A 115343-nucleotide genomic window follows, 5' to 3' on the forward strand; every position below is an offset into this window, starting at 1 on the left:
ACCTAATGATTGCAAAGTACCTATCAAAAAATAATACCATCAGAGCCTCTACTTATATAACAACTATAGGTGAGGCTTTGTTATTTATTATACCAGATAGAGATTAGCATTAGTATGTGTGCAAGGTTTGACGCTTACATAAAATCAGCATATTCGTTCATAGAAACCTCCTAAAATACGTATATTTAAGAGGCTTCGCCACATTTTTCTAATGATTTGACAAGTATTTTTTAAAAATCGTTGCCGAAAAAAAAGCCTTGTTCTATTTTAAGAACAAAACTCTTTATGCTTTTCTTGACTAAATGACATTAAAAGAGTTTTCCCTCTTTTTCCTTTATCGCCCTTTAGGCGACTAACCCCATAATGACAATCATATCACTCCGTTAATACTACTAAGCATTACCCAAAACATAAGAGTATTATGCCCAAGAAGATAAGTTAACCATCTATGACTACTTATTATACGTATGGCTATCTCATTAATTCTCTTTAAAATTTTTTTTGGTCATAAAAGGGGGGAGAATTTTATTATATTTACAATATTTATCATCAATTATTTCAAATCATATTTGATTATAATCATATACAAAAATAGTTGGAATTTTATAATATTAGTGACTTTTATTTAAAAATATAGTATATTATTTTTAATGAATTACATAAATATCTTCTAGGTATACATTTTAAAAATACTTAAAAACAACTAAAATCATGCATAAAAATAATACATAAATAAATCTTAAGAAATGAGGATGATGAAATATGAAAAAACACTGTAGGATAGTAGCAATTTTTATGCTTAGTATTTTAGTTTTACAAGTGTATGTATATGCAGAAACGGAATATGCATACTCATTAGGACATGATTTTGGGAAAGATTCATGTTGGACGAGAGATTACGAAGGTGATTTCACAATGAATGTTGATTATGCTAATGCAGTATATGGGATGATGGGATATACATCATATAAATCATATAATCCCACTTATACATATGTTAGAGGAGATAATCCAGCGGGTGATGATAGACTAGGTAGTGCAATTGTCTTTATTAATGGACATGCATGTTATAATAGAATTATATTAGGAGATACTGTTGATGATGAAGAACATAAATGTGGTGTACATAAAGACAAAGATTATAAATCATCTAGTAGCGGATATACATATGCAGGATTGGACGGACGAGATTTACGCAAAACAAAGTTAATTTCATTTGTTGGGTGCAAAACCGCAACTAAATCAGATAACTTATGCACAGCAGCTAAAGCGGCAGGAGCAACTACAGTAATAGGCTTCAATGGCTATATTCATTCAAGAAATACAGGAGGTCCCTATTGGCTACGATGTTTTCATAATGCACTTTATAATGGTTCTAGTATAAAAGAAGCTGCTAATTTAGCATCAATTGCTTCTCCTGAATCGGATTTGGGAACAAATATTGTTATTATTGGTGATGAAAATCTTATTTTACACGCCACTACATCAAAGAAATCAAGTGGAAATATTATGATGAAATTACAAGATACAATAATGAACTCTAAAACAACTGACTCTAAAATAAACTATGATGTTAATAATTTGAAATCTATAGATGGAAAAATTAATATCAATACACGAAATAACTTTCAGTTGGATAAAAAATATATATTAAATACCATAGGTAAAGTTACAGTTGATTCTGATTTGGGAAAATATAAGTTAATTTGTAACGAATATCAAGAAGGGCAAGGCAATGGTTTGATTAAAATAACATACTATATTGATGATATAAAAACATCAGATCGAACGATTGTCATAGTTGATGGTAATAAATTACAATATTCTTCAAATAAACTAGGATTTGAGTATAAAAAAGCAGTTAATGAAAACGATATTATAATAAGAAGAAATAAGTTTTTAGAGAACGTTGATGTAATAGACTTAAGTAATAAAATGAATGAACTGTACGTAGGTGCTAAAGTTCTTGAAGAAATTAATGAGTTTTATTACGATTACTCTACTAATAAACTATACTATGTTATCAACAAAGTTTTCTCATATCCAAATTCAGAAGGCATGGAATTTATTGAAACTCATAAGATTGAAGTGAATGAATAAAAAAATAAGAGGCTTCATTATAGCAACTATAATCTTAGTAAGTGGTATATGAGCATGCTTCAGGTATAGAACTAAGACATTATATTTGTCTATACAATTAATTTAATTATTAATATCAAATGTAGGAATTTATTCTGTTACGGTGAAGAGAAGAGGCTTTAAATTATTCGAAATGTACAAGGAGTGTAATAAAAATAGAACAAATTTAATTGGCATATAGTAATATTAAGCTACTATAATTGGTAATAACATACCCAATCATAGTAGCTTATTCACACATCTACTATTCCTTAAAATCACTCTTAACAGGCAACCAGTGATCGATATTATAAATAATTTTTGGAATAATAAAAAAATTAATTACCTCAATTCCTTCTGTTTGAGGGAGGGTAAAATTAATAAAGTCATGCATTTCTTCATTGTCCAAAAACCTTGTTTCAATAGCAAGATTAGCTTTGCCCCAACCAGATGCAATATAACATACATTGGGATTCTTCTTACAAGACTCTACAAACTCGTCATAGATTTCCTCATCTACTTTTAGATTAATGTCTGCAATAGAATGGTAACCAAACATGCTTGGATCAACTATTGTGGCAATCCTTATGGCTTTCGTCTCAACAAGGTGTGCGATTCTTCTTCTTACAGTTCTTTCATTCACGTTAATAACTTTTGCAATATGTGATGCGGAAGCTCTAGCGTCTTTTGATAATTCTTTAATAATCTTATAATCTATCTGATCAAAAGATTTTATTTTCTTAGCCATACATAATTCTCCTAACATGTTACATAATATAAATAACAGTATTATAGCATCAATATAACTATTTTGCAATAGCCGTACACTGTATCGCTCAACCAAATGTCCGATAAGGTCATAGATAATGCTGTAAAAAGATAATTAATAGTAAAAAATGGACAAAATAATGTTGACATACTAATGGTGCATATGTATAATAAAGACATAGAAACGTTTTGCTTCCCCATTTAGACTTGCAAGTTTTAACGAAATAGGTATAGGGACATAAGAAAAACTTAGCTATTATAACTTGGCTTTATACTGAATCTAAAAGGGATAGTGTAAAATGGTTACAAAAATAGTGAAAGGATAAAATACTATGGACTTTGATAACCTTATCCCACTTATTATTATTACACTTTTTATTATTGGTATAATTTCAGTAGGAAAGATTGCTAGTAAGAAAGTAAAGAATTCAGATGATTATCTAATAGCAGGTAGGGGTGCACCTCTAATGCTCATTGTAGGAACACTTTTTGCCACATTTTGGGGTGGAGGCACTATTATAGGTGCCACTGGTGCTGCATATAATAATGGTATCTTTGGTGTGGTTGAAGATCCATTTGCAGCTGGACTTGCCCTGATACTTATTGGTCTTTTCTTCGTAAAGATTCTAAGAAGGCTGAAAATTAGGTCTATTGGAGAACTTTACACCTATAGATTTGGAAAGACTACGGGATATTTAGCTTCATCACTTATGATACCAACTTATATTATTTGGACATCAGTACAATTATTGGCCATTGGGAAAGTACTTAATATACTATTTGATATTAACTTAATCTTTGGTTTTTTGATAGCAACGATTGTTGTTGTAACCTTTACCTATATGGGTGGACTTATAGCCGTTGTTTGGACTGATGCCATACAGATGATTATAATTTTTATTGGACTTATAAGCATACTGATAGTTGGTCTTAATGTAGCAGGAGGTATGTCAAATGTTATTGCTCATACTCCAGAAAATTACTGGAACATACTTCCAAGAGAAAAAAGTCTTACATCATGGATTAGCTATATTGCTATGTGGATAGGTATGAGTCTTGGGAATATTCCAAGTCCAGATATTGCTCAGAGAGCATTTATGGCAAAAGATGAAAAAACTGCAAAAAAAGGAATGATAATCGCAGGAGGATTATATTGGACAATTGGATTTATCCCAATATTTATTGCCCTTATTGGTATTACTTTAGTTTCTAATGGTACCTTAGATGGTAGCCTTTTTGTAAATGATGCAGAGCTACTTATTCCATTTTTAGCAAAAAAACTTTTAGGCCCTGTTGGTCTTGGTGTTTTTGTAGCATCACTGTTAGGAGCTATTCTATCAAGTGCAAGCACCTCGCTTTTTGCAACAGCAGTTCTTTTTTCCAATGATATATATCGACCATTATTCATGAAAAAAGATGACAGTAATTCAAAAAGTAGAGACAAAAGAATGTTAATAGCAACAAAAATATTCGTTATAATCGTAGGTGTATTATCTGCTATATGTGGACTTGCTAGTACTAATATATATGATTTAACTATATTTGCATTTACTTTACAATTTGGTGTTTTGTTCTTCCCATTTGTTTTTGCATTAAAAGCAAAGTGGGTGAACACATATGGAATTATTGCCGGTATGATTGGTGGTCTTTTGGTGAATCTAATTGGATGTATTTCTCAATTAACGATTATACCTGAACCATGGGAATTCTACACTTTGGTACCTGCACTGATTAACCTGATTTTAATAATTATTGTTTCTTACTGTACAAAAAATAAGAATAATGCTAGAGATTTAGAAGAAATATATATATGTAAGCAATAATGAATTAGATTCTATTAATTATAGAATAATAATTCAAAATATATAAATATAATTAAAAAATAATACTAAATATTACACTAAAGGAGAATTATTATGAAATTACCAAGCTCAAGTGCAACTAATTTAAACAAAGAAAATATGAAACACATGATATCAATGAAAGATTTCACAACTAAAGAAATGGATGACATGATGGAGCTTATGGCATTGTTAAAAGACGCAAGAAAAGATCATGCAATTCCTAAGCTTTTTGAAGATAAATCAGTTGGTATGATATTTGAAGCTGGCTCAACAAGAACAAGAGTTTCTTTTGAAGTTGCAGCGACACTTCTTGGTGGACATGGATTATTCTTATCACCTAGAGATATCCATCTTGGAGCAAAAGAGTCTATTGACGATACAGCAAGAGTATTATCAAGAATGTGTGATATAGTAATGGCTCGTACAAACGATCCTGAAACAGTTGATGCATTATGCAAAATGTCAACAGTGCCAGTTATCAACGGTCTAGATACAAGATTCCATCCAACTCAAATGCTTGCAGACCTATTTACTATAAAAGAGCATATTACAGATGGTAGAAAATTATCTGATTTAACATTAGCATTCATGGGTGACGCTACAGATGTTTGCCGTTCATTATTATTAACTTGTACTAAATATGGTATGAACTTTAAACAAATTGGTCCTGTAAAATATCAAATGGAACAAGAATGGCTTGATTTAGCAGATGAATACTGTAAAGAATCAGGAGCATCATATGAAATAACAGATGATGTTGAAAAAATTAGAGAATGTGATGTAGTTTACGGAGATAGTTTCTACTGGGTAACTCAATTAGATGAAAAAGAAGAAAGATTAAATGCATTTATGCCAGATTATGTAATTACTGAAGAATTAATGAGCAAAGCAAAGCCAGGAGCTATGTTACTTCATTGTTTACCAGCTAACGATAAAGAAGAGGTAACTAGAGAAGCGTTAGAAGGAGAATATTGTGTTGCTTTTGATGAAGCGGAAAATAGATTGACAGCACAGATGGCTATACTTGTATACTTTACTCATAAATATATGAAAACTCCAAGTGAAGAAGTTAAAAAGATACACGCTGATAAAATAAATGATTTTTTAGGTAAACTATAAAATTACAGCCAACGATAATTTAGATATTGGAGGATAAAGTATGTCAAATAAAATTAAAAATAGTACACCAAAAAAAGATGGTTATAGAATGCCAGGTGAATTTGAAGCACACAAAGGTTGTTGGATGATTTGGCCTGAGAGAACTGACAACTGGAGATTAGGTGCTAAGCCAGCACAAAAAGCATTTGTAGAAGTAGCAGAAACAATTGCTAGATACGAAGAAGTAACAATGTGTGTTTCAGAGAGACAATACGAAGCAGCAAGAGAAGCCCTAAGTAGCAATGTACGTGTAGTAGAAATGTCTAATGATGATTCATGGATGAGAGATGTTGGACCTACATTTGTGGTAAATGATGCTTTAGATGTTCGTGGTGTAGATTGGCGTTTTAATGCTTGGGGAGGATTAGTAGATGGTCTTTACTTCCCTTGGGATAAAGATGACAAAGTAGCTAGAAAAGTTTGTGAAATTGAAAACATAGATTACTATTCATTAGAAGATTTTATATTAGAAGGTGGTTCAATTCATTCTGATGGTGATGGAACAGCAATTGTAACAGAGGCGTGTCTACTTGATGAAAGTAGAAATCCTCATATGTCAAAAGAAGAAATAGAAAATACATTAAAAGAATATATGGGCGTAGACAAAGTATTATGGCTTCCAAATGGTATTTATCTTGATGAGACTAATGAACATGTAGATAATATTGTTCATTACTGTGCACCAGGAGTATTAGCTCTTGGTTGGACAGATGATGAAAATGATCCACAATACCCACTTTCAAAAGCAGCTTTTGATTATTTATCTAATGAAACAGATGCTAAAGGAAGAAAGATTACAATTCATAAGTTGCACATTCCAAGAGAAGTATTAATCACTAAGGAAGAAAGTGAAGGAGTAGATGCTGTAGATGGTACTCTACCAAGAAATGAAGGAGATAGACAAGCTGCCTCTTATGCAAATTTTTATATCGCTAATAAAGCTGTAATTTTACCTTTATTTGGTGATGATATTTATGATAAAAAAGCTATTGAAACTTTAAGTGATGTATTTCCTAATAGAGAAATTGTTGGGATTTATGCAAGGGAGATAATACTCGGTGGAGGAAATATTCATTGTATTACTCAACAACAACCTTTAGGGCAAAAAAATAAATAAAATCATATCCTAAAAGTAAAGGAGAGGTAACATGGAACAAAAAAAAGTAAGTTTGTTTAAAATGGTTTCATTTACAGTGTGTGGTATAGTTGTATTGGATACATTTGTAGCACCAGCTGCTATGGGTGTATCATCTATAACAGTTTGGCTTCTAACAGCACTTTTATTCTTTATACCTTATGGTTTAATTAACGCAGAGTTAGGTGCGGCATATCCAGAAGATGGTGGTATATACGCATGGGTTAAAAGAGCATTTGGTGAATTGCAAGCAACTTTAGTAGCTTGGTTCTATTGGGTAAACGTAGCTTTTTGGATGCCAGCAGTATTCATAGCATTTAGTACGTGGTTTGCATTGGCTTTTGCACCTAATATGAGTATGTGGGCTTCTGGAGGTATAGCTATAATAATGTGTTGGGTAGTAGTTTATATCGGTATTAGAGGAGTTGACCTTAGTATTACGGTTACTAATATCGCAGCTATCTTAAAAGTTAGTTTATTGGTTGTATTTGGTTTATTAGGAGTTGTATATGGTATTCAAAATGGTTTTGCTAATGACTTCTCTTTATCAAGTTTTGCATTGACATTTGACTTTGATACTATTGCATTTAGTTCAGCTATTGTTTATAACCTTTTAGGTTTTGAGCTGATTAGCTCCATTGCATCAGAGATTGATAATCCTGGAAAGAATATTCCAAAGATGACTGTTTTAGCAGGTATACTTATTGCAGCTCTTTACATTATTGGTACATTTGGTGTGTTAGTTGCTATCCCAGCAGATGCAATTGATCCACTTGATGGTTTCTTAATTGCAATAAGAGAACTTTGTAGCGTATTTGGAGGAGCACAAACAGCAGTATTTAATGTTATTATTGTTATAGCACTTTTTACTCTTGTATCCAATATGATATCTTGGACATTAGGTGGAGTTGAAGTTCTTGATGAAGCAGAATTTACTAAGAAGACAAAAGTTCTTGGACATAGAAATGCTAAGTACAATACTCCAGATTATTCATATATATTAATGGGTGTTATTTCAACTGTATTAATATTATTTAACTTTGCGCTTAGCGGAAGTGCTAATGATGCTTTTTGGACTATTTTATCATTTAGCTTCTTAGTATTTTTCTTGCCTTATCTATGGTTGTTCCCAGCGGCAGTTAAACTAAGAAATAAGGATGCAGATACACCTAGACCATATAAAGTTCCATTTGGCAAATTTGGACTTTACTTTGCAAGTACTATTGGATTTTTATTTATTGCAGTTGGTATTATTCTATTATTTGTAACAGGTGAAGGATGGGATCCTCTATATCACCTTACATTGATTATTGGAACAAGTATTACAACACTATATGGTTTGATCCTATATAGAAAAAGTAAAAGATAGAAATAAATGATATGCTAAAAAGGGGCTGTCAGATAATACATTTTAATGCTAGTATATCTTCCTCTATATTAACATAAAAAATGTATTATACGATAGCCTCTTTTAAGTTCTTATTTTATATAATCGAATCGACATAACAAAGCAGTAATATATAAAGGAGAATAAAAATGTCTTATAAAAATGCACTACACAGAATTGTAATTGCTCTTGGTGGAAATGCTTTAGGAAAAAATCCAAAAGAGCAAGAAGAAAAAGTAGCTATTGCATCAAAAGCATTAGTCAATCTAATAGCTCAAGGAAATGAAATCATTATTTGTCATGGTAATGGACCACAAGTTGGTATGATTAACTTAGCTTTTGAAGAAGCTTCAAAGAATAACGATAAAATAGTTCCATTTGAACTTCCTGAATGTACAGCTATGAGCCAAGGGTACATTGGCTATCATCTACAAAAAGGAATAAAAAAAGAGCTTCTAAAACAAGGAATGCCTTGGCATGTGGCTACTGTAATAACTCAAATAGGAGTAGATAAAGAAGATGAAGCATTCAAAAATCCAACTAAACCTATAGGAAGTTATTATACAGAAGAAGAAGCTAATAAGCTTATGGAAGCTAATGAAGGACTAGTTATCAAAGATGATGCAGGTAGAGGTTATAGAAGAATGGTTCCATCACCAAAACCTAAAACAATTATCGAAAAAGATTCTATCGTTAATATGTTAGATAATGAATTTATAGTCATAGCTTGCGGTGGCGGTGGTGTTCCAGTAGTTGAAGATGAAAATGGAGATTACGTGGGAGTTCCAGCAGTAATAGACAAAGATTTCGCATCTGCAAAGCTTGCAGAAGTTGTTGATGCAGATTTTCTTTTTATTTTAACAGCAGTAGATAGAGTGTCTATTAACTGGGGTAAACCTGACCAAAAAGATCTAGAGGATATATCAGTTGAAGAAGCAGAAAAATATTGTGCTGAAGGACATTTTGCACCAGGTAGTATGCTACCAAAAGTTCAGGCAGCTATTGATTTTGTTAAGAGTGGAGAAGGAAGACGTGCAGTTATCGCTTCTTTAGAGAAAGCACCTCTTGTTATAAAGGGTGAAAGCGGTACAATTATTCATAGTTAGATAAAAGAAATAGAAAGCGTAGTAGTGTCCATCATAATTACTACGCTTTTTATTTTTATAGACAGTTTTAGAAAGCCTATATTTAGAATTTATTTCGACTTAACCTCAGTCCACTTATCATTATACATCTTAGTAATTGTTGGTCCTAGATCAATAAACACTTCACATCTTTTTAATACTTCCTCTGGAGGATATGAAGCTTTGTTGTTTAATAACTCTTTTGGTAACAATTTTTTTGCACCAACATGAGGTGTAGAATAACCAATATAATTAACATTAGCAAGAGCAATATCTTCTCTACACAAAAAGTTTAAGAACATTTCAGCTTCTTTTTTATGCTTTGAAGTTTTTGGGATACACATTGCATCAAACCATAGATTACTTCCTTCTTTTGGAATAATATACTTAAGTGATTCATTTAGTTTGCTTGTAACAATAGCATCACCTGAGTATATAACAGCTAAAGCAGCTTCATTACCAACCATTTTGTCTTTAACTTGATCATTAACATATCCATTCACAAGAGGTTTTTGCTTAATTAATAGTTGCTTTGCCTCCTCAAGTTCTGTTTCACTTATAGAATTAAGTGAGTAATTAAGCTTTTTAAGAGCAACTGCAAAAGCATCTCTCACACTATCTTGCATAACAATTGATTGATTATACTTTTCATTCCACAGAATATCCCAACTATCAACTGTTTCATCAACCATATCTTTATTATATAGAATGCCTACAGTTCCCCACATATAAGGAATAGAATATTCGTTAGTGGAATCATATGCAAGATTTTTGAATTTATCATCAATGTATTCATAATTAGGTACATTATCAAAATCAATTTTTAACAGAATATCTTCTTCAATTAGTTTTTGAATCATATAATCAGATGGGATAAGAACATCATAAGCTGTACCCCCGGATTTTAACTTAGCATACATACCTTCATTAGAATCAAATAGATTATAACTAATTTTAATACCTGTTTCATCTGTAAATGTTTTAAAAATAGATTCATCAATGTAATCACCCCAATTATATATATTAAGTGTAACTGTGTCATCTTTTTTGCACGCTGTAAATAAAGAAATAGCAGTTATAAATACTAATATTAAAGAAATTATTCTTTTCATTTTTTTCCTCCTTGATTTATCCAAATATTATAGACTAATATAGTCATTTTTCTTGCTGGGTTTAGTCCTTTTGTTTATTATAAGTAATAGAACCAATATACTAACAAACATAAGTGTGGAAAGTGCATTAATCTCCGGTCTTACACCACGTTTAGTCATCGTATAGATAGTCATAGATAAGTTAGATACACCGTTACCAGTTGTAAAATAACTAATGACAAAATCATCTAATGATAATGTAAAAGCTAATAAGAAGCCTGTTATAACTCCTGACATAATTTCAGGTAATATAACCTTTACTATAGCGTACATCTTAGTAGCACCAAGATCAAGAGCGGCTTCATAAGTATGTTTGTTAAGTTGCTTAATCTTAGGCAATACACAGAGTATAACATAAGGAATATTAAAAGTTATATGTGCCAATAACATAGTAGTAAAACCAAGTCTTAGACGAACAAAAATAAATAATAACATTAAGGAAATACCAGTGACAATATCTGGGTTTAGTACTGGAATGTAAGTCAGATTCATAACTATTCTTTTATAAAAAGTTTTCATATGACTAATACCAAGAGCCGCAAGTGTACCTATTATTGTAGCAATTAAAGCAGATAATAGAGCCACTAATAATGTATAATAAAGAGCGGTTGAAATAGAAGGATTACTTAACATACTCTCATACCATCTAAGTGAAAACCCACCCCATTTTGAACGTAATTTGGATTTATTAAATGAATAAATAATTAAAGTAATTATAGGAGTATATAAAAATGCAAATATAATAAATAGATATAATTTTTCTATAGATCTTTTTAACATAGAGAGACCTCCTTATCATCATTTTCGAATCTAGATAAGACAGCCATAGTTATTAATATTATAACCATTAATATCAATGATAATGATGAGCCAAAATGCCAATCATAATTCGCCAAAAATTGATTTTCAATCATATTACCTATAAGATTGATCTTTCCTCCACCTAACAAGTTTGGAATAACGAATGAAGTAACAGCTGGCATAAATACCATTGATATACCACTTATAACACCAGGAATACTTAGAGGTAAAGTCACTTTCAAAAATGCAACTAAAGAGTTTGCTCCAAGGTCAGAAGCAGCTTCAAGTAATGAAACATCAATTTTGATAAGAGTGTTATAAATAGGTAGAATCATAAATGGTAAAAAATTATAAACCATTCCTAGGACAATAGCATAGGAAGTACTCATAATATTAAGTGTTGGTAAATTAATAAATCTAAGTACAGTATTAAGTAAGCCATTGTTGATTTCAAGTATAGAAATCCAAGCATAAGTTCTAAGTAAAAAATTCATCCACATAGGTAATATAAAAACGAAAATCATTGTACTTGTGCTAGTGGATTTCTTAGCAAAAATTAGAGCTAGTGGGTAAGCTAGTATAAGACATATAATTGTACTAATCCCTGCTAGCTTAATTGAACGCCACATTGCTTTTATATATATAGGCTCAACTACTTTTGTAATATTATTCATTGAAAAAGTGACTCCATTAGGAGAAGGAACAGATAACCCATAATATAAAAGCATACCAAGTGGAACTATATTAAAAATAACTATCCACAGGAGATATGGAGTAGATATAAAACTCTTTTTCATATTAGAATCATTCCTTTCCCATTTTTTTCATAATGTGAATATTAAATGGTATCACATTAATACCAACCTTACTGCCCACATCTATAGTTTTCGTATTGTGTACCATCCAATTATATCCATTAGAATAGATATTCATTTCATAATAGACTCCCTTAAATATTGAAGATGTTATTTTACCAGTAAATAAACCTTCTTCAATAGAAACAACTTCAACATCCTCTGGTCGAATAACTATATCAACAGGTTCATTAGCCCCAAATCCTTTATCAACACAGGGGATATTTTTATTAAAGAAATTTACTAAACAATCTTTTCGCATAATACCTTCTATAATATTACTCTCTCCAATAAAATTTGCAACGAAAGCATTAGAAGGTTCGTTATAAATATTCTCAGGTGAACCTATTTGCTGAATTAAGCCATTATTCATTACTACAACTGTATCTGACATAGTAAGAGCCTCTTCTTGGTCGTGGGTTACATATATAAAAGTAATACCTAATTCTCGTTGAATTCTTTTTAATTCATATTGCATATCTTTACGTAGTTTTAAGTCAAGTGCTCCAAGAGGCTCATCTAATAAAAGTACCTTAGGCTCATTTGCTATGGCACGAGCAATTGCTATTCTTTGCTGCTGACCACCGCTTAAGGATTGAATAGTTCTATTCTCAAATCCTTTTAGGTTAACAAGTTCAAGAACCGAACCTACCTTAGATCTTATATCATTTTTACACATTTTTTTTATTTTTAATCCAAAAGCAATATTATCATACACATTAAGATGTGAAAAAAGAGCATATTTCTGAAAAACGGTATTTAAGTTTCGTTTATATGGTGGAGCTTTTGTTATATCTTTATCTTCAAAAACGACTTTGCCTCTATCTGGATTGATAAAACCACCAATTATACGAAGAGTTGTAGTCTTGCCACATCCGCTTGGGCCAAGTAAAGTCAAAAATTCATTTTTTCTAATAGATAGATTCATGTCATTAAGTATCAAATTATTATCATATGATTTTGAAATGCTCATTAAATCAATTATATTCTTACTCATGAATATCGGCTCCCTTTTTTTATATTTTAAAAACTAGGGGGTGAACTTACCCATATAATTTCCGAAGGGGTATTACCTCTATTAGTAATATAGTGTTTTTTGGAAGCAGAGAAGTAAAAAGATTCTCCTTTCTTGAAATTATAGGCTTTGCTTCCTATATGAATGTCTATACTTCCTCTTATAACATAACCAAATTCTTCACCTTCATGAGGATTCTTCATTATGTAGTTGATTATCACTTTAACAATATAATCATTTTTCTTAAAGACAATCTGTTCATCTTCAAGGTCACTGAAAAAATCATTTAGGTCAGTGCCAAGTGAATGAAGTATGTCCACAAGAGTAGAAATTTTATTACTAAACTTATAACTTAGTATTACTAAACTGATTACGAATTAATTATATCTATTTTCACATATAAGTCAAGGATAATTAAAAAATAAAAATGAATATAGCCAATAGTCGAAATAGTCCCATTTCTTGAATGCTGCATATTCCAACAATAATTACACATCCTAATATTAATAGATATGAAGAAAGTATCCAGATGAGACTAGGAGTGATTAAAATTGAATATAATAGATAATTTAACGGAATCATTTAATACTATAGCTGAAGGATTAGAGAAAGTATTAATTGACGAGGATTATATTTTTGTTAAAGATAAAGAGGGTAATATTATATGCACTTTATATAACAGCCATAAGGAAAGAAACCTATTAGATAAATATCTACAAGACAAACACCTATCAAAAGATGACGTTAGTATTTCTGTTGTAGATACTTTAGAAAATGAAGATTTGGAAGAATTATTTAAAAAACATCAGATATTTTGGTGAATAGTAGAAAACATAGAGATAGAGTTTGCCATTTAGACAAAATCTATCTCTAATAAAATCAAATAAAAGTAGAAAGTATATAAAAATAACTACTCTTACAGTATTTCTTCAATGAAAATATTATTCTCTTGTTCCAAATCCAATAGAACATTATCAACCTGAACGATAGGTCTTGATGGTGATTTTTTGTGGATAAATTTTATTTCACATTCTTCACCTGTAGATAACCTTGCAATATTTCCAATATAATTATGAGCGATATGCTCTAAAAAAGTATACATGTAATGAGTATCCAGAATACCATAACATTCGTCTTCGAATATTTTTATAACTCGAAAAGGAGAATAGCGTTGATGATATGTACGTTCTGATGTCATGGCATCGTATATATCCACTATGGAAATAATCTTGGCATAAGGATGGATCTTGTCCCATTTTAAACCAAAGGGATAACCTGAACCATTCATTTTTTCATGATGAAGTAAAATAGCTTGCTTGATACCGTCATGCATATCTTTATCTTTAACCATATCATATCCTATCTTTGGATGTTGTTTAATTATTTCAAATTCTTCTGGGGTCAATTTACCAGGTTTATTAAGGATCTTAGGATCTATCTTCATTTTACCTATGTCATGTAAAAGTCCAGCTACAGTTAAAGCTTCTACCTCTGAATCGTTAAAATGAAGCCATTGTGCAAATATATTACATAACATAGATACATTAAGACTATGGGTATACGTAGAATCGTCAGAAATTTTGAGATGGCATAAATGACTGAACAAATCACTTTGATTTCCAAGATCTTGTACTAGATTTGAACTTATTGAAAACAAATCAGTAATCTTAACACTCTTACCATCACTAATTTGATTAAGATTGTCTTTAACTTTGGTTTCTTGTATTTCATAATCTTTACTGAATTTGATGAAATTCTGTTTTGTTCTAATCTGCTGTGGTGTAAGTTCCCGTTTTATGGGGGACTTTGTATAAATTAGCTCTTCTATACAATCTTTGATATATAAAAATCTAATGTTATATAGAGATAACTTATGGATATGCTTATCTGTAAGTGTAGTATTCTTTGGAAATAATAATAACCCATTTGAATATATAACATCTTCAGCTAAAACCATTCCTTTAGTAGCATCTATTGTATTAATTTTTTTTGCTGTATACTTTGTCACAATCTCACCCCTATAAATATTAACTTAGATACATTATAACAAATATATACAATTTTTCCAATAAAATTTAATTATTAATAGGGCTATATTTCTATTATAAATCAAATTAATATGTATAATTAATTATTATAATTGCACACGATGGACTATTTTGGTAGAATTAATCTAATGATAAGCCTATAAAGCTTTTTCTGCTTATGTTTTACTAACAAAAAAATAGCTTAAATATAGTAGAGAGAAGAGATAAAATGAATAAAATATATATATTTGGTCATAAAAATCCAGATACAGATTCCATATGTTCAACAATAGCTTATGAAAATCTAAAAAAACAATTAGGGTATGATAACTATATAGCTGCTAGATTAGGAGCAATTAATAAGGAAACTACTTTTGCACTCAATTATTTTAATGTAGACAAGCCTATGCTCTTAAAAGGTCTTAATCCCCAAGTATCAGACCTTAATCTACCAACCACTGTAGTTGCTCATGAAACAGATACTGTTAAACAAACGTTGGAGAAGATCATAAGTAAAATAGGACGTTCAATTCCCGTAGTAGATGAAAATGAAAGATTAATCGGCATAGTGTCTATCTCTGACATAGTTCCCCCATACTTGGAGATGACTAGTAAAACGGTCTTAAAAGATTTGAACACCCCATTTAAAAATTTGATGATAGAATTAAAAGCAGAGATTTTAATGGGAAAATATCAACACAATAATATTATGGGAAATGTTTATTTAGCTTCTGATTTAACTGGGGACATAGAATTGACTCAAGACGATATAGTTATAGCTGACCGTAAAACAGATATCATTAAGGAATATGAAACCAATGGATGTTGTATGATATTAGGGAATTATAATGAAAATGATGTGATAAACGGTGGGGATTCATATGAAGGGGTTATATTAACTACTAAGTACAGTGTCTATGAAATAGTAAAATTAATTGGGTACAGCGTACCTATAAAAACTATGGTAAAAAAAGAAGCACTAGAATATTTTGTTACTTATGAAACCATAGACGATGTCAAAAACAATATGTTGACGTCAAGACATAGAAGGTTCCCTGTTGTTGATGAATTTGGATTCATAAAGGGTATGATTTCAAGAAGTAATTTAATAGATATTAATAGGAAGAAAGTAATATTGATGGATCATAATGAAAAGAGTCAATCAATAGAAGGTATTGAAGAAACTGAAATCGTTGAAGTTGTAGATCACCATAGAGTAGCTAATGTTCAAACAATGGCTCCACTGTATTTCAGGATAGAACCATTAGGGTGTACATGTACTATAGTTGCTAAGATGTATGAAGAAAACAATATCACAATAACAAAAGAAATGGCAGGTATTATGTTGAGTGCAATAATATCTGATACACTATTATTTAAATCTCCAACAAGTACAAAAGAAGATAGAAGAATAGGTAGATTATTAAGTAAAATAGCAGGGGTGGATCTTCATAAATATGGAATGAAACTAATAACAGCAGGTTCTTCATTAAGGGAAGAAACTCCAGAAAATATTATTAACAATGATATGAAGAAATTTATGTTTGGTAAATACAAAGTTATGATATCACAGATAAACACTGGAGATTTTGCAGGATTTTACACTATATTCAATGACATAACTAGTGAGATGAACAAAATATGTGACGTGGATAATATTGACCTAGTAGTATTAATGATTACTGATATTGTTGTAGGAGGTACGGAAATCCTTGCTATAGGAAAAGAAAGATGGATAGCTGAAAACGCATTTAATATGGACAAGGAAGATATCAGTATATTCTTACCTAATGTATTCTCTAGGAAAAAACAAATAGTACCTATGCTAATGAATGCGGCAAAACTATAAAAAGATTACTTGATACAATACATTATGTGTCTAACTAAATGACTTAAATCAATCTAAAATCATATGTAATAACTAACATAGCAAATAGTGAGGTTTTAATCATGGAAATAAATTTAAATAAACTTTTACTATCATTATCTTACACATTGGATTTTGTAGAAATGGATATATTAGGTGTCACCTCTAATCATTCAAAAAGGGTAGCATATATAGCTAATACTATAGGTGAACGACTTAACATGAATAAAAAAGAAAGATTCGATTTAGTTGCTTGTTGTGTACTTCATGACAATGGGGTCACTGAATACATGTTAAAAGAAGCAGCTATTACTAACACCAACAAGAGAAAACTTGTCCTAGAAAATGTAAAGGAACACTGTATAATAGGTGAAGAAAACGTTACAGACTATCCTTTCTTGACAGATGTCACTAATGTGATCAAATACCACCATGAAACATACAACGGAAAAGGTTTTTTTGGAAAGGAAAAAGATGAAATACCATTAATGTCTCAATTAATATTTTTGGGAGATCGTTTAGATAATGTATTTAATCTTAATAATACTGATTATCCTAAGATATGTAAAATAAATAAGTATGTAAAGGAACAATCAGGGAAACTTTTTTCGCCAATAATAGTTGATACTTTTCTAGAAGTCAGTAAAAAATCAAGTTTTTGGTTAGATCTTAACAATGATTTTATCTGTAATGCTATATCTAGAACTACACCTAATATTAATATGACTATGTCATGGGAAGAATTAGAGCAGGTAACTAAGATTTTTTCTTTAGTCATTGATAATAAATCAGCGTTTACATTAAGACATTCCCAAGGATTAGCTACAAAAACTGAAACCCTGGGAAAATACTATAAAAAAGATAATATTGAGATATTAAAATTAAAAATAGCTGCTAACTTACATGATTTAGGTAAATTAGCTATTAGTAATGATATAATTGATAAGAACGGCAAATTAGATGAAACAGAGTTCTATTTAATTAAGCAGCATTCATATTTCAGTAGAATTAGCTTATCCAGTATTGATGAATTTAAGGATATAACAGAATGGGCATGTAATCATCATGAAAAATTAGACGGTTCAGGGTATCCATTTGGGTTAACTGGTGATAAACTGGATTTTAATTCTAGACTAATTATGTGTCTTGATATATATCAAGCTTTGATGGAAGAAAGACCTTATAGGAAAGGTCTGACACATGAAAAAAGTATGTCTATCTTAAGAAATATGGTGGCTGATGGATTAATAGATGGTGGAATTGTTGATGATATTGATATTGTATTTTCGTAAAAGGAGAATAATAAAACCCATTTCCTACTAAGGAATTAGGTTTTTCTTTTTATAAAAAAATAGTTAAATGTTATAGATGAACTATCAATTAAGAGGGAAAGAAGAAAGTGAATATAATTACTATATATGGTATAATTTAGTAAGACCAAGGAGGAATGTTGATGGGGCATGAATTAAATAATAGTCAAAAGCAGGCAGTTACTCATAATGAAGGTCCTATGATGGTTTTAGCTGGACCTGGGTCTGGAAAGACTATGGTTATAACTCATAGAGTAATTAATCTAATAGAAGAACTAAAAGTGAAACCAAGCAATATTTTAGTAATAACATTTACAAAAGCTGCTGCGATCACTATGCAAAATAGATTTGAGAATTTATCTGATAGTAATAATAGTAAGAGAGTTATTTTTGGTACGTTTCATTCTGTGTTTTTTCGTATTCTAAAAAGCTATTATAACTTAAATGTAAGTCAAATAATAATGGAAAATAAAAAATTAGATATATTCAAAGAAATTGTTAGACAGCTAAAAATTGAATATGAAGATGAGAACGAGTTCATCAATCAAGTAACTACAGAAATATCTTTGATAAAGAATGAATTAATCAATGTTAAATATTATAATGCGGTGTCTTGTTCTAACGAAGATTTCTATAAGATATATAGTCTCTATGAGGCTTATAAAAGAGAGAAGAGAGCAATTGATTTTGATGATATGTTAATCAAATGCTATAATCTCTTAAGTAGAAATAGTAAAATATTAAGTTCTTGGCAATCAAGATTTAGGTACATACTTATAGACGAATTCCAAGATATAAATAGAGTACAATACGAAACAATAAAATTATTGGCTAAGCCAAATAATAATCTGTTTATTGTTGGAGACGATGACCAATCCATATACAGTTTTAGGGGAGCTAAACCAGAGTTCTTACTAAATTTTCCTGAAGAATTTGGAGATACAAAGAAAATAATTCTTAATAATAATTATCGCTCCACTAAAAACATTGTCAAAGTAAGTAGAAGCGTAATCAAGAACAATAATAAGAGATATATAAAAAATATGATAACTAGTAATAAAGACGGTAACCAGCTTGGTATTATTGAAACAAAAGATATAGGGGATGAAGCAAAAACAGTTGCTAATAGTATATTAGAACTTAGCAGACAAAAAGATATACCATTATCAGATATTGCAATTATATATAGAACCAATATTCAATCCAGAGCTGTAATTGATATGTTTCTTGATATGAATATACCATTCATAGTAAGGGATAAAGCAGCTATTATATATGATCATTGGGTTGCAAAAGATATAATTTCATATATGAAACTTGCACTGGATATAAAAGACAAAGAAGCATTAATAAGAATAATTAACAAACCAAAAAGATACATAAGTAAAGCAGTTCTTGAGATATCAAAAAAATATTCTGATAATATATGGGAAGGATTATATAAGAATTCTGAGGAAAAAGAGTGGATGATTAATAGGCTGGATGAATTACAATATCAATTACAAGTAATCAAAAAAAATACACCCTATGATATAATAAAATATATCAGAAAAAAAATAGGCTATGATAGTTATTTAGAGAACTACGCTACCTATAGAAAAATAGGAATTGAAGGTTTAATAGAAGTTTTGAATGAAATTGGGGAAAGTACTAAGAATTTTGAAACAATAGATGAATGGTTTAATCATATTGAAGAATATAGACAGATGATGGAGGATACCAATAATAATATATATAAAGACTCAGTAACATTAACAACCATGCATAGTTCTAAAGGATTGGAATTTAGTATTGTCTGGATTATTGGTGCTGTTGAAGGGTTGATACCTCATGAAAAATCTAATAGAGACAAAGATATAGAAGAGGAGAGAAGATTATTCTATGTAGGAATGACGAGAGCAAAAGAGTATTTATACATATCTTATATTAACAACAGATACGACGAACCAGCTGTCCAATCAAGATTTTTAAATGAGATATATGATTATTTTTCTACTAAAATAGAAGTTGGAAGTATAGTAACTCATAAAAAATTCGGTAAAGGTACAGTTATAGATATTAACAAAAAATCTGTTTCAGTAGCTTTTGAAAAGAAAGGTAAGATAAAATTAAATATAAAGTTCTGTATACAAAATAATCTAATAAAATGTGAATAAGTTTATAGGGTATAGATATTTATAATTTGTTGATTGAGGTGTTTTTAATGAACGTAATAAGAGTGGTAGATATTTATAGTATTGTTACAAGCTTAGCATGGCTATTTATTTTTATTTATATCTATTTAAAAATAGGTAGAAAAGACAAATATCTGGTTTATTACATTAAAGGAATAATTGTCTTTATCATATTTTTATCTTTGGGTTTTATATTTAAAGAGTTAGCCATACAAGAGAGTACTTTAATAGGTATATTATTTCTGAATATTAGTTATATTCTACTTATACTTAGTATAGAATTATTTATAACTATAAAAGGCAGGAAAATATGGTTGTGGGTATCTATTGCTATCATAGGGGTAATTATTTTTACTAAAATAATTAATAGAGATTACACAATTATTTTGAATATATATATAGGAGTCCTATTATCATATATAGGTTTTCGGTTACTTAAATCTAAGAAAAATTATAATCTACTAATTGGAAGTTTTTTGATTCTATGGGGTATATTTAATCTACTATGTCCTGTATTATATAAGCTTTATGATTTTGATATGACGTTATATGTAATTAACCGTATCTTCATAATTTTTTCTGAAGCGTTATTTATAATTGCTTATATATATAAAATGAATATGGACTATAAATATGATAACGAAAATATAAAAAATATATTTAATGTTTCTTCAGTTGGGCTTGAACTATATAATGCAAAAGCTGAATTGATTATCATTAATCCCATATGTCTTGAAATGTTTGAGATAGAAAATTACGATACTGTTATAGGTTCTAATCTATTTGATAGATTTAATATTGCTAATCGTAGTTTAGAACAATTGAAGAGTGGTAAAGATGTAAGTTTTCGAGTGGAATTTGAACTTAATCATGATAATAAAGAAAATCAAATCAACAATAATATTATGCAGAAAAAATTCTTAGAAGTTAAAATAAATATTCTAGGAATAGATAAATTACAACCAGAAGGTTACTTTGTTCAGATAGAAGATATATCAGAACAAATATATTCATCAGATAAGCTAGAAAAAAGGATGAAAATGGCAGTAAGTAGTGCTAATTTATATGAATGGGATTGGGATATAGGTAACAATTTATTTTATGTAGACCCTATTTTTGCTATATCATTAGGATATGATGGTGAAAAATTCAATGATAAAGGAACAGTTTTTTTAAATCTTATAAAAGAAGAAGACTTAGAAATTATTAATAAAGAGTTGCAAAAGCATTTTGAAAATATAGAGCAGGTTTTTATCTGTGAATGGAGAATTAAAGATGCTACTGGGAATTACAAATGGTACATGGGAACAGGTTCTGTAATAGAAAGAGATGAGGATGGTTTACCTCTTAGGATGGTAGGAATTAATCAGTGCATAGAAAGACGTAAACAATCTGAATTAGAACTATATAATAGTGAAAAAAGGTATCGGTCATTATTTGAGACCATGGTAAATGGATATGCTAGATTGGAAATTAAATATGGGAATGATAATAATATTTGTGATTACAAATGTATAGAGACCAATAATTCATTAAATACAATATTAGGATTGGATGAAATTCAAGGCAAGAAAGTAAAAGATATCATTACACATGAAAAGTATTGGATAGCATTAATAAACGATATGCTTAAGAAGATGAATCAAAGCAGAATAGAACAGTATTCTAGACGATTAGGTAAAATATTAGAAGTGATAATGCATAGATTTGGTAACAATCAAATCATACTAATCATTAGGGATGTAACTAATGAGAGAAATCTGGAAAATATGGTTAGACAGACAGAGAAACTATCAGCTATTGGTCAATTGGTTGGAGGAATCGCTCATGATTTTAATAATCAATTAATGGCTATTAGTGGAGCTGTGTCTATTATCAAGACCAAATACGCTGGAAGAGAGTGTATGAAATACATAGATTATATTGAAAAATGTGCTAATAACTCTGCTTCACTAGTTAATAGACTTCTAACATTCTCAAGAGAATCTGATTATAAATTAATACCAATAGATTTGCATAGTATCATTAATAGTGTAGTGGAAATATTAGAAAGAAGTATTGATAAACTAATAAGGATAGAAACATCTCTAGAAGCTGAAAATCATATGATATTAGGGGATGAAAGTCAAATTCAAAATACATTACTTAACATCGGAATAAATGCTAGAGATGCATTAATTAATGGTGGACAGCTGGTATTCAAAACTTATAATATTACGGAATGGGATTGTGAAAAAGCTGATGTTCAAGAACAAAAACCAGCAATAGTTATTATTGTTTCTGATACAGGAATAGGAATGAGTGAAGAGGTCAAGAAACATTTGTTTGAACCTTTTTATACTACCAAAGATATTGGTAAAGGAACTGGAATGGGCTTAGCTATGGCCTTTGGAGTTATTAAAAATCATGGGGGGTGTATTAGTGTTAATTCTGTTATCAATGTGGGGACAGATTTCACTATTGAACTACCAATATTAGATGAGAAAGAATATACACCTGTAGATGAAGATGAAAGATTGATTAAAGGTGTAGAAAAGATTTTGGTTGTTGATGATGAGGAAATAATAAGGGATTTGTTACAGGAAATGATTGAAATGTTGGGTTATGAGGTAATTACTTATGGTGATGGTTTTGAGGCTCTTAGATATTATAAAAAACATATAAGTGATATTAATCTGGTTTTATTGGATGTTGTTATGCCTAATATTAGTGGAAAAGAGTTAGTAAATGAATTTTATGGTATTAATGAGGATGTTAGAGTTGGATTTTTATCAGGATTTGGTTTTGAAAAGATGGATAAGGTAATAACTGATAGGATAGTTGGGTTTATTAATAAGCCGATTAATATTGAGGAGTTGTCGTTGAAGATTAGGGAGATGTTGGATCATAAGAGAATAGAGGAGTAAGAGAATAGAACAACGGTAGTATGAGTATACCCTTATATAGGGTATACTCATTGTAATGGCGCTCTTGAGTTATTATCTAATAATAGATTGTATTACTAATTAAAAATGGATTATGTGAGAGGTTGTTCTCACATAATCCATTATAATTTTTACCATACTGTTGTGTCATACTGGGTTAATATCTTTTTTGTTATCACCCTTGATAATAGGTAGCATTGAATAGGTGTCAGGATGATTATTAGAAGTACGTTATTTATAGTGTAAAGTAAAGCTAATAGTGAGATTGTTATAATAACAGCTAATAGTGTTGATGGTAAGTGTTTATTAGCAAGTATAAAAGAATATTTAAATAGTTTCTTTATACCCAATTCTGTTGTAGACATAAGAGGGAATATATATAAAGTTATAAATAATAATTCAATAGTCAAGCTAAAATAAACTGGTAATAACCAAGATATATCAAGAATACCTTGTGTAATAGAAGTTATGTTGAAAAACATTAGTATGTATAATGCGGCTAATATTAACCATACTAGAGTGGATTTAAGGAATTTGTTTTTGAGTGCTTTGAAAAATGTTTTGTACACGTATCCTTCTTCTTTGACTAGGTTATAATATACACTAGTGTATAGAGCGGTTGTTACAGCACCTATAGTTACTCCAAAACCTAGTAAAGAAATAATTGTCCATAAAAGACCTAATGCTATAACATCAAAAACTATACTTCCAATTCTTTGAAACGGTCCATCAATATTAAAAAAGTTCATTATATATCCCTCGCTTAGTATATTTTTATAATTATTAACTCTATAATTATTATAATAAGACCAACAAGATGTGATTAGTGATGCTTGTTGTTAGTATAAAGTTATTATCAATAATATTATCATATGTATTGATATAATTTCAATGTGTAAAATCATGTAACTTTGGAAGTTTTTTTGTATAATTTGTATATAATATTAATGTGATTGTTAATAATGATAGATATTTTGGGATTAGGTAAATATATTTGGTTAATCTACTTAAATTCTAGGAGCCAATCTACAATACATTTTTAGGATACAGTACTTCTATACCAAAAAAATGGTTGTCAATATTTCAAACATTAATAAATATTAGTAAAGTTAGATGAATCAATATTTTTAAATGGAGAAAGATAAAAGATACTTTTATAAGTAATTAAAAATATGAGCATAATGCAATGTATATAATTATAATATAGCTGGTTTATATTATATATTTTATGGTATAATGTTTTAATAATATGATGATATGTGTATGTATCAACAAGGCAAAAACATTAAAGATTTACTATTAAGTATATATAAATAGTTGCCGATATATCATAAAGATATTTTTTAATTTAATTTTGTTTAAATATTGATTTTGATATAAAAAAAGTTATATAATATGGTTAAAAATAGTAAATGATGGAGTGGATTAATTTGTTCAGTAATGTGATATATTCTAACGAATACTTAGAGTTGATAGAAGAAGAGGAACAATATTATGTGAGAGTTTTCGATAAGGGATATAACTTGAATGATTTTAATAATATCATGTTACAATATCCCCGTATTAATCTTAGTTGCTTTTCTGCTCTTACTTCTGCAATTGCGTTAGCATCTGGTGAAATTATAAAAGTAGGCATTAAGAAACCTTTAGTAGAACTATCGGTAAGTAAAGATAGATTGAAAGGTTATGTAACAATTAATATGACAAGAGAAGAATTCAATAGCAGGGATAAATCTGAATTGGTTGAGATAGTCATGCAAGCTATACAGCATTCCAATATAGTATATGGTATTGATGTACATGATATAGTTAATATCATACAGCCCCTAAAAAAAATCCAGATAGCGGAGGGAGTGCTTCCTACTAGAGGAAAAGATGCAGAAATAAAATTGTATAAAATTGAAGAAGTAAGGCCACAAATGATTGAAAATGAGGCTGTTAATCACTATGAACTTAACTTGATAAATAAAGTAGAAAAAGATGCTTGGCTTGGTGAAAGAATAGAACCAAAACAAGGGGTACCAGGTAAAACAGTATGGGGAGAAATAATACCAGCACAGCCTGGCAGACAGATGACCTTAGAATATGATAAGAAAACAATAATAGAAAAATATGATCCTAAGGAAGATAAAACAACTCTACATGCCAAGAGAACAGGTGCAGTCATATATCAAAATAATATAATAGGTGTATGTAACTGTTTGGAAATTGACGGAAATGTTTCATTTAAAACAGGTAATATTGATTTTGATGGTTTTGTTGATATCAAAAATTCTATAGAGGATAATTTTATAGTTAAAGCAGATCATGATATTCAAGTAATGGGAGACATGGGTGTAGGTAGTGTAGATACTATAGAAAGTAGGGATGGAAGTATTTACATAAGAGGTGGAATTGCAGGTAAGAACAAAGCTAAGCTCATATGTAATGGAGACTTGTATACCAAATTCGCATCAGAATGTACTATAATATGTGATGGAACTGTGAATATTGGTTCATATGCATATAACTGCAATATAAAAGCTAAAGAAGTTAAACTTGAATCCTATAAAAGCAGGATTATAGGTGGTAATATTGAGGCTAGTATAAAAGTACAGGCTGGTGAAATAGGTAATAGAACTGAATCCTATACAAAAATTACAGTAACTGGCTTTGAGAGAAATAAGATAAAGGAAGAATATGACATAATTGTCTTGACAATTAAAAAAGTAAAAGATAAGATAGCACTATTAAAACAGAAACTATCAATCTATTCAGCAGCTAAACTTAATGATTCTCAAAAGATAGATGTTAATAAGATGAATGAAGAATTTGATTATTATAAAAATAGCCTGAAAAAATTATACAATAAACAAAAAAGATATGTTTCTTATTTACATGCAAAAGGCGAAGGAGAAGTAAAAGTAACTAATTGCCTATATCCTAATGTATCAATAAACATTAAATCGTGTACTACTCACTGTAATAAATTATTAAATATGCCCACAACATTCTATGTATTAAATCAAGAACTTATCAAGGTATAAATTAATGTGCCTTGACATTGATTAGGAAGAAGGTACCCCAAGATGGCTTATGAACAAATGCTGTATAATATACTAGAACACCATAAGAAAAATAAAGATATTAGTAAAAAGGTATATAGATATACAGGCTTAATACATGCTATTGAATTTTTTACACAAAAATTTAATTTAGAACACATAGAAAAATATATTTTTGAATTTAGTAATGAATTATTATTACCTGATCAAATAGCTGTATTTATCAGAAAAAACCATGAATATAAGTTAGTGCAAGTTAATGGATACAACAAAGAACAATATACTATTGAATATAATGAATCTTTTGATGAAATAATTAAGTATAATAGTGGATTACTGAGAGAAAATAATTTTAAGCCATATTTTTCAAAAGACATATTTAGTGATTTTGAATGCAACTTCATCATACCACTAATTATGGATTGTGAGTTATATGGATTTATACTAGTTAATAGAAATAATGATGAATTTCTAGAGGATGATGAAATCATTGCTAATGCTCTGATGAATCTGTTTTCTACATCATTGTCTAATTATAAATGTTTCAAAGAATTAGAGAATGTCAGTAAACAACTGAATGAAAAATTATTCAATCTATTTGCGATTAATCATTCATCAAAGGCTTTATTAAGTAGCTTGGATTTAGGTGCTTTGTACAGATTATCTATAAGTGCTTTTGCAGAACTTACACAAAGTAGTTTCACTACTTTTTTCTTATATGATTCCATTAGTAATAGTTACAAATTAATGAGTTTGAAAGATGTATATAACTCCAGTTCAGTTATGTTTATCAATCTATATCCTACTGAATCAATAAATGATACTAAGATTAGGATTTTAACAGATATGAGTAATGAATCCCAGCAAAATCAGTTTTATGACTTATTTGAAAACTCACGAGAGATATTGAAAGATATTGAAATAAATTATGTGGTATCACTCTTGAAAAAGAATAGATTAGTTGGATTTGTTACATTAGGACCAAAAGTTAATGGTAACAAATATGAAAACAGTATATTTGAGTTAATTGAAAGTTTGGCTTCATCTACATATATTGCAATCAATAATGCTAAGAATTTCCAAAAGATTAATATGCAGAAGGAAATCATTAATAATAAATTGAATAGATTGGTTAAATTGAATGAGTTAATGAAAAATATTAATATAGCTAGTAATATGGAGCAGCTTATTGATTTAACTATAAGTACGCTCAGTATCTTTTTCGGAGTCACAAGCGGTTTCATAGGATTATACGATAATGATAAAGATAGAATTAATATAACTAGGTCAATAAATATAGATAATAATTTAACACATATACCTTTACAAGACGAGCTGTTACCACTGAAATTAGGGGAAAAGATAATATTGAATAGTGAAGCTGATGTAGAAAATACTTTTGCTCCTGAAATAGTTGAATGTTTTAATAATACATATAGTGGAGCCTTATTCGTGCCAATATTTGTCGATGAGAATGAGTTGAAACTTTTGGGTGTTATTGGTATACTAGCTATTAAGGATAAGATTTTAGGAGACGAAGAGAACATTATTACTTTAGAATCTATTGCTAATCATATCGCACCTATCATGTATCAATTTACATCGCTTAGCAAGATAATAGATCAATATAGACCTGACTATCAAGTAGTGTTTTTAAATGATTTAAAACAAGATGTGATTGAAGCAGAAGAGTTCTATTTAGAGTTGAAGATTATACATATAAAAGTTGGTGTAAATTTTACATTCACAAGAATAAACACTGATAAATTACGAAAACAGTTTGAAAAAGTATATCCCGTAGATAACATGAATATTTTTGTTATTAGTTTTGATAAAGAACCTGTAAATGATATTATAAGTATACTTGGTGAGAATATTAGTTGTAAACAATATGACTATAGTAAAGATTTTAACTCGTTTGAAGAATTTGTTTCAATTTATTCATAATGTATAGGTATAAGATGCCAATATCTAAAATACTTTGCAGATACGAAAGAGAGAAATTATGAAAAAATATCATATAGACAATTATATTGTTTTAGGGAAAAAATATTATGAAGAAGATAATTTATTAAAAGCATTATATTATTTTAATAAAGCTTATGATTATGGTAAAAATAATGATACCGAGTTATTATTAGATATTGCTATCATATATGATGAGTTAGATGACTATGATAATGCACTAAGAGTATACAAGGAAGTTCTAACCATTGATACTTCAGAGGCAAGAGCATACTATGGTATTGCAATTCTAAATGACCACAAAGATAATTTTGAAGAAGCGATACCTTATTATCAGAAAGCTATAGAATGTGATCCATATTATACGAAAGCCTATTTTTTTCTTGCTTATGCTTATGATTATTTAGGAGAAGTAGAAAAAGCAATTGAGAATTATAATAATGTACTAGAAATTAATCCATATGATTTTTGGGCATGTATTAACTTAGGTTCTATCTATGAGCAAAGAGATGAAATAGACAAATCTCTCACATTAATGAAAAAAGCTCTGGATATTGATAACAGACATTACATGGTATTATTCAATATGGGTGTGCTTATGTCCAAGGAAAATGAAGTTAATGAGGCTAAAAAATATTACCAACAAGCTATAAAATATAATAAAAACTACCCATACTCCTATTTGAATCTGGGTGTTTTGTATAGAGATGAAGAAGAATACAGGGAAGCAATTGTAGTATTCACTGATGGAATAAATAATAACAAAAATTCAGTTTTCTTATATTATAATAGAGCTTGTTGTTATATGAAATTAGAGCTAATCGATAATGCTGAAAAAGATATTCTGGATGTACTTAGGCTACATCCTAAGATGGCAGAATATGTTCAAAATGATAGAGAGCTTCAGAGTCTCATTAATTATTCAGCATCTATAAGATGTATGTTAGAAAAAAGCGACGCTATTGTTTGAAATAAGTTTATTTACTTAAGGAGTGATTTTAATGACAGAAATATATGATTTGATAATAATAGGTTCTGGTCCTGCAGGTATGGCTGCGGCTATCTATGCTCAAAGAGCAATGTTAAAAACTATGGTACTAGAAAAAGATGTTCCAGGTGGTCAAGTAATCAATACCTATGAAGTTGATAACTATCCAGGAATTCCAGATATAACAGGATTTGAGCTAAGTACTAAAATGAGAGAACATGCCGAAAAATTAGGCTTAGAAATAAAATCAGAAGAGGTAGTAGACCTCTTGCTAGACCAAACAGTAAAAGTAGTAAAGACAACTGGTAACGAATACCAATCAAAAGCTATTATCATGGCTACAGGTGCTAGATGGAAAAAAATAGGTGTAAAAGGTGAAAAAGAACTTACTGGAAGAGGTGTATCTTATTGTGCTACTTGCGACGGTGCTTTCTTCAGAAATATGGAAGTTGCTGTAGTAGGGGGTGGCGATGTAGCCGTAGAAGACGCAATCTTTCTAGCTAGAATGTGTAAAAAAGTATACCTCATACACAGAAGAGATGAGCTAAGAGCAGTAAAAATATTACAAGACAGCTTACTAAAACATGACGAAGATAAAATAAAAATACTATGGAACACAGAATTAAAAGAAGTAATTGGCAAAGACCAAGTAGAAAAAATTTCTATCATCAACAATAAAACACAAGAAGAATCCATACTAGACATTGATGGTCTATTCATTGGAATTGGTACAGAACCTAACTCACAACTAATTAAGGATAAAGTAAAATGTGACGAAAAAGGCTATGTATTAACCGACGATTCTTGCCAAACAAGTATAAGAGGTGTATACGCCGCCGGAGATATAAGACAAAAAATCCTGAGACAAATTATCACAGCCGCCGCTGACGGAGCCACATCCGTTTACGCCGCCGAAAGATACATCCTAGAAAATTTCTAAAATGAAATCTATTTAATGTATTAAAATGAGTACTTTATAACTAAATAACTCTTTTACTCAATTAAGAGTGCCAATCGCATAAACAAACCATATACAGTGATATAACGACCTTTTACGGCTTGCTGTCTTACCTCTAAACCAGATAAAAGCAACAAACGTAACGAGAGTGATATCACTGTATATGGTTTTACTATTACTACCGTCGTCATTCTCTAAAAAACAACAGCACTAAAGGACTGCATAAACAGTCCCCCAACACTATTATGTAACATTTTACCACTTACATAATAAAGAATATTTTTTATGAAAAAGCAAGGTTTTAGGCTATTTGATAACTCTAGAGGCACCTATATAAGGTAAAAGTCTTGAATCACTTAAATTATTAATGATAATTCCAGTTTTTCTGTTGTTAGCATGGATAACCTGATTATTACCAATATATAAAGCTACATGGGATATCTTATTTCTATATCCAAAGAATACAAGGTCGCCAGGTAATAAATCATTTTTTGACACTCTATACCCGTTATTAATTTGTGATCTGGAAGTTCTACTTATACTTATACCATATTTTTTCATTACTTGTTGTGTGAAACCAGAACAATCCACACCTTTTGTTAAACTATTGCCACCCCATACATAAGGGTTGCCTAAAAATTGTTTTGCATAACTAACTACTTGTTGTCTTAAGCTTGATGAATCTGTAATGGTCTTCTCATCAGAAATAACTACATAATCTTTATATATATAACCAGTAGACCCGTTTGGTATCTTAATAGAAACCCATTCTTCTAATTCGCTTAACACTTCAAAAGTATTATAACGATAGACTTTACCTATCTTATAAGAATTAATAGATGGTTGCTGTCTGACATTAAGTATATTTGTGTTTACAGTAGCAACTTTTTTTGATTTCTTTTCTGTAGTCTCTTGTGATGTAGATAAGGATTTTGAATATGAATATTTAGTTTCAGATAAACTACTAATATGCATATATCCTTTACCCTTTATGGTACTAACATAGAACCAATCTCCAGTTTGGTAATCTATGCTGATTAGTTGTCCTTTATCAATAGTTGCTAACACATTACCTAATAGATTTGGTGAATTTCTAAGTTCAGCTTTAGTTATTACAACTTTTGATTTGCTGGAATTCTCAATGTTAACGTAATTGCTATGTACATATGCATTGTTTAACAAATCAAGATCAATTTTAAACCAGTTATCACTTGTAGAAACGATTTCTAGTTTATCACCCAAATGAACATGATCAACTATAGAACTGGTGGTACTAGGGCCACTTCTAACATTAAGATTTTTTACATTAACAACACCTATGGTAGCAGCATTAACGTTAAGTGTTAAAACTAATCCTCCTAATATACCTAGAGTAACTTGCTTAATACCTCGCCTTTTCATAAATTAAACCTCCTAATGCTAATGTTATTATTTGTAAATAATAAGGAAAAATATTCTAAAAAAATAGTTGTTACAAAAATGTTAACTAATTATTACACGAATATTATAACCTTAATCAATATAAAATGCAATAGTTTGCTTTAATTACCAGTAATTTCCTCTGTTATATTTAATTTAAGCTAAAATATATATTAAATATTAACCATATAATTAATATTTAATTAATAAATATTTAATAACTATGAAAGGGCAAAAAAAAGAGAGCTGCTTATAAAAGTCAGCTCTAGTGATTATTATTTAGTACCGAATATTCTATCGCCTGCGTCACCTAAACCAGGAGTAATATATCCAATATCATTTAATTTTTCATCAATTGCAGTAGTAAAAATTTGAACATCTGGATGATTAGCAGATACTTCTTCAATACCAGGTTTAGAAGTTACAAGACACATGATTTTAATATTTTTAACACCATAAGATTTTAATAAGCTTACAGCAGCAACGATTGAACCACCAGTAGCAAGCATTGGCTCTGTAATAATTACTGTTCTTTGTTCAATGTCCTTTGGAAGTTTACAATAATATTCCACAGGTTGAAGAGTTTCTTCATTTCTATATAAACCAATATGTCCTACTTTCGCAGTAGGTAATAAACTTAGCATACCATCTACCATACCAAGACCAGCTCTAAGAATAGGAACAATAGCAAGAGTTTTGCCACTTATTACATTTGAAGTAGTTTTGCAAATAGGTGTTTCAATAGTAGTTTCCTTTAAAGGTAAATTACGTGTAACTTCATAACCCATTAACATTGCAATTTCTTTGACAAGTTCTCTAAAATCTTTAGATCCAGTGTTCTTATCACGTAATAATGTAAGTTTATGTTGAAGCAACGGATGATCTAATAATTTTACATTTTCGTTCATACGGATAATTCCTCCCTTATAATTTTAAAAAAATAGAACGAGCTTTAATAAGATATATTATTTGTTATAAATTTCACTTATTAATTTGCATACAATTTTTATATTAATATATCTACTAATGTTTGTCAATTAAATCTTATAAAATCTCTAATAAAATATAAAAAAATAATAACTAACCTGATTTATTTTAAAGCTATTTTATGGTATAATTAGAAATTGAAAAATATATAAGTTAAGTTATTGATTATATGTGAAAAAAGGAGAGAGGCTACTATGGAAGAAAGAAGAAAATACAAGCGTTTACCCATAAAATTAGAACTTGAAATTAATTCTCTTTTTAAACAAAATAATGACATAATAAAACTTGATAATAAGACCATTGAGGTTATAGATATCTCTAAAAACGGTGTTGGTATATTATGCAGAGATGAATTACCTCTCAACTATTATTTTAACGCCAAAATAGAATTCGATGAAAAAAGATACTTCTACTGTGTGCTCAAAATAATAAGAAGTAGTAAATCATGTGATAAATATTGCTTAGGCTGTGAATTCGTAGGACTCGCTGAATTCTTGGCAGATAAAGTTGATGAATATGGGCAATTATTAAATGATAAATAATAAAGGAAAGTGACGTTATATTAAGGGTAACAGTGGCTATGTATAGTCGCTTTCTTTATATATGGTTATATATGGGTTTCTGTAATAAAAGGGGTGAAAATAATATGAAGGAATTGGACAAAGCTATAAAAATAGATAGATACTATGTTAATTCCAAAGCATTAAATGAAACATACGACCAAATTTATATGTATACAGATGTTTTAATAACATATATGGGTTCAAGAATACAACCTGTAAAAATTGAGTTATGGATGACTGATAATGAAGACGAAAACTTGGTTGCTGACATAAGATGTGTTTTAACAGCAAAAAATAGATCTAAGGTAACATTAGAAAGTGAGATAGATGGTATTAGGACATGGACAGTTGATTTACCAAAATGTTATAGCTTCAAAATAGTTGTGAAAAATGAAAAAGATGAAGAGTTATGCCAGAAAAAATTTGAACATGGTTTTAGATTTATAGAGATAAACAATAATATGATTAATATAAATGGTAAGCAAGTAACTCTTAATGGAGTTATTTATAATAATCGTGAGCAATATGATATAGAAGATATGCAGAGAAAATATATTGAAGATATAAGTATAATGAAGAGTAATAACATCAATACTGTAATTACATATGATTATAATAATGCTGAAGTTTTCTATGATATGTGCAATAAATATGGATTATATGTAATCAATAAACCTATCACAGAACAAGAACATGAAGAAGAACTCTTATTTGATGAAGAAGAAACTAAGAATGTAATAAAAAAATATATTAATTATTCATGTGTAATTGTATGGAATATAGATAGTAGAGTTAATGTACCAATCAATCTATATAAGAAAATAATGATATTAGACAACACTAGACCAATATACTATGAGGGAAATGCAACAGGGCTTAAAAATTATAATCCAGTAACTTTTACTTATAACTTCATAAAAGAAGACGAAGTAATAGATGACGTATCTAAGGGACATCCAATTGCAGGAAGATTCTTATGTGATTATATAATGATTAGAGACGAAGAAACAGAAGAAGTCACCCAAAAAGGTGTAGTCTATAATGATAGACATTTAACACCATATGCATCTGAACTAAAGAAGAAATATGAAATGATAAATATATATCCCAAAGATATCATCAAAGGTATTTTCAGCATCAAAAATTGTGGAGATGCCTCTGCACTTAAAGATTATGATTTTTCATGGGAGATACTAGAAGATGGTATCGTAATAAAAAGTGGTAGATTGACAGATATAGATATACCTATCCATAAAAGAAAAGAAATATATATTGATTATAATATACAAGATATTCTTGAAAATGCATGGTACCATATTAATATCAATATGTCTACAAAAGAAGAATCATGGTGGGCAGAAAAAGGTTATAATGTGGCATGGGCACAATACAGAATACCATACAAAGCACCTAAAAAAAGAAAAATAAAATCATCAAATGAAGCTAGATTAAGAGATAGAAAGTTGAAAGTCGAAGTTATTGGTAATAATTTTGAAATAATTGTGGACAAATTAAAAGGTAACATCCGTTCAATAGAATTTGATAGACAAGAATATGTGCTATCGCCAGTAAAAGTATATATCGAAAATGGATTTAACAGATTAGAGATGTCAAAAGTGAAAGATGTAAAAGTCACTAGCACCACAGAAGGAAGTTATGAAATTGATATCATAGGAAAATGCCCACAGATAAAAGGGAATATTAAGACTACATATATAATAGAACCTGATGGCAGAATAAACATAATTAATAAAATCCGTTCTAGCAATAAATTTATAAAAATAGGAATGATGTTGGAGATACCAGCTGAGTATAATGATTTCTCTTGGTTTGGTAAAGGACCAAATGATACATACCCTGATATTAATAGTGGAACAAAAGTAGGTTTATATTACTATAATCTTAATAATTCTATAAAAAGTGGTAATAAATCAGATGTAAGATGGGCTGCACTTACAGATAGTGACGGAGAAGGATTATTATTTGAAAGTTGCAAAGACATACTTCTTAATATCTATCCACGTGTGCATAATTCATATTCTATTAACCAAGAAGAAAATAATAACATAATACTAGATGTAAGTTGCACTAGTAAAGCAAAGTACAACATATTTGATACTAGTTCTACCGGTGAAGATGTATACGCTTTCAGTATAAAACGGGTTATATAAATAACTCAACTTTCCACCTTTAATTTAATGCAGATAAATTAAGGTTACAATTTATATGAGTTGCAATATAAAGAGAAAAATTAGTATAATAATATAGATGTTTAAGTTCAATATATATAGATAAGAGTTGAACTTTCATTATAACAAGATTTAATTTAAGCAGATATAAGTAGAAGGAATGATTATAAATGTTTGATATTGAAGAAGAATTAAAAAAGCTACCTGTCAAGCCAGGCGTTTATCTTATGAAGGACATGTATGGAAACATAATCTATGTAGGAAAAGCAATTAAGCTTAGAAATAGAGTAAGGCAGTATTTTAGAAAATCAACAAATCATTCTAATAAAATAAAAAAAATGGTTCCTATGATAAAATCATTTGAATATATAGTAACTGATTCTGAGCTTGAAGCACTTATACTAGAGTGTAATCTTATAAAGAAGCATAGACCCAAATACAACACTCTTTTAAAAGACGATAAATCATATCCCTATATTAAAGTGACCATTAATGAAAAATATCCTAGAGTCTTATATGCCAGAGAATTAAAAAAAGACAAAGCCAAATACTTTGGTCCTTATACTAATACAAGAGGAGCTAAGGATACCATTGATGTTATAACTAAAATATGGAAGGTAAGAACATGTAACAAAAGTCTGCCAAAAGAAATAGGAAAAGGAAGACCATGTCTCAACTACCATATTAAACAATGTAATGCACCCTGCCAGAATTACATAAAAGAGGAAGAGTACAAAAAAGATATTATTGAGATTATTGAATTCCTAAACGGTAAATATGATAAAGTAATAAATATATTAAAGGATAAAATGATAAAAGCTTCAGAAGAATTAGACTTTGAAAAAGCTGCTGAATATAGAGACCAATTAGCAAGTGTTAAAAGTATTGCAGGAAAGCAAAAGATAATAAATGCTTCCATGGAGGACCAAGATGTTATTGCATTTGCTAAGGTACATGATGAGGCTTTGGTACAAGTATACTTCGTTAGAAACGGTAAGCTTATTGGAAGAGAACATTTTCATCTTGATGGTGTAGAAGAATTACAGAGACGAGAAGTGATGACAGAGTTTGTTAAACAATTCTATTCTGGAACCCCTTTTATACCAAAAGAAATAATACTCCAAGAAGAAATAGATGAAGCTAATATTATAAATGCTTGGTTAACCAGTAAAAAAGGTCAGAAAGTCTATATAAAAGTACCTAGAAAAGGTGAAAAACATAAGCTTGTTGAACTAGCCGCCAATAACGCTCTACTCACATTTGAACAGTTTGGTGAAAAAATAAAGAAAGAGGACAAAAGAACAAAAGGAGCTGTAAAAGAGATTGTAGAGATACTTGGTATAGAAGATGAGGTTAAGAGACTAGAAGCATACGATATATCCAACATACACGGTTTTGAATCAGTGGGTTCCATGATTGTTTTTGAAGAAGGAAAGCCTAAGAGAAGTGATTATCGAAAATTCAGGATAAAATCAGTAAAAGGTCCTGATGATTACAAAAGCATGGAAGAAGTTTTAACAAGAAGATTTACCCATGCTCTTGAAGAACAAAAAGAAATCCTGCTAAAAAAACAGGACCTAAGCTTAGGGAAATTCACTAGACTACCTGATCTAATCCTAATGGATGGTGGAAAAGGACAAGTCAACATAGCCCTTAAGGTACTTAATGAAATAGGTTTATCAATACCAGTATGCGGCATGGTCAAAAATGATAAACATAGAACTAGAGGAATTTTTTATAACAACATAGAGTACAATATTGATAAAGACTCCGAAGGATTCAAGCTAATAACAAGAATCCAAGATGAAGCACACAGATTCGCTATAGAATATCACAGAAAACTAAGAAGCAAAAAACAAATACAATCCATACTAGACGATATAGAAGGAATTGGACCAAAACGAAGAATAAACCTAATAAAACATTTTGGCTCAGTAGAAAAAATAAGACAAGCAGATGTAGACGAACTAGAAAAAACAGAGGGTATAAACAGAAAAGTTGCACAAACTATATATGATTTTTTTCGCGAGTAAGTAATCTGACAGCCCTACTGGACTGTCAGAAATAATAATGGATTCCATGTCCATTATTATTTATTGAAACAAGGACCTTTAATTTGCTGACGGAATATTCCTCTATACTACTTTGCTTTTACAATTAAAAGATATAAAAAAATGATGATAATTCATTTATAATATGCTAAAATATTAAAGAAATAGCTTAGGAGGCATTCTTATGTATACTGTAAAATTGACTAAATTAGTAGAAAAGATGAAGCTCAAAAATTTAACTCCAGAAGTAGAAATTGATAATATAGTAATAACCCATTCTGATATTAACAGACCAGCACTTCAATTAGCAGGTTTTTTTGATTACTTTGATACTGAAAGAGTTCAGATTATGGGTAAGGTTGAAAAAACATATCTAGAGAAAATGAACAAGAATGATAGATATAAGGTATTAGATACTCTTTTTAGCACAAAAATACCATGTCTAATACTATCTAGAGAATTAGAACCTTTTGATGATATGTTAGAGATAGCAAATGCTAATAACGTACCTATATTTCAAACAAAAAAAACTACTTCAACATTTATGGCTGAAATAATAAGATGGCTTAAGGTAGAATTAGCCCCAAGAATATCTATACACGGCGTTTTAGTCGATGTATATGGTGAAGGTGTACTTATAATGGGTGAAAGCGGAATTGGTAAAAGTGAATCTGCTTTAGAACTTATAAAAAGAGGACATCGTCTAGTAGCAGATGACGTTGTTGAGATTAAAAAAGTATCTGAAGAGACATTACTAGGTTCATCACCAGATATAATTAGACACTTCATAGAGCTTAGGGGTATTGGAATAATTGATGTAAAAACACTATTTGGTGTTGAATCAGTAAAGAAGATACAAAATATAGATTTAGTTATAAAATTAGAATTATGGGATCCAGAAAAAGAATATGATAGATTAGGTCTAAACGAAGAATACATTGAGATATTAGAAAATAAAGTTATATGTCATTCTATACCTATTAGACCTGGAAGAAATATCGCTGTTATTGTAGAATCAGCGGCTATAAACCATAGGCAAAAACAGATGGGTTATAATGCTGCTAGTGATTTGGTAAATCGTGTAAGTGGCAATCTAAAACGCAGAAACGAAGAAAGATATATAAAAGACAATAAATAAGGAGGACTACATGTATAACATTGGAATTGATTTAGGAGGAACAAATATTGCAGCAGCTATAGTTGCAAAAGATGGTACAATCATAAGAAAAGATTCAACACCTACACTTGGAAACAGAGTTGATAAACTTATTATAAAAGATATGGCAATGTTAGCTACAAAACTTATCGAAGAAGAAGGTATCTCTCTTGATGATATTCACTCAATAGGAGTAGGAAGTCCTGGAACACCAGACCCTGAAAAAGGATTAATAGTTTATGCTAATAATCTTAATTTTATAAATACACCAATTAGAGATGAAATTAGAAAATACATTGATAAACCAGTTTACATTGGTAATGATGCTAATGTAGCAGCTCTTGGAGAATATGAATGTGGTACAGGAGTTGACTATAAAGACTTAGTAGCTGTTACTCTAGGAACTGGAGTTGGTAGTGGAATCATAATTGATGGCAAGATTATTGGTGGCAGTTTTAATGGTGGTGCAGAACTAGGACATGTATCTATCAATTTTAATGGTATACAATGTAACTGTGGAAGAAAAGGATGTTGGGAACAATATTCATCAGCTACAGCATTGATAAGAGATGCAAAAGAAGCAGCAGCCAAGAACGAAGATTCCAAACTTAATGATTTAGTACAAGGTGATCTAAGTAAAATGAATGCTAAGATTCCTTTTGATGCGGCCCAAGCAGGAGATGAAGTTGCTAGGGAAGTAATTGATAATTATATTAAGCATTTAGCAGTAGGTATTGTTAATGTAATAAATATATTCCAACCAGAAATCATTGTACTTGGCGGTGGGGTCTCTGCACAAGGAGATAATCTAATAGAACCTCTTAAAAAAAAGGTTATAAATGAAATATATGGAGGAAAACCTGCATTCAAAACAAAAGTCCAAGTGGCTAAGTTAGGTAATGACGCTGGATTAATAGGTGCAGCGATGTTATATAGAGCTTATGAATAATAAATAATATATGTAAAAGTAATAATGAGGGATTGCATCACAATATATTATTAACGTCAATATCCCAGGCGGATATATTTTAATTCAATTCCTCTATACTAATCTTTTTCTATAAATTGTTTTTTGTTATTGACAATGATTATCATTTTTGATATTATAGTTTTAAAGTAAATTGGTATATAATCAAAATGAATGATATAAATGAGATAGGAAGTGATATTATGACTTTATCAAAAGCAAAAATGAACAAGGAATATACAGTTAATTCTGTATTAGGACAAGAAGATATGGTTAAGTTTCTTTTTTCTTTAGGTTGTTATGAAGGAGAAAAGGTAACAATAATATCTAAGGTAGCATCTAATTACATTATTAACATTAAGGATAGTCGTTATGGTATTGACGAAGAGTTAGCAAAAATAATACAAGTTGCTTAAAATGATAATATGATAATTATATTAGTAATTCTAATCAAGGGTTACTAATATTAATTAGCTATAAGATAAATAAACCTATATAGTGATAATGATTATCAATATTACAAAAACATGAAAAGGTGGTAAAAGATGAAAATTGCATTGACAGGAAACCCTAATAGTGGTAAAACAACTATGTTCAACGCATTAACAGGGAAACTTGAACACGTTGGTAACTGGGCTGGGGTTACAGTAGAAAAAAAAGTTGCAAAACTAAAGGGTAATCTAAAAAACAAGAAATCTCAAGAAGTAATGGTTGTAGACTTACCTGGAGCTTATTCCATGAGTCCTTTTACTTCAGAGGAATGTATTACTAGTGATTTTGTGAAAGAAGAAAATCCAGATGTTATTATCAATGTTGTGGATGCTTCAAATTTAAACAGAAGTTTATTTTTTACAACTCAGCTTTTGGAATTAGGTATTCCTGTTGTTGTAGCTCTTAACAAATATGATATGGTAAAGAGAAATGGTCTTACAATTGATGTAGCAAGACTTAAGAATCTCTTGAATTGTCAGGTTATAGAAACTTCTGCATTAAAAGAAATTGGGTTAAAAGAATTGGCGGCTTCTGCAATAGAATATGGTGACAAAAAAGGCGGTCAGGTAGCTCCAAAAATCATGGAAGATAATTTCCAAATAAAAACTAAATCAGATGCAGAAAAAGCAGATAAATTAAGATTTAATTTTGTAAATAAAATAACTAAAAAAGTTGAAGTTAGAAGTGTAAAATCTAATAAAGTAACTGTTGCTGACATAGTAGACCGTATTGTTGCTCACAAATGGTTAGGAATCCCAATATTTGGTTTAATATTGTGGGCAGTATTCTACATATCACAATCATGGTTAGGACCACTATTAGCTGGATATGTAGAGGAAGGAATTGGATGGTTGACAGATACAGTGTCAGGAGCATTAGAGGGTGCAGGAACTAATGATTTCTTAACAGCATTAATCGTTGAGGGTATAATTGGAGGAGTTGGTGCTGTACTTGGTTTCTTACCTTTAATCATGGTATTATTCTTCTTACTATCCTTATTAGAAGATTGTGGTTATATGGCACGTGTTGCAGTTGTTATGGATAGATTCTTCAAAAAAATCGGATTATCAGGAAAATCAATTATTCCTATGGTAGTAGGTTACGGATGTGCGATTCCAGGAGTTATGGCAACAAGAACAATTAAAAGTGAAAGACAAAGAAGAATGACAGCAATGTTAACTCCTTTTGTACCTTGTGGTGCTAAGGCACCTATTATTGGTTTGTTTGTTGCAGTATTCTTCCCAAACGCATCATATATGGCACCTATAACATATTTTGTAGCGGTTGTATTAATCATTCTTGTTGGATTATTACTTAAGAGGATTACAAAAGCAGAAACAGTAGTTGATTACTTTATGATTGAATTACCAGAATATCGTTTGCCAAGTATTAAACGAGCAGCACTATCTATGTTAGATCGTGCAAAAGGATTCATAATAAAAGCTGGTACAATTATCTTAGTTTGTAATGCAGCAGTATTCATTTTACAATCTTTCGATTTTAACTTAAATCTAGTTGGTGAAGAGGGAGTAGGCTCAAGTATGCTAGCAACCATTGCAAAACCAGTTGCTTTCTTATTAATTCCATTAGGATTTGGTATATGGCAATTTGCAGCAGCTGCAGTTACAGGTTTTATTGCCAAAGAAAACGTAGTTGCAACACTTGCAGTATGCTTTGCACTATTTGGTGATGATGCAGAGGCAGTTCTTAGTACACCAGGTAGTGGGAATGTACTTATGGTAGCAGGTGGTTTGACAGCAGTAAGTGCTTTATCATATATGTTCTTCAACTTATTTACACCTCCTTGTTTTGCAGCTATTGGAGCAATGAACGCTGAGATGGGTTCCAAGAAGTGGCTATGGGGAGCTATAGGAATGCAGTTTGGTATAGGATATATATTAGCACTATTAGTTAATCAAATAGGTTCACTTATCGTATATGGTAAGCTTGCAGAAGGTTTTGTAGCATCAATTATAATTTTAATAGTTGCATTTGTAATATTAATTACACTTATTAAGAGGAAGAAAGATGAAGGAGTAACAGGTATTAATCAAAGCCGACAACAAAAGGAGATAGCCTAAAATGGGAAACTTCATTGCTGGTTGTATAATTATTCTTTTAGTAGGATTAGCAATCTATAAAATGTATAAAGATAAAAAGGCTGGTAAAAAGTGCAGTGGATGTAGTAGTTGCCCTACACAGTGTGACTGTGAGTCAAAGAAATAGTAATATAGATAGTTTAATATTTGGAGTGGAATTTTAATTATTCCACTCCATTATTATTTTAGGGTCTTATTTAAAAAACTTCATTTGGTTAACTCTTTTTTTACTTTATAAAAGGCATCAATAGCTACATCCAAATCTTCCTTACTGTGTACAGCAGAGATCTGTGTCCTAATTCTAGATTTACCTTTTGGAACAACAGGATAATAGAATCCAATAACATAAACGCCTTTCTCAAGCATTTTTTCAGCCATTTTCTGTGCAACTACAGCATCACCTAACATTATAGGTACAATTGGATGATCACCATCTGGGATATCAAACCCAACTTTTTTCATTCCCTCTCTAAAATACCTAGTATTTTCTTCTAACTTATCTCTAAACTCTGTGGATTCTGATAACATTTCAAGTATTTTAAGAGAGGTTTCAGCAATTGCAGGAGATAAAGTATTAGAAAACAGGTAAGGTCTTGAACGTTGACGAAGCAAATCAATAATCTCTTTCCTACCACTAGTAAAACCACCACTAGCACCACCTAAAGCTTTACCAAGTGTACTGGTTATAATATCAACTCTACCAATAACGTCTCTATATTCATGAGTACCACGACCCTTTTTCCCAATAAAACCAGTTGCATGGCTATCGTCTACCATAACTATAGCATTATATTTATCAGCTAAATCACAAATCCCTTTTAGATTAGCTATAATACCATCCATAGAAAAAACTCCATCAGTAGCAATTAATTTTATCCTAGCACCGTTTTTATCAGCTTCAATCAATTTTTCTTCAAGGTCTTCCATATTATTATTAAGGTAACGATATCTTTTAGCTTTACATAATCTTATACCATCAATAATACTAGCATGATTAAGTTCATCACTTATAATAGCATCCTCAGCTGCAAGAATTGTTTCAAACAACCCACCATTAGCATCAAAAGCCGATGAATATAAAATAGTATCATCCGTATATAAGAATTCTGATATTTTATGCTCTAGATCTTTATGAATCTTCTGAGTTCCCACAATAAAACGTACAGAAGAAAGACCATATCCCCATTTCTCATAACTTTCCTTAGCAGCCTTTATCACAAAATCATGAGAAGCCAAACCAAGATAATTATTAGCACAAAAATTAAGAACCTGCTTCTTGGACAAAGTATCAATTTTTCCACTCTGTGGCGTAGTAACAACTCTCTCATTTTTCCACAATCCACTTTCCTTGATATCATTAAGCTGCTTCATGTAAATCTTCCTAGCATTATCAAACATAAAACCTCATCCTTCTTTCTTCATTTATTTTATCTTCAATCATATCTAAATTTAATTAAAATATACACTAGCCTGAACTAGCAATCATTACAGGTATTATCTAAGCAACCGTAACCCACCATATTAATCTACCTAACCCTATTTATCCCAACTAAGTACTACCTTCCCCGATTTCCCCGAATTCATCGCATCAAAACCTTTCTGGAAATCAGTATAATGATACCTATGAGTTATCACTTCACTAATATCAAGTCCCGACTGAATCATAGATGTCATCTTATACCATGTCTCAAACATTTCTCGTCCATAAATACCTTTAATATTTATTCCATTGAACACTATTTTATTCCAATCAACTACAGTATCCTCTGACTGAATACCAAGCATTGCGATCTTACCTCCATGTTCCATACAATCTATCATATCATTAAAAGCCCGTGCATTACCTGACATCTCTAGTCCTACATCAAACCCTTCTTTTATCCCTAATTGCAGCATAGTATCCCTAATTGTAGACTTACTTACATCCACAGTGATTGCTCCCATTTTCTTTGCAAGATCAAGACGATATGGATTCACATCAGTTATTACAACGTATCTAGCTCCTGCTTTCTTAGCTATTGCAGATGCCATAATACCAATTGGTCCAGCACCAGTAATAAGTACGTCCTCCCCTACAAGGTCAAAAGATAATGCAGTATGTACAGCGTTACCAAGAGGATCAAAACAACTAATAATATCCCTATCAATATCTTCATCACACAACCACACATTAGTAGCTGGAATTACAAGATACTCAGCGAAAGCACCAGGCCTATTAACGCCTACACCACTTGTATTAATGCATAGATGTCTACGTCCAGCTAAACAATTACGACAATGACCACAAACAATGTGACCTTCACCAGATACTAGTTCACCGATTCTGAATCCCTTAACATTATCACCATAACCAACTATTCTTCCAACATATTCATGGCCAATGACCATAGGAGTAGGAACAGTTTCGCTAGACCATTTATCCCAATTGTAGATATGAACATCTGTACCACAGATAGATGTTTTTTCTATTTTTATCATTACGTCATTTTTACCCATTTCTGGAACAGGTACTTCTTCTAGCCAAAGACCTTCTTTAGGATATTTTTTAACTAAAGCATTCATGGTTTTCTTAGTTTCCAATTTTGTTGACAATATAATTCTCCTTTCAATTTAAATAATAAGGATTTTAAATCTAATGAAATAAAGACTAATTTATTATTTATCTATAGTATAAATAAATAATGTTTTTGTGTCAAACACAATTTTGATAAAACGTACTATATATTTAGTACGGACTATTACCTATACATCTAATAATAAACGGTAAATTAATATAGTATTTTCGAAATATTAAAGGAATTTTTTATTGTTTCGCAGATTACATTAAGTTTACATATTAAAATGTTCAAATTTATTAATTGACAATTCTTTGACTATTACATATAATTAAAGTCAGTAACTTTAAAATACTATAATTCGACAATATAAATAAGAAATATGCTAGTAATAAATGTGTGTATATTTCTTAGCTGAAAGGTTAGGATTCCAGTGGAAGAGATTAAGTATAAAGTAATTAACGGCTATAAATTAAAAAAGAAAGAAGCTCTTGAAATCTATAGAACAACAGGTACTGAAGAACTATGTCAGATAGCTGATGAAGTAAGACAATTTTTTAAGGGAAATAAGATTGAGCTTTGTACAATCATGAATGCAAAATCAGGGAAATGCAGTGAAGATTGTAAATACTGTGCTCAATCTGCTCATTATGGTACTGGTGTTAGGGAATATCCACTAATAAGTAAAGACAAGGCAATAAAAAGAGCTGAAGAAAATGTGAAATATGGAGTTGACCAATTCTCATTAGTTACAAGTGGGAAAGGAATATCAGACGAAGATTTTGATAATATCATTGACATATACAAAGAATTAAAAAACAAATTCCCAGATTTGAATCTATGTGCATCTCATGGGTTAATTACCTATGAACAGGCAGTGAGATTAAAAGAAGCTGGAGTTAGTAGATATCATCATAATCTTGAAACCAGTAAACGTTTCTATGAAAAAATATGTACAACTCATACATATAATGATAGAATTAGAACAATAGTCAATGCAAAAAAAGCTGGTTTATCTGTATGTTCAGGTGGAATTATTGGATTGGGAGAAAACGTGTTTGATAGAATTAATATGGCATTTGAACTAAGAAAACTTGAAATTAGCTCAGTACCTATTAATATTCTATGTCCTGTAAAAGGAACACCATTGGGAGATAAAGAAATTCTGGAACCTGAAATAATATGTAGAACTGTTGCAATGATTAGATTAATACTGCCAAAAGCTAATGTTAGATTCGCAGGTGGACGTATAGCACTAGGAGAATATCAGAGACAAGGTTTCAAATCAGGTATCAGTGCTACTATGGTTGGTAATTATTTAACAACAATAGGAAATAACATTGAACAAGACATTGAAATGATTAATCAACTATAGATTGGAAGTATGTTTATAATAGTTTTAAGAAAAAGTATATAATAAAAATATTATATTCTTTTTCTTATTTCTAAGCTATTATATATTTGATTTAATCTTTTTTGAATAATTGACAACAAAAAAATATAGTGTATAATTAGTAGTTAGTAAATATAATTAACACATATTCATCTATAACTTCGATTATTATTATAACATGCGCTTGATGCGCTTTTATTGTGCTATTATAATTTAACACTTTAAAGTCATATTACATAATAGCGTTGAAGTTTAAAGTGACGATATTTATGGTTATATTAAAAATAGGGAGAGGGATCTAATGAAAGTTTATTGGTTTTTCTTGGTAGGGTACATACTAATGATTATGGTTGTAAGCGCCATGAGTAGAAAAAAGGTTGAGGGAGTTTCAGGTTATCTACTTGGAGGTAGAAGAGTACCCCCATGGATGTCAGCATTTTCGTATGGTACGGCTTATTTTTCAGCAGTTTTATTTATTGGTTATGCAGGAAAATTAGGTTGGAACTTCGGGTTATCAGTGCTTTGGATAGTAGTAGGGAATACAGTGATTGGTACATACTTGGCTTGGGAGGTTCTAGGGAAAAGAACTCGTGAAATGACTCAAAGACTTAATGTATCTACTATGCCAGAATTCCTTGGAGTAAGATACAAGAGTAAACCTCTAAAAATTGTATCAGCAACAATTATTTTCGTATTTTTAATGCCTTATGCGGCTTCTGTATATAAAGGTTTAGGATATTTGTTTGAAGAAATTTTTGGAATACCTACTTATATTATATTAATTATAATGATGGTTCTAACAGCTCTATACTTATTTGCAGGAGGGTTGGTTGCTGCAACTATGGTTGATTTCATACAAGGATGTATTATGATTGTTGGAGTTATATTGATGTTGTTTTTTGTAATTAAATTTCCAACTGTTGGAGGTTTGTCAGGTGCTATAAGTAACTTGAAATCCATCAATAAGGAATTAATATCTCCTATAGGACCACCAGGAGTTGTGCCGATATTGTCTTTGGTTATTCTAACGAGTCTAGGTAGTTGGGGATTACCACAAATGGTACATAAATTCTATACAATCAAAAGTGAAAAATCAATCAAGACAGCAAAATGGGTATCTACTGCATTTGCACTTTTAATAACTACAGGTGCTTATTTTACAGGAAGTATAAGTAGACTTATCATTAGTGAATGTCCTACAATAAATGGAATGCCTGTTTATGACAGGATTATGCCATTGGTAATAAGTGAGACTTTGCCAACAGTAGTTGCAGCGATAATCCTTGTATTGGTTTTATCTGCATCAATGTCTACATTGGCTTCATTAGTACTTGCATCAAGTTCTGCAATTACAATAGATTTATTGAAGACAGTTAAACCAGACATTAACGGTAAAACATTGATGTGGGTTATGAAGGTATTATGCGTTGTGTTTGTTGCACTATCTTATATTGTAGCAACATCTGATAGTCCAATACTGAACTTAGCATCTTTATCTTGGGGAGCAGTTTCAGGTTGCTTACTAGCTCCATATCTACTTGGATTGTATTGGGAAAAAGCTACTAAACAAGGCGTATGGGTAGGAATGTTAACTGCTATTTCCATTGTAATATATGGTGTTAGTAAATATGGGTTTGGAAGTTCTAATATACCGACAGTAGGTGCATTAGCTATTGTTGTTCCAATAATAACTATGAGTATAGTTAGTCTGGTAACTGAAAGTTATGAAGAAAGACATATCAATTATATATTTGCTAAAGAGGTAAAATAATATAAGGTTGAAAGGAAATGGGAAAATGATTTGGTCGAAAGAGGAAACACTCAGCAGGGAAGAAATAGAAAAAATTCAATTAGATAAATTACAGGAAACAGTTAAGAGAATCTACAATAAGGTTCCTTATTATAAGGCCAAAATGGATAAAGCAGGTATGAAACCAGAAGATGTCAAATCTCTTGATGACTTGTCTGACTTGCCATTTACTGTAAAAGATGACCTTAGGAATAACTATCCTTTCGGTCTATTTACTGTTCCCAAAAAAGAGATTGTTAGAGTTCACGCATCATCTGGAACAACTGGAAAACCAACTGTTGTTGGATATACTAGAAAAGACCTTAATACTTGGACTGAATTGATAGCAAGGATTGTAACAATGGCAGGAGCAGATTCTACTGATGTGGCACAGATTGCTTTTGGTTATGGGTTATTTACAGGTGCTTTTGGACTTCATTATGGTTTGGAGAGAATTGGTGCAATGGTAGTACCAACTTCTAGTGGAAACACTGAAAAACAAATTATGCTTATGAAGGATTTTGGTACTACATTATTGGTTAGTACACCATCCTATGCTCTACATATCATGGAGGTAGCTAAAAAGATGGGAATTGATCCAGTTAATGATCTAGATGTTAAACTTGGACTTTTCGGTGGAGAAGGTTCCACAGAAGCTATGAGAGAACAGATTCAAAAAGGTTGGGGCATGTTTGCAACTGAAAATTATGGTATGAGTGAATTGATTGGACCTGGTGTTGCAGGAGAATGTCAAGCTTTGAAGGGATTACATATTAATGAAGACCATTTTATTCCTGAAATAATCGACCCAAGTACTGGTAAAGTATTACCACCAGGAGAAACAGGTGAATTAGTAATAACTACTGTCTCAAAAGAAGCCCTTCCACTTATTAGATATAGAACTAAAGATATCACAAGACTCATGTATGAAAAATGTGATTGTGGAAGAACTTTAGTTAGAATGGCTAAGATTGAAGGAAGAACAGATGATATGCTGATAATTAGAGGTGTTAACGTATTTCCTTCCCAGATAGAGGAAGTATTACTGAATACAAAAGAAATAGGTCCACATTATGAAATCATAGTTAATAGAGAAGGTTATTTAGATAAAATTGAAATAAATGTGGAATTAGAAGATACTAGTCTATTAGATTCATATAGTAATCTTGACAAACTACAATTGACAATCAGACATAATCTTAAAACTGTTTTAGGAATAGATGCTAAGATAAATCTAGTAGAACCTTATACTTTGAAGAGATTTGAAGGTAAAGCAAAAAGAGTTATAGATAATAGAAATTAGAGGATGGACTAAAAGAGAAACAACTGTTAGAATAGATATATAATAACGATTGAATGTATTCTAAATCTCTAACATATAAGGTAAATGTACCTTATAAAAAAGATAACCTGTATTGAATAAAAACTATATTCAATATAACTTTAAATTGAAATGAAAGGATTGATATTAACAATGGCAGATAAGAAACTTATGCTTGGTAATGAAGCTGTTGCCAGAGGAGCTTATGAGGCAGGTGCTACTGTTGCAGTAGCATATCCAGGAACACCAAGTACAGAAATTACTGAGTTCGTTGCAAAATATGATGAAATATATGCTCAGTGGTCACCTAATGAAAAAGTTGCTTTAGAAGTGGGTGTTGGTGCTTCTTTTAGTGGAGCTAGAACAATGGTAGCTATGAAACATGTTGGAGTCAATGTAGCTGCAGACCCATTATTTACTGCATCATATACTGGAATTAATGGAGGCTTAGTAATACTTGTTGCAGATGATCCAGGTATGCATAGTTCTCAAAACGAACAAGATACCCGCTATTATGCAAGATCTGCTCATATACCAATGCTTGAACCTTCTGATAGTAATGAAGCAAAAGAATATGTAAAAGAAGCTTTTGAAATAAGTGAAAATTACGATACACCAGTTTTTATAAGACTTACAACTCGTATTTCACATTCACAAAGTCTTGTAGATCTTAATAATAGAGTAGATGTTCCAATCAAAGAATATACCAAAGACTTCAAGAAAAATGTAATGATGCCAGGTATGGCAAGAGTTAAGCATGTTGTAGTTGAAAAGAGAATGAATCAGATTGCAGAAGATTGTAATACATTTAGATATAACACAATTAAAATGAATGATACTTCAATTGGAGTAATAACTAGTGGAGTTCCTTACCAATATGTGAAAGAAGCATTACCTAATGCATCTATTTTAAAACTTGGTATGGTACATCCAATTCCAAAAAAATTAATTGAGGAATTTGCAAGTAAAGTTGATACATTATACATAGTTGAAGAATTAGAACCAATTTTTGAAGAACAAATCAAATCATTGGGAATTAAAGTAATTGGTAAAGAGATATTTACAGTTCAAGGTGAATACAGTGCTAATCTAATAGAAGAAAAGATTAGCGAACATAATTTGAATCTTGATACTCCAAAACAATTACCAGTAAGACCACCAGTTATGTGTCCAGGATGTCCACATAGAGGAGTTTATTATATTCTTAATAAACTTAAAAAACATGCTACAGGCGATATAGGATGTTATACTCTTGGAGCACTACCACCACTTGAAGGTATAGACACTTGTGTCTGTATGGGTGCAAGTATAGGTATGCTACATGGAATGGAAAAAGCAAGAGGAAAAGAATTTATCAAGGATTGGGTTGGAATCATTGGAGATTCAACTTTTGTCCATTCTGGAATAACAGGACTTGTAGACATTGTATATAACAAAGGAATCTCAACTGTAATTATCCTTGATAACTCAACAACAGGTATGACAGGACATCAAGATAATCCTGCTACTGGAAAGACTTTGAAGGGTGAAGAAACACATGTACTTAACCTTGTACAATTAGCAAATAGTGTAGGTATCAATAGTGTAAGAGTGGTTAATCCTTTCAAACCAGAAGAAGTTGAACTAGCTATAAAAGAGGAGACAATGAAAGAGGAACCTTCAGTAATAATAGCAAGTGCACCTTGTGAGTTATTAGATAAGAAGAGAAAGAGAGTTCCTTATAGAATAAATGTTGATGCTTGTAAGAATTGTGGAATGTGTATGAAACTAGGATGTCCAGCAATTCAGAAGAAAGATGGTAAGATGATGATTAATGATACATTATGTAGTGGTTGTGGTTTATGTGCTAAGGTATGTAAATTCGGTGCTATAGTAAAGGATGGTGAATAATAATGGAAACAAAGAATATATTAGTTGTAGGTGTTGGAGGACAAGGAACACTTTTAACCAGTAGAATACTAGGTAATTTAGCAATACATTCTGGATATGATGTAAAATTATCTGAGGTACATGGAATGTCACAAAGAGGTGGGAGTGTTGTTACACATATTCGTTATGGAGACAAAGTATATTCACCTCTTGTAGAGATAGGAAAAGCTGATATTATACTTGCTTTTGAAAAGATGGAAGCACTAAGATGGCGTCATTACTTGAAAAAAGATGGTTTGCTTATTGTTAATGCTCAAGAGATTGATCCTATGCCTGTTATTATAGGAGCAGCTGACTATCCACAAGATATAATCCAACAGTTACATGATGCTGATAACAAAGTGATTGTTGCTGATGCATTAAGTGAAGCAAGAAAGATAGGTAACTTTAGAGTGGTCAATACTGTTTTATTAGGTTTACTTGCCAAAAATTTAGATGAAGATAAAGATAAGTGGGAAGAAGCTATAAAACAAACTGTACCAAGTAAGACAGTTGAAGTTAATGTAGAGGCATTTGAAGCTGGTTATGCTCTATAATAATTAAGTTTTTACCAAAACGAACCATGAAATATAAAGTTTTTATATATTTTAGTAACATTAATAGCAAAAAATAATTATAATCCTACCACAACATATGATATAATATGATTGTGGTAGGTTTTTATTAAAGTATAATGACATAGAAGTTGCAATTTAGTAGTTATTCGAAATGAGGCATAGCCTATTTTGTTTAATACTTAGAGGAGGACAAAAAATGATTTGGAATGAACATATTGAATGCATGAGTCGAGATGAACTTAGAGAAATACAAAGCAAAAGATTATGTGAAACAGTTGAAAGAGTATATTATAACGTACCTTTCTATAGAAAAAAGATGCAAGAAATTGGCTTGGAACCGGAAGACATAAAAGGAATACAAGATTTGTCAAAATTACCATTTACTACAAAACAAGACTTGAGAGACAATTATCCATTTAACTTATTCGCAGTTCCAATGAGTGAAGTGGTCAGAGTACATGCTTCTTCTGGAACAACTGGAAAGCCTACTGTAGTAGGTTATACGAGAAGAGATCTATCATCTTGGTCAGAAGTTGTAGCACGTTCCTTACATTGTGCTGGAGTAGAGAAAAATGATAGAATTCAAATAGCATATGGATATGGTTTATTCACAGGTGGATTAGGTATCCATTATGGAGCTGAAAAGGTAGGGGCTACTGTTATTCCTATATCTGGTGGAAATACAAAAAAACAGTTGAACTTAATGAGTGATTTTGAAAGTACTGTTATAGCTTGTACACCTTCTTATGCTCTTTATTTAGCTGAAGCTATGGAAGAAAAAGGTATAGATCCAGCAAAATTAAAATTAAAAACTGGTATATTTGGAGCTGAGCCATGGACCAATAACATGAGAAAGCAAATAGAAGCAAAACTTCATATCAAAGCTATGGATATATATGGATTAAGTGAGATCATGGGACCTGGGGTAGCTTGTGAATGTAGTTACCAAAATGGTTTACATGTAGCAGAAGACCATTTTATTCCTGAGACAATCAGTACGGATACATTGAAAAATGTTGATATGGGTATGGAAGGAGAATTAGTATTTACAACAATCACAAAAGAAGCTCTTCCTATATTAAGATATAGAACGAGAGATCTTACTGTACTTAATTATGATAAATGTGAATGTGGAAGAACTATGGTCAGGATGCAAAAATGCACAGGACGTTCTGATGATATGTTGATTATTCGTGGTGTTAACGTATTCCCATCACAAATAGAAAGTGTTCTACTAGAAATGCGTGAAACTAAACCACATTATTTACTTATTGTAGAGAGACATAATAATCTTGATACTCTCGAGATATGGGTAGAAGTTGATGAAGCCTTTTTCTCTGATGAAATTCGAAAACTGGAGAATCTAACTAAGAAAATCACTCACGAAATACAAAGTACACTGGGAATAAGTGTAAAAGTAAAATTAGTTGAGCCAAAAACAATAGAAAGAAGTGAAGGTAAAGCTAAACGTATTATAGATAGGAGGAAATTAGTATGACAATTAAACAACTCAGCGTTTTTCTAGAAAACAAATCTGGAAGATTATCAGATGTAACAAAGACATTAGGTGATAATAATATTACTATATCTGCACTTAGTGTAGCTGATACGTCAGAATATGGAATCTTAAGATTGATTGTAGCTAGTCCTGAAAAAGCTCATGAGTTATTAAAAAAATTAGGGTATTCAGTTAGTCTCACCGATGTCATATGTTTAATAATACCACATGAATCAGGAGCATTACATAAAGCAGTAAAAGTATTAGCATCTAATAGTGTGAGTATTGAATATATGTATGCTTATGCTATGAATGGTAATGCTTCAGTAATTATGAAAGTATCTGAGGTAAATAAAGCAATAAAGACATTGACTGAGAATGATGTTAAATTAGCAAGAGCTAGCGAAATATGTAAATAAATATATAAATAAATTTAATAATGATTTTGGTCTATATTTGACGGCTTTTATAGCCGTTCTTATTTTTTGTCATTTTAACAATAATGTTATCTTAATATAAAACAATATATAGAATGATAACAAATGGACATATGTCCTTTTGTTTGACAATTTAATTTATTATAATGATGTTAAATAAATTCTACTTTTTTGCAAATAATATTCAATAAAATAGACATAACAACTAATCTTATAGGATTAACATTATTTTATAAATAAAATATACTTATAAATTAGATTAAATTAATATAATATAAGTATTTATTGATAAAAATATTATAGACCTTATTCTTAAATAATTAGTATGGAGTGAAGAATATGTTGCTACAAGAAATTATGGAATATCAACCAGAATTGAAAAAAGTTCTTGAAGGTATGCCAAGGGACATTAAGGAAAGATGTAGACTTAAAACATATAAAAGTAATAGTACAATTATTAAGAAAGGCGAAGATATAAAATATGTCAATATATTATGTAAAGGTGAATTAAATGTCATTAACGAATTTGCAAACGGAAGTATATACATACTTAATACTAATAAAGCCATTGATTATATAGGTGAAATGGAAGTATTAGCTGGTGAAACAAAAGCGGTAGTAACAAATATAGCAAAAACTGACTGTATAGTTTTTAGAATATTAAAAAATGATTTTATTAAATGGACTAAGTGTGATAATTATATTACTCATATGTTAGCTAAAAGATTAGCTGTTAGATTATGCTATACATCATGTTATCAAGGTTATTCTCATTACTATCCAGCTATTCATATGATCAAGAGATTTATTATTGAATATGTTAAAAATGAAATAAATGATAATAATATAGTATATGTTAATAAAAAAAGACAAGAAATAGCGGATATTCTAGGGATAAGCGTTAAAACGGTTGGAAGAAATATAACTAAGCTAAAAGCAATAGGTTTAGTAACAATAAAAAAAGGTAAAATATATGTAGATAGAAAACAATATAAAGATATGATTGATACTTTGGAAATATGGTAGTAGAATAATAGGGGCATATATTAACAGAAAGGAAAAGACACAATGAAAGCTTGGGAAATGGAACAACAGTTAATAGAATCAGCAATCCCAGTAGTCTTAAGTGAAGAAGAACAGCAGTGGGATGGAATGGCTAATATAGGTAAAGTTGATGATGATAAGATAAAACTTCTTTGGGGTAGTAATGTACCAGGATCAGGTGCTCCTGAAAGAGTCATCATTGCAGGTATACAAGCCATTGAAAACAGAGGATATATAGTAGAAGATTATGAAGAAATAATAAAAGAGGGTTTAGAAGCATTAAATAATAATGACATGGTAAAACTTCATACTCTTACTTCAAAATTATATCATCAAATGAATAAATGTATAGAAGATGAAAAATCCTCTTATTGGAAATATAAAATATACAAAAATTGGAAACAATATGAAGAGGATGTTGCTTTTGTAAAGGATTCCTATGATGTAAATTCTAATGATTTTGAAGAAAAAATTCTTATTGGATGGAAATCACAATTAGTTGGTGGTGCTTTAGGTACTGCTATTGAAGGTTATACAACTGATAACCTAAGAAAAGTATTTGGTGAAATTAGAGATTATGTTAGAAAACCAAATACATTAAATGATGATATCACTTTTGAATTGGCTTTTCTTAAAGCTTTTATGAAAAAAGGAGGTGATGTAGATTCAGTAGACATAGCTCATGAATGGATAGGTCTTATTCCTGCTGGATGGTCAGCAGAAGAAGTGGCTCTAAGAAATATTCGTTATGGGATTTATCCACCAGAAAGTGGTACATTCTGTAATCCTTATTGTGAATGGATTGGAGCTCAGATGAGAGGTGCTATATGTGGTATGGTTGCACCTGGAAATCCAAAAGAAGCCGCAAGACTTGCATGGATTGATGGACAAGTTTCTCATTACAACAATGGAATTATTGGTGAAATATTCAATGCTATGTTAGTTTCACTATCGTTCACAAGAAAAGATGTAAGATTGTTATTAAAAGAAGTAATCAATATGATTCCAAGTAAAAGTGAGTATTATTCAGTTGTTAAATATGCTCTTGATCAATGTGAAAAATCAACTGACTGGGAGCAAGTATGGAGACTATGTGAGGAAAAATTTGTAAAATATAATTGGATCCATGCTTATCCTAATGCAGCAGCAGAAGTCGTTGCACTATGGTTTGGCAATGGCGATTATGACGAAACCCTTCATATTATTGCAATGGAAGGTGTAGATGTAGATTGTAATGCAGCTCAAATTATGACAGCTATAGGAATTATTGTTGGTAAAAATAAAATTGCCGATAAGTGGACTGAACCATTTAACAATAATATCGAAACATACGTAAGAAGTATGGAAAATATCCATATTAATGAACTGACAAAATGGACAGTAGAAAGTTGTAGAAATGCTTTGAAAGCCTAAGTAAAATTTAAAATAATATCTTAGGTTGAAATTAATATTTTCATGGTGTATAATAATAACTTGTAAATTGCCAAAAGTATGGCAATTTACAACAAAAAAATAAAGGGGGAATAAATGATGAAAAAATCATTAATTCTAATATTAGCACTAGTAATGACTGTATCCATGCTTTTAGCTGGCTGCGGTGAAAAGAAAGACGATACTAAGACTCCAGATACTGGAGATACTACAAACACTGAAGACAACAAAACAGATGATAAAGATGATGTAAAAACAGATGACCTATTAAAAGTAGTATTATTAATCAATGGTAATCTTGGAGACAAATCATTTTTTGATTCAGCTAAAGCAGGTATGGACCTTATTCAAGAAAAATATGGTGATAAGGTAGAAACTGAAACTATTGAAATGACTTATGATGAGACAAAATGGGAACCAGCATTATTAGATGTATCTGATAAAGATTACGATATAATCATTGTGGGAACATACCAAATGTCTGAATATCTACAAGATATCGCTGTTGATCACAAAGATAAAAAATACATTATCTTTGATTCAACTGTTAATTACAAAGAATATGACTTAGATAACGTATATTCTATCGGTTACAAGCAAAATGAAGGTTCATTCTTAGCAGGTGTTCTTGCTTCAAGAATAACTACTTCTGATATGGAAGGTATTAACGCAGACAAGAAAATCGGTTTCATCGGTGGTATGGAAAACAATGTAATCAATGACTTCTTAGTTGGATATATCCAAGGAGCTCTATATGCAGACCCAGATACCAAAGTAGCAAGTTCTTATATTGGAGACTTCTCTGATGTTGCAAAAGCTAAAGAAATGAGTCTTGCTCAATTCAAACAAGGTGGAGTAGATATTGGATTCAACGTTGCTGGACAAGCTGGTCTTGGACAAATTGACGCTGCATTAGAAGCTGGTAAATATGTTATTGGTGTAGACTCAGACCAAGCTGCATTATTTGCAGATGAAAAAGAAAAATCTGAATTAATATTAACATCAGTATTAAAGAGAGTTGACCAATCATTACTTCGTGCAATAGATATGCATATGGAAGGAACTTTACCATATGGTTCAGCAGAAAGTCTTGGATTCAAAGAAAAAGCTATTGATATAGTTGATACTAATACAAATGTTTCAGCTGAGATCATGAAAGAATTAGCTGAAATCGAGGAAAAAATCGTTAATGGAGAAATAGAAGTAAAAACTGCATTTAAGATGACACAAGATGAACTTACTGAATATATAAATTCTGTTAAATAATAGTTTTGTAGTATAATTTAGAGGGTGCATTTATTGTTTTCAATGAATGTACCTTCTTAATAATAATCTAATGGAGTGATAATATGCAAAACGAACTACTTAAAATGGAGAAAATAACTAAAGTTTATCCAAGTGGTATAGTAGCTAACGATGGAGTTGATTTCTCTATAAGAGAAGGAGAGATTCACGCTATTTGTGGAGAAAATGGTGCTGGAAAGTCAACTTTGATGAAAATCTTATTTGGACTTCATACTCCAGAGGAAGGAAAAATCACCTTACGAGGAGAGAAAATTCACATAACATCACCTACAGTTGCCATAGAGTATGGTATCGGTATGGTGCATCAGCACTTTATGTTAGTTCCTTCTTTAACAGTTGCAGAAAACATGGTTTTAGGTGTAGAGCCTAAAAAAGGTTTGTTTGTTGATATGGATAAAGCAATAAGGACCACTGAAGAGTTATCAAACAAGTATAATCTACATGTTGATCCAAGAGCAAAAGTTGAAGATATACCAGTTGGAATTAAACAGAAAGTTGAAATACTTAAAGCTCTACTAAGAGGGGCTAAGATATTAATATTAGATGAGCCCACAGCAGTACTTACTCCTCAGGAGACCAAAGAACTATTTAATCAGCTGAAATTATTAAAAGAAAAAGGACATACAATAATATTTATCTCACACAAATTAAATGAGGTAAAAGAGTTATGTGACCGAATTACAGTTATGAGAAATGGTAAGAGTATGGGTGTCCATAATACTAGTGATGTAACAGAAGAAGATATCTCAAGGTTAATGGTAGGAAGAGATGTAGTTCTTAGAGTAGAAAAAGAAAAAGCTTCACCAAAAGAATCAATACTTAATATAAAAGATCTAGTATATGTCAATGAGCTAGGTAAAAAAGCTCTTAATGGTATTTCATTCAGTGTTAGAAAAGGTGAAATACTAGGTGTTGCTGGTGTAGAAGGTAATGGACAAAGAGAGTTGGTAGAGTCTATAACAGGATTGGATAGTCCAACATCAGGAAGCATAAAGATAGTTGATAATGAGGTTATTGGTAAAACAATAAAACAAATAAGAAGACTTGGTACATCACATATTCCAGAAGATAGAATGACCTATGGTGTTGCAGGTGATGTAAGTATTGAACAGAATATAATCTCTGATAAGTATGATACCAGTGAATATAACGGTAAAGTATTATTGAAAACAAAAACTATCAAAGAAAGAGCAATTGAACTTATAAAAGAATATAGAGTAAAATGTAATTCTGCCAATCAAAAGGTCAGAATGCTTTCTGGTGGTAATATACAAAAAGTAGTTGTTGCAAGAGAATTTTCAGGAGGACCAAAACTTCTCATAGCTAACCAGCCAACAAGAGGTATTGATGTTGGAGCAACAGAATTTATCAGAAAAAGATTAGTTGAACTTAGGGATGAAGGAACAGCAGTATTACTGATTTCAGCTGATTTGAATGAAGTAATGGAACTTAGTGACAGCTTGATTGTAATGTATGGTGGAGAAATCGTAGCTTATTTTGAAGATACTAGTACATTAACTGAAGAAGAATTAGGTCTATATATGTTAGGAGTTAAAAAACAAACACCAGAAGAGATTGGGGGAGTTATTAATGCGTAAAAATCTAAAATTTGAAGTTGTTCGTACTAGTTTGGCAATATTGATTGCACTAGCGGTTGCATTGATAATTATCTTTTTAACAAGTAATGAACCAGGGGTAGCCCTAAAAGAGTTTGTTATAGGACCAATTGATAGTCTTAGACACTTTGGTAATGTTATTGAACTTGCAATCCCTCTAATGTTTACAGGACTTGCAGTAAGTATTATGTTCAAAGCTCAACAATTTAACCTTGGTGCAGAAGGTGGCTTCTTCATTGGTGGTGTTGCAGCAATGGTGGTTGCAATAAAAGTATCATTGCCTGTAGTAGCGCATCCATTGGTAGCTATACTTTTTGGAGGTATTCTTGGAGCGATTGTTGTTAGTATACCTGCATTTATGAAAGTAAGATGGAATGCTACAGAGTTGGTATCATCATTAATGTTGAACTATATTGCATTATTTATAGGTGCATATCTATTGAATTACCACTTTAGAGATCCTAACTCAGGAGCAATTGCATCTGAAAAAATTCCTAAGTCAGCTAAACTAATGGTTATTTTATCTGGAACTAGAATTCATGCAGGTTTGATAATTGTTGCTGTTATGGTTGTTCTTTGTTACTATTTCCTATATAGAACTAAATGGGGATACGAAATAAGGATAACTGGTGAAAACAAAAGATTTGCTGAGTACTCAGGAATCAATACAGCAAAAGTTATAATACTTTCTCAAGTATTAGGTGGATTCATTGCTGGTATGGGAGGTTCTATTGAAGTGCTTGGATTATATAGGAGATTTACATGGCAGACATTGCCTGGTTATGGATGGGATGGTATCATAGTTGCTATTCTAGCAAGAAATAATCCTTTATATGTTCCTATCGGTGCCATTTTCTTAGCTTATCTTAGAATTGGTGCAGACTTGATGTCTCGAGGTTCAGACGTCCAAAGTGAAGTTGTTGCCATAATTCAAGGTGTAATAATTGTGTTTATAGTTGCTGAAAGCTTTTTATCAAAATATAAACATAAATTAGTATACAAAGAAGCTAAAAAATTAAGCGTGAAGGGGGTAAAATAATATGGCTGAGTTATTTAATATTATTTTTACTACTGGATTTGGATATTCTGTATTACGGGTAACGACTCCTATACTATTTGCTGCTCTTGGTGCGCTTATATCAGATAGAGCTGGCGTAATCAATATTGCACTTGAAGGTATTATGTTAACTTCAGCTTTAGCAGGTGTTATTATAAGTGCTACAACACAAAGTGCTTGGATCGGATTATTAGGTGCAGTTCTTGTAGGTGCTTTGGTAGGTTTACTATTAGCTTACTTTTCACTTAACCTCAAGACTGATATAATCCTATCAGGCATTGCACTAAACCTTATGGCAGCTGGAGGGACGGTATTTGTTTTATTTTTAGTTGTTAATAATAAAGGTATTTCTTCAGATTTAAAGAGTAAAGTAATACCTAATATTGATATACCATTGATAGATAAGATTCCAATTATAGGACCTATTTTCTCAGGTCATAACGCTTTAACTTATATTTCAATATTATCAGTAATATTTATATATTATTTATTATATAAAACTCCTCTGGGACTTAAGATAAGAGCTGTTGGAGAGAATCCTAATGCGGCTGATTCAGTAGGTATTAGTGTAAGAAAGATAAAATATATTGCTCTTATTTTAAGTGGAGTCTTTGCAGGATTTGGTGGAGCTTATATGTCTATGGGATATTTATCATATTTTACAAGAAATATGACAGCTGGTAGAGGATTCATCGCCTTGGCAGCAGAAGCAATGGGTGGAGCTACACCTATTGGAACATTCCTTACATCATTATTCTTTGGATTTGCAGATGCATTAGCTAACAATCTACAAACTCTAAGAGTGCCACCACAATTTATATATATGATTCCATACATTGCAACACTAATCGGATTAGTAATATATGCATCAAGAAAACAATCTCAGATTAAAAGGATTAAGAAACAGAAGATAAAACAATTATAGAATTAATGAATAAAGCCATTAATATTATTATTGATTGGAGATAATAAAATCTTGTTCAATAATAATATATAGGCTTTATTTTGTATAAAGATGATAATTATAAGCAAAAAGATTAATGTTTTTACGAAAATACTTCAACATAGTCTTTTTGCTTGTTTAGATATATTAAAATTTACTATATGCGTAGGAGGATGAATTATGGCTAAACCAGTAATTATTGATTGTGATCCTGGACATGATGATGCGATTGCTTTATTACTTGCTCTTGGAAGTGAAAAACTTGATGTAAAAGGTATCACAACTGTTGCAGGAAATCAGACAGGAGATAAAACAATTAATAATGCATTAAGAGTATTAAGTTATTTGGATATACACAAAGAAGTTGCAAAAGGAGCAACTAAACCTCTTATAAGAGAATTGATAACAGCAGCAGAAGTTCATGGCGAAAGTGGTCTGGAAGGACCAGAATTACCTGAGCCATCATTTGAAAAAAGTGATAAATCCGCTATTGAATTGATGTTTAAAATAATAAATGAATCCAAGGAAAAAGTAACCCTCATACCAACAGGTCCTTTAACTAATATAGCCAATTTGCTTTTAGCTTATCCTAGTGTTAAAGACAACATAGAAGAAATTGTATTAATGGGTGGAGCATGTTTTGGCGGTAATTGGACTCCAGCTGCTGAGTTTAACATACTTGTTGACCCAGAAGCTGCTGATATAGTTTATCGTTCAGGCTTACCAGTTACTATGTGTGGACTTGATGTAACTCATAAGGCTCAAGTTTTTGGGGATGAGGCAGAACGTATTAGAAGTATTGGAAACAAAGCCAGTAAATTAGTAGCTGAACTCCTTGATTATTTTGGGATATTTCATATGAACCCTAATTTTGGTTTTGATGGTCCACCATTACATGATGTTTGTGCTGTAGCATATGTCATAGACCCAAGCATATTCATTACTAAAAAACACAATGTTGAGATAGATATATCAGGAGAACTAACTGTTGGAGCAACGGTTGTTGATTATTATGATACTAGTGGAAAAGAAAAAAATGTCAACGTTGTTTTTGATTTGGACAGAGAAAGATTTATAGACATGTTATATGATAATCTAAAGAAATATAATTAGGGAGGTAGAATAATGACAAAAATACCTATTATAATAGATACAGATCCAGGTACAGACGATACAACCGCCATACTAATGTGTTTGGCATGTGAAAAATTTGATACTAGAGCTATTACAAGTGTAGGAGGAAATGTAGGGATAGAAAAGACTTCCAATAATGCTCGTAAGATAGTAGAGCTTTCAGGAAAAGATATAAAAGTTGCAATAGGAGTCAAGAATCCTATTGTGAGAAAAATAGTTAATGCAGAATTCGTCCACGGTATTTCTGGTTTAGGCAATATTACATTACCAGAACCGGTAATGCCTTATTATGAAAAAGATGCTATAGATACTATATATGAAGAAGCATTAGCAGCAGATGGCAGACTCAAGATTTTAGCTCTTGGACCTTTAACTAACATAGCAGTAGCATTGTTGAAATATCCACAATTAAAGAAAATGATTGATAGTATTGTTTTCATGGGTGGAGCAGTCAATCTAGGTAATGTTACTCCAGCTGCTGAATTCAATATTTATGCTGATCCAGAAGCAGCAAAAATAGTATTTGATTCAGGCATAGATTTAGTGATGGTTGGATTAGACGTTACTCATGAAACTATTGTTACAAAAGAACAAAATAAAAGAATACACCAGTATAATAACAAGGTAGCTAAAGTAGTAGCAAAATTAATAGATTATACAATAGATAGAGAAAGTCCTTATAACCCTCATGGTGGAGTTATGCATGACCCATTAGCGGCAGCAACACTTATTGATAGTTCTGTACTAGAAACAGAAGATTATTATGTTGATGTGGAACTAAAAAGTGATATCACTAGAGGAAAAACTGTTGCAGATGTTTTTAGAGTTACAAATAACAAACCTAACATTCATGTTGGTGTAAAATCAGATAATGAGAAGTTCTTGGAGATACTTGAATCTATGATAAGCAAGTATGAATAGTACTGAATAAGGAGGTTTAAATATATGAAAATTGTTGTTGTAGGTAGTACTAATATGGATTACGTATTAAAAACCAATGAATTACCTAAGTTGGGGGAAACATTATCGGCTATGTCTTTTAATACTGTATTCGGCGGTAAAGGTGCTAATCAAGCTGTAGCAGCAGCAAGACTTGGTGCAGAAGTTACGATGATTGCAGCTGTTGGTGATGATAGTATTGGTGAACAGCTTAAAGATAATCTTGCAAAAGAAAGTATAAATGTTGAAGGTGTAAATGTAGTAGAGGGACCAAGTGGTGTAGCAATGATTACAGTTGCGGATAATGGTGATAACACTATTGTTGTTTATCCAGGAGCCAATGGGAAGATTGATGAGAAATGGCTGGAGGCTAATGAAGCATTGTTAATGTCAGCGGACTGTATACTTGTTCAATTGGAGATACCTATTAATGTAGTTATGAAGGCGGTTAAAATAGCTAGTGATAATAACGTGAAAGTCATATTTAATCCAGCACCAGCAAAAGAGTTTCCTAATGATATTTTTAAGTATGTAGATATAATTACACCTAATGAGACAGAGTTGAAGAAGATATCAGGAAAAGAGGATATTAAGGAAGGTGCTATGGAATTAATTGAAAGAGGTGCTAATAGTGTAGTTGTGACACTTGGTAAACAAGGAAGTATGTATATTGATAAGGATAATACAATTAGTGCAGGTTCATTTAATGTAAAGTCTATTGATAGTACTGCGGCGGGAGATGCTTTTAATGCAGCATTAGCAATTAAGCTCATTGAATCAGATGATATAGAGGACGGGTTGAAATATTCAAATGCTGTGGGAGCTTTGGTTACGACAAAACTAGGGGCACAGACTTCTTTGCCGTTTAAGAATGAAGTAGAAGCATTTATGAAAAATAAATAGAAACTTAGAACTTATTATTATTTATTTGCAAAATAGGTTAATAGTAATTATAGTGCAAGACGGTCGTAGATGGGGGGATGGGTGCAATAAAGTAGTTCAGATTAAAGGAGCCTAAGAAAAGCTAAGGTTCCTTTAAAAGTCACATCTTTATTGCACCCATCCCCCCATCTACTGGGCTCGTTCTTTGAAGCTTGAGGCTAGATTAATCAAGTGAGATGGTAATAGGAAATATAACAAAAGGTACTTTTGTAAATATAACCGAGAAGCCTAGTAAATGCCATATCTTTAATCTTTCAACGGGGATAAGAATGTAAGGTGTTCTAGGTGTTACGTCAAGTGAACCATGGACGGTGAACGCCTTTCCTTTAATCAGGACGATTTGCTCCTAGTCCTCTTTTTGTTTTGTCCGAAATTATATTATTATGGGTAGCAGAATAAAAAAAGTAAAAATATGTTAAAAACTTCTTCGACTAGTGTTATAATAAAACTAATTAATATTTTTTACAAAGGAGGAGTTATATGAAACAACCACATATACTATGTAGTGACAATGACATTGAAAAAATGGTTATATTGCCTGGAGATCCAGAACGTGTACTACGAGTGGCCGGCTTTTTAGATACTTGGGAAGAAGTTGCTTATAATCGTGAGTTTAGAACTATCAAAGGGACATATAAGGAAATGCCAATCACAGTAACATCAACTGGTATAGGTGGTGCTTCAGCAACTATTGCCATTGAAGAACTAATAGCTTGTGGTGCAAAGTACTTTATTCGCATAGGCAGTGCAGGTGCTTGTAATAACCAAATTGATATTGGAGATTTGATAATGCCTACTGGTGTAGTAAGAGAAGAAGGAGCTTCGAGAATGTACGTAAGTGAGAACTATCCTGCCGTAGCAAGCTTCAATCTTCTAAGAGTCATAAGTGATACAAGCATAAAATTAGGTTACAAAACATTTATGGGTATTACAAGAAGTCATGACTCTTTTTATATTGATAATGAACGTGAAATAATGAAACATTGGAATTCCAAGAACGTCCTAGGCTCAGATATGGAGACCTCCGCTATCTATACGGTAGGTTCTCTTAGACAAGTACACGTAGCAAGTATCCTTAACAACGTTGTAAGATATGAAGCAGATGTAAAAGATGCTATCAACGATTATGTAGACGATGAAACAAAAGCCACCGAAGGCGAAAAAAAAGAAATAATCCTAGCCCTTGAATCATTCTTCAACTTACACGGGGAGCTAATTAATAATCAATAAAGACCAAATCAGTATTTTTAAGAAACTACAAGTAAACTAAAATAAATTACTTAACTAGAATAACCAATCATCTCATAATAACGTAGCCATCAGAGAAGAGGTTATAGGGTTCGTTTTACGCAGACCGTTCCTTTGGAGTAAGGCAAGTAAAACGAACCCTATAACCTCAATCAATTATTCCCGTTCACAACCTAAAAACTAACTATCTCCCTACATTTCTTTCCTACCCAAATAATAAAACCCCTTTGAAGTATTACCATTCATAGTAGTATAAGACATTTCTTCAAACTCAATCTTATCAAAACAACTAAGTAACTCCTTAATCCATTCCACTGTATGATGTCTCATAATAGCACCCTCAGGTAATTCAAACACACCATATTTATTAAACTTGTTATGAAAAACATTATACCTCTTAACATTTCTTTCATCTGAATTAATCAAGAAATCATTTATATAAATGACACCCTTAGGTTTTAAAATCCTTCTAATCTCAGATATCAATGCTCTCTGGTCATCATCACTGATAATACTAGTTAGAACAGCAAGTATAATAACAGCATCAAAAGAGTTATCTTCATATTCTAAAGTCTTACTATCAGTGCATTTTAGATTAAGATGAGGGTATTGAAGTTTTCCTCTGTCAATCATATTCTTAGAGAAATCAATTCCATATAAATTGTTATATCCCTTTTCGTATAATTGGTCTAAAGTCCTTCCATAACCACAGCCTATATCTAAAATTGTATCATTTTTAGATATATACCTAGAAAAAACATTAAATTGAAATGGAGTAGTAAAGTTCTTACTATCTGCCATCTTATTCCAATAAGATTTTTGATAATTATAGTCCATTTGGTTAATCTCCTTTTTCTTTTGGGTATTTTAACATATATATGTATTATTTGAAAGTATAAAAATTATATCCTATCAAATATGAAATTAATAAATAAATGATGGGTATTTTGGAGATTTATTTGTAGTGTAAATTATAAAATAAAAGCGAATTAACAAAATACTTATTAAAATAAATATAAAATAATATATATTAAAACTAATGAAAAATACTAAATAAAATATTGGGAAAATGGTGATAAAATGCTAATATATATTTAATAAGCAAAAGCTTATAATATAAGCACATATTAAGGAGAGGTTATGACTAGTCGTGAAAAGGAAATATTAGAATTAATTAAAAAAAACCCACTTATTTCACAAAAAGCGATAGGCGAAAAACTTAATATTACTCGTTCGTCAGTTGGCGTTCATATTACTAATCTAATAAAAAAAGGATATATCAAAGGGAGAGGGTATGTCATGAATAAGTCCGATTATGTAACAGTAATTGGAGCAGCTAATATTGATATTCATGGATTTACAGAAGAAAAACTTATTGAGAGAGATTCTAACCCTGGACTTATCAAAATATGTCTTGGTGGAGTAGGTAGAAATATTTCTGAAAATTTAGCTAGATTAGGAATTGATACAAAGCTTATTTCAGTAACAGGAGGTGATATCAATAGTAAAAGGCTTATTGATGAATGTAATCAAATAGGTATTGATATGGAACATTCTCTAATATTACCAGATCAGAATGCATCAATTTATTTAGCAATAATGGATGAAAAAGGTGATATGTCAATAGCTTTATCAGACATGAGTATTGTTGATAGAATGACACCAGAATTCATAAAAAGTAAATATCACATAATCAAGAATTCTGAAGTTATAGTTGTTGATACCTGTTTGTCAAGACAAGTCATAGAATACATTTTAACTAATTTTAAAGATAAAAAAATATTGCTAGACCCTGTATCAATAATAAAAGCAAGAAGAGTAAAAGATATAATTGGTGGTTTTCATACAATAAAACTGAATAAACACGAAGCGGAGTTTCTTTCTGGTATTAAGATAGAAGATGCATTTGGAATTAAGAAGGCAGTTAATTATTTTATTGATAAAGGTGTTAAGAGAGTATTTATAACTTTGGGTGACAAGGGAGTATATTACGGAGAGGGTAACTATACTAATACTTATAAACCACCAAAAATAAAAGTAGTCAATACTACAGGAGCGGGGGATGCATTCATGGCGGGAATTGTATATGGAATTCTATATGAAAAGGATATTGATGAGATAGCAAAATTCTCTACAGCAGCTGCAATAGTAGCTGTAAAACATCCCGAAACGGTTAATCCTAATATGAGTATAGAAAGTATTAATAAAATAATGGAGGAGATAGAATGTTAGATTATATGGATATCAAGCCAGAAGTTAAAAGAGCGTTAGAGGAAAATAAACCTGTTGTAGCACTTGAATCGACTATAATATCTCATGGAATGTCATATCCAGAAAACATAGAGAGTGCTAAGACATGTGAGAGTAAAATCAGAAAAGAAGGTGGAGTACCTGCTACTATAGCTATTATTGGTGGTAGAATGAAAGTGGGATTAACTGATGAAGAACTTGTTTACTTTGGGGAAACCAAAGGGATAAGAAAAGCAAGCAGAAGAGATGTTCCTATGTTGATAGCCAGTAAACTTGATGGAGCAACAACAGTTGCAACTACTATGCTTATCGCTAATTTGGCAGGAATCAAGGTGTTTGCAACAGGAGGTATAGGAGGAGTTCATAGAAATGCCCAACAGACATTCGATATATCTGCTGATTTGATGGAGCTGGCTAATACTAATGTAGCTGTTGTAAGTGCAGGGGTAAAATCTATATTAGATATTGGTCTAACATTGGAATACTTAGAGACTCAAGGAGTGCCTGTTATTGGCTATAGAACTAATGATTTTCCTGCTTTTTATACTAGAAAAAGTGGGTATAGTGTAGATTATAATGCAGATTCTACAAAAATAATCGCTAAAGCAATTAAGGCAAAAGAAGATTTAAATATAAAAGGTGGTATGGTTATAGGTAATCCAATACCTGAAGAATATGAGATGGATTATGATTTCATAAATGATGCCATTGACATAGCTGTACAAGATGCAGAGAAAAAAGGGATTAAGGGTAAGAATATCACACCTTTCATTTTATCTGAAATACATCATATAACAGAAGGGAAGAGTTTATATTCTAATAAAAAATTAGTATATAATAATGCAAGAGTTGCTGCTAAGATAGCTAAGGAGTTATGTGCATTATATTAATATAAAATAAGAAAAATATAATATATGAATTTATATGATAGACGCCTACATAAAAGTAATCTCAGTTTATGTAGGCGTTTATTATTTTTCATTGAAATTATGTATGGATGTATATTAGATGAACATATAACATTGGTTTGAAATGTGTAGCTTTATATATTTATTGAATATTGAAACTGCTGTATTGTTGATTATATATAGGGTAACAAACTTAGTGCTCTGAAAAATAATAAATTAAATATAAATTTTCATTGACAAATATATAAGATATAAATATAATATAATATATATTAGATAATTATGTAATATAACTTTGGTTAAATAATCATTTGAAAGAATTAAAACTGGAGGATATATCAAATATGAATAAGACTAAGAAAAATACAATTTTGTTTTTATTAGGAAAACTAGTATCTTTATTTGGAACACGTATTTATGGATTTGCTATGGGGCTGTACATATTGAAAATAACAGGTTCTGCTCTTAACTTTTCCATAAGTATATTACTATCAACAATACCTGCATTGATTTTTGGACCTATTGGAGGAGTTATAGCTGATAGGGTGGATAGAAAGAAAATGGTTCTGTTAGCAGATTTCTTTAGCGGCGTTATAATGTTTATTGCTTTTGGACTAAGTCAGATTTTTGGATTGGAACTTTGGATAATATATATGTCAACAGTCTTACTTTCAATACTTAATGCATTGTTTGCTACAGCTTTTGATGCGGCTCTACCTAACTTGGTAGATGAGTCAAGTTTAAGTAAAGTGAATTCATATAACCAAGCTATGAATAGTTTAACCGGTGTACTAGCACCGATTATAGGTGGTATTGTCTATGCACTAGTGCCCCCAACCATGTTTATAATATTTAATGGAATATCATTTGTATTATCAACATTCTCAGAATACTTTATTGATTTCTACTGGAAAGTGGAAAAAAGCGTAGAAAAAATAGCTATCAAAGAAGTAGACTTTTTTGCTAACATCAAAGAAGGATTTGCTTATATTAAAACTAAAAGCCTAATATTTAGTGTTATATCCATTGCTGTTTTCATCAATTTTCTGTTTACGGCTATAAATGTTGCTATACCACATATTGTAGTAGTTCAGTTCAATATGTCAGATGAGATATACGGAATTATTGAATCTGCACTTGCAATAGGTTCCTTATTTGTTTCAATTACATTCGCTAATAAATTGGGAGTATTGAAGCCATTGAAAATGGGTTTTTTCGTAATTGGCTTAGGTATTATAAATATACTTTTCAGTGTTCCATTAATAGCTACTGGATTACTTGACATTAACAATTTTGTGGCTGTATATTATAGTATTCTATTCTTCCTTATGGGATGTATTCTTGTACTAATCAATATTCCTATGGCTGTTTATATACAGAAGACTACAGATGATGAATATAGAGGTAGAGTAATGGGATTGAATGGAACACTTTGTATGGCAATTTCACCTTTAGGTTACTTATTACATGGATTTTTACTTGATTTAATACCAACATATATTATAATGATATATGCAGGGGTAGGTATATTCTTTATTGCAATATACATGACTAAGAAAATGAATAAAATAATTGATAATGATGAATCAATTGTTAAAGTTAAAGATACTTTGAAAGTTGCTGAGGCAGAAAGTTGATGGAGTGATGTAATGATATCTGATATAAATTATAATATAGTAATAGATTTCATACAATCAATTACTAGGATAATTAATGCTAATGAGTGGCCAGACTATGCAAAAAGATTTAAACTGAATAATGAGATTTCAGAATATGTTAAGCATGTTCAAGAAAATATGGATCCTATATTAAAAAGAGATATGGAATATTATTGCGGTAAGTTTTGCAAAGGATTGTTTGCAGTAATTTTCTATGCAATAGATGAAGATATCAATGATATTGGGATATTACTTGATAATATGGATATGATGTCTGGGGAGGATTTAGTTAATATAATTATACAAAAACTAGAGCTTGAGATTCCAGAAGGTGCTAGTGAAAAACAAATACAGACAGTCATTAAAGAAGATTTACGAAATGATATGCAGGATTTAGATAAAGTTGAAATATACATGGATTACTTCAGGTATCCTAATGAAATGAAAGAACGATTAGTAATAACTCTTAGAGAATATTATAATAAATTTTTTGTATCTATAGAACAAGATGTTAGAGACTTTATGGACAAAAAATTAAATGAACATAGACTATTGATAAAAGGAGATTACGACAAATTCTTTGATAATATGGTTATGCTAATAGACAAAGATGTAGTTATAGATAAAGAAGTTAAGTTTTATATATGTTATTTCAGCGAAATAGGTTGTGGACTTAGATACACTGAAGACGGAGTTTATACTATCACTTACGGGTATGGATTAGAACAAAAATATGATGATAACATGAAGAAGATGGAATATAGAGAGTTGATAAAGTTACTTAATGATGATAATCGTTTCAAAATAATTGATTTGTTAGGCAAAAGATCATGGTATAGTAAAGAATTGGCAGATCATCTAGGTATTACTACTGCAACTATGAGCTATCATATTAAAAAGATGAGTACATTAGGAATATTTGATATTGAGACAGGTAAAAATAAAAGATTATATTATAGATTAAATAAAAATAAATTCATAAAAATAGTCAATAATATGTTGTTTGATATTATTGATGCCCAAGAATAAAATTTTATTTGGTAATTATAGCTATGAAAATTTAATTTCATGGCTTTTTTTTATATAAAATTAATATTGACCGTTGGTCATTTTACGAATATAATATTCTTGGATAAAAAAATGACCGTTGGTCAATATAGATTGAAGGTGTGCTATGAGTAAGATTATAGAGAATAAGAAGCAAAAGAAAAACGCTATCTTTAGTTCTGCATATGAATTGTTTACAACTAAAGGTTTTGATAAGACTGCAATAAACGATATTGTGAAAAAGGCAGGTGTGGCTAAAGGTACTTTCTACCTCTATTTTAGAGATAAGAATCAAATACTTGATAATATAATTTTAAAGAAAAGCTCAGTTATCATAAAAGAAGCGTTTCAAGAAACTATGAATAAAGAACATAAAAACTTTATTGATGCCATTATATTCTTTACTAATTATACTATAGAATACCTCAAGGATAATATTATTCTTTTAAGTCTCATCTACAAAAACTTATCTTGGGGTTTGTATAGAAAAGCATTAAGTGATCCTGAATTAATTAAGGATATGGATGAAATATACAGAACATTTTTAGGTAAGTTAAAAGACCATAATATTTCTGTTGAAGATGTGGATAAAACATTATTTCTTATTATCGAATTAGTTGGTTCAACTTGCTATAGCTCAATTATTCTAAAAGAGCCAGCAAGTATTGATGAAATGAAGCCAATTCTTTTTAAAGTAATAAGGAAAATGCTTGAATAGTAGTAGACGTTTAAAAGGACTGATGATTGCAGAAAGGGAGGATAACATGAAAAAGTTTGCAAGAATGGTTGTAAAACATAGAAAATTAGTTTTACTAATTGGAGTCTTGTTAATGATACCATCACTTTATGGTATGACTAATACAAGAGTCAATTATGACTTACTAACTTATTTACCACAAGAGTTAGATTCTATGAAAGGTCAAGAAGTAGTTGATAAAGTATTCCATAAAGCAGCGACAGGGTTATTGATTATTGAAGATATGGAATCAAAAGATGTAATAAAGTTAAAAGAAAAAATAGATGAAGTAGAAGGTGTTGAAAAAACTCTTTGGATTAGTGATTTAATGGATATCACTATACCTAAAGAATTTCTACCAAGTGATATAAAAGATGTATTCTATAGTGAGAATTCAACTTTGATGATGATAGAATTTACACATGAAGCTGCATCAGATAAAACTCAGACAGCAATAGAAGACATTAGAGGAATAATGAACAAACAATGTTTCTTAAGTGGTATGTCAGCCATACTTAGAGACACAATAAAATTAGCTGATAAAGAAACACCTATATATGTTTTATTAGCAGTTGTATTAGCTACAATCGTTTTAGCATTGACATTAGAATCAACAATTGTTCCATTAATCTTTTTAGCCGCAATAGGTATAGCTATATTATATAACTTTGGTACTAACATTTTCCTAGGAGAAATATCATATATAACCAAGTCTCTGGCGGCGGTACTACAGTTAGGGGTTACCATGGACTTCTCAATCTTCTTATTACATAGATATGAAGATGAACTAAAGATTAACAGTAACAAAGAGGAAGCTATGGCTGTTGCAATAACTAAAACAGCAACATCAATAGCAGGTAGTTCATTAACTACTATAGCAGGTTTCTTAGCTTTGGCAGTTATGAAATTAGGGTTAGGTAAAGATATAGGTTTTGTAATGGCAAAAGGAGTTTTCATAGGTGTAATATGTACGATAACTATTCTACCAGCACTTATACTAACATTTAATAAAGTGATACACAGATTCAATCATGGTACGGTATTACCATCATTTAATGGTACAGCTAATTTTGTAACAAAACACTATAAGAAATTTGTAGTATTATTTGTACTATTATTCATACCTTTTATATATGGTAAAGCCAACACAGAAGTATATTATAACCTAGATGAATCATTACCAAGAAACCTTGATTCAATAGTGGCACTTGATAAGCTGAAAACAGGTTATGATATGACTACTACCCATATGATTGTTATTGATTCCGAGACTCCATCATACCAAGTAAAAGACATGCTGGGGGAAATAGAGCAATTACCAGGGGTTCAATCAGTTATTGGGTATGATAAATTAGTAGGTCCAGCAATACCTTATGAATATGTACCAGATAAGTTAAAGGATATACTTGAAAAAGGTGGTCACAAACTCATATTGGTTAATTCAAGTTTCAAAGCAGCTACAGATGAACAAAATAAACAATTACAAGATATTAATTATATCGTTAAAAAATATGATGAAAAGGGTATGGTTACAGGTGAAGGTGCATTAACAAAAGACTTGGTCGAGTTAGCAGATGTGGATTTCAAAAATGTAAGTATAGCATCAATTTTGGCAGTATTCGCAATTATACTATTAGTATTCGGTTCTATATCAATTCCAATTATTCTAGTAGGAACTATAGAGCTTGCTATATTTATTAATATGGGAACTCCTTATTATACTAATACGACTATCCCATTTGTATCCTCAATCGTAATTGGAACCATTCAATTGGGAGCAACAGTAGACTATGCAATATTATTAACTACTAGATTCAGAGAAGAAATACGAAATGGACATGATAAATTAGAAGCAATGAGAATAAGTCTTCTAGGTTCGGTTAGATCAATAGTAACTAGTGCCTTAACATTCTTTGGTGCAACTGTAGGTGTTGGATTCATTGCTGATATGGAAATGATAAAGAGTTTAACAGGTATGATTTCAAGAGGTGCAATTATCAGTATGTTCGTAATCATATTTATGTTACCAGCACTGCTCCTCTTATTTGAAGGATTTATAGCAAAAACTAGTAGAAAATGGCGCAGAAATTAAGGAAGGATGATATAGTATGAAAAAAAGAATGAAAAAGATATGTAGTTTAGCAATTGTTTTAATAATGACATCTAGCAGTTTATCTTCTGCTGCTGATGATAATACCATCAAAAAAGACGAAACTGTATATGTTAATCTATCCTCAGCAGGGGAAGTTAAAAAAATTATAGTAAGTGACAAGATACATTCAGATGTAGAGGGTCAAAAGGTAGTTGATAGTTCTTCTCTAACAGATATAAAAAATGTTAAAGGTGAAGAAAAACCTAGTATAGATGGTGAAAATATAATATGGGAACTTGAAGGAAATGATTTGTTTTACCAGGGTAACACAGATAAAGAGATTCCAGTTGAAATTAAAGTAAACTATTACTTAGATGGTAATAAGATAGAACCATCAGAGTTACCAGGTAAGTCAGGTAAAGTAAAAATAGAATTAGAAACAGTTAATAAAGAAAAACATCAAACAGTTATAAATGGTGAAACTAAAGATATCTATACACCTTTTATGGTAGCTTCAGTGGTTATTTTACCAGAAGATATTTTCAGTAATGTTAAAGTTAACTCAGGCAGAATATTAACTGAAGGAAATAATCAAATTATAACTTATGTTTCAGTGCCAGGTTTAAGTGAATTAATATCTGAAGATGCAACAGATATTAATATTCCTGAAAAACTAGTAATAGAAGCAGATGCAGAAGAATTTGAATTAGGACCTATTATGTCAGTGGCAACATGTGAGTTACCTAAAATTAATGAACAAGGTGATCTAGGAAGTATAAGTGAAATGATTGATTCTGCTAATGAATTGGAATCAGCTTCTAGAAAATTAAGAGATGGAACCAAAATTTTATCAAATGGACAGACAGAACTTGCTGATAATCTAGTGAAATTTAGAGCTGGTGTAGTAGATTTAGATAAAGGTAGCACAGTACTTTTTAATGGAATCAGCAAATTAGATTCAGGAATTGGTTCAGCTTATGAAGGTGCAACAAAAGTAGCTAATGGAATAAGATTATTTGTAGATAGTACAGGAGAATTCGGAATAGGTGCTAAAGCTTTTGGAGCAGGAGCAACAAGTTTTGCAGAAAAAGCAGGAGAATTTGCAAATGGAGCTACTATGTTATCCAGTGGATTAGGAAAACTAACTAGCAGTACAAAAGAATTAGAAACAGGTGCCAAAACTCTAACTAACGGAACAGATAAATTAATAGCTGGTGAAAAACAAATAACTACAGGTATAACTGCAAGCTTAAAAGGAGTACAGAGCTTAATTAAAGCAGTAAAACAACAAGATCCTAAGAATCCAATGTTAGCAACTCTTAAGCAGATTGAAGCTGGCCTAAAAGCTGTTGAAGACGGTTCTAACAATATGACAAATGAATTAAATAATTTCAAAAAAGGTCAACAAAAATTAACTGTTGGATTAGGGAAACTTGGACAAGGAACTGACACTATTAAAGAAACAGCCGATTTATTACAAGCAGGAAGTAAAGGGCTTGTAAATGGAGCTGATAAGTTATCCCAATCCGCAGCGCAATTAGATACAGGAGCTAAGAAAATAGCTGGTGGTTCCAAGGAATTAGTAACAGGTTCACAAGGAGTAAGTGAAGGATTAGGAAAGCTATCAGAGGGTTCCAAATCTATTATAGCAGGAAAAGTTAAGTTGGAAAAAGGTAATAAAGGGTTACTATCAGCAGCTAATCAACTAGTGGATGGAGGAAATAGATTAAAAGATGGGGCAAAAGAACTCAATGTAAATATGAATAGATTCCATCAAGAAGGTATCAAAGAATTAAGTAGTGTCATAACAGAAAAAACAGAGTCTTTAGATGAGTTACTTCTTGTAAAAGATGAACTTATTAAGTTAGCTGATGAATACAATAGCTTTACTGGAATTGGAAAAGACATGGAAGGTTCAGTTAAATTCATTATGAAAACTGAAGAAATCAAGAAAGCTAAAGAAGTAGTTGCTACTACAGAAACTGAAAAAAATAAGAAAAAGAAAGGATTCATTAATTGGATCAAAGGCTTATTTGGTAAATAAGTTATAGAGAATTATAATAGATAATAAAGGCAATCTATACTCTTGAATCAATAATTCGAGAATTAGATTGCCTTTTATCTTATAACTTGGGGTAGTATTATTTTAATATATTTTGATTTTAATAGGAATAATTATATCCAATTATGTAAATAAAAAGTATATGAAATAATCATACTAAGAATCAACGAGGAGACTTGATAATGAAGAAATTAATTACTACACTATTAATTACTACATTAATAATAGCATCTATAGTAGGATGTGAGCAATCTAAGAAAAAAGTGGTTAAATTTGGAGCTACTGCTGATTATTATGGTGAAACAAAGTCTGTAATAGAACAATTTAATCGATCACAAGATACTTACGAAGTTCAACTAGTAGAACTTGACGGTAACAATACTGATGTCCATGATAAAATAAAAAAATCCATATCTAGGGGATCATCCCATTTGGATGTTATATCTATGGATGTAACATGGGTAGGAGAATTTGCAGGAGCAGGTTACTTAGAACCTATTGATGTAAGAATACAAGAAAAAGGTTATAAGAAAACTGACTTCAATGAAAGAGCTATGAAAGCAGGTAATTACGAAGGTCAACAATACACATTACCTTTTTATTTGGATTTAGGATTATTATATTATAGAAAAGATATCGTAGATGAAACAGAAGCAAAAGTATTAGAAAATGGTAATTATTCTTATACAGATTTATCTAAGTTAGCAGAGAAATATAAAGGACAAGAAAATACAGAAACAGGATTCGTATTTCAATCTGGAGTGTACGAAGGACTAACTATAAATGTAACAGAATTTACTAACTCATTTCATACCCTAAAAAGAGGACTGGAAACAATGAAAATGTTTGTTGAGGCTGATTACACACCAAATGATATTTTGTACTACAATGAGAATGATACCAATGATGCTTTTATACAAGGCAAAACTGTATTTTCAAGAAACTGGCCATATCAATCTAAACTAGTAAACAATGAACAACTCGAACTAAATCTAAAAAAAGAACAGATTGGAATAGCACCTTTACCTAATGGAGGTGTAATAGGAGGCTATGTATTAGGAATAAACAAAAACTCATCCAACAAAGATGGCGCTTGGGAATTCATTAGATATATTTCTAGTGAAGAAGGTCAAAAGACTATAGTTATTCAGGGTCAACATATACCAGGATATAATAAATTATTGACAGACGCTGATATAATGGATTCAAATGAATTGTTCAAATCACAAGGCTATAAGAACGCATTAACCTCATCAATAGCAAGACCTATCTCAGATAAATATACAACAGTATCAGATACTATACAGATAAATGTACACAAATATTTATCAGGAGCCCAAGACCTAGATATAACCATCAAAGAATTAGAAAAACTCATAACAGACAATAAAATAATCTCAAAACAATAAAATGGGGCAAAACACACAAATAAACATATATAGTGATAAGAACGATTTTTATAGCTTGTTGTTTCCTTCAAATCAGATAAAACAACAAATGTAACAAGAGTGATTATCACTATATATGTTTTGTGATACTACCGTTATCCATCCTTAAAACATACGCTAATACTTACTCAATTTTTTTAGTCTGCACTATAGTATACATAAACAACAACGCTACAACAAATGATATAGCCGTCAAGAAAAATAAAACATTAAACCCTATAATATCAACAAAAAGCCCGAATATCAATGGACCGGTTATAGCAGCTACTGAAGATGAAAAATAATAAAAACCAGTATAAGTACCAACTTTTGCCTCATCAACACCTTCAACTATGTAAGGATAAGAATTTATGTTGACTAATGACCAGAATATACCAGCTACAGCTAATAATATTATCATAGTATACTTATTAAAAGGTATGATACCAACAGGTCCCATTAAACCAATAATGATAAATATGAAAATATCAGTAGTCAAACCAATAAGAATAGCTTTTCTTTTGCCTAATTTCTTTCCTACAAATCCTGAAGGAATAGCGAAAATCAAAAAAGCTGCTGCAAAAGCACTGAGAATAATTCCCGATTCATGTTTTGGTAAACCAATATAATGAACTATATAATTGCTGAATGTAGCTTCCATTCCCTGATAACCAATAAACCAAAAAAGAATGGCTAAAAGTAAATGCAGGGTTTTACTATCTTTACTATTGATAATATCTTTCAATGTAGATATTATTTTGACTTTTTCATCTGATTCACAATTACTATATGTACTTGGTTCTTTGATGAAGAATATAATAACAAGTAGAGAAATAAGCATAACTATACCAGTTGCAAAAAAAGGTAGATTATTATTGATTTTGTATAATCTGGAACCACCATACAATACAAAAACAGCAGCTAGACCACCCATGAAGTTAATAACTGCATTAGCTTCACTTCTCTGATGAGAAGGAATCATATCAGGCATTAACGCAACAGTTGGACCTCTGTAGATTGCCATTGAAAAATTCAAAACGGTAATAATAACCAAGAATAATAATAGATCATTTGAAAACATAGGTAATAAAATAAACATAAGTGCAGATATAGGAAGACCAATCATAATAAAGGGTTTTCTTCTTCCGAACCTTGTATGAGTATTATCGCTTACAGCACTAATAAATGGTATTAAGAAAATAGCTAAGATGTTATCAAGGGTCATGATACTATTAACAACTAACTGGCTTTTGAAAAATTCTTTCAGAAATAATGGAACATAGTTATTATAAAGGGGCCATACTAAACTAATAGCAAAAAAACCAAAACCTAGAATAAAAGTTTTCTTATAATTTAATTTTCCTGTTGCTTCTTTAACCATAAATTCATCCTCCAATGTATTAATATAATATCAAAGTAATCAATCTACAAAAAGTATAATTACAGAATTACTTATTGTAGGTTAATCATCATAATTATATAAGTAAAATTAAATAATTACTATAGAGCTAGCAATTATTAAGTTAATTCAACTTATAAAATCAAGGAAAATATATTGAACTTATTAAAATGGTGTATAGATATTAAGTTCAATATATATATTATACAATAAAAACGTAATATTTTTAGTTAAAATAATATTAAATGTATAACTTCAATAAAATAGTTATAAAAGCATTAAGATATTCTAACCAACAAATTAAAAAAATATGATATAATAAAATTATTGCAAAAAAATATTACTCAATTTATCCACTTCAATATTATATGCAGTAAGCTACATAATATATTAGTAGAGTATGAAAGGATGTATTTATGGAGATAGATAGAATAGCTCAAGAATTAACAAAGAAAATAAGAAAAGAAAATATTATAAAAGACGAAAGTATGTCAAAACACACCACTTTTAAAGTAGGAGGGAATGCTGATTTATTTATTCGCCCGAGTAATATAAATGAACTATCCCATGCCATAAAGACATGTAAAACTTTTAATACCCCTTATTATGTAGTAGGTAATGGAAGTAATATAATTGTAAAAGATAATGGTTTTAGAGGAGCTATAATCCAAATATACAAAAACCTCAATAATGTAACTATTGAAGACGATACAATTACTGCTGATGCTGGTATACTCTTGGCAAAATTAGCAAAAATCATAGCAAATGAAAGTCTCGAAGGCTTTGAATTTGCATCAGGTATTCCTGGTACATTGGGTGGTGCAGTATATATGAATGCTGGAGCCTATGGTGGTGATATGTCCCAAGTAATTGTTTCTGTAGATGTTATTGATGAAAAAGGAAATATCATAACTTTATCAAAGGAAGAATTAGAACTAGGATATAGAACTAGTATAGTTCAACAAAAAGATTATATTGTACTAAGTGCAGTATTAAAATGTAAAAAAGGTAACAAAGAAAAAATAAAAGGCTTAATAGAAGAACTAAATAACAAGCGTAAAGAAAAACAGCCATTGGAATATCCAAGTGCAGGCAGCACCTTCAAAAGACCAGATGGGTACTATGCTGGAAAACTTATTATGGATAGTGGATTAAGAGGTCACCAAATAGGTAATGCCCAAGTATCCGAGAAACACTGTGGATTTATTATTAATAAAGGTGATGCAACAGCCAATGATATCATTAATCTTATTAATCATGTAAGAAATACAGTTAAAGATAAATATCATGTCAATTTAGAAACAGAAGTTAGAATTATTGGGGAATAGAAAAACTAGAAAGGATGAAGCTCATGCGGTTTGTAATTGTTACAGGAATGTCTGGAGCAGGTAAAAGTATATCCTTAAAGATGTTAGAAGATATAGGGTTCTTTTGCGTTGATAATCTTCCGCCAGTACTTATTAATAAGTTTGCTCAGATTTGTTTTAGTCCTGATTCAGGAATAGATAAAGTTGCTTTGGGAATAGATACTAGAGGTGGGAATTTATTTACTGAGCTTCTTAATGAGATAAAAAAATTAGAGAACGAAGGCTATGAATTAGAAGTTCTTTTTCTAGATGCTAACGATGAAACTCTAGTTAAGAGATTCAAAGAAACAAGACGAAAACATCCTCTTGTGTCAGAAGGCAGAATACAAAATGGTATTGATAAAGAGAGAAAAATACTAGAGCAGGCTAAAAAAAGAGCTAATTTCATTATTGATACTAGCAAATTACTAACAAGAGAATTAAAATCAGAATTAGCTAAGATATTTTTAGAAGGGAAAAAATACGAGAATTTAATTATTACTGTTCTATCCTTTGGATTCAAATACGGAATTCCTTCTGATGCTGATTTGGTTTTTGATGTAAGATTTATACCTAATCCTTTCTACATACCAGAACTAAAAGAGAAATCTGGGAATGAGAGAGAAATTAAAGATTATGTACTGAAATGGGACGTATCAAATAAATTCATTGATAAATTAGATGATATGTTGAATTTCTTGATTCCTAATTACATCCAAGAGGGGAAAAATCAATTAGTTATTGCTATAGGTTGTACAGGTGGTAAACATCGATCTGTTACTTTGGCTAATGAGCTATATAATAGATTATTAAAACAAGAATATAGTGCCAACATTTATCACAGAGATATAGAAAAAGACTCAAAATTAAAGAATTAAAATTTGCTTATTATTAGTATTGAGGAGTGAGTTATTAAATGATTCAAGATATGGACGACATAAAAATAGTAACTATGGGTGGTGGTACTGGATTATCTACTATGTTAAGGGGACTTAAAAAATATACTGAAAATCTTACAGCCGTTGTTACCGTTTCAGACAATGGAGGCAGTTCAGGAATACTTAGAAGAGAATTAGATATGCTTCCTCCAGGTGATATTAGAAACTGTATATTAGCATTAGCTGAAACTGAACCTATAATGGAAAAAGTTTTCCAATATAGATTTACAGAAGGAAGTCTTAGTGGACAGAATTTCGGTAATCTCTTTTTAGCAGCTCTTAATGGAATATTTGGAAGTTTTGAACAAGCAATTGAAAAGACAAGTGAAGTCTTAGCAGTAAAAGGCAAGGTTCTTCCAGTTACCATAGAAAACGTTGAATTATGTGCTTTATTCGATGATTCAGTTTTAGTGGAAGGTGAAAGTGAAATTGTTCAAAGATGTAAGAATGATAGAAAAAATATCAAAGACGTTTGGTTACATCCTAAGAATCCAAAACCATATGACAAAGTTATAGAAGATATTAATGAAGCTGATATACTGGTTCTTGGACCAGGTAGCTTGTATACCAGTATTATCCCTAATCTACTAGTAAGAGATATAGCACAAGTAATAAAAGAATCCAAACCAACAGTCATATATGTAAGTAATATAATGACTCAGCCAGGTGAAACAGATGATTATAATTTAATAGATCATATTAATGTTATTGAAAAATATCTAGGAAAAGGTATAATAGATTATATTATAGTTAATAACCAAGAAATACCTAGTGAAATTCTAGAACTCTACATAGAAGATGGAGCAATACCTGTTACATACAATAAAAATTTATTAAAAGATAAAGGAATAAGAGTATTAGAAGCTCCATTATTGAAGATATTAAGTGGGACTACATTAATTAGACATAACTCCGATAAGTTAGCAGAAGTTATAATATCTATATTGAAACAACTTTAACCAATCCTGCATTTTGCCATCTATAGCCTAATAAATATGCAAATAATGGGTAAAATAATTAGAATGATAGGGTGTGATTATATGTCTTTTTCTTCAAAAGTAAAAGAAGAATTATCAAGGCATATTGGCAGTGCAAGACATTGCAGAATTGCTGAAATAGCAGCTATTATTAACATATGTGGTAAGATAAAAGTAGTGAATAATAATGAAATAACAATAAAAGTACAAACAGAAAATGCTGCTGTTGCAAGAAAGTACTTTACATTGTTGAAAAAAACATTTAATATTAATGTTGAAGTATTAATTAGAAAAAACACTCAATTAAAAAAGAGTAGAATATATGTAATGTATATTACTAATGCTAGGATAGCTCTTAAAATACTGAAGGCTATAGGTATTGCAGAGTTTTTAGAAGATGGAAGACTTCATATAGTCCATCGGATTAATCCTTTGATTGTACAAAGTACATGTTGTAAAAGAGCATATATAAGAGGAGCTTTTTTAGGGAGTGGTTCATTAAGTGACCCAGAAAAGACATATCATCTAGAATTTGTTAGCGGGCATAAAAATCAAAGCGAAGAATTAAGAAGATTAATTAATTCATTCGGTATGGAATCCAAAACAATCATGAGAAAAAAATACTATATCACTTATCTAAAAGAAGGATCTCAGATTGTTGATTTATTAAATATTATGGAAGCACATGTTGCGCTAATGGACTTAGAAAATGTTAGAATCTTGAAGGAAATGAGAAATAATGTTAATAGAATTGTTAACTGTGAGACAGCAAATCTTAAGAAAACAGTATCTGCTGCAGTGAGACAAGTAGAAGATATTAAATATATAGATCATACGGTTGGTCTTAATTCTTTGCCAGAACCTTTAGAAGAAATTGCTAGAATAAGGTTAGAATATACCTCAGCTACTTTAAAGGAATTAGGTACATTGCTAGATCCACCAGTAGGCAAATCTGGAGTTAATCATCGATTACGAAAAATAAGTAATATTGCTGAAAAATTAAGAGACAAAAGGGAGGATAACTATGATAGAGAAGAAAATAACAGTTAAAATCGCTTCAGGACTTGAAGCTAGACCAGTAGCTTTATTTGTACAAGTTGCAAGTCAATTTGAAAGTAATATTTATGTAGAGATGCAAGATAAAAAAGTTAATGCTAAAAGCATAATGGGTATGATGTCACTAGGCGTATTAGAAGGTGAAGATATTACCATATCAGCAGATGGAACTGACGAAGAAAAAGCTATTAATGAGCTTGAAAAGTACTTAAGTGAAGATAAATAGTTATTAATAAAAATAAAAGGAGGCTGTCATACAATGACAGTCTCTTTTTGAGTGGTATAAATACTAAATTCAATTTTTCATGTATAAGGATTAATTCCCAAAACTAACCATAATATACAAAATTAATATGTGAAATACTAATAACACACAGCTAAAGTTGACAGTTAGAGTACAAAGTGGATTATACTGCTTTGATTAGACGAAGGGATGTATTTCATATGAAAAGATTATTAATTATTATACTATGTTTAGGGCTATTAGTTTCATGTACTAGAAGTGAAAAAGAAGATAAAGATATAAGTGAAGATGTAGATATAAGGATAGGATGTACCACTTATCCATCATCTTATGCTCAAGCCCTTTTGCTTAGTGAAATAGTTAATAGAAAAGGATATACCTCAAAAATCATAATGAATGATACAGATAAGATGTGGGATAATCTTGGAAAAGGTAAAACTGATGTTCTGTTAAGTGGCTGGGTACCTACTATTGATACAGAAAGAAAAGCAGAATTAGAATCTGTAATCAATGATTTAGGAACTAATTGTAGAAATCTATCTAATGGGATTTACGTTCCTAATTATACTCTTACAGGGTTTTTGTGTGAACTAGAGGATTACAAGGAAGAATTTTCAAATACAATATATGTTTGCAAAGAAAGTAATATAATTATTGAAGAAACCAAAAATATGTTACAAAATTATGGTATGGAATATAATATAAAAGAAGTAGGTTACAAAGAACTAGATGCATTAATTAAAAAATCCATTGATAACAAAGAATGGATAGCAATAGCTTTGTGGACACCTAATGGTACTATTAATAAATTTGGCTTAAGGCATCTACGAGATACTAAGAGTATATTTACCAATAATATTGATACTCATACTATTGTCAGAAGTGAATATACACATCCTGAATTATTGAATATACTAGATAATTATTATCTAAGAATTGGAGAATTAAATGAATTGATTAATGTATTAATTAAAAATAACCAAGAAAAAAAGATTGTTAACACATGGTTGGATAACAATCTTCATATACTAAATAGAGTCACATATAAGCCTAATTAAATAAGAGCTAAATCAATCCTCCATCTAATGTTATGATTTGTCCTGTGAGATAAGAGGAATCAGATGAAGATAAGTAATAACATAGGTTGCCTACTTCTTCAGGTCTGCCAATTCTATTTGAAGGAATCTCTTCAATAATAGTATCTAGGTCTTCTTTTGCAAGACATGAATTCATATTCGTATCTATCAAACCGCAAGCAATGGCGTTAACACGTATATGACTTGGTGCAAGCTCTTTTGCAAGTGCTTTAGTAAAAGAGTTTACTCCACCTTTTGAAGCGGAATAAGCAACTTCACAAGAGGCTCCAGTTATCCCCCACATAGATGTTATATTAACTATATTACCACTTTTATTTTTAATCATATCAGGTACAGCTTGATGACATACATTATACAAAGATTTTAGATTAGTATTTATCATGTTATCCCATTGGTCCTCACTAGTATCTGTGAATAACTTAATACAGGATATACCTGCGTTGTTGATAACTATATCAACATTTCCAAATACTAGCTTTATCTCTTCAAACATCTCCCTAACAGAATTATAATTGGATACGTCAGCCATTATTGGAAGACAAGATACATCATAACATTTTATGATATCAGAGGTTTCTATGAGCTCATTAAAACTTGATGAGCAATTAATCACAACATTATATCCTTCTTTGGCATATTTTATTGCAATAGCTTTTCCAATGCCTCTGGAAGAACCTGTTACAAGAACAGTTTTCTTATCCATGAATATTCATTTCCTTTCTATAAAACTTCATATCATTAGTGTATTAAATACCCCTTAACATAGCAATTTCTTCTTTGTAAAGATTAGTTTTTTTATCTATCCAGGGAGTTTCTAGAATAAGTGGTTTATTATCACATATATCACTGTGAACTATATTATAGAGAGCTTCAAATCCTATTTGGTCAAGACCACGTTTATTAGTAGTATCAGCTCCAATGTTAGCATGTCTGTCTTTTCGTGAACCTCTGATATTAAGTGAACCATTGATATGAAAGACTTTTAATCTATCAAGTCCAATGACATTATCAAATTCTTCCATAATACCATCGAAATTATTTATAATATCATAGCCACTATCATGAGTATGGCAGGTATCAAAACATATACCTATCTTATCTTTTAAATCAACTTTGTCGATTATTCTTCTAAGTTCTTCAAATGTCTTTCCCACTTCTGAACCTTTGCCAGCCATAGTTTCTAAGCATATATAAGGTTTAGTATCATTTGTCAAGACATTGTTTAATCCTTCTGCAATCCTGTTGATTCCATAGAGGGTATCTTTAACTGTATAGGAACCAGGATGAACTACAATATAATTAGAACCAATTACTTCTGTTCTTCTAATCTCTTCTTTCAAAAAAGATTGAGCCAAGTCATAGATATCATCTTTTACTGAAGCTAGGTTAATGATATAGGGAGCATGGACAACCATATCTCTTATATCATGTTTTTTCATAAATTCTTTACCTTCTTCTATTTTCATATCTTCTAAAGGTTTCCTTCTAGTATTCTGTGGTGCACCAGTATATATCATAAATGTATTAGCATTATATGAGTGAGCTGTTTTTGCAGCGCCTATGAGACCTTTTGAAATAGATACATGAGAACCAATTAGTATTGACATATATATCACCTTCTTTAATGTATTTTTTTACAAGATAAGTATTTTTTTTACTGGGTTGGTGAAACAAAATTATATAAATTTGTCTAATGTGGGAAAACTAAATAAAGTATTCTATGTAATTAGGAAAATATATTAAGCTTATTAAAATTGATGTATTGATAATTAAGTTCAATATATATAGTTGTATATAAATAATATACATGAATGAATATTACATAGCAACATTAATTTTAATTATCTCCTCCAAGTTTATCTTAGTATTTTTTAATTCTTAATTATTTATACAATAAACTAATATATTAGTTTTGACAACGAATAACACTATATTTTTAGTGTATTGTAAATTAAACTAAATAATAAATAGGTATAATTTATAGATTAGGTTAAATTATTAGAACTAAATTAAATTAAAAAAAATGTTAACTCTTTGTAATGATTTTATGGTATGATATTAGATGATTAATAGGAGGTAGAAAGATGAACAATAAAAAACGATCTAGTACATTGCTAATGTTAATAATAGTAGTAGCGGTAATATTGACAACTTCATTAGTGATTGTACTATCGGCTAATAATAAATTAGCCCATGGACAAGATGACGAACCTAGTGAAGCAGAAATCAACAAACCAAATAATACTGATGAGGAAGATAACAAAGAAGAAGTTTGTAAGCCAGAATCAGTAAATGCTTTATTAATAGGATTTGACAAATCAAACGGACTATCTGATGTTATTATGGTAGCCCATTTAGATACTGATACTAATCAAGTAAAATTAATATCATTACCAAGAGATTTATTCATTGATTTTAGGGAAGATGGATTTGACAAGATAAAGAAAGAAAATAATATAAGGGTTAAATATTGTAAACTAACAGAAGTATATTCCAACGCTGGTTGGGATGACGATGCTTTATTGGTGATAAAACATGTTGTAGAAGAAGTTACACAATTGAACATGGATTATACAGCGGCAGTTACTATTGATGGTTTCAAAGATATAGTAGACGCCGTTGGTGGAGTAGAATTCTATGTACCAGAAAAAATGGATTACGAAGACGAAGTACAAGGATTATATATTCATCTAAAAGAAGGATTGCAGGTATTAGATGGAGATAAAGCTGAACAATTAGTTAGAAACAGACACTATAGAGGCGTTCCACCAGATCTTAAAAGGATTCAAATGCAACAAGATTTCTTGATAGCAATGAGTAATAAAATTCTAGGGATAAAGGATTTTAATAAGATAAAAGAGTTGGCAACGACAGTTTACGGTCACTTAAAAACGGATTTTGGTTTGGTAACAGCTAATGAATATGTTAATTATATATTCAATCTTAATCTAAAAGAAATTCTTATACCAGAAAATAGAGTTACAATACCATCAGATGGAGAAAAAATAAATGGCATATGGTATCAGACATGGAAGAAGGATGTTGTACTTGAGTCTATAGATACACTTTTAAACAAGGAAATAACAATGCCAGCAGAAACAACACCTGATGATAAAGAAGACCAAGCTAGTAGTACTGAAACAAAAGATGATAATGAACATGAAAAGACCAAAGAAGCTATAAAAAATAAAAGTCTCAGTACTAAAAATGACGATAGTAAAATAAAATTTGTTTATTAATATTTGTTTATAATATTAATAATTAACAGATTTGTAATATTTTCTAATATCATGTTAATTATTGTCAATTATACCTACTTTTGATATACTAGTTATAGTAATATTAATCCACAAAAAGTAAAATTTGATTGGATATTTATTGTAAAATACATTAGCATGTTCTAAATTAGGGTAGTATGAAAATCTTAGATGATAATAAGTTTAAACAAGGTTATCTATTAGTAATAATGCTATTTAGATACCTTGTTTTATAAAATGCAAAAATAGAACTTATGGACATGCTTTGAAACTATAGGAGGGTAAAATTGAATAATAATAAGAAAGTTTCATTACTAACCAAATTTCTAAAAGTTTTTTTAATTTCAGTAGTCATATTTTCTTTGATATCTGGTGTTGCTACTGGGGGTTATGTATTACTTAATAGAGGAAAAGATAAAGAAGATAATCCTAGAGAAACAGAGATCCATACAGATAAGAAAGATGCCCTTGGTTCTACTGAAGTAACTGACAATGGAAAACAGATATCTACATTTGCAGTATTTGGTGTAGATAAAGATGGTTGGCGTACGGATGTAACAATGGTTATTACGTTTAATCACATAACAAAAGGAATTAACATAGTCTCTATTCCAAGAGATACATTAGTTGAATTACCCACAGAAATACATAATGAATTATTGGTAGGTAGAAAAGATACACCGAAGAAATTAAAAATCAACGGTGTTCCAGCATATGCACCAAAAGATAAGAGGAATGAGTATTCTGTTAGAGTGATAGAAGATATATTTGATATAAAAATTGATTATTATTTTAATATGAATATCAAAGCATTTAAAAGGATAGTTGATATAATAGGTCCTATAGAGTTTGAAATACCATTTGATATGTATTATCCAGATCCAGCTCAAAAGTTGTATATTAATCTTAAAAAAGGAGTTAATCAATTATACGGTGCTCAAGCAGAACAGCTTATCAGATACCGAAAGGGTTATGCTAATGGTGATATAGGACGTATTAATATGCAGCATGAATTCATGAAAGCATTTGTTAATGAAGTACTCACTGAAAAAAATAAGCTTAATATTTTAACAATTGGAAGTACTATAATTAGTAATACAACTACTAATTTTGATGATATATTAAACTATTATGAATATATCGATGATATTAATTTAGATAATATAGAATTATATACATTGCCAACAGATAGACAAAGTGGATCCGAATATTATTATTACGATAAGGAAGCATCAAAGGAGTTATTTAAGAAGATTACACAAGTGGGTGATACCAATGATAATGAAGATAATACAAAAGAAGGTACAGATGCAGAAACTAAGCCAGAAGAACCAAAGCGTATAAGCAGTAAAGGATTAAAAATAGAAGTACTTAATAGTGCAAAACTTAATGGCTTAGCTAGTAGAACCAAAGAAAAATTAGTAAGTGATGGTTTCACTATATCTAAGATAGGTAACTACAATGCTGAAATTTTAGAAAAGACTAAGATCATTATCCCAAATGAGGGTATGGGAGAAGATCTAAGCGAATACTTTAAGAATGCAGTTATTGAGTTAAATGCAGAAGCTTTACCAGAAGGGGTAGATATTAGAATTATTATTGGTACGAATGATAGAGATGATAATTAGGAATTGATATTGGACATAGAGAGTAGATATTGACTGATATTAGCATTCCTTACTGACAAGATTAGGGGTTGATATAATGAGAAAAATATTTAAGAAGTTATTTAGTGTTTTAGTTTTAGCAGCAATAATAGTTAACAACAAGATTTCATTTGCAGGTACTACTGATAATATTTTATATCAAAATACCGAAAAAGAAACTATCTCTAGCGGTATTACATATAAAAAAAATACCAGATTAACAGAAGCAGGATGGGTTGATGTACATATCATAGAAGCAGATTTGACGAATCCGTTTGTCAAGTTGGATGTAATTAGAAATACAGATGGGTTTGGATTAAAAGATTCCCTTACATCCCTATCAGAAAAAAATAATGTTATAGCTTCTGTAAATGCAGACTTTTTCAACATGAAAAATAATCCTACTGATATTATAGGATTTGAATACGAAAAAGATGGAATCATCATAGGTAAACATAATTTCAATGCAGGTGGTAATTCATATGGTTCACTATTTCTAGATTCAAATAATATGCCTTTTATTGATTTTATGAAAATGAGTTTGTTGATGACTAGTGAAGATGGTGAAAAAAAATTATACTTCAGTGGATTTAATCAAATAACTATGCTACCTGAGTCTGTAGTTTATTTTGATAAATACGCGATGAAGGATACAACAGAAATAGACAAAAAAAATTCTGGACTATGCAAGATGGTTATAGAAGATAATATTGTTACTTACTTATCTACACCAGGAGAGACTATCAATGTGCCTGAAAATGGTTTTGTAATAGTTATGAATGAAGAAACAGCTCTATACAGCTTTAAAAGTTTTACAGTTGGTACCAAGATAGTCCTCAACACAAATGCTAATATTGATATAGAGTCAATAAATCTGGCAATTAGTGGTGGAGGAAAAATTGTATCACAAGGTGCAATCAGTAATGAAGGATATGTAGTCGATAGAAAAAGAAGACACCCTCGAACTGCTATCGGTTATAATCAAAGAAAAGATAAAATATACATGGTTGTAGTTGATGGTAGAGGTTCAAGTATTGGAGCTACTCATGAAGAATTAGGTAAAATACTTCTAGATAATGGAATATATGATGCTATTCATCTTGATGGTGGAGGTTCAAGTACTTTAGTTGGAAGACACTTAGGTTATTCTAATGTTAATGTATTCAACAGGACATCTGGTGGAGTACAAAGAAGAATTCCTAATGGTATAGGTTTGACTTCTATAGCTCCAGTAAGTGAGTTATACCAATTAAAGTTAATAGCTAATAAAACAAGAACATTCAAAGATATGCCTATTACTTTTAATGTTCTTGGTTATGATAAATACTATAATCCAGTAGAAATTAATAGTGATAGTCTTATTTGGCAGACAGTAGGAATCAACGGTAAATGGGAAGATAATAAATTCTATCCTAGTAGTGAAGGAAAAGGAACAGTTAAGGCACATGTAAATGGTATTTCTACTGAAATTACTGTTCAGTCTACCAATGAACCTATTTCCTTGGAAATAAATAATGAATTCAGTTTCTTAGAACCAGGAGAATCAACTCACCTTAAGATATTAGGAATTGATAAAGATGGTTATAGAGGTCAAGTCAATTCTAAAAATGTAATCTGGGAAGTTGAGAATAAAAATATCGGTGAATTTAAGAATGGACAATTTGTAGCAAGTAACAAACTTGGACAAAGTTTAATAAAAGGTACAATCGGTAATACAACAGTCTATGGATATGTTATAGTCAACAAGGAAACAGCACTTATTGATTCATTTGAAAATGATACAAAAATTCATACTACAGCTCATCCAGAAACAGTAACAGCTACTGCAGAAGTTATAAATGAAGCTCATGAGGGTAATAATTCTATTAAATTGAATTATAGTTTCAAAGAGTCAACAAATACTCAAGCAGCTTATTTAGAATTTGATGAGCCACACACTTTTGATAAAAAACTAAATAAAGTTGGACTTTGGGTAGAAGGAAATGGTATTAATCACTGGTTGAGAGGAAGAATGATAGATGCTGATGGAAATCAAAAACTATTAACATTTTCATATGCTGTTGATTGGACAGGTTGGAAATATGTAACTGCCGACGTACCACAAGACGTTAAATATCCAATTCAACTAGATAGAATATACGTAGCTAATTTACATTGTCCACAAGACGACAGTTTTGAGCTGAAATTTGATGGATTGACAGCACACTATGCTTTTGATACATCTAATCTTTCTTTACCTAAAGAGCAGATTTATGACCCATTAGGTAAGAAAACAGTGGAAAATCCACAGATGAAGATGTCTATATTTGGAAGCACTGGGGCTAAGAATTCACTGCTAGATGGAATAGTACAACGTGAAGTATTAGGAAAAATGGAAGAAATATCAGATGTAAGCTTATTTGTTGGAAATACTAACATACCAAGTGATGAGTTAAATAATGATATTGTGACTTGGAATAATCAATATAAAGTTACTGACTATGAAAATGTTAGAATTATTAATTTAGCTACATCCAAAAACAGTATGAGATTAACAGACCCTAACCAATGGAAGAGATTTGTTAATGATCTTAATAATACTAAACAGAAACATATATTTATCACATTAGATAAAAACCCTTTAAAATTCAGTGATAAAAGAGAAGGGGAGTTATTCTGTAATATACTTAAAAAAGTTAAAGAAGAAAAAGATAAAAATATCTTTGTTATAAATGGTAGCGGCTACGATTTTAATGTAGAGTATGTAGAAGGTATCAGATATATGGATATTAATGGTTTATGGTATAGAGTCTATGGTGATAATAAAGTAGACTTGAATGATAAATTCTATATTATCAATTTCAATATTAATCCTAATGATATATCATACAACGTTACTAATGTTTATCCAAAATAATTAAAGAATAGGTGGTTTTTACATGGGCAAAAAAGGATATCGTATTATAATATGTTGTTTACTGCTTATTGTTACAGGGGTATTATATACATCAACAAAGGCTTCTGGTGTAGATCCGGGAACTATACAGGATCCTTTGGTCACTAAGAGTTATGTTGACGAAAAGATAGCACAAATTAGTAACAACCAAGGGAGTTCCTCTGGTAATAATCAAAGTACTAATACTGATATTGACTATGCAAAAATTTATTCAGAAGTTAGTAAGTATATTGATGGCAAGCTTGAAGGTATAGGTGATAATACTGCAACAGCCAAGTTTGAGATTATTGAACTTGAAGCAGGACAAAAACTTATTTGTAAGGATAGCTCGGAAGTTATTTTAAGAGCTGGTTCAGCTACTATAATTGGTAATGAAACAGGTGATGGAATTTCGGATATTACCATTGGTATAGATTTGGCTATGGGTGTTGTTGTGCCTAAGAATCATTTACTTATTGTTCCAAGGGATGATGGAAGAGGATTACAGATTGTGAGTAAAGCTTATGTTATGGTTAAGGGTGAGTATAGTGTAGAGGATGAGGTTGCTAGTAAAGAAGAGGTAGAACCAAATAGTGGTGAAAGTTAGAGTTGAATTTAGATAGGTTAACGGAAGTCCCGGGGCTAGGGATAGCTCGTGAGATGTATGCGGAGTTATGAGATAAGTATGAAGTATACAAACTGTAGCTTTTTTAGAGACTGAAATGATCAATAGCCAATCGGTTATGTAGCTTAGAAGAAAAAGTGTTTCGTGATTATATTGATGATTATTTCGTGGCAAAATAGTATATGTATATGTGGAGTAGTGAGGCAGGACGCCGAACCCAGCTTTTAGCTCAGGATGAGCAAGTAGCTGGCGTAACATATACATATACTGTTTTGCAAAAACCAAGTCAGAACAAAACACTTTTTCTGATCGACCTAAACTCAATCCTAGTAAGAAACTATACAAAAGCAAGATAGTTTTTAATAACATTTTATGGTATAATTCTATAAAGAAAATACAAGATTATTTATTAGTAAAGTAAAGCGAGGCCCCCATATGAAGGCAAATACATCAAAAAAAGTTATTTCAAAAGATATAATGTTTTATCTTCCTGCTAAAATCTTGGAAGGTGTAGTAGGATTTATTACAATTGGAGTATATACACGATTATTTACACCAGAAATCTATGGGGATTACGGTGTTATAAATCCAACTATAAATGTTATCTTTTTAATTATATTAGGTTGGTTGATGCATTCTTTATATAGATATATTAATGCATACAAAGATAAAAATAATGTAGAAGAGTTATGTTCCACTGCATTTGTAAGTTATATAACACTAGTAGGTATTGTTTTTATTATATTGCTAGTATTTCAATTAATTGGTAGCGACATTATAGCAACCAAGTTGTTTTTTAGTTCTTTTTTTATGTTTGTGGCATATGGTTTGAATCAAATTTTAATGAATCTTTTGGTTGCAATAAAGAAAATTAAACTGAATTTGGTATTATCCTTATGTGGAGTTGTTTTAAAACTCCTACTTACCATATTATTAGCCTTTAATTTCCAAAGGTCTGTAATTATTATATTAATTGCTAATGGAACTGTAGATTTGTTAAAAGCAATAATTGTATTTATTAAATTAAGAGGGTACAGATATATTAATTTTGGTAGAGCATCAAAGGGTACTTTTGATGTAATGATAAAATACGGTTTTCCTTTGATTGGTTTGAGTTTGACTATGTTTGTACTAAATATCTCTGATAGATATGTTATAATATATTTCTGTGGAAGGGATGTTTCAGGTATATATACAGCAAACTATTCATTAGCATCAGCAGTTTATACAATGATGATGATGGGTATAATGAGAGCAGTTTACCCTAATTTGTTAGATGCTTGGGGTAAAAAGGATATGGTTAGGACTAAAGATATATTAGCTAGTGGAGTTAGGTATTATCTGTTGATATGTATACCCGCTACTGTTGGATTAGTTATGTTATCAAAACCTATTTCTAGGATATGTTTAGCTGGAGAATATCAAGATGGTTATGCTATTATAGGTTTGGCTTCTGTAGGAATGTTGTTTTTTGGATTATCGGAGTACTGTAATAAGGCATGGGAACTTACTGCTAATACTAAAGTGATTTTAATTAATAGTTTGATTAGTGGGTTGATTAATATAGTACTTAATATAATATTAGTACCTATCTATGGATATAAAGTTGCGGCAATAACTACGATGATATCTTTTGTATTATATTTTGTATTGAGTTTTACTGGAGCAAAAAAAGTATTAATCTGGAAATTAAAACCTATAATATATATACGTATAGTAGGTAGTGCATTAGCTTTTGGTGTATTATTAATAATCGCAGTGTCTTCCTTGGAATTTAGTGTGCCAATATTACTTTTATCAATAGTTTTATCTATAATTATATATGGTGTGCTATTATTAGTTACTGGAGAATTGACAGAAGAATTAAAGATGATACGTAGATTATTTAGAAGATAAAAAAATGTATAGGATGTTATAATTATGGGAGTAAAGAAAAAGATTTGTTTAGGGTTTTACTACTTAATTGGGAAAAAAATGCCTGAATCTGATAGCTTGATAAGTTTTGGAGCAAAAAGATTTAGGAGATTTTTATGCAAAAATATATTTGAATATGCGTCAAAATCATGTAATATAGAAAAAGGAGTTTTCTTTGGCAATGGACAAGATATATCTATTGGTGATAACTCGGGAATAGGTTTACATGCTAGAATTCAGGGTCCCCTAAGTATTGGTGATAATGTTATGATGGGACCAGATGTAATTATATATACTAAGAATCATGTAACCAAAAGAACTGATATACCAATGATTGAACAAGGGGTAACTGAACCTGAGAAAGTAGTTATTGGTGATGATGTTTGGATTGGAGCTAGGGTAATAATACTTCCAGGGGTAACAATTGGTGAAGGAAGTGTTGTAGGAGCTGGTTCAGTGGTGACAAAAGATGTTGAACCATATTCTGTTGTGGGTGGAGTTCCAACTAAGAGAATTAAGTTAAGAAAAACCTGATTAATTGAGGATATGATATAAAATGAAAGCGTTAAAAATAATCATTTTAATTACAATAGCTATAAGTCTATTATCTGTATGCAGTAGCAGGAATACTGATGAAGATGATATTAATAAAGATATATGGGTTATACAAGATAATGATAAGATTAGTATTGGTTATAGATATAATGAGGAAGAAGATATATGGATTCAATTTGCTAAAAGAGGTATTAATGAATTAATGCAGATTTCTAATATATCTACATCACCTATACAAGATAATATGACAATCTATACTTTTAATAAGCTAGTCAAAGTAGAGTTAATGGATAGCTGTACTGACTGGATAGGTCCATATATGGTTAGAAAAGGTCTTAAGAAATCAACTTATAAGCCTAGGTTTACAGGAGGGTGGCATAGCGTTGATGATAAAGACGGAACTGCTAAGATGATTGACTATAGTGTTATAATAGATGGTGATGTTAATAATAATAATATAAAGAAGGCTTCGAATGTTACAATAACAGTTAAAAATAATATTCAAGGATATAATACGCTTGAAAGTAAAGAAGAGATTTTACAAGAAACTGTTATTTATAATATTAATAGTAAAGATATACAGGTTGAAGTTAGTATCAAAGCGTTAGATGATATCGTTATTGAGAGGTATTATGGTTTACAGACACAGAATTCTCTATATAAAGGTATTAGATATGAGGGTTCTGACGATACTAAATTTGATTCCTATGAAACTAGTAACTCTCCACCTAAGAATGATAATTATATTAATAAGTTTACTCTGGACTCAGAAGATGGGATGCATATTCTTGAAGCTTACTTGAATAATGAATATGGTTTAGGAATAGGTGAATATGTAGATGAATCTTTGCCATATGCTTTTACATTGAGCTATGGAAAAAGTTATTTTAATATAGTAAACGGTAAAGAGTTATTTATAAAAAAGGGAGAGACAGCTGGCTGGAAAGGAAAATATATTTTAAGATATAATAATGATATCAATTAGAAAAGTTTTTAATACTCATATAGAAAGGATTGAACAGAGTGAAAGAAAAGATTTGTGTACTAGGTCTTGGTTATATTGGACTACCTACTGCTGCTATGTTTGCTAGCAATGGATTTGATATAATCGGTGTGGATGTTAATGAAAAAGTTGTTAATGCTTTAAACAAAGGCGAGATAATAATAGAAGAACCTTATTTAGATGTAATGGTAAGGGATGTTGTTGTTTCAGGTAAATTGAAGGCTTCAGTTAAACCTGAGATTTCAGATGTTTATATTATTGCTGTACCAACTCCTATTAATGAAGATAAGACTGCTGATATGTCTTATGTTATTAGTGCAACAAGATCAATTGTTCCATTAGTTAAGAAAGGCGATATAATAATTCTTGAATCTACTTCACCACCAAAAACAGTAGAAGATATTATTGTTCCAATATTAAAAGAATCTTCACTTAATGTAGAAGAAGATTTATATATTGCACATTCACCTGAACGAGTTATACCTGGTAAAATTCTATTTGAACTTGTAGAGAATAACAGAATCGTTGGTGGAATAGATGAAGAATCAGCACTAAAGGTTAAGAAGTTATATCAATCCTTTGTAAAAGGAGAAATATATACAACTAACGCTACTACTGCTGAGATGTGTAAATTAACTGAAAATACTTTTAGAGATGTTAATATAGCACTTGCTAATGAGTTAGCAATGATTTGTGAGCAGATGAATATTAATGTATGGGATGTAATAAAATTCTCCAATAAACACCCTAGAGTTAACCTACATCAACCTGGACCAGGAGTTGGAGGTCATTGTATAGCAGTTGATCCATGGTTCATAGTGGAGAAATTCCCAGAGACTACTAAGATGATAACATTAAGCAGGACTATAAATGATAGCATGCCAGAATATGTATTTAATAAAAGTAGAAAAATTCTTGGTACTCTAAAAGATAAAAAGGTTACAATACTTGGTATAACATATAAACCAGATGTTGATGATATGAGAGAGAGTCCTATAATTGAACTCATTGAACTTATAGAAGAGGTAAGTGGTATTACTATTTCTATACATGATCCTTATGTACAGGATTTTAAATACCTTGAAAAAGACATATATACTGCATGTAAAGATAGTGATTTAGTTATACTTGGAGTAAATCACCAATTATTTAGTGATGCTAATATGGATAGAATATATAAAGACATGAAACAAGCTAATATATTGGATACAAGAAATTTCTTTAATGAAAAAACACTAGTGGAAATAGGATTCAATTATAATTTATTAGGAAAAGGAAAATAAAATGAAAAGAAAAGTCTTAATGGTAGCTAATCAATTTCCACCAATGGGTGGCTCAGGAGTTCAAAGAAGTGTAAAATTTGCTAAATATTTGAGAGAATTTGAATGGGAACCCATTGTATTTACAAGAGAAAGTAATAAAGGTTTAATTGATGAATCATTACTTCAGGATATACCTAAGGATTTGAAAGTAATAAGAACTAAATCTTATGACTTGAATGAGCTAGGGAAACCTTTTAATTTAGTTGGGAAATTCATATCTAGGAAGATATTGATACCTGATGGTGATAGAATATGGTACGAAAAGAATAAAGACATTCTCTTAGAATATATAAAGGAGAATGATATTGATGTTTTATATACCACATCTTACCCATATAGCGACCATTTGTTAGGCTTATATGTGAAAAAACATATGCCTGATCTAAAATGGGTAGTGGATTTTAGGGATGAGTGGTGTAATAATCCATATATTCTTGATATGGGATATTCTAAAAGCCGTATGGATAAGGAACGTAGAATGGAAAGAGAAGTAGTTGGTAATTGCGATTATTTTATTACTAATACACCTTTAATGCTGAAGAATTTTTTGAAAGACTATAATATAGAAGATAAATCATACGTAATACCTAATGGTTATGATGAAGAGGATTTCTGTAATCTCAGTAAGGATTATGTGAAAAAAGATAAACTCATCATTACTTACTCAGGTTCAATGTATGGAAGAAGAAAACCAGATTATTTTTTACAAGCGGTGAGTGAATTAATAAATGAGAAAAAAATTGATAAAAATGACATATTAATAAGATTTATAGGCAATATTCCTAATAAGAAAATAAATGAGATAAATGATACTTATTCTTTAAAGGGGGTAGTTAAATATTTACCTTATATGGAACATAAGAAGAGTATTGAAAAGCTTATAGAGTCAGATATTCTATTGTTTATTATTGGTGAAGGTAAAGGTGCAGAGAATTTCTATTCGGGCAAAGTATTTGAATACATGAATACCAATAGACCTATATTAGCATTAGTACCACCAAAAGGTGTTGCTGCTGATGTAATAAGAGAAACCAATACAGGATATATATCCGAAACAACCAATGTAAGCAGTATAAAAGACTTGATGATTAAGTTATATACAGATTGGAAGAATAATACTATTCAGATACAACCAGGTTGGGACATAATCAAAACTTTTGAGAGAAAAGAATTGACTAAACAACTTGTTACAGTATTTAATAAGGCTTATGATAACAGGTAGAATTATAGCTGTGGAAGTTATGAGATATAACAGTAGGAAGGTTGAATGTTATGAAAATATTACATCTTATTAGTGGAGGAGATAATGGAGGAGCAAAGACTCATGTCATTACTCTATTAAAAGAATTAAGTAAGCATGCTGATATAACACTTGTATGCCTTTTAGAAGAAAGTTTTGCAAAAGAAGCAAGAGAGCAAGGTATTAACGTTGTTGTTCTAAAACAAAGTAAAAGATATAAGTTAGACATTGTTAATCGTCTGGTTGAAATGCTGAAAGAAGATAAATATGATATACTTCATTGTCATGGAGCAAGAGCTAATTTTTTAGGGATGTTTATCAAAAAGAAATATTCTATACCTACTGTATCTACTATACATAGCGATTATAAATCAGATTTTGATAACAACTTATATAAAAAAATAGTATATACGACTTTGAATTATTTTAGTTTAAAAAAAATGGATTATTTTATAGCTATAACTAACCAGTTTAAACAAATGTTAGTAGATAGAGGATTCAAGGATAATAAGATTTTTGTAGCCTATAATGGTACTAGGATAATTGAAAAATATTATTCTCTATCTAAACAAGAATTTTTAGATAGATATAATATTGAATATGATGAAAATAAGATCTATGTAGGTATTGTCACAAGACTTCATCCAGTAAAAGGAATACCTGTATTTCTAAAAGCTGCTGCAAAAGTGTTAAAAACATCTAGTGATATCCTGTTTTTGATTGCTGGTAATGGTGATGAAAAACATACTGAAAAATATAAGGAATTTGTTATTAATAATAATCTAGGAGATAAAATTAGATTTCTTGGATTTGTTAAAGATATTGATAATTTCTATAATGCTATAGATATTAATACATTAACCTCTCATAGTGAGAGTTTTCCATATGCATTATTAGAAGGTTCCCTTAACAAGAAAGCTACTATTAGTTCAGCAGTAGGTGGAATTCCAGAGATGATTATACATGAAGAATCAGGATTGTTATTTGAAGATAATAATTATAAACAATTAGCAGAATATATTATACAGCTTGCTAAAGATGGAGAGTTAAGGAGTAGGTACAGTGAAAATCTGCATAGCAGGATAAAAAATAATTTTTCTGATGTAGATATGGCACAGTCACATTTAGAAATATATAACAAAATACTAAAGAATTGAATTAGGTATATACAGAAAGGAAGGTAAATATGAAAATAATTGATAAGAATGGTAAATTATTTGGCAAGATTAACATTATGGATATAATAATTATTCTTTTAGTAATAGTGATAGGTTTTGCTGTTTATAGTAAATATAAAAAAGATAGTGAGACTGTTGTTTCATCCACTAAAAAAGATATATATATTGTTGCAGAAGCTTATTCACAAGCACCAGAAATAACAGAGTCTATTGTAGAAGGAGAAACTCTGGTTGCGCAGAATAAATATCAATCTGGAAATATAGATTATGTGGAGATAACAGATGATGATTATGTTACAACCACAAAAGATGGAAAGCTTATAGCAACAAAAGATACAAGCAGAAAAAGAATTGAAGTTGGAATTAAATGCAAAGCTAATATAAATGGACCATACATTGATAGTGGTGGACAAGAGATAAAAGTTGGACTGCCATATTGGATTAAAACCAGTAATGGTCAAATAAAAGGCGTTGTTAAAGAAATTAGATTAGAGCAATAAGGAGAACGATAATATAAGGGAGAGAAATAGATGAAGATTATAAATGAAAAAGGAAAACTATTTGGATTAATTAATATTATTGACTTGATAACCATTTTTCTTATTATTGCATTAGTTCTAGGAGCATTATACAAATTCAAGGGCAATGATATTAGTGTGTTAGGTTCCAACAAAACAAAAGAGATGGAATATGTTGTTAGATTAATACCTAACTATGAATATTTCTTTGGACAATATAATGTAGGAGACAAATTGGTTCAAGATAAAAGAGTATTGGATGCAACTATAACTGATATAAAAATTCAAGATTATTATAAATCTGTAGGAGATGAAAATGGTGTAGTATCCGTTCAGAAACATCCCTTATATAAGCAGGCATTCATAACTATAAAAGGAACTGTATCTGATAAAGACCCTATTTTTAAATTGGGGGAACAAGAAATAAGAGTTGGATGTAGTAATTTTGTAAGAACTAAATTATGTGCGTTGCCAGGTTTTATATATGAAGTTAAAAAATAATAACTTGACTCAGGAAATATAAGAGAGGAAAGAAAGCTATGGATGTAATTAGAACTAGTTTATTTTATAGAATTATTAAGTATGTTGATAGAATACATGAGTATAGTTTTTTCTATAAAACAAGGAAAAAGAATAAAATTCATAGATCTACTAAGTTTGAACATTCAATATATCATTATTCATTAATATATAAACTATTGTGTGCTATAGGAAAGGTTTTTAGTGTATTGTTTGGTTGTATCAATAAAGGTTGTAGAACTAGCTTGATAATAAATGCAATAGGTAAGTTAACTTATGATATGAAGAATAAAAAAATAAGAGTATTTAACCAATTTATGATAAGTTTTATTATTGGATATATAATAACTAATATTGCTTTTAATATGTTTGCTAGCTATAAGCTAAAATACGTACTAGTATTTGCTGTATTAACACTAGCTGTTAATTTTATAGCTTATTTGATATGTAAATATAAAGAACATAGTTTGTTTATTTGTCTGTTTAGCAAGATTATAAATTAATATTAATATGAGAAAATAATACAAGTTAGTTGGTGAACAATGTGAAAAATAAAATAAATGTATTGATTATAATAATTGGTTTGGCTATTGGTATAATAGGTGCAAAATTAGGCATTAGTATTGCTATTGGGGCAACAATGATTGTAATATTAGCAGCTGCTATCATTTTAGATTATCAAAAAACGGTTATACTACTTGGAATATATGTTTTTATTGATTTTGCAGTAAGGAACCTAGCGGGTCTAGCTGTTTTTTCAAGTATATGGGATGAACTGATGTTTCTAGGTTTTATATGTATTTTTATCTATAAATTAATCCGTTATAGAAATAAGAGTATTTATAAATCAACCCCTTTAGATTTTCCCATTGTATTTTTTGTTTTAATGGGTATTCTTTTAGTGTTTATTAACTCCCCGAATCTAGGAATTGCAATTGATGGATTAAGAGCAGTTGTGCAGTATATGCTATGGTATTTCTTAGCTGTTCAATTACTTGATTCTACAAAAAGTATTCTAAAAGTATATTGGGTATTAACTTCAGTAGGAACATTATTAGGTTTACATGGTATATATCAATATCTAACAGGTGCTGAGATGTTGGGTAACTGGGTAGATAGTGCAGAAAATATAACTACTAGAGCGTATTCTATTGTAGGAAGCCCTAACATATTAGGTGCGGTATTTGTACTATTTATTCCTATGAGCATAGCCCTTTTAACTTCTGATCATAATAGATGGAGAAAATTTATCGCATTTTGTATGACAGTAGTTATGGCTGGAGGATTATTTGCAACTATGTCAAGAGGAGCATGGATATCTGCTGCATTTGGTATAGGTATATTTATAATATATAAAAATAAAAAACTATTATTACCTCTTATATTATGCGGAGGAATAGCTCTACTTATGGTTCCTTCCTTATCTAATAGACTTACTTATATGTTTACAGATGAATATAAAGCAAAGTCTTCGAGGGGTGGTAGAATATATAGATGGGAAGAAGGAATAGAAGCTTGGAGTGAAGGTAATAAAGTTATTGGTTTAGGATTAGGAAGATATGGAGGAGCTGTTGCGACTAATAATGATTTATCTCCGTTCTATATGGATAATTACTATCTTAAGACATTAGCTGAGATGGGTATACTAGGATTAGTATCATTTATTTTACTTCTAATATGTGTGGTAAAATGGTGTACCACAGCAGTCATAGAAGAACGTGATAGAAGGAAAAAAGACCTAATGATGGGATTATTTGCAGGAGCGTTAGGTATGTTAGCGCAGAATGGTGTAGAAAATATATTTGAAGTTCCTATGATGGTTACCTATTTTTGGCTTTGTATAGGAATGATAATGGCACTTAAATTGGATAAAAATAGATATAGCATAAGAGATAATATAATGAAATAATAAGTTTCAAGCGTTTATTTCAAAGGAATGGGTGTTTACATGATTAATATTGTAATCTCTGGATATATTGGTTATAGTAATTGTGGTGATGATGCAATACTATCAGCTATATGTGAAGGAATTAGAGAATTAAATATAGAGGCTAATATTACAGCTTTGTCTAAGAATCCTGTAATTACTATGAAAGATAATAATATAAAATCAATATATAGGTTTGATTGGAAAGAAGTTAATAGAACTATAAAGAGTGCTGATATTATAATAAGTGGCGGGGGCAGCTTACTACAAGATACAACAAGTACAAGATCACTACTATATTATCTAGGAATAATTAAGTTGGCTAAATTATATAAGAAAAAAGTTATGCTTTATGCTAATGGAATTGGACCCATTTATAAAAAATTAAATCGAATGATGACAAAATACATAGTTAATAAGGTGGATATAATAACTCTTAGAGACGAATTGTCCAAGAAAGATCTAGAGAGTATGGAAGTAACGAAGCCTAGAATACATGTTACTGCAGATCCTGTATTTTCTATGAATGTTAATAATAATGGCTATAAGAAACTATTATTAGATAATGATATTCCACTTGATAAACCACTTGTTGGCATCTTATTTAGAGAATGGAAGAATATTAGATGTGAAAAGGTAATCGCAGAAGTATGTGATAAACTTGTAGAAGAAAAAGACGTAAATATAGTTTTTGTTCCAATGGAATACAAAGAAGATATAGCTATTAGTAAACACATTTCTAATAATATGAAGAAAAAATCTTATGTACTTGATAAAGACTTAGATTCATCATCTATCATAGGAGTTATAGGTGAAATGCATATGATACTAAGTATGAGACTTCATGCGTTATTATTTGCTGCATTAAGCAGTATACCTATGGTTGGATTTGTATATGACCCAAAAGTAAGTTGTTATCTAGAACTAATGGATATGCCTTCAGCAGGTGATGTTAAGAAACTAGATATAACATCAATTAATAATATTGTTAATGATGTTTATAATAATTATGATAATTATGTTGAAAAGCTAAATGAAATAAAGGTTGAGATGAAAAAGAAATCAGAACTCAACAATAAATATCTTTTAGATTTGATAAATGAATAAAATAAAAAATGAAAGGATTAATATTAATAGATGAAAGTTGATATTTTAGGAGTTAAAATAGATGATTTAACTATGGACAAAGCTGTAAATAAGGTTATCCAATATACCAAGAGCGAAAAAAAATATAAAATCTATACTCCTAATCCTGAATTTGTTATGACGGCAAATGAAGATGAAGAGTTTAGAAGTATTCTTAATGAAGGTGATTTGGTCATTCCTGATGGAATAGGTATTGTTATTGCTTCTAAAATAATGAAAAAAAGTATAACAGAACGTGTTGCGGGATATGATCTCCTACAAAATATTTTTAGTAAGATTAAAGATACTGATAAATCTGTATATTTTTTTGGGGCTGCAAAAGGAGTAGCATTACAAGCTGCGAAGAAAATGCAAGAAGTTTATGAGGGTCTGAATATCATTGGAATTCATGATGGATATTTTGATGAAGAAGAAGAGAAAAAAATCATTAGAGAAATTAATTCCCTTAAACCAGATATATTATTAGTAGGTCTAGGTGCTCCGAAACAAGAAAAATGGATAAACCAAAATATTGATAACCTAAATATAAGAGTCGCCATAGGTGTTGGTGGTAGTTTTGATGGTATGGCAGGAATAGTAAAAAGAGCTCCTGAAATATATCAAAAATTAGGTCTGGAATGGTTTTATAGACTTATAAAACAACCAACTAGAATTAAAAGGATGATAAAATTACCTATGTTTCTAATAAAAGTTATTATATATAGGAAACACCCATAAATACATACACAAGATATGATGAAAACTCAAGTGTATTTTATTTTTACCATATTTGAAATTTGTGTAACAGAAGGAGAAAATTATGGAATTGACAAGTAAGCGAAAACCTATTATAGATTATTTTATAATAATTGTAGGAGTAACATTATTAGCAGCGGGATTAAATATGTTTTTTATCCCTTTGGATCTTGTAACAGGTGGAGTTACTGGTTTGGCTATAATTATTAAAAAGTTAACTGAAAACATAGTACCAGGTGGGGTTGAACCCTGGATTACTAATATTGTAATAAATATTCCTTTGTTTTTAACAGCGGTACTTATTAAGGGCAAAAATTTTGGTGGTAGAAGTTTATTTTCTACAATGTTTTTATCATTAGCTTTAATCTATACATCTTATTTACCTCAAGCTACTAATGATATGCTTCTTGGGAGTGTATTTGGTGGAGTTATATCTGGAGCTGGGCTAGGATTGGTTTTTTCAGCTTATTCAACTACAGGTGGAACAGATTTGGCTGCTAGTATAATACAACACTATATAAAACATATATCAGTAGCCCAATTAATGCTCATATTAGATGCAATCATTATTATATCAGGATATTTCATCTTTGGAATTGAAAAAGCTATGTACGCTTTAGTAGCAGTATTTATTTCTGCTAAGATTATAGATGCAATTTTAGAAGGTATTCATTTTTCAAAAGCTGCATTTATCATATCTGACCATAACGATGTAATATCAAAAGAAATAATGCAGAGATTAGATAGAGGGGCGACAGGCTTACAAGGTAGTGGTAAATTTTCTAATAAGAGTAAAGAAATTCTTCTTTGTGTTGTATCAAAAAAGGAAATTGTCAAATTAAAAGAAATTGTGAGAGAATATGATAAATCTGCATTTGTTATTGTTGCAGATGTAAAAGAAGTTCTCGGTGAAGGATTTATAGAATACAAGTAGAATTGGTTCAATCCTATGGAATTACCTTATCTGATGACTTTTATAAGTTAAATTATAAGCTAGAAAAATATATAAAAAAAAGTGATAATTTTATCTATATTTACTTATCTAGTTATCGGTATAGATAAGTTTACTAATAAATAGGTTATATATAATGCAAAATTATTAAATTGGTGCTAACAGGTTACAATAATTGTTCAGCTTATTTTTGCAAGTATGACATAATTTATTCCTAGTTTTTAGGTAAAACATACTAGAAACTGAGTAGTATATCATAATTAGGTATTAAGAAATTAGTCATTATATATAGATTAGTAACTTATAAAAATAAATATTATAGATATAAGTATTAATTAGAATTAGCAATATACAAAATAAACAAAATGAAAACGGCTAATTTGTTTAATTAACCTATGGTATTAGCCCATGAAATATAGTATATTATCATACGTAGATACATACAGAGCTGGAAAATTACAAAAATATCCTAAGGGGGCTAATTTATTATGGCAAGCTTATCATTAAAGAATATTAAAAAAGTATATGCTCAAGGAGTTACAGCTGTACAAGATTTTAATCTTGAAATCGCTGATAAAGAATTTATTATCTTTGTAGGACCATCAGGTTGTGGTAAATCAACTACACTTCGTATGATTGCTGGACTTGAAGAAATCACAGATGGTGAATTATACATTGGTGAAAAATTAGTAAATGATGTTGAACCAAAAGACAGAGATATCGCTATGGTATTCCAAAACTATGCATTATATCCTCATATGACTGTTTATGATAACATGGCATTTGGTCTTAAGCTTAGAAAAACTCCTAAGGCAGAAATCCAAAAAAGAGTTACAGAAGCTGCTAGAATATTAGATATAGAGCATTTATTAGAACGTAAACCAAAAGCATTATCAGGTGGACAAAGACAACGTGTTGCTATGGGTCGTGCTATTGTTCGTGAGCCAAAAGTATTCTTAATGGACGAACCTCTTTCAAACTTGGATGCTAAACTTAGAGTTCAAATGAGACTTGAAATTTCTAAACTACATCAAAGATTACAAACAACAATTATCTATGTAACTCATGACCAGGTTGAGGCGATGACATTAGGTACTCGTATTGTTGTTATGAAAGATGGTATTGTACAACAAGTTGATACACCAACAAACTTATACGAAAAACCACAAAACTTATTCGTAGCTGGATTCATCGGTTCACCACAAATGAACTTTGTTGATTGTAAAGTAGCTAAGAATGGTAATGGTGTAGATTTAGTTTTTGAATCAAATAAAATTACTTTACCAGAAGCTAAAGCTAAAATATTAGTTGATGGTGGATACATTGGAAAAGAAGTTGTTATGGGTATTCGTCCACAAGATATTCATGATAGCCAAATATTCATTGAGTCATCACCAAAGAGTATAGTTATGGCTAATGTAAATGTAACAGAAATGTTAGGTTCTGAAACATTCTTATATGTTATTGTTGATGGTTATGATATGACAGCACGTGTAGATCCAAGATCAAAAGCTAAGCCAGGTGATAAAGTTGAATTAGCTATTGACTTAAATAGAATTCATGTTTTTGATAAAGAAACAGAAAAGACTATTACTAACTAAGGATAGTTATTGTTGATAAGATTACTAACATAATGATATGTTGAATATATTAAAGGGAATGTAAAATACTTCATTCCCTTTTAGTTTGCTTGTTATAAGAAAAAGCGAACTTTTTTGGATATAATTATTACAAGGTTATTTAGTAATTGTTACTTGTCATTACCACAATATAACTAATAATATATAGGTAAAAATGAAAAAAATATAAAAAACTGGATATTCGTTATTAAAAATCAATAATATTTATGATCTTTTGGTAAATGATTAAGAGGAAATACACAAAATTACGTATTCCCTCTTTTATTTTTGTAGATTTTGCTATAAAATATATAATAAGGGAAATAGTAAAGCCTAAAATTGGAAATAATTCTAATAATAAATATTTTATTCACTTATATAATATGCATTTCAATACTAAATAATAAGGGAGAGAAATAAATGATATCAAACCAGATTATTCAAAACACCATTGAAGGACTTAAGACGATAACACGTATTGATATAAGTGTTATAGATCCAGATGGGAAGATACTAGCAACAACTGAAGAAGGCAGATTAGAAGAATACAATTTTGCAGTTCCAGATTTCGTAAGGTCACAAGCAGAAAGTCAATTAGTTCTAGGGTATCACTTTTTTAAAGTATACGACGATCATAATGTAGAATATGTAGTTTCTGCAAAAGGTGAAACTGATGATGTTTATAAAATAGGTAAAATAGCATCTTTCCAAATACAGAATCTATTAGTAGCCTATAAAGAAAGATTCGACAAAGACAATTTTATCAAAAACTTATTACTTGATAACCTATTACTTGTGGATATATATAATAGGGCTAAGAAACTTCATATTGAGACAGATGTTAGAAGAGTAACTTTTTTAGTAGAAACTAAATTCGAGAAAGATAATAATGCACTTGAAATCGTAAGAAGCATATTCCCTTTAAAAACTAAAGATTTTATTACTGCAGTTGATGAAAAAAATATAATTATAGTTAAGGAATTAGATGAAAACGATACTAATGAAGATATCAATAAAATAGCAAAAGTGATTTTGGATACTCTTAATACAGAGGCTATGAGTAGTGTCTATGTAGCTATGGGTACAGTAGTAAATGATATTAAAGATGTTTCACGTTCTTATAAAGAAGCTAAAATGGCTTTAGAAGTGGGTAAAATATTCTATGTGGACAAGTATATTATAGGCTACAATAACCTAGGAATTGGAAGAATCATATATCAATTACCATTACCACTTTGCCAAATGTTCATAAAAGAAATATTTCATGGAAAATCACCTGATGATTTTGATAAAGAAACTATTACTACAATAAATAAATTCTTTGAAAATAGTTTGAATGTATCAGAAACATCAAGACAGTTATATATTCATAGGAATACTCTTGTATATAGATTAGATAAACTACAAAAGAATACAGGTCTTGACTTACGTATTTTTGAAGATGCTATTACATTCAAAATAGCATTGATGGTTGTTAAGTATATGAAATTTATAAGTGAATCGGAATATTAAACATAAAAATATACGTGTAAAAGACGATAAAGCAATTGTAGTTATCTACAATTGCCTAAGTCTTTTATCGTATAGTAAAATCATTTACATATGAGTCGGAGTAAAATAATAATTTGTTTTTGTAGTTAGGAGGATATTAGTTGATACGTCTTGAAAACATTACAAAGATATATTCCAATGGGGTATGTGCTTTGAATAATGTATCATTGGGAATAGAAAAAGGAGAATTCGTTTTTATAGTTGGGAATAGTGGTTCTGGAAAAACTACATTAATAAAATTATTGATGAAGGAACTAGATTCTACTGAAGGAAAAATATTTGTTGATGACAAGGATATAACAAGATTAAAAAGACGTTATGTTTCAACATTAAGAAGAAACATTGGAGTTGTATTTCAAGATTTTAGATTACTTGATAAGATGACTGTATATGATAACGTTGCTTTTGCACTTAAAGTAACAGAGGCATCAAATAAAAAGATAAGAAGAAGTGTACCTATGGTATTATCAATGGTGGGTCTTTCCAAAAAGGCAAAAATGTACCCAACAGAGATTTCAGGTGGAGAAAAACAAAGAACAGCGTTAGCTAGAGCAATTGTTAATAATCCCCCGATTCTAGTAGCAGATGAACCTACAGGAAATCTTGATCCTAATAATTCATGGGAAATAATGAAATTGCTAACAGAAATTAATATGAGGGGTACCACAGTAGTTGTTGTAACTCACGATAAAGAGATGGTTAACGCAATGAAAAAACGAGTTGTTACCCTTAATAATGGCTGTATTGTAAGAGATGTGCAAAGGGGAGACTACGGGGATGAAGCTTAGAACAGTTGATTATTGTTTTAAACAAGGGGTAATCAATCTATTTAAGAATAGATTAATGTCCATCGCTTCTATTGGTACAATAGCGGCTTGTTTGTTCATTGTAGGTATTTTTTATATAACTGCTGCCAATATTGAATATACGTTAAAAGAAGCGGAAAGCAACTTAGGAATAGCAGTTTTTCTAAAAGAAAATATAACAAAAACAGATAGAGAAGCTATAGAAACAATGATAAGCGAAAGAGAAGAAGTAAAATCAGTTGAATACATATCACCAGAACAAGCATGGGAAGACTTCAAAAAAACTATGTACGAAAATAATGAAGATTTATTGATTGGATTTGATGGAGAAAATAATCCATTAAAGAAATCTGATAACTTTCAGGTATTGATAAAAGATATCAATAAGCAAGAATCATTAGTTAAGTACATACAAACTTTGAGTGGAGTCAGAAAAATTAGACAGGAAAAAAATGTTACTGAAATAATAAAAGGATTTAATAGTTTCATTAACTATATGAGTATAGTACTTATTGTTATACTAATTTTTATATCTGTTTTTTTAATTTCTAATACTGTTAGAATTGCCATATCAGTTAGAAAGAATGAAATTAACATTATGAAATATCTGGGAGCTAAAGACTTTTTTATAAAATTCCCATTTATCATAGAGGGTATGCTTATAGGAGCAATTGGTGCAATAGTACCATTAGCAGTAATATATTTGGCATATGACTATGTAATAAATAGCATTAATGAAAGATTTGTTGTTATTAATCAATTTTTATCGTTTATGAACGTAGGTCAGATATATACAATTCTGATACCATTATCGTTGATTATTGGAATAGGTATAGGTATCGTAGGAAGTAGAATTACTATAAGAAAGCACTTGAGGGTATAAGACTTAAAAATATATTATATAAACAATAAGGAGGGCTATATGAAAAGAGTAATTAAAAATTGTTTGGTTATATTACTTTTGTTTATGGTTCCAACTACAATATTTGCTTCTTCCTATAAGCAGCAGTTAGATGATTTGGAACGACAACAAAAAAATAGCCAAAGTTCAATTAAACAAAATGAACAAGAAATCAAAGAATTAGACGCAGATATTAAAGAATTGGTAGGACGAATTGTACAGTTAGACAAGCAGATTGACGAATTTGATATTAAAATTAAAGATTTAGAGCAACAATTAAGTGATAAAGAAAAAGAGATTGAAGTTACTAAACAAGACTTGGCAAAAGCTAAGGAAAAAGAAGAAAAATATTTTAAGCAAACTAGTGAACGTATGAAAGTAATGTATGAACAAGGAGATTCTGCATATTTAGAGGTAGTATTAGAATCAAAAAATTTAAGTGATTTACTTAATAGAGTAGAGTACATAAATGCATTATTAGAATACGATACAAATATGATAAAAGAATTAGAAAATATAAGAGATGACATAGCTGCAACAGAAGTTAAATTAGAAGATGATAAGGAAAAAATTGTAGGATTGAAAGCAGAATGTGATCTTCAAAAATCAGCATTAGAAGACGTTCAAGCTACTAAAGAAAAAGAAATGGCTGCTTTAGAAAAAGATAAAAGAATTAATCAAGCAGAAATAGATGCTAAGAAAAAAGAAATGGAAGAGATAGCAAAGGCTATTGATAATATTAAGAGTAAGTTAGTTTATGCAGGTGGTAAGATGGCTTGGCCAACAAAATCCCATCGTATAACATGTCCTTTTGGTACGAGAAAACATCCTATTACGCATGTTATTAAAAATCACACAGGAATTGATATTGGTATACCATCTGGAACATCTGTGAAAGCAGCTAGTAATGGAACTGTAGCATTTGCTGGTTATAGTAGTGTATGGGGTAATTATATTTTGGTAGATCATGGAAGTGGATACGTAACTATCTATGCACATAACTCTAAATTACTAGTTAAAAAAGGACAAAAAGTAAAAATTGGACAAACTATTGCAAAATCAGGTAATACTGGATGGTCAACAGGTCCTCATTTACATTTTGGTATTAGAAAAAATGGTGAATGGATTAATCCATTGAATATGCTTAATTAATAAAAAACATGTAATTGCAAAAAACTGCTAATGCAGTTTTTTTCCTATAATGGAATAATACTAACTTAAATACAATACAATATTATTAGTATAGTAAGGAGAATGTTATATGGCTGAAAGAAAAAAATTTATTTATGGATTAGTTGTTGGGATGGCTATTATTCTTTTAATAAATGTTATATATTTCGGAACATCTAATTTGATGCACCAAGTGGAGGATAATAAAGGTGTTCAGGTTGTAAAGGAAGGATATAATACCCCAGAAGAAAAAATCAAGGATATACTTAAGCTTGTAGAAGACAGATACTATCTAGAGAATTATAAAGAAGAAGAGCTATATGATAGTGCTTATGATGGATTATATAGTGGATTGTTGGATGGTTTGGAAGATCCATATACTGAATATTATACAAAAAAAGAATATGAATCATTCATGGAAAGTACATCTGGGAGTTATGAAGGTATCGGTGCTGTTGTTACCTATAGTGAGGAGACAAAAGAATTGATGATTGTATCACCATTTATAGGTTCTCCAGCTGAAAAAGCTGGATTGCTTCCTGGAGATATAGTAAGAAAAGTTGATGATAAGAATATAAAAGGTCTTACTATGGAAGATGTAGTTGCCAACATGATTAGAGGTAAAAAAGGTACTAAGGTAACTCTAAGTATCTATAGAGAATCTGATAACTCAAATATGGATTTAGTAATAAAAAGAGATGTAATAACAATGCCTACTGTATCTTATGAAATGTTAGATGGCAAAATAGGGTATATTCGTATTACTGGATTTGAAGAAGTAACTTATGATCAATTTAAAGAAGCGCTTTATGATCTAGAAGCACAAGAACAAAAAGGATTGATTATTGATGTTAGAAATAATCCTGGAGGACTTTTGAATATTGTTATTGATATGTCTGACGAACTATTGCCAAAAGGATTGATTGTTTATACAGAAGATAAAAATGGTTATAGAGAACAAGCATCATCTGATGAAGAACATAAATTCACCAAACCTTTAGTTGTATTGGCAAATGAAAATAGTGCTAGTGCATCTGAGATTTTGACAGGTGCCATAAAAGATAGTGGTATTGGTACAGTTGTAGGAACAACAACTTTCGGTAAAGGTTTGGTTCAGAGAATATTCCCATTAGAAGATGGTTCAGCAGTAAAAGTTACTATTTCAAAATATTATACTCCTAGTGGCAACTATATACACGGAAAAGGAATTGAACCTGATGTAAAGATTGAATTGCCAGAAGGGCTAAAAAAAGAATTGGTTATTAAAAGAGAAGAAGATACACAATTTGCAAAAGCTGTTGAAGTAATGAAAGATAAAATTGCTAAAGAAGATATGGCTAATAGTAAGTAAATAAAATAATATAAGAAACTGGTAAAATGGTTGATAATGTTAAAATAGGGGAGCATATATGAATCCATTGTTAGAAATAATCCATATTACACTATTGTCTATTTCAAGAGCACTGTTCAATTTTTCATTTATATTTGTAATATGGATTCTATATCTTTTAATTAAAAAATATAAAAGTGTTAATATATATAACTTTGATAATTCTAAGACAGTTATAAGTGCCCTTGTAGAGTCTATTCTACAAGGGATAATCATTGGTATAATTGGCAGTCTGATAATAGTTATTATTGGGCTTCCAATTAATTTAACGTACTATTTAATATTTTTACTTCCCCTAGCTCTTATGTTATCCCTTATAAATATTAGATATTTATGTTTTTCATATGCTGCTTCTGTCATGGGCGTCTTGTCATTAGTGTTTAGAGGTCAAACTATATTTGGAGTTAATTTACCTGATATCAATATTAATATCAGTGGGTTATTGGCATTGGTAGGTATTTTACATTTAATGGAAGCTATATTAATCTATTTTGTAGGAGCAGATGATCCTATACCCATTGTGGCAAAAAAAGATGGAAAAATTGTTGTAGGACATTTGATGCAAAAGTATTGGCCGTTACCTATTGCTATGCTTGTATTATCAAGTGGAGGAGTGTCTAACTCAGAAATTGTTCAGATGCCAGAATGGTGGCCGTTGTTAAAAGATATACCCAATAATATAGGTACATATTTCTATGGATTAATGCCTTTTGTGGGAGCTTTAGGATATAGTAGCATAACATATTGTGAGGAACCTAAAAAAAGAAGTAGAAAAACCGCTTTAAGATTGATGGTTTATAGCGTGTTATTGATTGTTTTATCTATTTATTCAGTAGATAATATTTTTCTACAGATATTAGGTACAATTCTTATGGCTGGCATTCATGAAGGTATGATTCTATATGAGCAATATATTGAAAGTAAAAGAGAGCCTATTTATACAGTACCTATAAAAGGGGTAAGAGTTATGGGAGTTACTAGGGGTGGTGCTGGAGATCAAATGGGTATTAGGGTTGGAGATATAATAGCTAAGATTAATGGAATAAATGTTTTGAATACACGGCAGTATAGGGCGATATTAAAGAATGGTTTTACTTTTTTATGGGTAGATGTTGTACATCTTGATGGGAGTTTGGATACTTATGAGTTTAAGGCTTATCCTGATGGTATTACTGATTTGAAGGTGAGATTAATTCCGGAAAATCCAAGGATTATTTATAGGCATCAGAGTGTACAGAAGATAGGGTTGTTTCATATTATTAAAAATAGGTTTGGGAGATAAAGAGTTATTTAAAGGTTTGTATGATAATGATAGTAGGTAAAGAAAGATATATTTAAGTGATAATGGTAGTCTGTAAGAAAGGAATAGTTAGATAATAACGGTAGTATGTAAGAAAGATATAGTTAGATGACAACGGTAGTATGTTAGAACCATATATAATGATAATCACCTGTTACATTTGTTTCTATTATCTGATTGGAATGTAGCAACAACCTGTAAAAGGCGTTCTTATCATTATATATGGTTCTTTATATGTTGTGCCA

Annotated in this window: 91 protein-coding genes and 2 pseudogenes; 78 read left to right on the forward strand and 15 right to left on the reverse strand. The window is 30.3% G+C overall.

Annotated elements, in window-relative coordinates; all coding sequences use genetic code 11:
- The first annotated feature begins 762 nt into the window (after positions 1 to 762).
- Complete coding sequence (locus N4A55_RS14545; RefSeq protein WP_293757640.1) at positions 763 to 2100, forward strand: hypothetical protein; 1338 nt, start codon at positions 763 to 765, stop codon at positions 2098 to 2100.
- Positions 2101 to 2383: 283 nt separating this feature from the next.
- Here N4A55_RS14545 and N4A55_RS14550 read toward each other — a convergent pair whose 3' ends face one another.
- Positions 2384 to 2866, reverse strand: coding sequence for an Lrp/AsnC family transcriptional regulator (locus N4A55_RS14550; RefSeq protein WP_293757641.1), 483 nt, complete (start codon positions 2864 to 2866; stop codon positions 2384 to 2386).
- Positions 2867 to 3218: 352 nt separating this feature from the next.
- On the opposite strand from N4A55_RS14550, the gene N4A55_RS14555 reads away from it, so the two are divergent.
- The 5 genes from N4A55_RS14555 to arcC all read left to right on the forward strand — a co-directional run bounded on the left by N4A55_RS14555 (position 3219) and on the right by arcC (position 9516).
- The gene (locus tag N4A55_RS14555; protein ID WP_293757643.1) at positions 3219 to 4709 is read left to right on the forward strand and encodes a sodium:solute symporter family transporter; all 1491 of its coding nucleotides are present in this window, start codon (positions 3219 to 3221) and stop codon (positions 4707 to 4709) included.
- Positions 4710 to 4802: 93 nt separating this feature from the next.
- A complete protein-coding gene (gene argF, locus N4A55_RS14560) occupies positions 4803 to 5849 on the forward strand; it encodes an ornithine carbamoyltransferase (RefSeq protein WP_293757644.1) in 1047 nt (348 codons plus the stop codon).
- 40 nt (positions 5850 to 5889) lie between these two features.
- Positions 5890 to 7005 carry an agmatine deiminase gene (aguA, locus tag N4A55_RS14565; protein ID WP_293757645.1) on the forward strand — a complete coding sequence of 372 codons (1116 nt, stop codon included), beginning with the start codon at positions 5890 to 5892 and terminating at the stop codon, positions 7003 to 7005.
- A gap of 31 nt (positions 7006 to 7036) precedes the next feature.
- The gene (locus tag N4A55_RS14570; protein WP_293757646.1) at positions 7037 to 8392 is read left to right on the forward strand and encodes an APC family permease; all 1356 of its coding nucleotides are present in this window, start codon (positions 7037 to 7039) and stop codon (positions 8390 to 8392) included.
- A 167-nt stretch (positions 8393 to 8559) separates the two neighbouring features.
- On the forward strand, positions 8560 to 9516 hold the full coding sequence (arcC, locus tag N4A55_RS14575) for a carbamate kinase (RefSeq protein ID WP_293757647.1): 957 nt from the start codon (positions 8560 to 8562) through the stop codon (positions 9514 to 9516).
- An 89-nt stretch (positions 9517 to 9605) separates the two neighbouring features.
- Here the strand turns inward: arcC and N4A55_RS17090 are convergent.
- The 4 genes and pseudogenes from N4A55_RS17090 to N4A55_RS14600 form a co-directional block, all read right to left on the reverse strand.
- Positions 9606 to 11465 (reverse strand): annotated as a pseudogene (locus N4A55_RS17090) (extracellular solute-binding protein).
- On the reverse strand, positions 11459 to 12283 hold the full coding sequence (locus tag N4A55_RS14590; protein ID WP_293757653.1) for an ABC transporter permease: 825 nt from the start codon (positions 12281 to 12283) through the stop codon (positions 11459 to 11461). Before N4A55_RS14590 ends, N4A55_RS17090 begins: the two are co-directional and overlap by 7 nt.
- 7 nt (positions 12284 to 12290) lie before the next feature.
- On the reverse strand, positions 12291 to 13337 hold the full coding sequence (potA, locus tag N4A55_RS14595) for a spermidine/putrescine ABC transporter ATP-binding protein (protein ID WP_293757655.1): 1047 nt from the start codon (positions 13335 to 13337) through the stop codon (positions 12291 to 12293).
- 26 nt (positions 13338 to 13363) lie between these two features.
- A complete protein-coding gene (locus N4A55_RS14600) occupies positions 13364 to 13675 on the reverse strand; it encodes a cupin domain-containing protein (protein WP_293757657.1) in 312 nt (103 codons plus the stop codon).
- 231 nt (positions 13676 to 13906) lie between these two features.
- On the opposite strand from N4A55_RS14600, the gene N4A55_RS14605 reads away from it, so the two are divergent.
- Entirely contained in the window at positions 13907 to 14176 is a 270-nt protein-coding gene (locus N4A55_RS14605) for a hypothetical protein (protein ID WP_293757659.1), read from the forward strand.
- A 95-nt stretch (positions 14177 to 14271) separates the two neighbouring features.
- On the opposite strand, the gene N4A55_RS14610 is transcribed toward N4A55_RS14605, so the two are convergent.
- The gene (locus N4A55_RS14610; RefSeq protein WP_293757661.1) at positions 14272 to 15363 is read right to left on the reverse strand and encodes an HD-GYP domain-containing protein; all 1092 of its coding nucleotides are present in this window, start codon (positions 15361 to 15363) and stop codon (positions 14272 to 14274) included.
- A gap of 248 nt (positions 15364 to 15611) precedes the next feature.
- Here N4A55_RS14610 and N4A55_RS14615 point away from each other — a divergent pair, with 248 nt between their 5' ends.
- From N4A55_RS14615 to N4A55_RS14630, 4 genes are all read left to right on the forward strand, one after another.
- Complete coding sequence (locus N4A55_RS14615) at positions 15612 to 17231, forward strand: putative manganese-dependent inorganic diphosphatase (RefSeq protein WP_293757663.1); 1620 nt, start codon at positions 15612 to 15614, stop codon at positions 17229 to 17231.
- A 101-nt stretch (positions 17232 to 17332) separates the two neighbouring features.
- Entirely contained in the window at positions 17333 to 18541 is a 1209-nt protein-coding gene (locus N4A55_RS14620; protein ID WP_293757665.1) for an HD-GYP domain-containing protein, read from the forward strand.
- A gap of 161 nt (positions 18542 to 18702) precedes the next feature.
- Positions 18703 to 20715: an ATP-dependent helicase gene (locus N4A55_RS14625; protein WP_293757667.1), complete on the forward strand. Its 2013-nt coding sequence runs from the start codon at positions 18703 to 18705 to the stop codon at positions 20713 to 20715.
- 47 nt (positions 20716 to 20762) lie between these two features.
- Positions 20763 to 23639, forward strand: coding sequence for a response regulator (locus N4A55_RS14630; protein WP_293757669.1), 2877 nt, complete (start codon positions 20763 to 20765; stop codon positions 23637 to 23639).
- Positions 23640 to 23788: 149 nt separating this feature from the next.
- Here the strand turns inward: N4A55_RS14630 and N4A55_RS14635 are convergent, their stop codons facing one another.
- On the reverse strand, positions 23789 to 24406 hold the full coding sequence (locus N4A55_RS14635; protein WP_293757670.1) for a DUF624 domain-containing protein: 618 nt from the start codon (positions 24404 to 24406) through the stop codon (positions 23789 to 23791).
- A 681-nt stretch (positions 24407 to 25087) separates the two neighbouring features.
- Between N4A55_RS14635 and N4A55_RS14640 the strand changes: the two genes are divergently transcribed.
- From N4A55_RS14640 to trxB, 4 genes are read left to right on the forward strand one after another with little or no spacing between them, the layout of a single operon-like run.
- The gene (locus tag N4A55_RS14640; RefSeq protein WP_293757672.1) at positions 25088 to 26683 is read left to right on the forward strand and encodes a DUF342 domain-containing protein; all 1596 of its coding nucleotides are present in this window, start codon (positions 25088 to 25090) and stop codon (positions 26681 to 26683) included.
- Between the two features lie 42 nt (positions 26684 to 26725).
- Complete coding sequence (locus N4A55_RS14645; protein WP_293757674.1) at positions 26726 to 28648, forward strand: hypothetical protein; 1923 nt, start codon at positions 26726 to 26728, stop codon at positions 28646 to 28648.
- 58 nt (positions 28649 to 28706) lie between these two features.
- Positions 28707 to 29636, forward strand: coding sequence for a tetratricopeptide repeat protein (locus N4A55_RS14650; protein ID WP_293757676.1), 930 nt, complete (start codon positions 28707 to 28709; stop codon positions 29634 to 29636).
- Between the two features lie 31 nt (positions 29637 to 29667).
- Positions 29668 to 30594 carry a thioredoxin-disulfide reductase gene (trxB, locus tag N4A55_RS14655; protein WP_293757678.1) on the forward strand — a complete coding sequence of 309 codons (927 nt, stop codon included), beginning with the start codon at positions 29668 to 29670 and terminating at the stop codon, positions 30592 to 30594.
- Positions 30595 to 30918: 324 nt separating this feature from the next.
- Here the strand turns inward: trxB and N4A55_RS14660 are convergent, their stop codons facing one another.
- Both N4A55_RS14660 and upp read right to left on the reverse strand, forming a co-directional pair.
- The gene (locus tag N4A55_RS14660; RefSeq protein ID WP_293757680.1) at positions 30919 to 32013 is read right to left on the reverse strand and encodes a C40 family peptidase; all 1095 of its coding nucleotides are present in this window, start codon (positions 32011 to 32013) and stop codon (positions 30919 to 30921) included.
- A 293-nt stretch (positions 32014 to 32306) separates the two neighbouring features.
- The gene (gene upp, locus N4A55_RS14665) at positions 32307 to 32939 is read right to left on the reverse strand and encodes a uracil phosphoribosyltransferase (protein WP_293757682.1); all 633 of its coding nucleotides are present in this window, start codon (positions 32937 to 32939) and stop codon (positions 32307 to 32309) included.
- Between the two features lie 273 nt (positions 32940 to 33212).
- Between upp and N4A55_RS14670 the strand changes: the two genes are divergently transcribed.
- The 8 genes from N4A55_RS14670 to N4A55_RS14705 all read left to right on the forward strand — a co-directional run bounded on the left by N4A55_RS14670 (position 33213) and on the right by N4A55_RS14705 (position 42662).
- On the forward strand, positions 33213 to 33560 hold the full coding sequence (locus tag N4A55_RS14670) for a PilZ domain-containing protein (protein ID WP_293757684.1): 348 nt from the start codon (positions 33213 to 33215) through the stop codon (positions 33558 to 33560).
- A 104-nt stretch (positions 33561 to 33664) separates the two neighbouring features.
- Complete coding sequence (locus N4A55_RS14675) at positions 33665 to 35752, forward strand: beta-galactosidase domain 4-containing protein (RefSeq protein WP_293757686.1); 2088 nt, start codon at positions 33665 to 33667, stop codon at positions 35750 to 35752.
- A gap of 188 nt (positions 35753 to 35940) precedes the next feature.
- Positions 35941 to 37803: an excinuclease ABC subunit UvrC gene (gene uvrC, locus N4A55_RS14680; protein ID WP_293757688.1), complete on the forward strand. Its 1863-nt coding sequence runs from the start codon at positions 35941 to 35943 to the stop codon at positions 37801 to 37803.
- A gap of 202 nt (positions 37804 to 38005) precedes the next feature.
- A complete protein-coding gene (gene hprK, locus N4A55_RS14685; protein ID WP_293757690.1) occupies positions 38006 to 38959 on the forward strand; it encodes an HPr(Ser) kinase/phosphatase in 954 nt (317 codons plus the stop codon).
- 10 nt (positions 38960 to 38969) lie between these two features.
- Positions 38970 to 39926 carry an ROK family protein gene (locus tag N4A55_RS14690; RefSeq protein WP_293757692.1) on the forward strand — a complete coding sequence of 319 codons (957 nt, stop codon included), beginning with the start codon at positions 38970 to 38972 and terminating at the stop codon, positions 39924 to 39926.
- 221 nt (positions 39927 to 40147) lie between these two features.
- The gene (locus N4A55_RS14695; protein WP_293757694.1) at positions 40148 to 40360 is read left to right on the forward strand and encodes a FeoA family protein; all 213 of its coding nucleotides are present in this window, start codon (positions 40148 to 40150) and stop codon (positions 40358 to 40360) included.
- A gap of 129 nt (positions 40361 to 40489) precedes the next feature.
- Positions 40490 to 42517, forward strand: a complete 2028-nt coding sequence (gene feoB / locus N4A55_RS14700) for a ferrous iron transporter B (protein ID WP_293757696.1) — start codon at positions 40490 to 40492, stop codon at positions 42515 to 42517.
- Position 42518: 1 nt separating this feature from the next.
- Positions 42519 to 42662 (forward strand): FeoB-associated Cys-rich membrane protein, encoded by a 144-nt coding sequence (locus N4A55_RS14705; protein ID WP_293757698.1) that lies wholly within the window; start codon positions 42519 to 42521, stop codon positions 42660 to 42662.
- 80 nt (positions 42663 to 42742) lie between these two features.
- Here the strand turns inward: N4A55_RS14705 and kbl are convergent, their stop codons facing one another.
- Both kbl and tdh read right to left on the reverse strand, forming a co-directional pair.
- Positions 42743 to 43933 (reverse strand): glycine C-acetyltransferase, encoded by a 1191-nt coding sequence (gene kbl, locus N4A55_RS14710; protein WP_293757700.1) that lies wholly within the window; start codon positions 43931 to 43933, stop codon positions 42743 to 42745.
- 138 nt (positions 43934 to 44071) lie between these two features.
- Positions 44072 to 45097: an L-threonine 3-dehydrogenase gene (gene tdh, locus N4A55_RS14715; RefSeq protein WP_293757943.1), complete on the reverse strand. Its 1026-nt coding sequence runs from the start codon at positions 45095 to 45097 to the stop codon at positions 44072 to 44074.
- Between the two features lie 426 nt (positions 45098 to 45523).
- Here tdh and bioB point away from each other — a divergent pair, with 426 nt between their 5' ends.
- From bioB to N4A55_RS14800, 17 genes are all read left to right on the forward strand, one after another.
- Positions 45524 to 46465: a biotin synthase BioB gene (bioB, locus tag N4A55_RS14720; RefSeq protein ID WP_293757702.1), complete on the forward strand. Its 942-nt coding sequence runs from the start codon at positions 45524 to 45526 to the stop codon at positions 46463 to 46465.
- A 319-nt stretch (positions 46466 to 46784) separates the two neighbouring features.
- On the forward strand, positions 46785 to 48254 hold the full coding sequence (locus N4A55_RS14725; protein ID WP_293757704.1) for a sodium:solute symporter family transporter: 1470 nt from the start codon (positions 46785 to 46787) through the stop codon (positions 48252 to 48254).
- A 25-nt stretch (positions 48255 to 48279) separates the two neighbouring features.
- Positions 48280 to 49575, forward strand: coding sequence for a phenylacetate--CoA ligase family protein (locus tag N4A55_RS14730; protein ID WP_293757706.1), 1296 nt, complete (start codon positions 48280 to 48282; stop codon positions 49573 to 49575).
- 171 nt (positions 49576 to 49746) lie between these two features.
- A complete protein-coding gene (gene iorA, locus N4A55_RS14735) occupies positions 49747 to 51483 on the forward strand; it encodes an indolepyruvate ferredoxin oxidoreductase subunit alpha (RefSeq protein WP_293757707.1) in 1737 nt (578 codons plus the stop codon).
- A gap of 2 nt (positions 51484 to 51485) precedes the next feature.
- On the forward strand, positions 51486 to 52058 hold the full coding sequence (locus tag N4A55_RS14740) for an indolepyruvate oxidoreductase subunit beta (RefSeq protein ID WP_293757709.1): 573 nt from the start codon (positions 51486 to 51488) through the stop codon (positions 52056 to 52058).
- 217 nt (positions 52059 to 52275) lie between these two features.
- Positions 52276 to 53577: a phenylacetate--CoA ligase family protein gene (locus N4A55_RS14745; RefSeq protein ID WP_293757711.1), complete on the forward strand. Its 1302-nt coding sequence runs from the start codon at positions 52276 to 52278 to the stop codon at positions 53575 to 53577.
- A complete protein-coding gene (locus tag N4A55_RS14750) occupies positions 53574 to 53996 on the forward strand; it encodes an ACT domain-containing protein (protein ID WP_293757713.1) in 423 nt (140 codons plus the stop codon). The genes N4A55_RS14745 and N4A55_RS14750 overlap by 4 nt, the downstream gene beginning before the upstream one ends.
- A gap of 357 nt (positions 53997 to 54353) precedes the next feature.
- On the forward strand, positions 54354 to 55040 hold the full coding sequence (locus tag N4A55_RS14755; RefSeq protein ID WP_293757715.1) for a Crp/Fnr family transcriptional regulator: 687 nt from the start codon (positions 54354 to 54356) through the stop codon (positions 55038 to 55040).
- 42 nt (positions 55041 to 55082) lie between these two features.
- On the forward strand, positions 55083 to 56471 hold the full coding sequence (locus N4A55_RS14760; protein WP_293757717.1) for an ADP-ribosylglycohydrolase family protein: 1389 nt from the start codon (positions 55083 to 55085) through the stop codon (positions 56469 to 56471).
- A gap of 117 nt (positions 56472 to 56588) precedes the next feature.
- Positions 56589 to 57755 (forward strand): BMP family ABC transporter substrate-binding protein, encoded by a 1167-nt coding sequence (locus N4A55_RS14765; protein ID WP_293757719.1) that lies wholly within the window; start codon positions 56589 to 56591, stop codon positions 57753 to 57755.
- Between the two features lie 83 nt (positions 57756 to 57838).
- The gene (locus N4A55_RS14770; RefSeq protein ID WP_293757721.1) at positions 57839 to 59392 is read left to right on the forward strand and encodes an ABC transporter ATP-binding protein; all 1554 of its coding nucleotides are present in this window, start codon (positions 57839 to 57841) and stop codon (positions 59390 to 59392) included.
- The gene (locus tag N4A55_RS14775) at positions 59385 to 60449 is read left to right on the forward strand and encodes an ABC transporter permease (protein WP_293757723.1); all 1065 of its coding nucleotides are present in this window, start codon (positions 59385 to 59387) and stop codon (positions 60447 to 60449) included. Before N4A55_RS14770 ends, N4A55_RS14775 begins: the two co-directional genes overlap by 8 nt.
- A 1-nt stretch (position 60450) precedes the next feature.
- Positions 60451 to 61392: an ABC transporter permease gene (locus tag N4A55_RS14780; RefSeq protein ID WP_293757725.1), complete on the forward strand. Its 942-nt coding sequence runs from the start codon at positions 60451 to 60453 to the stop codon at positions 61390 to 61392.
- A gap of 198 nt (positions 61393 to 61590) precedes the next feature.
- Positions 61591 to 62523: a pyrimidine-specific ribonucleoside hydrolase RihA gene (gene rihA / locus N4A55_RS14785; RefSeq protein WP_293757727.1), complete on the forward strand. Its 933-nt coding sequence runs from the start codon at positions 61591 to 61593 to the stop codon at positions 62521 to 62523.
- Between the two features lie 12 nt (positions 62524 to 62535).
- Positions 62536 to 63465 (forward strand): nucleoside hydrolase, encoded by a 930-nt coding sequence (locus tag N4A55_RS14790; protein WP_293757729.1) that lies wholly within the window; start codon positions 62536 to 62538, stop codon positions 63463 to 63465.
- Between the two features lie 24 nt (positions 63466 to 63489).
- Positions 63490 to 64386 (forward strand): ribokinase, encoded by an 897-nt coding sequence (rbsK, locus tag N4A55_RS14795; protein WP_293757731.1) that lies wholly within the window; start codon positions 63490 to 63492, stop codon positions 64384 to 64386.
- A gap of 519 nt (positions 64387 to 64905) precedes the next feature.
- A complete protein-coding gene (locus tag N4A55_RS14800; protein WP_293757733.1) occupies positions 64906 to 65655 on the forward strand; it encodes a nucleoside phosphorylase in 750 nt (249 codons plus the stop codon).
- Between the two features lie 210 nt (positions 65656 to 65865).
- Here N4A55_RS14800 and N4A55_RS14805 read toward each other — a convergent pair whose 3' ends face one another.
- Positions 65866 to 66510 (reverse strand): class I SAM-dependent methyltransferase, encoded by a 645-nt coding sequence (locus N4A55_RS14805; protein WP_293757735.1) that lies wholly within the window; start codon positions 66508 to 66510, stop codon positions 65866 to 65868.
- A gap of 303 nt (positions 66511 to 66813) precedes the next feature.
- On the opposite strand from N4A55_RS14805, the gene N4A55_RS14810 reads away from it, so the two are divergent.
- From N4A55_RS14810 to N4A55_RS14845, 8 genes are all read left to right on the forward strand, one after another.
- The gene (locus N4A55_RS14810; protein WP_293757737.1) at positions 66814 to 67905 is read left to right on the forward strand and encodes a carbohydrate kinase; all 1092 of its coding nucleotides are present in this window, start codon (positions 66814 to 66816) and stop codon (positions 67903 to 67905) included.
- Positions 67899 to 68813 carry a pseudouridine-5'-phosphate glycosidase gene (locus N4A55_RS14815; protein ID WP_293757739.1) on the forward strand — a complete coding sequence of 305 codons (915 nt, stop codon included), beginning with the start codon at positions 67899 to 67901 and terminating at the stop codon, positions 68811 to 68813. Before N4A55_RS14810 ends, N4A55_RS14815 begins: the two co-directional genes overlap by 7 nt.
- A gap of 362 nt (positions 68814 to 69175) precedes the next feature.
- Positions 69176 to 70468: an MFS transporter gene (locus N4A55_RS14820; protein ID WP_293757741.1), complete on the forward strand. Its 1293-nt coding sequence runs from the start codon at positions 69176 to 69178 to the stop codon at positions 70466 to 70468.
- Positions 70469 to 70480: 12 nt separating this feature from the next.
- A complete protein-coding gene (locus N4A55_RS14825; protein ID WP_293757743.1) occupies positions 70481 to 71518 on the forward strand; it encodes a winged helix-turn-helix domain-containing protein in 1038 nt (345 codons plus the stop codon).
- A gap of 145 nt (positions 71519 to 71663) precedes the next feature.
- Entirely contained in the window at positions 71664 to 72254 is a 591-nt protein-coding gene (locus N4A55_RS14830) for a TetR/AcrR family transcriptional regulator (protein ID WP_293757745.1), read from the forward strand.
- A gap of 46 nt (positions 72255 to 72300) precedes the next feature.
- Positions 72301 to 74364: an efflux RND transporter permease subunit gene (locus tag N4A55_RS14835; protein WP_293757747.1), complete on the forward strand. Its 2064-nt coding sequence runs from the start codon at positions 72301 to 72303 to the stop codon at positions 74362 to 74364.
- A 16-nt stretch (positions 74365 to 74380) separates the two neighbouring features.
- Positions 74381 to 76408: a hypothetical protein gene (locus tag N4A55_RS14840; RefSeq protein WP_293757749.1), complete on the forward strand. Its 2028-nt coding sequence runs from the start codon at positions 74381 to 74383 to the stop codon at positions 76406 to 76408.
- A gap of 200 nt (positions 76409 to 76608) precedes the next feature.
- Positions 76609 to 77835: an extracellular solute-binding protein gene (locus tag N4A55_RS14845; protein ID WP_293757752.1), complete on the forward strand. Its 1227-nt coding sequence runs from the start codon at positions 76609 to 76611 to the stop codon at positions 77833 to 77835.
- A gap of 163 nt (positions 77836 to 77998) precedes the next feature.
- On the opposite strand, the gene N4A55_RS14850 is transcribed toward N4A55_RS14845, so the two are convergent.
- Entirely contained in the window at positions 77999 to 79234 is a 1236-nt protein-coding gene (locus tag N4A55_RS14850; RefSeq protein WP_293757755.1) for an MFS transporter, read from the reverse strand.
- A gap of 434 nt (positions 79235 to 79668) precedes the next feature.
- Here N4A55_RS14850 and murB point away from each other — a divergent pair, with 434 nt between their 5' ends.
- The 6 genes from murB (at position 79669) to N4A55_RS14880 (ending at position 84871) form a co-directional block, all read left to right on the forward strand.
- Positions 79669 to 80580, forward strand: coding sequence for a UDP-N-acetylmuramate dehydrogenase (gene murB / locus N4A55_RS14855; RefSeq protein WP_293757757.1), 912 nt, complete (start codon positions 79669 to 79671; stop codon positions 80578 to 80580).
- Between the two features lie 23 nt (positions 80581 to 80603).
- On the forward strand, positions 80604 to 81476 hold the full coding sequence (gene rapZ, locus N4A55_RS14860) for an RNase adapter RapZ (protein WP_293757759.1): 873 nt from the start codon (positions 80604 to 80606) through the stop codon (positions 81474 to 81476).
- 38 nt (positions 81477 to 81514) lie between these two features.
- On the forward strand, positions 81515 to 82495 hold the full coding sequence (locus N4A55_RS14865; RefSeq protein ID WP_293757762.1) for a gluconeogenesis factor YvcK family protein: 981 nt from the start codon (positions 81515 to 81517) through the stop codon (positions 82493 to 82495).
- Positions 82496 to 82576: 81 nt separating this feature from the next.
- Positions 82577 to 83563 carry a DNA-binding protein WhiA gene (gene whiA / locus N4A55_RS14870; protein WP_293757765.1) on the forward strand — a complete coding sequence of 329 codons (987 nt, stop codon included), beginning with the start codon at positions 82577 to 82579 and terminating at the stop codon, positions 83561 to 83563.
- Entirely contained in the window at positions 83538 to 83795 is a 258-nt protein-coding gene (locus N4A55_RS14875) for an HPr family phosphocarrier protein (protein WP_113673645.1), read from the forward strand. The genes whiA and N4A55_RS14875 overlap by 26 nt, the downstream gene beginning before the upstream one ends.
- Before the next feature lie 218 nt (positions 83796 to 84013).
- A complete protein-coding gene (locus N4A55_RS14880) occupies positions 84014 to 84871 on the forward strand; it encodes a glycine betaine ABC transporter substrate-binding protein (protein ID WP_293757768.1) in 858 nt (285 codons plus the stop codon).
- Positions 84872 to 84878: 7 nt separating this feature from the next.
- On the opposite strand, the gene ymfI is transcribed toward N4A55_RS14880, so the two are convergent.
- Together ymfI and N4A55_RS14890 are read right to left on the reverse strand one after the other, a co-directional pair.
- Positions 84879 to 85613 carry an elongation factor P 5-aminopentanone reductase gene (gene ymfI / locus N4A55_RS14885; protein ID WP_293757770.1) on the reverse strand — a complete coding sequence of 245 codons (735 nt, stop codon included), beginning with the start codon at positions 85611 to 85613 and terminating at the stop codon, positions 84879 to 84881.
- 43 nt (positions 85614 to 85656) lie between these two features.
- Positions 85657 to 86517, reverse strand: coding sequence for a deoxyribonuclease IV (locus N4A55_RS14890; RefSeq protein WP_293757773.1), 861 nt, complete (start codon positions 86515 to 86517; stop codon positions 85657 to 85659).
- Positions 86518 to 86994: 477 nt separating this feature from the next.
- Here N4A55_RS14890 and N4A55_RS14895 point away from each other — a divergent pair, with 477 nt between their 5' ends.
- From N4A55_RS14895 to N4A55_RS15010, 24 genes and pseudogenes are all read left to right on the forward strand, one after another.
- On the forward strand, positions 86995 to 88149 hold the full coding sequence (locus N4A55_RS14895) for an LCP family protein (RefSeq protein ID WP_293757776.1): 1155 nt from the start codon (positions 86995 to 86997) through the stop codon (positions 88147 to 88149).
- A gap of 305 nt (positions 88150 to 88454) precedes the next feature.
- Complete coding sequence (locus N4A55_RS14900; RefSeq protein WP_293757778.1) at positions 88455 to 89795, forward strand: LCP family protein; 1341 nt, start codon at positions 88455 to 88457, stop codon at positions 89793 to 89795.
- 76 nt (positions 89796 to 89871) lie between these two features.
- Positions 89872 to 92709, forward strand: coding sequence for a phosphodiester glycosidase family protein (locus N4A55_RS14905; protein WP_293757781.1), 2838 nt, complete (start codon positions 89872 to 89874; stop codon positions 92707 to 92709).
- A gap of 22 nt (positions 92710 to 92731) precedes the next feature.
- Positions 92732 to 93334, forward strand: a complete 603-nt coding sequence (locus N4A55_RS14910) for a hypothetical protein (protein WP_293757784.1) — start codon at positions 92732 to 92734, stop codon at positions 93332 to 93334.
- Positions 93335 to 93787: 453 nt separating this feature from the next.
- Positions 93788 to 95248, forward strand: coding sequence for a lipopolysaccharide biosynthesis protein (locus tag N4A55_RS14915; protein ID WP_293757786.1), 1461 nt, complete (start codon positions 93788 to 93790; stop codon positions 95246 to 95248).
- A gap of 384 nt (positions 95249 to 95632) precedes the next feature.
- Positions 95633 to 95800 (forward strand): annotated as a pseudogene (locus N4A55_RS17095) (DapH/DapD/GlmU-related protein); the annotation flags it as partial.
- Positions 95801 to 95822: 22 nt separating this feature from the next.
- On the forward strand, positions 95823 to 96806 hold the full coding sequence (locus N4A55_RS14925) for a hypothetical protein (RefSeq protein ID WP_293757790.1): 984 nt from the start codon (positions 95823 to 95825) through the stop codon (positions 96804 to 96806).
- A gap of 38 nt (positions 96807 to 96844) precedes the next feature.
- Positions 96845 to 98107 (forward strand): nucleotide sugar dehydrogenase, encoded by a 1263-nt coding sequence (locus N4A55_RS14930; protein ID WP_293757792.1) that lies wholly within the window; start codon positions 96845 to 96847, stop codon positions 98105 to 98107.
- A 1-nt stretch (position 98108) separates the two neighbouring features.
- The gene (locus N4A55_RS14935) at positions 98109 to 99368 is read left to right on the forward strand and encodes a glycosyltransferase (RefSeq protein WP_293757794.1); all 1260 of its coding nucleotides are present in this window, start codon (positions 98109 to 98111) and stop codon (positions 99366 to 99368) included.
- 50 nt (positions 99369 to 99418) lie between these two features.
- Positions 99419 to 100543 (forward strand): glycosyltransferase family 4 protein, encoded by a 1125-nt coding sequence (locus tag N4A55_RS14940; RefSeq protein ID WP_293757796.1) that lies wholly within the window; start codon positions 99419 to 99421, stop codon positions 100541 to 100543.
- 29 nt (positions 100544 to 100572) lie between these two features.
- Positions 100573 to 101064, forward strand: a complete 492-nt coding sequence (locus tag N4A55_RS14945; protein ID WP_293757799.1) for a DUF4330 domain-containing protein — start codon at positions 100573 to 100575, stop codon at positions 101062 to 101064.
- A 30-nt stretch (positions 101065 to 101094) separates the two neighbouring features.
- Positions 101095 to 101583 (forward strand): DUF4330 domain-containing protein, encoded by a 489-nt coding sequence (locus tag N4A55_RS14950; RefSeq protein ID WP_293757802.1) that lies wholly within the window; start codon positions 101095 to 101097, stop codon positions 101581 to 101583.
- A 38-nt stretch (positions 101584 to 101621) separates the two neighbouring features.
- Positions 101622 to 102104: a hypothetical protein gene (locus tag N4A55_RS14955; RefSeq protein WP_293757805.1), complete on the forward strand. Its 483-nt coding sequence runs from the start codon at positions 101622 to 101624 to the stop codon at positions 102102 to 102104.
- Positions 102105 to 102145: 41 nt separating this feature from the next.
- Positions 102146 to 103510, forward strand: coding sequence for an O-antigen ligase family protein (locus N4A55_RS14960; RefSeq protein WP_293757808.1), 1365 nt, complete (start codon positions 102146 to 102148; stop codon positions 103508 to 103510).
- A 39-nt stretch (positions 103511 to 103549) separates the two neighbouring features.
- Complete coding sequence (csaB, locus tag N4A55_RS14965) at positions 103550 to 104635, forward strand: polysaccharide pyruvyl transferase CsaB (RefSeq protein WP_293757811.1); 1086 nt, start codon at positions 103550 to 103552, stop codon at positions 104633 to 104635.
- A 30-nt stretch (positions 104636 to 104665) separates the two neighbouring features.
- Entirely contained in the window at positions 104666 to 105391 is a 726-nt protein-coding gene (locus N4A55_RS14970) for a WecB/TagA/CpsF family glycosyltransferase (protein ID WP_293757815.1), read from the forward strand.
- Between the two features lie 82 nt (positions 105392 to 105473).
- On the forward strand, positions 105474 to 106343 hold the full coding sequence (locus tag N4A55_RS14975) for a YitT family protein (RefSeq protein ID WP_293757818.1): 870 nt from the start codon (positions 105474 to 105476) through the stop codon (positions 106341 to 106343).
- Positions 106344 to 106849: 506 nt separating this feature from the next.
- Positions 106850 to 107962 carry an ABC transporter ATP-binding protein gene (locus N4A55_RS14980; protein ID WP_293757821.1) on the forward strand — a complete coding sequence of 371 codons (1113 nt, stop codon included), beginning with the start codon at positions 106850 to 106852 and terminating at the stop codon, positions 107960 to 107962.
- Between the two features lie 438 nt (positions 107963 to 108400).
- The gene (locus N4A55_RS14985) at positions 108401 to 109492 is read left to right on the forward strand and encodes a PucR family transcriptional regulator (protein WP_293757824.1); all 1092 of its coding nucleotides are present in this window, start codon (positions 108401 to 108403) and stop codon (positions 109490 to 109492) included.
- A gap of 140 nt (positions 109493 to 109632) precedes the next feature.
- Entirely contained in the window at positions 109633 to 110319 is a 687-nt protein-coding gene (gene ftsE / locus N4A55_RS14990; protein WP_113673668.1) for a cell division ATP-binding protein FtsE, read from the forward strand.
- Complete coding sequence (gene ftsX / locus N4A55_RS14995; RefSeq protein WP_293757827.1) at positions 110309 to 111220, forward strand: permease-like cell division protein FtsX; 912 nt, start codon at positions 110309 to 110311, stop codon at positions 111218 to 111220. Before ftsE ends, ftsX begins: the two co-directional genes overlap by 11 nt.
- 39 nt (positions 111221 to 111259) lie before the next feature.
- Entirely contained in the window at positions 111260 to 112390 is a 1131-nt protein-coding gene (locus tag N4A55_RS15000; RefSeq protein WP_293757830.1) for a murein hydrolase activator EnvC family protein, read from the forward strand.
- A gap of 109 nt (positions 112391 to 112499) precedes the next feature.
- Complete coding sequence (locus tag N4A55_RS15005; RefSeq protein WP_293757833.1) at positions 112500 to 113759, forward strand: S41 family peptidase; 1260 nt, start codon at positions 112500 to 112502, stop codon at positions 113757 to 113759.
- 58 nt (positions 113760 to 113817) lie between these two features.
- Positions 113818 to 115080, forward strand: a complete 1263-nt coding sequence (locus tag N4A55_RS15010) for a PDZ domain-containing protein (RefSeq protein ID WP_293757836.1) — start codon at positions 113818 to 113820, stop codon at positions 115078 to 115080.
- Positions 115081 to 115343 lie beyond the last annotated feature (263 nt).

The organism is Vallitalea sp. (assembly GCF_025211055.1).
In the GTDB taxonomy this organism is placed as follows: Bacteria; Bacillota; Clostridia; order Lachnospirales; family Vallitaleaceae; genus Vallitalea.

What these genes read in the sequence shown, in the direction of transcription:
- argF (WP_293757644.1), top strand. Translation starts at nt 4,803, where the DNA reads ATGAAATTACCAAGCTCAAGTGCAACTAATTTAAACAAAGAAAATATG.
- N4A55_RS15000 (WP_293757830.1), top strand. Translation starts at nt 111,260, where the DNA reads ATGAAAAGAGTAATTAAAAATTGTTTGGTTATATTACTTTTGTTTATG.
- N4A55_RS14690 (WP_293757692.1), top strand. Translation starts at nt 38,970, where the DNA reads ATGTATAACATTGGAATTGATTTAGGAGGAACAAATATTGCAGCAGCT.
- feoB (WP_293757696.1), top strand. Translation starts at nt 40,490, where the DNA reads ATGAAAATTGCATTGACAGGAAACCCTAATAGTGGTAAAACAACTATG.
- N4A55_RS14590 (WP_293757653.1), bottom strand. Translation starts at nt 12,283, where the DNA reads ATGAAAAAGAGTTTTATATCTACTCCATATCTCCTGTGGATAGTTATT.
- N4A55_RS14555 (WP_293757643.1), top strand. Translation starts at nt 3,219, where the DNA reads ATGGACTTTGATAACCTTATCCCACTTATTATTATTACACTTTTTATT.
- N4A55_RS14545 (WP_293757640.1), top strand. Translation starts at nt 763, where the DNA reads ATGAAAAAACACTGTAGGATAGTAGCAATTTTTATGCTTAGTATTTTA.
- N4A55_RS14695 (WP_293757694.1), top strand. Translation starts at nt 40,148, where the DNA reads ATGACTTTATCAAAAGCAAAAATGAACAAGGAATATACAGTTAATTCT.
- N4A55_RS14970 (WP_293757815.1), top strand. Translation starts at nt 104,666, where the DNA reads ATGAAAGTTGATATTTTAGGAGTTAAAATAGATGATTTAACTATGGAC.
- N4A55_RS14980 (WP_293757821.1), top strand. Translation starts at nt 106,850, where the DNA reads ATGGCAAGCTTATCATTAAAGAATATTAAAAAAGTATATGCTCAAGGA.
- N4A55_RS14825 (WP_293757743.1), top strand. Translation starts at nt 70,481, where the DNA reads ATGATATCTGATATAAATTATAATATAGTAATAGATTTCATACAATCA.
- N4A55_RS14815 (WP_293757739.1), top strand. Translation starts at nt 67,899, where the DNA reads ATGTTAGATTATATGGATATCAAGCCAGAAGTTAAAAGAGCGTTAGAG.
- N4A55_RS14865 (WP_293757762.1), top strand. Translation starts at nt 81,515, where the DNA reads ATGATTCAAGATATGGACGACATAAAAATAGTAACTATGGGTGGTGGT.
- N4A55_RS14755 (WP_293757715.1), top strand. Translation starts at nt 54,354, where the DNA reads ATGTTGCTACAAGAAATTATGGAATATCAACCAGAATTGAAAAAAGTT.
- arcC (WP_293757647.1), top strand. Translation starts at nt 8,560, where the DNA reads ATGTCTTATAAAAATGCACTACACAGAATTGTAATTGCTCTTGGTGGA.
- N4A55_RS14750 (WP_293757713.1), top strand. Translation starts at nt 53,574, where the DNA reads ATGACAATTAAACAACTCAGCGTTTTTCTAGAAAACAAATCTGGAAGA.
- N4A55_RS14725 (WP_293757704.1), top strand. Translation starts at nt 46,785, where the DNA reads ATGAAAGTTTATTGGTTTTTCTTGGTAGGGTACATACTAATGATTATG.
- N4A55_RS14810 (WP_293757737.1), top strand. Translation starts at nt 66,814, where the DNA reads ATGACTAGTCGTGAAAAGGAAATATTAGAATTAATTAAAAAAAACCCA.
- N4A55_RS14770 (WP_293757721.1), top strand. Translation starts at nt 57,839, where the DNA reads ATGCAAAACGAACTACTTAAAATGGAGAAAATAACTAAAGTTTATCCA.
- N4A55_RS14625 (WP_293757667.1), top strand. Translation starts at nt 18,703, where the DNA reads ATGGGGCATGAATTAAATAATAGTCAAAAGCAGGCAGTTACTCATAAT.
- uvrC (WP_293757688.1), top strand. Translation starts at nt 35,941, where the DNA reads ATGTTTGATATTGAAGAAGAATTAAAAAAGCTACCTGTCAAGCCAGGC.
- iorA (WP_293757707.1), top strand. Translation starts at nt 49,747, where the DNA reads ATGGCAGATAAGAAACTTATGCTTGGTAATGAAGCTGTTGCCAGAGGA.
- N4A55_RS14940 (WP_293757796.1), top strand. Translation starts at nt 99,419, where the DNA reads ATGAAAATATTACATCTTATTAGTGGAGGAGATAATGGAGGAGCAAAG.
- N4A55_RS14570 (WP_293757646.1), top strand. Translation starts at nt 7,037, where the DNA reads ATGGAACAAAAAAAAGTAAGTTTGTTTAAAATGGTTTCATTTACAGTG.
- rapZ (WP_293757759.1), top strand. Translation starts at nt 80,604, where the DNA reads ATGCGGTTTGTAATTGTTACAGGAATGTCTGGAGCAGGTAAAAGTATA.
- rihA (WP_293757727.1), top strand. Translation starts at nt 61,591, where the DNA reads ATGGCTAAACCAGTAATTATTGATTGTGATCCTGGACATGATGATGCG.
- N4A55_RS14845 (WP_293757752.1), top strand. Translation starts at nt 76,609, where the DNA reads ATGAAGAAATTAATTACTACACTATTAATTACTACATTAATAATAGCA.
- N4A55_RS14880 (WP_293757768.1), top strand. Translation starts at nt 84,014, where the DNA reads ATGAAAAGATTATTAATTATTATACTATGTTTAGGGCTATTAGTTTCA.
- N4A55_RS14705 (WP_293757698.1), top strand. Translation starts at nt 42,519, where the DNA reads ATGGGAAACTTCATTGCTGGTTGTATAATTATTCTTTTAGTAGGATTA.
- N4A55_RS14840 (WP_293757749.1), top strand. Translation starts at nt 74,381, where the DNA reads ATGAAAAAAAGAATGAAAAAGATATGTAGTTTAGCAATTGTTTTAATA.
- kbl (WP_293757700.1), bottom strand. Translation starts at nt 43,933, where the DNA reads ATGTTTGATAATGCTAGGAAGATTTACATGAAGCAGCTTAATGATATC.
- N4A55_RS14660 (WP_293757680.1), bottom strand. Translation starts at nt 32,013, where the DNA reads ATGAAAAGGCGAGGTATTAAGCAAGTTACTCTAGGTATATTAGGAGGA.
- N4A55_RS14925 (WP_293757790.1), top strand. Translation starts at nt 95,823, where the DNA reads ATGAAAGCGTTAAAAATAATCATTTTAATTACAATAGCTATAAGTCTA.
- N4A55_RS14615 (WP_293757663.1), top strand. Translation starts at nt 15,612, where the DNA reads ATGAATAAAATATATATATTTGGTCATAAAAATCCAGATACAGATTCC.
- N4A55_RS14850 (WP_293757755.1), bottom strand. Translation starts at nt 79,234, where the DNA reads ATGGTTAAAGAAGCAACAGGAAAATTAAATTATAAGAAAACTTTTATT.
- N4A55_RS14780 (WP_293757725.1), top strand. Translation starts at nt 60,451, where the DNA reads ATGGCTGAGTTATTTAATATTATTTTTACTACTGGATTTGGATATTCT.
- N4A55_RS14835 (WP_293757747.1), top strand. Translation starts at nt 72,301, where the DNA reads ATGAAAAAGTTTGCAAGAATGGTTGTAAAACATAGAAAATTAGTTTTA.
- N4A55_RS14805 (WP_293757735.1), bottom strand. Translation starts at nt 66,510, where the DNA reads ATGGACTATAATTATCAAAAATCTTATTGGAATAAGATGGCAGATAGT.
- N4A55_RS14890 (WP_293757773.1), bottom strand. Translation starts at nt 86,517, where the DNA reads ATGTCAATACTAATTGGTTCTCATGTATCTATTTCAAAAGGTCTCATA.
- rbsK (WP_293757731.1), top strand. Translation starts at nt 63,490, where the DNA reads ATGAAAATTGTTGTTGTAGGTAGTACTAATATGGATTACGTATTAAAA.
- N4A55_RS14730 (WP_293757706.1), top strand. Translation starts at nt 48,280, where the DNA reads ATGATTTGGTCGAAAGAGGAAACACTCAGCAGGGAAGAAATAGAAAAA.
- N4A55_RS14950 (WP_293757802.1), top strand. Translation starts at nt 101,095, where the DNA reads ATGAAGATTATAAATGAAAAAGGAAAACTATTTGGATTAATTAATATT.
- N4A55_RS14895 (WP_293757776.1), top strand. Translation starts at nt 86,995, where the DNA reads ATGAACAATAAAAAACGATCTAGTACATTGCTAATGTTAATAATAGTA.
- N4A55_RS15005 (WP_293757833.1), top strand. Translation starts at nt 112,500, where the DNA reads ATGGCTGAAAGAAAAAAATTTATTTATGGATTAGTTGTTGGGATGGCT.
- N4A55_RS14760 (WP_293757717.1), top strand. Translation starts at nt 55,083, where the DNA reads ATGAAAGCTTGGGAAATGGAACAACAGTTAATAGAATCAGCAATCCCA.
- N4A55_RS14775 (WP_293757723.1), top strand. Translation starts at nt 59,385, where the DNA reads ATGCGTAAAAATCTAAAATTTGAAGTTGTTCGTACTAGTTTGGCAATA.
- N4A55_RS14985 (WP_293757824.1), top strand. Translation starts at nt 108,401, where the DNA reads ATGATATCAAACCAGATTATTCAAAACACCATTGAAGGACTTAAGACG.
- whiA (WP_293757765.1), top strand. Translation starts at nt 82,577, where the DNA reads ATGTCTTTTTCTTCAAAAGTAAAAGAAGAATTATCAAGGCATATTGGC.
- N4A55_RS14905 (WP_293757781.1), top strand. Translation starts at nt 89,872, where the DNA reads ATGAGAAAAATATTTAAGAAGTTATTTAGTGTTTTAGTTTTAGCAGCA.
- N4A55_RS14645 (WP_293757674.1), top strand. Translation starts at nt 26,726, where the DNA reads ATGGCTTATGAACAAATGCTGTATAATATACTAGAACACCATAAGAAA.
- N4A55_RS14975 (WP_293757818.1), top strand. Translation starts at nt 105,474, where the DNA reads ATGGAATTGACAAGTAAGCGAAAACCTATTATAGATTATTTTATAATA.
- N4A55_RS14830 (WP_293757745.1), top strand. Translation starts at nt 71,664, where the DNA reads ATGAGTAAGATTATAGAGAATAAGAAGCAAAAGAAAAACGCTATCTTT.
- N4A55_RS14650 (WP_293757676.1), top strand. Translation starts at nt 28,707, where the DNA reads ATGAAAAAATATCATATAGACAATTATATTGTTTTAGGGAAAAAATAT.
- ftsX (WP_293757827.1), top strand. Translation starts at nt 110,309, where the DNA reads ATGAAGCTTAGAACAGTTGATTATTGTTTTAAACAAGGGGTAATCAAT.
- upp (WP_293757682.1), bottom strand. Translation starts at nt 32,939, where the DNA reads ATGAACGAAAATGTAAAATTATTAGATCATCCGTTGCTTCAACATAAA.
- aguA (WP_293757645.1), top strand. Translation starts at nt 5,890, where the DNA reads ATGTCAAATAAAATTAAAAATAGTACACCAAAAAAAGATGGTTATAGA.
- potA (WP_293757655.1), bottom strand. Translation starts at nt 13,337, where the DNA reads ATGAGTAAGAATATAATTGATTTAATGAGCATTTCAAAATCATATGAT.
- N4A55_RS14800 (WP_293757733.1), top strand. Translation starts at nt 64,906, where the DNA reads ATGAAACAACCACATATACTATGTAGTGACAATGACATTGAAAAAATG.
- N4A55_RS14955 (WP_293757805.1), top strand. Translation starts at nt 101,622, where the DNA reads ATGGATGTAATTAGAACTAGTTTATTTTATAGAATTATTAAGTATGTT.
- N4A55_RS15010 (WP_293757836.1), top strand. Translation starts at nt 113,818, where the DNA reads ATGAATCCATTGTTAGAAATAATCCATATTACACTATTGTCTATTTCA.
- murB (WP_293757757.1), top strand. Translation starts at nt 79,669, where the DNA reads ATGGAGATAGATAGAATAGCTCAAGAATTAACAAAGAAAATAAGAAAA.
- N4A55_RS14635 (WP_293757670.1), bottom strand. Translation starts at nt 24,406, where the DNA reads ATGAACTTTTTTAATATTGATGGACCGTTTCAAAGAATTGGAAGTATA.
- ymfI (WP_293757770.1), bottom strand. Translation starts at nt 85,613, where the DNA reads ATGGATAAGAAAACTGTTCTTGTAACAGGTTCTTCCAGAGGCATTGGA.
- N4A55_RS14945 (WP_293757799.1), top strand. Translation starts at nt 100,573, where the DNA reads ATGAAAATAATTGATAAGAATGGTAAATTATTTGGCAAGATTAACATT.
- N4A55_RS14935 (WP_293757794.1), top strand. Translation starts at nt 98,109, where the DNA reads ATGAAAAGAAAAGTCTTAATGGTAGCTAATCAATTTCCACCAATGGGT.
- trxB (WP_293757678.1), top strand. Translation starts at nt 29,668, where the DNA reads ATGACAGAAATATATGATTTGATAATAATAGGTTCTGGTCCTGCAGGT.
- N4A55_RS14910 (WP_293757784.1), top strand. Translation starts at nt 92,732, where the DNA reads ATGGGCAAAAAAGGATATCGTATTATAATATGTTGTTTACTGCTTATT.
- N4A55_RS14915 (WP_293757786.1), top strand. Translation starts at nt 93,788, where the DNA reads ATGAAGGCAAATACATCAAAAAAAGTTATTTCAAAAGATATAATGTTT.
- N4A55_RS14675 (WP_293757686.1), top strand. Translation starts at nt 33,665, where the DNA reads ATGAAGGAATTGGACAAAGCTATAAAAATAGATAGATACTATGTTAAT.
- N4A55_RS14670 (WP_293757684.1), top strand. Translation starts at nt 33,213, where the DNA reads ATGGAAGAAAGAAGAAAATACAAGCGTTTACCCATAAAATTAGAACTT.
- hprK (WP_293757690.1), top strand. Translation starts at nt 38,006, where the DNA reads ATGTATACTGTAAAATTGACTAAATTAGTAGAAAAGATGAAGCTCAAA.
- N4A55_RS14740 (WP_293757709.1), top strand. Translation starts at nt 51,486, where the DNA reads ATGGAAACAAAGAATATATTAGTTGTAGGTGTTGGAGGACAAGGAACA.
- N4A55_RS14550 (WP_293757641.1), bottom strand. Translation starts at nt 2,866, where the DNA reads ATGGCTAAGAAAATAAAATCTTTTGATCAGATAGATTATAAGATTATT.
- tdh (WP_293757943.1), bottom strand. Translation starts at nt 45,097, where the DNA reads ATGAATGCTTTAGTTAAAAAATATCCTAAAGAAGGTCTTTGGCTAGAA.
- N4A55_RS14630 (WP_293757669.1), top strand. Translation starts at nt 20,763, where the DNA reads ATGAACGTAATAAGAGTGGTAGATATTTATAGTATTGTTACAAGCTTA.
- N4A55_RS14745 (WP_293757711.1), top strand. Translation starts at nt 52,276, where the DNA reads ATGATTTGGAATGAACATATTGAATGCATGAGTCGAGATGAACTTAGA.
- N4A55_RS14790 (WP_293757729.1), top strand. Translation starts at nt 62,536, where the DNA reads ATGACAAAAATACCTATTATAATAGATACAGATCCAGGTACAGACGAT.
- N4A55_RS14620 (WP_293757665.1), top strand. Translation starts at nt 17,333, where the DNA reads ATGGAAATAAATTTAAATAAACTTTTACTATCATTATCTTACACATTG.
- csaB (WP_293757811.1), top strand. Translation starts at nt 103,550, where the DNA reads ATGATTAATATTGTAATCTCTGGATATATTGGTTATAGTAATTGTGGT.
- N4A55_RS14820 (WP_293757741.1), top strand. Translation starts at nt 69,176, where the DNA reads ATGAATAAGACTAAGAAAAATACAATTTTGTTTTTATTAGGAAAACTA.
- N4A55_RS14875 (WP_113673645.1), top strand. Translation starts at nt 83,538, where the DNA reads ATGATAGAGAAGAAAATAACAGTTAAAATCGCTTCAGGACTTGAAGCT.
- N4A55_RS14765 (WP_293757719.1), top strand. Translation starts at nt 56,589, where the DNA reads ATGAAAAAATCATTAATTCTAATATTAGCACTAGTAATGACTGTATCC.